Consider the following 114,005-nt stretch of genomic DNA (forward strand, 5'->3'; position numbering starts at 1 on the left):
ACGTGCGCGCAGTTTAGCCAGCGCTGGTTCGATGATATCGCTTTCTTCGTGACCCAGGTGGCCGCCTTCGCCGGCGTGTGGATTCAAACCGCAGACCAGCACCTTGGGTTCGGCGCAACCGAAGTCGCGCTGCAGTGATTGCTGCAACACCGTGGCGACACTGTCGATGCGCTCGGCGGTGATGGCAGCGGGCACTTGTGACAGCGGTAAGTGAGTGGTCACCAGAGCCACGCGCAGGCCTTCGGTGGCGAGCATCATCACGACCTGCTTCACACCACTGTGGCTTTGCAGATATTCGGTGTGGCCGGTGAAGGCGATGCCGGCGTCGTTGATGATGCCTTTGTGCACCGGGCCGGTAACCAGCGCGACTTTGCCGGCCATGGCCAGTTCGATGGCAACGTCGAGTGTTTGCAACACGTAACCGGCGTTGCGGGCGTCGAGTTGGCCGGCTTCGCAGGGCGCGTTCAGCTTAACCGGCAAGACGGGCAAGATGCCGGCTTGCGGTGCTTTCAGTGCGTCGAGGCTGGCGAGTGTTTCGATGCGTACGTCCAGGTTCAACAGCCGTGCGCGTTCGGTCATCAAAGCCGGATCGGCGATGGCAAACCAGGGTTGGCGGTGCTCCAGCAGCGCTTGTTTCAGGACCAGATCCGGGCCGATGCCCGCTGGTTCACCGGGAGTGACCGCCAGCGGCAGACTCACAATTTGACCTCGACAAAGCTCTGGGCGCGCAACTCCACCAGCCAGCGTTGCAGCGCTTCTTCGAACTTGCGCTGCGCCAGCGATTCGCGCACCTGTTGGCGCAACACATCCAGACCGACATCGGTGGTGCGCTGATCTTCAACGCGCAGAATGTGGTAACCGAAGTTCGATTCAAACACCTCACTGACCTGATCAATCGGTGTGGTGCGAACCTGGTTGGCGAAGGCCGGGACAAATTCTTCGGCCTGACGCCAGCCCAGCGCGCCGCCTTTGCCTTTGCTGCCCAGGTCGTCGGTGAACTGGTCGGCCAGGCTGGCCATGTTGTCGCCGTCGATGATGCGTTTGCGCAGGTCTTCAAGCAGTGCCTGAGCCTGGGTTGCATTGAGCAGGGCGTTCGGCTGTACCAGGATATGCCGTACCTGATATTGCTCGACCTGGACCGCCTGTCGATCGGTTTTGTTGATCAGCTGGGCCAGATGCAAAGCGCCGCCGTTTTCAATCAGTACCGCTTCGTTGAGGTCGAGCACCGGGACTACGGTGCGGAAAATACTCGGCAATTCGCTGATCGGGCGCAGTCCCAGGTTGCGGGTGTTGTCGTCGATGCTCAGTTGGTCGCCGGCTTGCAGTTGTTGCAACTGCGCCTGGGCTTGGTCGCGTTGCTCCAGGCTGTAACGGCGGTAGAGCAATTCGAATTTCACGTCCTGAATAGACTGGCCGGCCAGGGTGTCGAGATAGCGGCTGACTTCCCCTTCGGTGACGTTGACTTCGCGGCCGACGTAGCGCCGACGTACCTGGTTCAGCGTCAGTTCGCGGCGCACATCACGACGCAGGTCCTGATAGCTGTCGCCGCTCGATTCCACCGCGGCAATGAAGCTGTCTAGCGTCATATCGCGTTGTTGCGCCAGGGTGTTGATGGCGTCGTTGACCTGGCTGTCGGTAATGTTCAGGTTCATGTTGCCGGCCAGTTGCAGTTGCAGCCGTTCCAGAATCAGCGAATCCAGTACCTGGCGCTGCAGTTGATCGCCCGGCGGTAATACCTGGGGGCTGTTCTGGTAGCGCTGACGAATTTCGGCGGTGCGCTCTGCCAGCTCGTTGGCGGTGACGATGTCTTCGTTGGCCACGGCCACAACGCGATCGAGCAACTCGGCGGCGTCGGCACGCCAGGCCAGCATCAGCGACAGGGCTGTGGTGAGGGTTAAGAGGGTCAATCTGTGCACGATGTGGCTCCTGGAATCAGTGCGGTGCGATGGACGGCAGGCTTGCATCACCTGCCGTCATGAGGGCCGCGGTGCAGCCCTTCAACGATAATTATGAATACGTCCGTGATAACCCGGTACTTTGTCGGCCAGCAGCGATTCGATGGAACCGGTGCTGCCGCCTAGACCTTTCAGCGTGAATTCGAATCTTACACCGCGCTCGGGACGCGATGAAAACAGACTGTCGGAATTGTCGTCTTCGTCATCATCTTCGTCCGGCTGGTTGCTGAAGCCGACGACACGGACGTTCCAGCAACAGCTGTCGTAGTCGATGCCGACCACCAGGTCGGTGTTTTCGTAGTCGCCATAGGGTTCGTCGTCGGCCACGGGTCGCGCCCAGTTAAGGTGGCCAACCAGGGCGATATTGGCGCGCAACGGCCAATAGCCCGACATGCCAAAACCCTGAGCATCGTCTTCGCGGGTGATGCCCAAACGCAGGAAACGGCGGCCGCGTGGCAGGTAGGTTACGTCGGCGGAATAGGCTTCCAGCGTGCCGTCATCGTGCGCCCATTGGGCGGAGGCGTTGACCTGTACATCGGCCGCCGGACGCCAGCGTGAATCGAGATAAGTCGGGCTGAACTCGGGTTCGAAATCGTCGTCTTCCGGTCTCGATGCGCCGGTTTCGGTGACGCGTTCCTGCGACAGTTTCAACCCTTTGCTGAGGCCGGCAAACAAGACTTCTTCGCCAGTGCGGTTATTGCGAAAGCGTGAATCCATAGCCACGCTGAGGCGGTTCATATCGCCGATGCGATCGAGTCCGCTGAAGCGATCGTTGGTGAACAGCTTAAAGTCGTTATCGACCGCTTCGGTGTTGAGGTTGGGCAGATTGCTCTGATCGACGAACGGCGTGTAGGTGTAATGCAGACGCGGCTCGATGGAATGCACGATGATGCCCGAATCGGTGCGATAGGGTTTTTCGGCGACGATGCGGCTGTCCATGGTGAAGCGGCCGGTGACGATGGACGGATCGCGTTCAAAGTCGTCGTCGGCAAAACTGAAATCGGAATCCAGCGGATTGCTTTGCTGGTAACCCAGAAAGAACGCATCCACTTGAGGCCGCACATAACCCCACTCCACCGCCAGTGGATAACTCAAGCCGGTGCGCGCATACAGCCGGTTGGTCTCATTGGCGGCGGCGAGGTCGGAATCATCGGTGCTAGCCAGCAAGGCATCTTCCTGCTGCGGCGTTAATTGCCGGCTGAAGCGGCTGGCGGTCAGCTGACCAGACGGGCTGAGATTGCCCGGCAGGTTGAGCGGCTGATAGGTCAACGCCAGTTCTGGCAGGCGTTGCAGCGGCCAGTCGTCTTTATCGAGTGGGTCGCCGGGAATGAAATCTTCCTCTTCCGGCACCTGGAATTCGGTCAGCAAGCGGGTGCGTAAATCGCCAAAGCGGGTGCTGGCGGCAATGCTGGCGGTGTGGAAATCGGAATTGCCATCCTGCACCGGGGTGGTGAATTCGTTGTCGACCGTGAGCAGACCGGTGGGGATGCGACGGGTGAGCGTCAGGTCGAGGGTTTGGTCGTCGACGCTGTCGCCGCCGTTATTGAAGTTCTGATCGTAGCGGCGGTCGCTGACCCAGCGGGTGTCGAGATCGTAACCGGTTTTGTCGTTCAACTGGCCGGCCAGACGCTGGCGATAGGCCCAGCGACGCGGTGCGGTTTCGTTATCGGTGGTTTCCGCTTCCTGGGTGACCTGCACATCGAGGTCGGTGATGCCGCTGTGTTCTTCGGTCAGAAAACGGAATTCGTTACGTGCCAGTAAACCCAGCTCGCCGAAATAATGCAGCGTGAAGGTGTCATCGTAATTGGGCGCCAGGTTCAAATAATAAGGCACCGCCAATTCGGTGACGCCGCCTTCACCCAGACCATAGGTACCTGGCAAAAAACCGCTGCGGCGGCGTTCGTCGATAGGGAAAGATAAATAAGGCACATAGAGCACCGGAATCGATTTGATTTCAAAGCGCGCGTGCCAGGCGCGGGCGATGCCGGTTTGTTGATTCACCGTCAGCGAGGCGGCGCGAATTCCCCAGGCCGGGTCTTCGGGCATACAGCGGGTGATGGCAATGTTTTCGCCGCGAAATTGGCTCAGGGTTTGGCGGTGCAGCGTTTGTGCCGAGCCGTGCAGGTCTTCGCGATGCAGCGCGAATTCGGCTTCATTGATGGTGGCTTCGTCGGTCTCAAAATCGAGCAATGCCGATTCGCCGGCGATCAGTGCACCCAGCGAACGCAAGCGCACCTGGCCGTCCAATTCACCCTGGCCGCTGCTGCTTTCGTAGCGAATTTCGTCGGCATAGACTTCGAAGGTATTGCGCTTGGCGCTGACCTCACCGCTGAGGTGGGCTGAGTCGGTCGAGAGGTTGTCGCTTTCATCGAAGTGGAAAACCAGCGGAAATTCTTCGTCGGGTCGGTTCGGGTCGATGCTGTCGTCCAGGCGCATCGGATCGACAAAACCGCCGGGGCAATAGGGTGCAATGTCCTGGCGTTCGGCCTCGGGTAATTCAGCGTAGGGGCGCCAGTCGCGCAGTACGCCAGCATTTTCGGTCGCACTGTTTTCGGCAACACCTTTATCTGCAACAACAGGCATCGCCAGCGTCGCTGACAAAACCAGAGTCAGCGGGCGGGTCAAAAACCGAAAGGCATGTGCGTGGGCGGGCGTTGGCATAGACCCCGGTGTGAGTTCGCAGGAAAACGGGCATGATACCCAAGCGGGCAGGGCGGTGGTAGCCCGGCATTCGAAGGGTTAAGCTGAGGCTTGGTCGTTTTCGAAGCTTTGACGTTGTCGGTGGTTGGAGGAGTGCAGTGGTGAAAGCTTGGGTTGGCAAAATTCTCGGCGGTGCCTTGGGCCTGTACGCCGGTGGGCCGGTTGGACTCGCGCTGGGTGTGCTGCTGGGTAATGCCTTCGATCGCACTGCGCAAGGCCAGGCCAATAAGCTGGATGGCGATCGCCGTGGCGTGCTGCAAACGGTCTTTTTTCAGGCGACCTTCCGGGTGATGGGCAAGCTGGCCAAGGCCGATGGTCGGGTCAGCGAGCAGGAAATTGAACAGGCGCGTGAAGTGATGACGCGCATGGGTCTGAACGAAGTGCAGCGGCTCGAAGCCATGCGTCTGTTTAACGAAGGCAAGACGCCGGATTACGACATCATGCCGCTGCTCGACGAGCTGCACGAAGTCATTGGCCGGCGCAGCACGCTCAGCCAATTGTTTTTGGAAGTGCAGTTGCAGACCGCCTATTCCGATGGTGCTTTGAGCGCCAATGAACAGCGCATTATTCAGCTGATCTGCAAAGCGCTGAACATTAATAAACTGCAATTTGAACTGATTAATCAGCGCATGCGTGCCCAGGCGCAGTTTTCCCGTCAGCGTGGCAGCTCGGCCGGACGCGAGCGTGGACCGAGTCTGGAACAGTCGTATCGGGTTCTGGGCGTGAGTGAAAAATCCACCGATGCCGACCTGAAAAAAGCCTATCGCCGACTGATGAGCCAGCACCATCCGGACAAGCTGGTGGCGCGTGGTCTGCCCGAGGAAATGATGTCCATCGCCAAGGAAAAAACCCAGGAAATTCAGCAGGCCTACGAAACCGTCAAGAACCAACGCAAACTCAGCTGAGCGCATAGTCCATCGCTGCCAGCCTCTTGAAACCTGCGCCGTTGCCGCTATAGAGGCAAACGGACCCGTACTAACAGAGATCTCCATGCCCACCACTGCAACCTTGCTTGAGGCTGGCACAAACGGCCTGCCACTGACCCTGATTGAACAATCCGACTACGACAACTGGCTGGCCGCACGGCCGCAAGCCACGCAGCGCTGGCTGGCATCCAGCGGCTTTAAAGCGCCCGGCCATGCGCTGTTGCCCGGCGCTGATGGCGAGGTGGCCGAAGTGCTGCTGGTGGTGAAAGACCGCCATGCGCCCTGGTTGTTGGGCGATCTGGTCAATCGATTGCCGGCTGGCCGTTATTATTTGGCCGAGGACGATCAGGCGGTATTGCAGCGTTGTGCTCTGAGCTGGCTGCTCGGTGCTTATCGGTTCGACCGCTATAAACAAAACCCGGCGCCGGATACGACGCTGGTGATCGACAACGAAGCGCTGGTAGAACGCGTGCGTCATCTGGCTGAAGGCACGGCGCTGGTGCGCGATCTGGTCAACACTCCCGCCGCCGACATGATGCCGGAAAACCTGGCCAGCGCCGCGGCTGAACTGGCCGATCGTTTTGGCGGTCAGTTCAGTGAAATCGTCGGCGATGAACTGCTGACGCAGAATTACCCGGCGGTGCACGCCGTCGGCCGCGCGGCCACCCACGCACCGCGCTTGCTGGATCTGCGCTGGGGCGACGACAGCCAACCCAAATTGACGCTGGTCGGCAAAGGCGTTTGTTTCGACAGCGGCGGTCTGGACATTAAGCCCGGTGGCGCCATGCGCTGGATGAAAAAAGACATGGGCGGGGCCGCACACGTGCTCGGCCTAGCGCAACTGATTATGGCGATGAAGCTGCCGGTGCGGCTACGCGTACTGATTCCTGCCGTGGAAAATGCCATCTCTGGTGACGCCTTCCGCCCGGGCGATATTCTCAACACCCGCAAAGGCCTGACCGTGGAAGTCGATAACACCGACGCCGAAGGCCGACTGGTGTTGTGCGATGCGCTGGCCGAAGCCGAAACCGACAGCCCGGATTTGCTGATCGACTTTGCTACTCTCACCGGTGCTGCCCGCGTTGCGTTGGGAACTGAATTACCGGCGTTCTTTACCGGCAGCAATGATCTGGCCGGTACGCTGACCGATTCCGGTTTGGCTGCAGACGATCCGGTGTGGCGCTTGCCGTTGCACGAACCCTACGAAGACTTTCTGAAAAGCGATGTCGCCGATCTGGTCAACTGCCCGACCACGCCCTTTGGCGGCGCCATTACCGCAGCGCTTTATTTGAAGCGCTTTGTCGATGCCAGCCACTGGGTGCATTTCGACGTGATGGCGTTTAACAACCGCGCCTTGCCCGGCCGTCCCAGCGGTGGTGAAGCCATGGGTTTGCGCGCCGTCTTTGAGTGGTTGGAGCGGCGTTATCGTTAAGCGTTAAACCACCGCCGCCGGTTCCTCGACCGGCGGCTTTCCGCCCGGCCCGAATTTCCCCGCCAATTCTGCAAAATCCGCCAGATACTGGCTGTTGGCATCGCTGCTGCGAATCGCCGAATACATCTTGCCGTGCAAGCCATTTTCGCCGAGTTTGCGACTGACCAGGCTGGTCGGATGTTGCGAATAACGCAGCACCCAATCGGGCAGGGCGGTGATGCCACGGCCGCTGGCGACCAGCAATAAAATCACCGCTGTGAGTTCCGATTGGCGCAAGGATTTGGGTTCGATGCCGGCCGGCGTCAGGAAATGTTTGAACACATCCAGACGGTCGCGGCTGACCGGGTAGCTGATCAGATGTTCCTGTTGTAAATCCTCGGCGCGGATAAAGTCGCGTTCGGCCAGGCGATGGTCGTCGGGGAGGATTAACCGGCCTTCGTAGTTGAACATCGGCCGGAAGATCAGATCGGCGGCTTCGATGGGGTCGGAGGAGATCACCAGGTCGAGTTCGCCGGCGCGCAGGGCGGTGATGGAATCGAAACTCAGGCCCAGACGAATATCGACTTCCACGCCCGGCCAGGCTTGTTTAAAGCGCGCCAGCACCGGCATCAGCCAGTCGTAGCAGGCGTGGCATTCGATGGCGATATAGAGCCGTCCGGCTTCGCCACTGGCCAGGCGCGTCATTTCGTTTTCCACCGCGGCGATGCGCGGCAACACCGCTTCGGCCAGTTCCAGCAGCTTGCGCCCGGCCGGCGACAGCTTGATCGGTTTGGTATGACGCAAAAATAAACTGACGTCGAAATAATGTTCCAGGCCTTTGATCTGGTGCGACAGCGCCGACTGAGTGACATGCAGCCGCTCGGCCGCTTTGGCCAGGCTGCCGGCTTCGTCGATGGCTTGCAGGCTTTGCAGATGGCGGCGTTCCAGAAACATTATGAATCCCTTTTGATAAAAGCATGAAAAACATGAGCTGGAATTGAATTGTGCCGGAAGTCAGACTCGTCGCCAACACTTCCAGACAGCAGGGATTGATCATGACCGTCGCTCACAGCCTTGGCTTTCCGCGCATCGGCGCTCGCCGCGAACTCAAGTTTGCCGTCGAAGATTATTGGGCTGGCCGTCGCAGCGCCGATGAATTGCATCAACTGGCGCGCACCCTGAGGTTGCAGAACTGGCAGCATCAGCAGGATGCCGGGCTCGACTTTGTCAGCGTCGGCGATTTTTCCTATTACGATCAGGTGCTCGATACCAGCGCCTTGCTCGGCGTGGTGCCGCAGCGGTTTGGCTGGAATGGCGGCCAGGTCGATCTGGATACCTACTTTCGCATGGCGCGCGGACGGGCACCGAGCGGCACCGAAGCCGCGGCCTGTACCCTGACCAAATGGTTCGACACCAACTATCACTATCTGCAACCGGAGGTGACGGTAGACCAGCGTTTTGCACTGTCGACCGACGCTCTGTTCGAGCAGGTTGCTGAAGCGCAGGCAGCGGGCTTTACGCCCAAGCCGGTGTTGCTTGGTCCGGTCACCTGGTTGTGGCTGGCGCGTCCGGTCGGCGGGGATTTCGACCGGCTGTCATTGCTCGATCAGCTGCTCGATGTTTACGCCCAGGCATTGGAGCGTCTGGCGCAGGCCGGCGTGGACTGGGTGCAGTTGGATGAACCGGCCTTGGTGCTCGATTTGCCGCAAGCCTGGCGCTCTGCTTTTGAACAGGCTTACCACCGTCTTAAAGGCGCGCGCGTTAAGCTGTTGGTGGCCACTTACTTCGGTGGTCTGGAAGACAACCTGACGCTCGCCTGCAACCTGCCGGTCGCCGGTCTGCACATCGATGCGGTCAGCGCGCCGGACGAAGTGACGCTGGCGGCGGATTGGTTGCCGACGTGCAAGATTCTCTCGGTCGGTATCGTCAGCGGACGCAATATTTGGCGCACCGATTTGCAGGCGGCGTTGGCAAAACTTCAGGCCGCTCAGGTCAAACTCGGTGAGCGTTTGTGGCTGGCGCCGTCCTGTTCGTTGTTGCACGTTCCGGTCGATCGCGATCAGGAAACCGAGCTCGATGCTGAACTGACTAGCTGGCTGAGTTTTGCGGTGCAAAAACTCGCTGAAATCGGTTTGCTTAAACGCGCTTTGGCGGATGATCCTGATGCCCAAACCCAGGCTGAATTACTGGCCGCCGCCGAGATCGCCCGGTGCCGATTGAACTCGCCGCATCTGCATAAAGCTGAGCTGCGCAAGCGGTTGTCTGACCTGGCGACATTGCCGCTGTCACGTGAATTGCCGTTTTCTGAACGGCGCGAAATTCAGCAACTGGCGCGGCCGTTGCCGGCCTTTGCCACCACCACCATTGGCTCTTTCCCGCAGACCGACGCTATTCGTCAGACGCGTCGTGACTATCGTCAAAAGGTGATTAGCGAAGCGGAATACCAGGCGCGCATCGAGGCAGAAATTAAAGCCACGGTTACCACCCAGGAAGCGCTCGATCTGGATGTGTTGGTGCACGGCGAAGCCGAGCGCAACGACATGGTCGAATACTTCGGTGAGCAGTTGGCAGGCTTTGCCTTTACCCGCTTTGGCTGGGTGCAGTCTTACGGTTCGCGCTGCGTAAAACCGCCGGTGTTGTTTGGCGATGTCAGCCGCCCCGAAGCGATGACCGTGCCTTGGGCTCGTTACGCTGCCAGCCTCACCGACCGGCCGATGAAAGGCATGTTGACCGGCCCGGTGACCATTCTGAATTGGTCCTTCGTGCGTGACGATCAGCCGCGCGCCGCAACCGCCCGGCAAATTGCGCTGGCGTTGCGCGATGAAGTGTTGGATTTGGAAGCGGCCGGCATTGGCATTATTCAGATTGACGAAGCCGCGTTGCGTGAAGGCTTGCCATTGCGCCGCCGCGCCTGGCAGCACTATCTGGATTGGGCGGTCGATGCGTTTCGTTTAACCGCCAGTGGTGTGGCCAGTGAAACGCAGATTCATACCCATATGTGCTATTCGCAGTTCAACGACATTATCGGTGCCATTGCGCGCATGGACGCCGATGTGATCACCATCGAAACCTCGCGCTCGGATAAACGATTGCTCGACGCCTTCCGCGATTTTGACTACCCGAACGATATCGGCCCGGGTGTCTACGACATTCATTCACCCAACGTGCCGAACGTCGAAACCATGATTGAGTTGCTGGAAAAAGCGGCGCAAGTGATTCCCCCGGAACGACTTTGGGTAAACCCGGATTGCGGTCTGAAAACGCGGCGCTGGGAAGAAGTGAAGCCAGCCTTGGCGGCCATGGTGTCGGCGGCGAAGGTGATGCGCCAGCGGTATGCTGGCGCTGGAAGACGCATGACGCACGCTGCGCTGACGGGAGACGCTTGATAGTGGAAGACGCTAAATACAGAGCACCGCGAGCATGGTTACCTAACCGGCGTCTCCCGTCTCCCGTCCAGCGTTAAGCGGCGCAGCGCACTGCGCTTGCATTTTCTGATAAACGTCTAGACTCAAAGCAAAGTTTCGCCAGGGAGTCCGGCGTTTATGAAACTGCATCAGCGGTTGTCCATCAGTAAAATTATGCTTTTGGCGGCGGGCCTGCCCATCGTTATCGCCACTATTTATCTCAGCATTTTTGATTGTTCAGGGTCGCCAGACGGCGGTTGAGAGTGAGCTGGCGGTTGAGCTGGCGCGCATGACGGCGCTGCTGGATGCGGTGGCGCATGAGCACGCCGTTGAGCGTGGTTTAACGGCGGGTTTTCTTGGCAGTGGTGGCACCCAGGGCCGGGATGCCCTGGAGGAACAGCGCCGCAAAGCCGACGCCGCTGAACAGGCGTTGCGAGCTGCCAGTCCCGAGGATTTTCCGGCCATCAGCGAACGCAGTTTTCGCAATACCGTTGAGCCGGTGATTGAACAACTGGATGACAAGGCGGCGTTGCGTGTTCAGGTCGATCAACTTACGCCGGGTGTTCCGGCTTTCAGTTATTACTCCGATCTGAATACCGCCGCTTTGCTCAGCCTGGATTCCTCGGTTACGCCGATTCAAAACCGTCAGTTGCGTTCCATGTTACGAGCGCGGCTGTCGTTGTTGTGGCTGAAAGAACGCGCCGGGCAGGTGCGTGGCTTGATGAACAATATTTATAAATCCGGCAACAGCAATGTCGGTCAGCAAGCGCAGATTCGCGGTTATTTGATTGGCGAACGCAATTACCTGCAACAGTTTGATGAGTACGCCAGCGCCGACTATTTAACGCAATTCAACGAATTAAGTGCGCAGCCGCATTGGCAGCAGATTGACCAACTGGTATCGGCCTATCTGGCGCAAACCAATCTGGACCGCGTGTCCGGACCGGATGACTGGTTTGCCCTGGCCACGCAGCGCATTGGCGATGTGAAATCCTTGTCCGACCGTTTAGGCGTTGATATTCGCCAGTTTGCTCAGGCGGAATTAGGCAGCGCACGCCTGTGGTTCTGGTTCCGTTTGGGGATGTTGATTTGCATCCTGGCGCCCTGTGGCATCCTGGCACTGACGGTGAGTGTTTCGTTGCCGCGGCGTATTGGCGGTATGCGCGAGACGTTACGACGGGTGTCGGATGATCTGGATTTGAGTTTGCGCATGAACCCGGGCGGGCGCGACGAAATCGCCGATATTGCTGACTCGATTAACCACCATCTCGATCAGATGGTGCAGACCATCCAGGCCACCTTACATACCTCGCGCAGTGTCTACGGCAACCTCGACCAAACCCGGCAAACGTTGCAAGGTTCGATCGATAAAGTGGACGAACAGCAGGACAACATCGCCAGCATTGTGTCCGCCATTCACGAGTTCAACACCAGCAACGATGAGATCGCGCGCAGTATTCAGGGCGCTAACGAGCAGGCCATGGCCAGTGAAGAAATGAACCAGAATGGCCAGGCGAATGTGCGTCAATTAAACGCCGATGTGGAATCGCTCGATCGTGACATTCAGCAAACCTCGGCCATGGTCACGACGCTGTCGAAGGAAATTTCCAGCATTACCGACATCCTTAAAGCCATTGATGAAATTGCCGAGCAAACCAATTTGCTGGCGTTAAACGCGGCTATTGAAGCGGCGCGGGCCGGTGATCAGGGACGCGGCTTTGCCGTGGTAGCCGATGAAGTGCGTAAGCTGGCGCAGCGTTCGCAATCGTCCACCGAAGAAGTGCAGGTCATTACTACCAAGCTGCGCGACGCCAGCAACAAGGCGCTCGAATCCATGCAGCAAAGCAGCACGCGCACCGAATCGACCACCCGGCTGGTGCGCGAAAATGCCGGCACCATGGACAATATTTATCGCAGTGTGCAAAGCATCGCCGAGATGATGACCAGTGTCAGTTCGGCCACGCATCAGCAACAGGCGATGAGCCAGCAGATCAATACCGATGCCGAGAACATCGGCGTGATCGCGACCAACTGCGCCGACGCCATTAAAGGCACCGGTAAAGCGCTGGCAACGGCGAATGAAGAATTCGATCAACTGCGCCAGCAGTTGGAACGCTTTAGGTTGGCGTGAGCGCCTGAACGGCCGGAAGACGCTTAACGCACGCTGCGCTGACGGGAGACGCCAGTTTGGCGAGCGCGCAGCGCTCCGTATTCGGCGTCTTCCGTTAAGCGTCTCCCAGCAGTGGCAAGCCACTGCCCAACCCGCTACACTCCCCAGACCGCCGGCCCCAAACCGGTGGTCCATTGAACCCGATCCAGGCAGCAATGCCGGTGTCCGTGTTGCAGGGTTACCCTCAACCGGCCGGCTGTATTGGTGGCGTCGCTTACCGGCGGCGTGACTTGAATACAGGCTGAAGTCGCTCCAACTTCGGGAAGAGCGTCGTTCTTGGGTCACAGACACAGGTGTTTGTCATGACACAGCCCGCCTCTGTCGCCGAGCCGGAAATGCTCTCCGGTGGCGAAATGCTCATCCGTTCGTTGAAAGATCAAGGCGTTGAATATGTATACGGCTACCCCGGTGGTGCGGTACTGCATATCTACGATGCCATCCATCAGCAATCCGACGTTAAACACGTTCTGGTGCGCCATGAACAGGCCGCTACCCATATGGCCGACGCCTATGCGCGCGCTTCGGGTAAAGCCGGCGTGGTACTGGTGACTTCTGGTCCCGGCGCCACCAATGCCATTACCGGCATTGCTACTGCCTATATGGATTCGGTTCCCATGGTGGTTATTACCGGTCAGGTGATGAGTCACCTGCTGGGCGATGATGCCTTCCAGGAAACCGACATGATGGGTCTGTCGCGGCCGATCGTTAAGCACAATATGTCAGTGCGCGATCCGGCGGATATTCCGACCATCATCAAGAAGGCGTTCTACATTGCCGAAAGCGGTCGGCCCGGTCCTGTCGTTGTTGATATTCCCAAAGACATGACCATGCCGAACGAGAAGTTCCCGTACGAATACCCGGATCGCATCAAGATGCGTTCCTACAATCCGGTGAAGAAAGGCCACAGCGGCCAGATCCGCAAAGCGGTTCACGCCATGCTGCAGGCCAAGCGGCCGATCATCTACGCCGGTGGCGGTGTGGTGTTGGGCAAAGCCAGCAAGGAATTAACCACCCTGGCGCAGACGCTGAACTTCCCGGTCACTAATACGCTGATGGGCCTGGGCGGTTACCCCGGCACCGATCGTCAGTTCGTCGGCATGCTCGGCATGCACGGCAGTTACGAAGCCAACATGACGATGCACAACGCCGATTTTATTCTCGCCGTTGGTGCGCGTTTCGACGACCGGGTGACCAACAACACCAGCAAATTCTGTCCCGATGCGACCATTGTGCACATCGACATCGACCCGGCGTCGATCTCCAAAACCGTCACCGCCGACATTCCAATTGTCGGCCCGGTGAAACCGGTATTGAAGGAAATGCTGGAGCAGATCGAGCAGGCCAAGATGAAGGTCGACGAAGAAGCTTTGGGCGAATGGTGGGAGCGCATCGACGAGTGGCGTCAGCGTCATGGCGGTCGTTATCGCACCGACGATTCCGAGCGCATGAAACCCCAGCACGTCATCGAAACGCTCAGCCGCATTACCAACGGTAATGCCTATGTTTGTTCGGACGTTGGCCAGCATCAGATGTTTGCTGCCCAGTACTACAAGTTCAACAAACCCAACCGCTGGATCAACTCCGGCGGCCTGGGCACCATGGGCTTCGGTTTCCCGGCAGCCATGGGCGTTCAGTTGAACTACCCGGATGCCGATGTGGTTTGCGTCACCGGCGAAGGCTCGATTCAGATGAACATTCAGGAGCTTTCCACCTGCAAGCAGTACGGTTTGCCGGTGAAGATTCTGTGTCTGAACAACGGCTATCTGGGCATGGTGCGTCAGTGGCAGGACATGAACTACGAGTCGCGTTATTCCAATTCCTATATGGATTCGCTGCCGGATTTCGTAGCCCTGGCGGAGAGCTATGGTCACAAAGGCATTCGCATCGAAACCGCCGACGAGCTGGAAGGCAAGTTGGAAGAGGCGATGGCAGTGCGTGATCAGGTGGTCTTTATCGACGTTTTGGTTGATCAACACGAACATGTCTATCCGATGCAGGTACCGAACGGTGCCATGGCCGACATGTTCCTGAGCAAAACGGAGAGGACCTGATCATGCGACACATCATTTCTGTGCTGATGGAAAACGAAGCCGGTGCCTTGGCGCGGCTGGTTGGTCTCTTTGCTCAGCGTGGTTACAACATCGAATCGCTGAACGTGGCGCCGACCGAAGACGAAACGCTGTCCCGCTTGACGCTGGTCACCATCGGTGAAGACAAGGTGGTCGAGCAGATCACCAAGCACCTGAACAAGCTGATCGAAGTGGTCAAGCTGGTCGACCTGACTGAAGGTTCGCACATTGAGCGTGAACTGATGATGATCAAGGTGCGCGCCACCGGCGCTCAGCGTGAAGAAGTTAAACGCACCTGCGACATCTTCCGCGGCCAGATCATCGATGTCACGCCAACCACTTACACCCTGCAAGTGACCGGCAACGAAGAGAAAGTCAGCGCCTTTTTGGAAGCGCTGTCCGGCTCGACGGTGCTGGAAGTGGCGCGCACCGGGGTGTCCGGTATTGCGCGTGGGGATAAGAGTTTGAGTTTGTAGTCGCTCACTGCGGTGACGACAAAAGCGGGCATTGCCCGCTTTTTTTGTGCCTGAGGATTGATGTTTGTATAGCACAGAGTGCTATACTTTACGCCGGTAATGAGGAGGCAAGGGATGCGCGTCTTCAAAAACCGTAGCTTCCATCGGTGGGCCGATAAGGAAAGTCTGACTGATGCTTTGTTATGGCAAGCGATACACGAAATTGAACGGGGCTTGGTAGATGCATCTTTGGGTGGAAAGCTGTTCAAAAAGCGTATCGCCGGTTTAGCAGGCGGTAAGCGAGGTGGCTACCGGACGATACTTGCTTACCGAGCTGGCAATAAAGCCTTCTTTATCTATGGCTTTGCAAAAAATGCGCGTGCCAATATTCGAACTGATGAATTGCGTGCTCTTCAACGATACGCAATGGAACTCTTTGGTTACAGTGAGGCCGCGCTAGAGAAAGCCCTACGCGCAGAAGTCTTGATAGAGGTGAAAGCAGATGGCTGATTCTATTTTAGATGTTGTGCACGAAAGTGCTCGGGAACTGCATGATGCCGGGCTGATGGATGAGATGACAATGCGCGAATTTGACGCTCTCTGTCTGCCACCTATTACTCAATACAGCGCCAGCCAAATCAAGCAGATACGTACACGTAGCAAGGCCAGTCAGGCGGTATTTGCCGCCTATTTAAATACCAGTCGGTCGACGGTGCAAAAATGGGAGCAGGGCGTGAAAAAACCCAATGGAGCCGCGCTGAAATTGCTCAACCTGGTGGATCGCAAAGGCTTGGACGTTTTGCTGTAGCGCTGCTTAAACAATCGATTTAAATACCAAGAACTAAGCGGGCATTGCCCGCTTTTTTCGTATTTACAGGTGTACTAATTTACCCGCCGTTGCCGCTCAGATAATCCGCGAGTTGCTCCGTTCCGTTAGCGCTGAACTCGGCTTGCAGTAGCGCCATAAAGGCCGTGACTTTGCTGCTCAGTAGACGTCGTTGATGATAGAGCGCCCAGACTTCCACCGCGCCATTGACCAGGCGGCCGTGCATCACCAAACGCTTGGTTGCGAGGTCTTGTTGCACCATGGAGTACGGCAGTGCCGCCCAGCCCAGACCGGTTCGGACCGCATCGCGCACCATACGCAGCGTTGATAACCTCAATCGTGGTGTTGGGATAAGTGTTCTGTTACCGGCATCGGTGTGGAGGTTCCAGCGGGTGAGCGTGCCTGGGTTGGCCAGCAGGATGGCATCGACCTCGGTGGCATCTGCCGCCAGAGACTGGTTGGGCGCCGATACCACGACCAGATGATCACGCGCGAAACAGCGCCCCATTAATTCGGAGTCGTGGTTCGGGTTAATGCGAATAACAAGATCGAAACCGTCTTCAACCGGATCGGCCGCCCGGTCATCCGCCACCACTTCCAATGTCACCTGAGGATATTGCTGCACAAATATCGCGGCGATTCGTCCCATCACCAGGTCGGAAAACAACGCAGGTGCGCTGATGCGCAGCAAGCCTCGCGGATCTTCGCGGCCTTCGCTCAGCATCAGGGTTAAATCTTCGATTTCGTTCAGCAACAGGTTGGAGCGTTCATACAGCCGTCGGCCTTCTTCGGTGAGCCGGGGTTTGTGGTGACCTCGTTCCAGTAAACGCAAACCGAGGGCGTCTTCCAGTTCTTTGGCATGGCGTGACAGAGTCGCTTTGGGCCGACCGCTGGCGCGGGCCGCCTCGCCAAAGCCGCCGTGATGGGCCACCAGGTTGAAATCGTACAGCGCTTGCCAATTCATAAGTGTCTCAAAAATGGATCAAGGTGGATTATTTTATCATCTATTTGTTGTTATTTGATCCACTTAAGATGACCTCGTCATTCACCAACACAGAGGCATGAATATGACCATTCTTATTACTGGAGCAACTGGAACCGTTGGCCGTCAGGTCGTTGAACAACTCGTACAGCGTGAGGTGCCGGTTCGCGCCCTGGTGCGCCAACCCGATCAGGCAAATTTACCGGCAGAGGTTGAAGTGGTCGCCGGTGATCTGCTCGACCCGATTTCGGTGCGGGCGGCGTTGGCTGGCGTCGATACACTCTTTCTGCTCAATGCGGTTGCAGCCGATGAACTGACCCAAGCGATGCAGACGCTGAGTCTGGCGCGCGAGTTGGGCGTTCGTGATGTGGTGTATCTCTCGGTTTTTGGCAGCGATCGTTACGTTAATGTGCCGCACTTTGCGAGCAAGTACCTGGTTGAGCGCATGCTGGAAGCTCAGGGTTTTGCCGCGACTGTATTGCGTCCGGCTTACTTTATAAATAACGACGCTATGCAGCTGGCAGCCGTTCAGGAATATGGCGTCTACGGTATGCCCATCGGCGAGCTGGGTCTGGCCATGATCGACGCACGCGATATCGCTGAGATCGCGGCGCTCGAATTGATCCGCCGCTCCAGCGCTACCACGCCCTTGCCGTACGAGGTCATCAATCTGGTCGGGCCAGACACCCTGACAGGCGCCCAAGTCACGGCCATCTGGCAAGAAGAAAGCGGCCGCGACCTAGCCTACGGCGGTGATGATACCGCGGTGCTCGAACAGCAGTTGCAACAGTTCGGTCCCGCCTGGCTCGCCTATGACATGCGTTTGATGGCCGATGGTTTTCAACAGCATGGCATGGTGCCCGAAGCAGGTGATGTCGAGCGCCTGGAAACCACATTGCAACGACCACTGCGCAGCTATCGCGCCTTCGTCCGGGAGGTGCTGCAATCATGAAAGTGCTGATTATTGGAGCAACCGGCGGCACTGGGCGCGCTGTCGTCAGTGCCGCTAAGGCGGCCGGCCACGAGGTGACCGCACTGGTGCGTTCGGCGGAAAAAGCGGTGGACCTGCCGATTGATCATTTGCTCGAAGGCAGTGTTCTGGACCCGGCCGCGCTGGCGCGAGCCATGCAGGGAATCGAGGCGGTGATCAGTGTGCTGGGCACCAAGCTCAGCCCCATTCGGGAGGTTCGACTGCTGTCTCAGGCCACCGAGCTGATGGTGCAACAGATGCAGCAAGCAGGTGTGCGTCGTTTTATCTGTGTCACTGGCATGGGTGCTGGCGACAGTCGCGGTCATGGCGGCGCCTTGTTTGATGGCCTGTTGTTGCCGTTGTTGCTGTGCAAGATCTACCAGGATAAAAACCGTCAGGAAGCGGTGATTAAGAGCAGTGATCTGGATTGGACCATTGTGCGGCCCAGTGTGTTGAGTGATCGCCCGGGGCGTCAAAGCTATCGTGCTCTGACCGATCTGTCCGCATTTCACGGCGGCAGCATTGCGCGCGCTGATGTGGCCCATTTTCTGGTTCAGCAACTGAGCAGTGACGACTGGTTGCGTAAAACGCCGCTGATCAGTGACTGAGTCACAGTCTTTAAATGGGACAACACGATAAGCACAAAAAAGCCGGCGCAAGGCCGGCTTTGTTTTGACTCTCTTTTTTTAATCGTCGGTTTAGGCTGACTGCCCTTAGACGGAATAGTACATGTCGAATTCGACCGGATGAGTCGTCATCTGGATGCGAGTGACTTCTTCCATCTTCAGTTCGATGTAGGCGTCGATCATGTCGTCGTCGAATACACCGCCAGCTTTCAGGAATTCGCGGTCGGCGCTCAGAGCGTTCAACGCTTGTTCCAGACTGGAGCAGACAGTCGGGTACTTGTCTTTTTCTTCCGGCGGCAGGTCGTACAGGTCTTTATCGGCAGAGTCGCCCGGGTGAATCTTGTTCTTGATGCCGTCCAGGCCAGCCATCAGGTAGGCGGAGAACATCAGGTAAGGGTTAGCGGTCGGGTCGCCGAAACGCACTTCGATACGCTTACCTTTCGGAGAAGAAACCCAAGGCACACGGATAGAAGCCGAACGGTTACGGGCAGAATAAGCCAGCATGACCGGAGCTTCGAAGCCAGGAACCAGACGCTTGTAAGAGTTGGTCGAAGCGTTGGCAAAGGCGTTCAGAGCGCGAGCGTGCTTGATGATACCGCCGATGTAATACAGCGCCGTTTCAGACAGGCCAGCGTAGTCATCACCCGCGAACTGGTTAACGCCGTCTTTGGAGAAAGACATGTGCACGTGCATACCGCTGCCGTTATCGCCAACCAGAGGCTTAGGCATGAAAGTAGCGGTTTTGCCGTAGCCGTGAGCAACGTTGTGTACCGCGTACTTGAGGATTTGCACTTCGTCGGCTTTCTTGGTCAGAGAGTTGGCGCCAACGCCGATTTCACACTGACCAGCGGTGCCCACTTCGTGGTGGTGCACTTCGATTTCCAGACCCATTTCTTCCATGGCTTCGCACATGGCGGCACGGATGTCGTGCAGGCTGTCGACCGGAGGAACCGGGAAGTAACCGCCTTTGATGCCCGGGCGGTGACCCATGTTGCCGTCTTCGAAGACTTTTTCAGAAGACCAGGCGGCTTCTTCAGAGCTGACTTTGTAGAACGCACCAGAGATGTCGGCGCCCCACTTAACGTCGTCGAAGATGAAGAATTCAGGTTCCGGACCGAACATGGCGGTGTCGCCCAGGCCGGTAGATTTCAGGTATTCCTCAGCGCGCTGAGCAACAGAACGCGGGTCACGGTTGTAGCCTTCGCCAGTTGAAGGTTCAACGATGTTGCAGCGAACCACGACAGTGGCGTCTTCGAAGAACGGATCGGCGAAAGAGGCTTCGTCGTCCGGCATCAGAATCATGTCGGATTCGTTAATGCCTTTCCAACCAGCGATGGAAGAACCGTCGAACATTTTGCCGTCGGTGAAGAAGTTTTCGTCAACTTCGCTGGCCGGGATGGAAACGTGCTGCTCTTTACCCTTGGTATCGGTAAAGCGCAGGTCGACCCACTTGGCGTCGATATCTTTGAGCAGCTTCAGAGTTTTCGCTGACATTGTGTATCTCCAGGTTGAACGGCCATCTTGGCCGGTGAGCTTAATGTGCGGTTTCGGTTTCGCCGGTCGGGGGCGGCACCTTTAAGGTGCACGGTTACCGTTTTGCGCACCTGATCCACCAAAGGTTGTTGTCTAACCGGTGCCTAAGCACCAATAGTGTGAACAGTGTCGTCCGTTTCAGCAATTCTTATGCCACGCCTCAATGGCCGTTAGATAGGCGTTATCATGGGCTTTGGTGCCGGTTTTGTACAATAGCCAGGCACTAATATGGTGCGTATTCGGCGGCGATGCTCAGTAATAGTGCGCTATTTTGGTGCGACTTTGAAAGTCTGCACTGCGGATGAAAATTAAGCGCTGTCCGGCTATACTCCGCGCCCTTCAAATTACCGACTCCACCCGTCTGGTCAGACCCATGAAGTTTATTGTCAAACTCTTCCCTGAGATCACCATTAAAACCAAGCCGGTTCGTCAGCTGATGACCAAGAGTCTGGCGCAAAATCTGCGCAACGTACTGCGCCCCATCTGCGCTGGCGTAAAGGTGGTCAACAGCTGGGACGCTATCTCAGTGCGCACTCCGGATGACACTGCCGAGGTGGTCAACGAAGCCGTCGCCCAGGCGCTGGAATGTGTGCCGGGCATCAGCCAGGTTCAGGCGGTACAGGAATTTCCACTGACTGATTTCGATGCCATGGTGGCGGCGACACTCGAGGTTTGGGGTGAAGCGCTGGCGGGTAAAACCTTTTGTGTGCGCTGTAAACGCATCGGCGAGCACGATTTCACGTCCATCGACGTTGAGCGTTATGTCGGTGGAGGCTTGAATCAGCAAAGCGCGGCGGCCGGCGTGCGCTTAAAGAACCCGGATCTGGAAATCCGCCTGGAAATCAAACACAACCGTTTTTATGTGGTTGAGAACAAGCGGCCGGGTCTGGGCGGTTATCCGCTGGGCACTCAGGAATCGGTTCTGACCCTGGTCAGTGGTGGTTTCGATTCGACGGTGGCGGCGTTTCAGATGCTGCGACGTGGTGTGAAAAATCATTTTCTGTTCTTCAACCTCGGTGGCGCGGCGCACGAAAATGGCGTTAAGGAAGTCACCTATTACCTGTGGAAGAAGTACGGTGCCTCACACAAGACGCACTTTATCTCGGTGCCGTTCGAGGGCGTGGTTGAGGAAATTCTCACTCAGGTTGAAGACCGCTATATGGGCGTGGTGCTTAAGCGCATGATGATGCGTGCGGCCGAGCGCATCGCCGAAGAGCAGAACATTCCGGCGCTGGTGACCGGCGAGTGCCTGTCGCAGGTATCGAGCCAGACCATGCCGAACCTGAACCTGATCGACGAAGTTACCGACCGTTTGGTGATTCGTCCGCTGATCGTCACCGACAAGCCGACCATTATCGACCAGGCGCGCGCTCTGGGAACTGCGTCCTTTGCTGAGCGTATGCCCGAATACTGCGGCGTGATTTCACGCAAACCGAACGCGGCTTGCAAGCGCCCGGCGCTGGTTGAAGCCGAATCGGCCTTCGATATGGCAGTACTGGAAGCGGCTATTGCCGAGCGGCGTATCGAGAATGTTGATCAACTGACCTGGACCGATCAGGAATCGCTGAACCAAAGCCTGCCCAGTTCGACCGCGGCCGATGCCGTGGTGATCGACGTGCGTCACCCCAGCGAAGCCGAGGCGGAGCCGTTGGAACTGGCGGATCGCGAAGTGGTGCAGATTCCGTTTTACAGCCTAAACCGTCGTTTCGCCGAGCTCGATGGCGCTAAGCAATATCTGCTGTATTGCGATAAAGGCGTGATGAGCAAGCTGCATGCGCTGCATTTGCAGGACGCTGGCTTTGCTAATGTCGGGGTGTATCGCGGTTAGATCGAATTCGGCGGTTAGGGATCGTTTGAGATCCCGGATACGGCTGACGCCGTTCCGGGATGACCATCTAGCCCTGGCGGTTTGCCAGCGCGAGCAGCCAATCTTTCAACACCTGCCCAGCCACTTCGGCATCTTCGGCGGTAATCGATTCATCCGGATGGTGGCTGATGCCACCTTCGCAACGTACGAACAACATGCCGACCGGGCAGATAGACGCCATGGCCATCGCATCGTGACCAGCGCCGCTGTGCAGGTAGCGCGGTTTTAAACCGAGCTGTTCGATGGCGCTGGCCAGGGAGCTTTGCAGTTGGTCGTCGCAAGCAACGGCCGGTGCAGCGTGAATTTCTTTCCAGCTCATTTCGATGCCGCGTTCGGCGCAGGCGACCTTGGCGGTGTCCCAGATCATATCCAGCGCGGAATCGCGTTCGTTGTCTTTTTCACTGCGGATGTCGAGGCTGATCTGGGCGTTGCCGGCAATGACATTGACCGCGCCGGGTTTGGCCTGAATTCGCCCGACGGTGGCAGTGACGCCGTGTTCGCGCGCCACTTTTTCCACGATCAAGGTGAACTCGGCGGCGGCGGCCAGGGCATCGCGGCGCAGATGCATCGGCACGGTGCCGGCGTGGCCAGCCATGCCGGTGAAGTCGATGTTAAAGCGACGCGCCCCGGCGATGGCGGTAACGATGCCGACCGGTAAGTCTTCAGCTTCCAGCACCGGGCCTTGTTCGATATGAGTTTCCAGGTAAGCCAGTACTGATTCACCGGCGCGGCTGGCCTGGCCAACGGCGTTGATGTCGAGCCCGAAACGCTCGAAAGCCTCGGCCATGCTGATGCCGTTGGCGTCTTTAATCATGGCCCAGTTCGGGTCCCACTGGCCGATAACGGCCCGGCTGCCGAGCAGGGTGGAGCTGAAGCGCGAACCTTCTTCGTCGCCGAAGCCGACCAGATCGAGGTGAAACGGCAGTCTGGTGCCTTGATTCTTCAGCTCGATCATTACCAACAGCGGCAGCACCACACCGAGAATGCCGTCGTAGATGCCGCCGTTGGGCACGGTGTCGAGATGCGAGCCGAGAATGACCACCGGAGCGTCGGGATTATCGGCGGCTAAGCGTCCCCAAAGATTGCCCGCAGCGTCTTGCCAGGAGGGTAGATCCGCTGCCTGCAGCCAGCTGGCGACCAAGGCGTTGGCCTGGCGATGCTGGTCGGTCAGATAGCAGCGTTCCATCTGGCCGGGAGTGGCGGTCAGGGTGGCGAGTTCGTCGCACCATTTTAGTGCGTCGGTTCCGAAGGAACTCATGCAAGGCTCCGATAGCTTTGGTAGGCGGCGTCGATAGCGGCGCCTGCCGTGAAGGAATGGCCGGCGCGGCGCAGACAATGCTCCAGCGCCGAGAGGGTGGTGAGCACGGCATCCAGGCGGGCGTTGTAGCCCATGGTGCCGACGCGCCAGACTTTGCCGGCGAGCGGGCCGAAGGAGGTGCCGATCTCGATGTTGAAGTCGTTCAGCAACACAGCGCGCACCGCTTCGCCATCGATGCCGTCGGGAATGTAGACCGCGCAGACGTTGTTCATGCGCTGGCTGAGATCACCATAGGGTTTGAGGTTCATGGCGGTAAGGCCGGCGAGCATGGCGTTGCCGTGCATCCGGTGGCGTTCGACGCAGGCATCGAGGCCTTCCTCGGCCATGATCTGACCGCATTCGCGCGCGCAGTAGAGCATCGATGTTGCTTCGGTGTGGTGGTTGAGGCGCTTCTCGCTCCAGTAGTCGAGAATCATCGGCAGGTCGAAATAGTTGGAGCGGATGCGCGGGCCGAGTTCTTCGTCGGCATCGCTGGCGCGCAAGCCGGCTTCGATGTGGTGGCGTTTGCGAATGACCTCGACAAAACGATCGCTGAGGGTGATCGGCGCAATGCCCGACGGGCCGCCGAGGCATTTCTGCAAACCAGCGGACACCGCATCCAGGCCCCACTCATCGGTTTTCAAGGTATTGCCGCCGATGGAGGCGGTGGCGTCGGAGTAAAACAGCACATCGTATTGTTGGCACAGCGCGCCCAGCTCGGCCAGGGGTTGCAGCATGGTGGTCGAGGTATCGCCCTGAACGGTGGCGAGCAGTTTCGGCCGCACCTTTTTAATCGCCGCTTCAACCTGTTCTGGCTGAGCAACTTCGCCCCAGGGCACATCGATGCTGTGCACCTCGGCGCCGGCGCGTTCGGCAATTTCTACCAGCAGATGACCGAAACGGCCCATGACCGGCACCAGAACTTTGTCGCCCGGTTCGATGACTGAGACCAGCACCGCTTCGATGCCGGCGCGGGCGGTGCCGTCGACCATCAAGGTCCAGCGGTTCTGGGTATCGAAGACGCCGCGATAGAGCGCCATCACATCGTTCATATAGCCGGTCATCACTGGGTCATATTGGCCGATCAGTTGCGTCGACAGCGCATTCAGCACGCGCGGGTAGGCATTGATCGGCCCTGGGCCCATCAACAGGCGCGGTGGCGGGTTCAGGCGTTGTTGTTCAGGTGCGGGCATGGAATAACCTCAGTTCAGGATCAGAGCACCAGCTGCGCGAGCATGCGCACACCGGTGATCAGCAAAACAATGGCGAAGACTTTTTTCAGCTTGGTGGCATCGAGCGCGTGGGCGATACGCGCACCGATGGGTGCGAACAGCACGGTCAGCGGGACGATGCAGATAAAACCGAGCAAATTGACCAGGCCGTAAGTGCCTGCCGGTGCATCGACCGGCGTCTGGCCGGCAATCAACAGGGTGACGGCGGCGGGCAGAGAAATAATCAGGCCGATGGCGGCGGCGGTGCCGACGGCACGATGCGCCGGGTAATTGCAGGCGGTCAGTGTGGGTACACTCAACGTGCCGCCACCGATGCCGACGAGCGCGGAAAACAAACCGATCAACGCCGCCATGATGGATTGGCCAGCTTTGCTGGGCAGGCGTTGAAACATCGGTGGGCTGCCGGCGCGCAGCAACATATTCAGCGCCGCCAGGGTGGCGATGACCCCGAACAGGGTGGTCAGCCATTCGCCTTCGGCGATGGTCACCAGATAGCTGGCCAGCAACACGCCGAGAAGCACGAAAGGTGCCCAGAGTTTGAGCAAAGCGAAATCGACATTGCCTTTGGCGTGGTGGGCGCGGATGGAGCTGAGGGAGGTCGGGATGATGGTCGCCAGAGAGGTGGCGGTGGCGATGATCATGGCGGAGTCGGCGGAAACACCCAGCCCCTGAAACACGAAAAACAAGACCGGCACGATGACGATGCCGCCGCCGACGCCAAGCAGGCCAGCGAGAATGCCAGCGAAAACACCGGTGGCTGCCAGGGTGAGGATCAGTGGCAGGGCAGAGCTGAAGGCTTCCATCAATAAGTCTCCTAAGGTCAGTCTTGGACCAGCGCGCGGCCATCGCTGCGCGGATCGGTGGCGGCCTCGAGTCGGCCATTGGCGTAGCGACGAATGGCGCCGGCATGGCCCATCATTTCACTGTGTTCGGGAACGCTGACCAGATCGTGGCCGCGCTGTTGCAGATCGCCGGCGATGCGCGCCGCCAGATCGGCTTCCAGCTTCAGGTTGTTGCTGCTGTCGCCCCAGGTGCGACCGAGCAGCCAGCGGCCGTCGGCGATGCTGTCTTCCAGCGACCGACCTTCCAGCAGATGCCGCATCATCAAGGCCGCCTGGGTTTGCGGCTGACCTTCACCGCCCATGGTGCCGTACACCAGACGGTCGCCGTTGTGGAGATCGGCGTAGGCCGGATTCAGCGTGGTGAATGGCCGGGCACCCGGACGTAGCCGATTGGGATGGCGGTTATCGAGCTTGAAGCTGAGGCCGCGATTGGTCCAGACGATGCCGGTGTCGGGGCACACCACGCCCGAACCGAATTCCCAGTACAGGCTCTGTATGTAGCTGACCATGGTGCCGTCGGCATCGACGCAGCCGAGCCAGACGGTATCGCCGGGTTCGGCCGGGTGAGGCCAGGGCGCGGCACGGTTAAGTTGAACCTGATGCGCCAGGGCGTCGAGCTGGTCTTCTTCCAGTTGATTGAAATAAGCCGGTGGCAGGTGATCGGGGTCGGCGATCAGACGATCGCGGGCGCGAAAGGCGAGCTTGGTGCATTCGACCAGCAGATGAACTCGGTCGGCCTCGCTCTTGGCTTGATCACGCACCCGATCGAACAGCGCCAGGATCATCAGTGAGGCCAGGCCCTGAGTTGGTGCCGGGAAGTTAAACAGGTCGCCATCGCGAGTTTGGGTGGTCAGCGCCTGCGGCTGGCGCACCCGGTAGTTTTGCAAATCGCCGCGCGTCAGCGGACTGCCCGCTTTGTCGAGGCTGCGCGCCAGGCTTTGGCCGACATCGCCCTGATAGAAGTCGTTTAAACCGGCGATGGCCAGATGTTCCAGGGTGTCGGCCAGTTTGGGGTTGCGCAGCTGCTCGCCTTTGTTCAGCGGGCGGTTGTCCGGGGTGTAGATGGCTCGATAGCCAGAGAAGCTTGTGAATTCGTCCGCCACCTTGTTGGACGCCGCCACCAGGCTATCGGTAACGCTTATGCCGCTGCGCGCCAGATCAAGTGCCGGTGCGAGTAAGTCTTTTAACGGTCGGTGATTGGGCAGTAAGTCGAGCGCGGCCTGCCAACCAGCAACCGCACCGGCGGTAGTCAGCGCCGAACGACCGCCGCGGTCGGGAATGGTGTCGTAACCGAGAGCACGATAACCGTCGATGCTGGCCTCGGCAGCAGCGCAACCGGTGGCATCGATGGCGATGGGCTTGCGTCCGGCCGGGCTGATCAGCCAGAAACCATCGCCCCCGAGGCTGTTCATATGCGGATAGGCGACGGCGATAGCAGCGGCTGCGCTCACCATGGCTTCGATGGCCGTGCCGCCATCGGCCAGAACACTGGCACCGGCTTCGGTGGCCAGAAAGTGAGGGCTGGTAATGGCGTAAGGCATGGTACGGCTTCCGGTAACGTATGTTTCGTTTGTTTCATACTAAGAAACAAGTGTTTCTTAGGCAAGGTTGATCAGGGTTCCAGCTCGTCCAGACGGTGATAGCTCTGCTCGATGCGTTCAATGCGCTGGCGTGTTGCTTGTGGGAAACGCTGCATCATGCCGTTGGCAACCAGTGCCACCCAGCTCATCGGCGCGGCATAGCTGGCAAAGGGGCCGGTGGATTCGAGCGGTAATACTAAATGATGTTCGGGACGACTCGGTGGTTGGTAGCCGGGTTCGGTGATCAGCACCAGGGTTGCTGGCCCGGCCAGCAGTTGGCTGATTAAACGACGAAAGCCCTGATGGCGTCGGCGCAGACCGAACAGCACAACCCAATCGTCGGCATCGAGCAGGCCCAGTTGTTCCGACAGTGATTGACCTGGCCGTGGCAGCGCCTGAACGCTGTCGCGCAGTTGCAGCCATTGGGTTTCGGCATGCAGCGCCAGCGGGAAGTTGTTGCGCAGACCGAGGCAATAGAGTCGGCGTGCCTGATAGAGGCCGCTGATCAGTTCGTCCAGATGATCGGTGCCCAGCCAGGTCTGAGTGTTGCTGCGTTCCTGCGCCAGATGGCTGTCCAGGTCGGTGGCGTCACCGGCGCGTGGTAGCAGTGGACTGCCGGGGTTGGGTGACTGCCGCAGGACTTCACGGGCGGCGTTGAAATCATCAAAGCCCAGGCGCCGAAATAAGCGGCTGACGGTGGCTTTGCTGACGCCTTGCAACTGGCTCAGTTCGGTCAGCGAATAGGTGGCGGCACGATTGGCTTCGGCGAGCAGGAATTCGGCGACGCGTCGTTCGGTGGGTGGCAGTTCGGCCCAGTGTTGCTGGATGCGATCGGAAAGCGGCATGGAGCGTCCATGAAACAAGTCTTTCGTCATTGAAACACTTGTTTCATGGGGGCGCCAGCCTCAATGCGTTGAGATGTTTCAGCCGTTGCGGCTATTCATCAGTAGCAACAAAGGACAGGTAACGGTTTTTGCCGCTGGCCTTAGCTTGATACATGGCCTGATCGGCGGCTTCGTAAAGGCTGTTGAAGTCGCCACCCTGGTGCGGATAGACCGCTACGCCCATGGAACATTGGCTGTTGAAGGTTTGGCCGCTCCAGTCGATGGGCAGTTGTAATTCTTCGAACAGCTTGCTGGCGATGGTCTCGATCTCGCCGGCGTTGTCGAGGCTGGCCAGGACGATAAACTCGTCGCCGCCGAGCCGCGCCACGGTGTCGGACTGGCGCACGCAGTTGCGCAGCCGTTCGGCAATGGCACGCAGTAACGCATCGCCCGCCGGATGACCGCGCTGATCATTGATGATTTTGAAGTCATCCAGGTCGATCACCAGGATGGCAACATGACCGCCGCGTCGCTCCGCCGCAAAACTTAGCTGCTGGAAGCGGTCTTCCAATAACAGCCGATTGGGCAGGCCGGTCAGGGGGTCATGGAAGGCCAGATGCTGGAAGGTGTCGCGGTCGTTTTCCAGGCTGCGTTGGCGTGCTTTGAACTCGGAAATGTCCTGGATGGCGCCGACCACATAACTGCGTTCGCTGGAATCGATGGCGGTCTGGGCGCTGATGCGCAACCAGCGTGCCGGTTCAAAGCCATCCAGCCGGACTTCGAAATCGGTCGGCTGGCCGCTGTCCTGGGTGCGTGCGACTTCATGCAGCAGGCGTTTTTGCGAGCCCGGATTGAACAGTTTGAGGATGCTGTCGAGGCCATTGTCGTAGGCCTGTGGAATGGCCAGTATGCGGTACGTCTCTTCGGTAAAGCTGAATTGCTGACGTTGGCTGTCGAATTCCCAGCCGCCAATGCGCGCCATGCGGTTGGTTTGCTGCAGCATGTTCTGGCTGTGTCGCAACTGATTCAGCGCCTGCTTATAGCTGCTGATGTCGCGCAGAATAAACCAGGAACCGTTGATCTCGCCGCGACTGTCGCGGAAGGCGCTGGCGCGGATGGAAATCGGCACCACTTGTCCGCCTTTGTGCATGATCTCGGTTTCAATAACGTCGGTGTAGCCGCGGTCATTGAGTTGCTGACGGAATTCCGCTTCGGTTTCTTCCCAACCCGGTGGCAACAGATCGGCGAATGCCAGGTTACTGAGCTCTTCGCGGCTGTAACCGGTCATATCCAAGTAGGCCTGGTTGGCGTAGCGCAGCTGGTTCTGGTTGCCCCAGAAGGCGATGGCATCGAGGCTGTTGCGAAACAGTGCGCGGAAACGGCGTTCGCTGCTGGTCAGACTTTCGATCAGTTGATTGCGCAAGCTGCTGTCGCGGCTGATCGACCAGACCCCGGCTGGATTCCCCGCTTCGTCGGTGACCGGAACCGGGCGAATAGACGCCGGTATCCAATGACCTTCGGCGTGGCTGTAGTGGATCTCGAACAGGCCGCCGACGTCGCCGTTAAGCAGTTTTTGCTGCAGGCTGTTGATATCACCGGACAGATGGTCGGCGGCAATAAAGTCGGTAAAGGAGCGACCGATGATGTCGCTGGCATTGCGCCCGAGCATGTCGAAAAAGGCTTGGTTGGCCAGTTGATAACGACCGTCGGTGCCGATAAAGGCAATGCCGTCGAGGCTCGATTCAAACAGCGGTGTCAGCCGCTGGTGCAGGCAGCGGCCTTCCTGGTCTGCCCCGACGACGACGATAAATCCCTGTTCACCAGCATCGTCGAACGCCAGCAGGCGAACCTCAACGCGCTGGTTGCTGGCGCTGTTGGTAATCAGCCGAGATGGATTCTCCAGGCCGGCCAGGAACTGGTCGTGCAGGGCCGGAAGAAAAGTATGCATAGGCGCACCAACGACATCGTCGGTGCAGCCAAACCAGGAATGCCAAGCGGCATTGACCTGGAGAATAAGCCCTGTCCCGTTACAGACTGCCTGGGGCGAGGGGCTTTGTTGAAACGCGGCCAGAAGAGGTGACCGCTTGTCACCCTGGTTCACGAACAGCCCTCTTTAAGCATCGACTCCATCAGGGAGCCGGAAAAGGCCGTCGTTTTTGCGCGGCCAGGTGGCGGGAGACGTACAGCGCCCTCGTTCCCGGCAAATTTTTGTTGTTAGCTGAGTAACAAATCAGTTAGGGGCTTGCGCCGACTCACCCTGTTTTTGCTTGCTCTGCTGGAACAGCACGTCGAAGTTGACCGGCGCCAGCATCAGCGCCGGGAAGCTGCCTTTGGTGACGGCAGAATCGACGGCTTCGCGCGCGTAAGGGAACAGCAGCGACGGGCAGTAAGCGCCCAGCATCTGGTCGCGGGCGTCTTCGGTGAAACCGCCCAGATTAAAGATGCCGGCCTGTTGAACTTCGACCAAAAAGGCGGTGGTGTCGCCCAGCTTGGATTCCACAGTAACCACCAGGATGACTTCGTAAACGCCTTCGCTCAGCTCACGGGTTTTGGTGTTCAGATCGAGTTTGACCTGAGGTTTCCATTCCTGCTGAAAGATGGCCGGGGTGTTGGGTGATTCGAAAGAAACGTCCCGGGTGTAGATGCGTTGAATGCCGAATTGCGGTTTTTGTTGTTCGCTCATGATGACTCCGGTGTTGAATGCTAAAAAATATTCAAAGCGTTAATGAGGGTCGCTCTCCTGGTTCAGCAACTGGTCGAGCTGGCCACTGTGTTCCATGGCATAAAGCTCGTCGCAACCGCCGACATGGACATCGCCAACCCAGATTTGCGGCACGGTGTAACGGCCGCTTAACTGCATCATTTCCTGTCGCTTTTCCGGTTCGTCGTCGACCGGGATCTCCGTGTAGCGAGCGCCTTTATGTTCCAGCAGTGCTTTGGCGCGGGCACAAAAACCGCACCAGCGAGTCGTGTATAAAGTGACCGTTGCTTGCTGTGCCATCAGGATTAACTCGCTTGGATAGATAGGGTTAAGACTTCACCAGCGGCAAGCTGGAGTTTTGCCATTCCAGAACGCCACCGCGCAGTTTGTGCAGATTTTTGTAGCCGGCCTTGGTCAGCAAAGCGCCGCTGGCGCCGGCACTGGTGCCGGTTTTGCAAACCAGGATGATGGGCTTGTCTTTATAGGCGTCCAGTTCGCTCATGCGGTTGGCAAATTCACGCGAGGGAATATTGATGGCGCCGGGCAGGTGACCTTTGCGGTATTCGTCTTTGGGGCGCAGGTCGACGACCTTGGCGTCCTGGCTGTTGATCAGGGTGGTTGCCTGCTGTGGCGAAACACCTTTACCGCCTTTGCTGCTTTCGGTCGCCAGCAGGGCTGCTAACAGCGCCACCCAGATGGCCGCCAAAATCCAATGGTTGATCACGAATTCGAACAGTTGTTGGAGCATAAGGTCCTGACTCTAAAGACGGTGAAAAATTAAGCGCCGGAGTATACACCAGCGACCCGGCCAGCCATAGCCGCAGGCAAGCAATCGTGGCGATAGCCAGACCAGACCGTCGTCAGACTCGCTAGATGGCAGCGGAATCAGTACACTAACGGCATGTAATTTTCCTACATTATTGAACTCATAATTAAGTTGGAGGTAGACCCATGGCGGTTGCAAAGCCAGCAGTACTGGTGATTCTCGACGGCTTTGGCCACAGTGAGACGTCTCAGTCCAATGCCATCGAAAAAGCCAAGGCCCCGACCTGGAAACGCTTGTGGCAGGAATATCCGCATTCACTGATTCACACCTCGGGCATGAACGTCGGCCTGCCGGATGGTCAGATGGGTAACTCTGAAGTCGGCCATATGAATCTGGGCAGCGGTCGCATCGTTTATCAGCAACTGACCCGCATCACCAAAGACATCGAAGACGGTGCCTTTTATGACAACGCTGAGTTGACCAAGGCTGTGGATACCGCGGTATCCAACGGCAAGGCGGTGCATATTCTCGGTCTGCTGTCGCCCGGTGGCGTGCACGCTCATGAAGATCATATTCACGCCATGGTCGATCTGGCCGTTAAACGTGGCGCCGATAAAGTCTATGTTCATGCCTTCCTGGACGGTCGTGATACGCCGCCGCGTTCGGCTCTGCCGTCCATCGAGAAGCTGGAAAGCAAGCTGGAAAAACTGGGTGTTGGCGGCATCGTCTCGCTGATCGGTCGTTACTACGCCATGGACCGCGATAACCGTTGGGAACGCGTCCAGGCTGCCTACGATTTGCTGACTCAGGGCAAGGCCGACATTGTTGCCGGTACGCCAATGGATGCGCTGTCGGCGGCTTACGATCAGGATAAAGACGACGAGTTCGTGCCGGCTTCCTCGATTCGTGCTGAAGGCAGCGAAGCGGTGAAACTCGAAGACAGCGATGCCGTTGTCTTTATGAACTTCCGTCCCGACCGCGCCCGCGAAATCACCCGCGCCATCATCGATGATGGCCTGGAATCTGATCTGGATCGTTCGGTGCGTCCGAAGCTGGGCGCCTTTGTCTGCCTGACCGAATACGCCGCCGACATCGACGCGCCGGTGGCCTATCCGCCGGAGTTGCTGAGCAATACGCTCGGTGAGGTGATGGAGCAACAGGGCAAGAAACAACTGCGCATTGCTGAGACGGAAAAATACGCTCACGTCACCTTCTTCTTTAATGGTGGTCGTGAAGACGTCTTCGAGGGTGAAGATCGCATCCTGGTGCCGTCACCGAAGGTGGCGACTTACGATCTGCAACCGGAAATGAGCGCCCCTGAAGTGACCGAAAAACTGGTTAAGGCAATTGATGACGGCACTTACGATCTGATTGTCTGCAACTACGCCAACGGCGACATGGTCGGCCATACCGGCAAGATGGACGCAGCTATTAAAGCGGTAGAAGCGCTTGATGAAGCGCTGGCCAAAGTCACCGAAGCGGCCTTGCGCGCTGGCGGTGAAGTGCTGATTACCGCAGACCATGGTAACGCTGAGCTGATGGTCGACCCGGAATCCGGCGGCGCTGTGACCAGCCACACTACCTTCCCGGTGCCGTTGGTTTATGTCACCGAAACCAACAAGAACGCCAAACTGGCCGAAGGTCGTCTGGCCGACATCGCACCAACCTTGCTGGCGATGATGGGTCTGCAGCAACCGTCTGAGATGACGGGCCACAGTCTGATCGAAAACTGAGCGCCTGAACGGGCCGCTGGTAAAGGTGACGAAAGGGGGCCGCCCGGTCCCCTGGCGTCGCTGGTCTGCTTGGGGTAGCCTGCTGAGCCCATGCCAACGCATTTGAATCCGGGCTCCGCTGACTTGGTACGTCCTTTCCTTTTCTTCCGTCTTTTCTGTGTGCTCGGGTTCTGTCTCGTCGCACCGCTGTGGCTGCCGGCCTGGGCGGAAGATGACCTGACCTTGCGGCAACGCGAACTGCAACAGTTGCAAGGTCAGATTCAAGCGCTGGAAGCGGAATTGCGCTCTCGGCGCAGCGATGTCTCGGAACAGCGTCAGGCTCTGGAAACCACTGAGCGACGTCTGGGTGAAAACAATCGACGCTTGCGCGAAACCGAGTCGCGATTGACTCAGGCACGCAATCAACTGGATGCGCTGACCGCCGAACAGCGCGATCTGGAGCAGAAACAGGAAGAACAACGTGCCACCATTCGCGCCATCCTGCGTCTGGCTTATAAGCAAAACAATCAGCCGCTGATCAAATTATTGTTGTCCGGCCAGCGCCCGGAAGAGCTGGCACGGCAGATGCACTACTTTGCCATCCTCAACGAGGATCAAAATGCCGCCTTGCAGGCCTGGGTGGAACGATCCGAGCGGCTGTCGGCTAACATTGACGAACAAGAGCAATTGACCGAGCAGTTGCAGAACGATCGTCAACAACTGGCGCAGACGCGCGATGAGCTGGCGCAGCAAAAGAACCGGCGTAGCCAGATTCTGGCCAATCTCAATGCCGAGGCCGAAGCCGCCGAAGCAGAGCTGGCGCGTAAGGAAGCCGAGCAGGAACAGCTCAATGAATTGATTGAACGGATGCAATCGGAACTGGCCGATCTGGAGTTTGATTTCCCCGAAGGCTTCGATATGGCAGAGGTTAAAGGTCGCCTGCCGTGGCCGGTTGACGGCTCGTTACGGGCAGGTTTTGGCCGTCCCATCGACGGGTCGCGCCTGAATTGGCAAGGTTGGTGGATTGGCGCCAATTCCGGCACTGCCGTGCATGCCATTCATCGCGGCCGGGTGGTGTTTGCTGACTGGTTGAATGGCTTTGGCCTGTTGATCATTCTCGATCATGGCGATGGTCTGATGACGCTCTATGGGCGTAATCAGGCCTTGTTGCGCGACGTCGGTGCCTGGGTAGGCGCAGGCGACGTGATTGCCGAAGTGGGCCAATCCGGTGGATTTACCGAGCCAGGCCTGTATTTTGAGTTACGCCGCAACGGTCGTCCGGAGAATCCCGATGACTGGTTGCTGAATCGTTAGAGGGTCTTATGTGGCGACTAGTGAGACCTTCTAGTGACCGAACAGCCGTGCTAACTGAGCCTGGGTTGCTTAGAATGGCGGCAGTTCCGACACCGCAGAACGCGCCCCGGGTGACGCTATGCCATCGAACACAGACGCGAAAGGAACCCTTATGAAGTTGATTCGCAGCCCCTGGTTGACTGCACTGACGGCCTTGATTGTTGGTATTTCCATCGGTATTGCCAGCAGTGTCCACGCCGAAAAAAGTCAGACCCGCCTGCCGGTAGATGACGTCCGTATGCTGTCTCAGGTACTGGATCGCATCAAACAGGCTTACGTTGAAGACATTGATGACAGTGAACTGATTGAAAGCGCCATTGAAGGCATGCTGTCCGGTCTCGACCCACATTCCGATTACCTGACCCCGGAAGACTTCGCCGATTTGCGCGAAAGCACCTCGGGTGAGTATGGCGGCCTGGGTATTGAAATCACTCTGGATGAAACCGGTTTTATCCGCGTGGTCGCGCCCATCGACGATACCCCGGCGTTTCGTGCGGGCATGCAGTCGGGCGATCTGATTACCCAGATTGATGACACCCCGGTAAAAGGTATGACGGTCAACGATGCGGTCACCCTGATGCGCGGTGAGCCCGGCGATCCGATTGAACTGACGGTGGTGCGCGAAGGCGAAAATCAGCCGCTGACCATCGAAATCGTGCGTGATGTTATTCAGATCACCTCAGTGCGCCAGCGCATGCTCGAAGACAACTTCGGCTATGTGCGCATCTCCCAATTCCAGGAACGCACCGGCCGCGACTTTGTCGAAGCCATGGAAGAATTGCGCGATGAAAACGGTGGTCCGTTGGATGGCATGGTGCTGGACTTGCGCAATAACCCCGGCGGCGTGCTGCAAGCCTCGGTCGAGGTGGTCGATGCGCTGATTTCCGAAGGCCTGATCGTCTATACCGAAGGTCGTCTGCCCAACAGTGCCAGCCGCTTCCGCGCGCATTCTGAGGATCCGAGCGAAGGCGTCAATCTGGTGGTGCTGATCAACGGTGGCAGTGCCTCGGCTTCGGAGATCGTTGCCGGTGCCATTCAGGATCATCATCGCGGCATCATTATGGGTACGCGCAGCTTTGGTAAGGGCTCGGTGCAAACCATTCTGCCGCTGGATGAAAGCCATGCCATCAAGCTGACCACGGCACGCTACTTCACGCCCTCAGGTCGCTCCATTCAGGCGCAGGGCATCGTTCCGGACATTGAAGTTCGTCCCGGCAAACTGACGCAGGAAAATGGCAACCCTTACTACACCGAAGCGGATCTGGCCGGTCACCTGGCTAACCCGGAAGGTGAAAACGGCAGTGAAGACCGTGCCGAAGACAGCACTGACACCGATACCCAGTTGATTGATGATTATCAGCTGTATCAGGCGCTGACAGTGCTCAAAGGCATGCGCTTTTTGAATGGCGCACGTTAACAGCTGCAAAGGCGTGCGTTGGGTTGGTCTGTGCCTGTTGTTGGCGTGGACCAGCCTGACTCAGGCTTCGACGCAGGTTGCCATCGTCGTTGACGATCTGGGCAACCAATGGCGTGCGGGGCTCAGCGCCATCAATATTCCCTTCGTTCAAACGCTCGGCATTATGCCCGGGCGTCCCTTCACTCAAGCGCTGGCACAGGAAACTCACCGGGCTCAAAAGACGGTGATCGTGCACGCGCCGATGTCGAACCAGCGTGGGTTGCCCTTGGGTCCGCTGGGATTGGACCGCGCCGAAGGTCGTGAGCAGTTACTGGCCAATCTGCTGGCTGGGCTCGACGGCGTGCCCTTTGCCGAAGGGTTGAGCAATCACATGGGCAGCCAGCTGACGCGCGATGCGGAAGCCATGGGTTGGGTGATGGCAGAGTTGAAACAGCGCCAGCTGTTTTTCTTTGATTCATTGACCATTGCCGATTCCCAGGGCTGGCGGGTCGCCGATGCCATGGGCGTGCCCTGGTCGCGACGCCGTATCTTTCTCGATCATGAGCGCACACCGGAATTTCTTGCCCAGCAGTGGCAGCAGGCGCTGGCCATCGCGCGTCGTCAGGGCAATGTGACCATCATCTGCCATCCTTATCCGGAAACGCTGGCGTTCTTTGCCAGCCTCGACCCGGCGGACTATCCCGATATCGAATGGGTGTCGTTGAAGCCTTTGTTGAATCAGCCGCAGCCTTCGCCTGTCGAGCCCGAGCCGACGCCCATCGCGCCTGATCGCAACCTCTGGGTCGAGCGGCCGCACGGTATGCCCAAAGGTTCATGACCGGTTCAGCTTTCTGTGCCAAAATCCTTTACATCAAAATGACAAATCGCTGACACAGGAGTTGAATATGAAGCGATTAGCGGCCCTTCTGCTGGCCTCCCTGCTTGTGTTGTCTGGTTGCGCCACCCTCAGTGAAGAAGAATGTTTGACCGCTGATTGGTTCTCCATTGGCTTTGAAGACGGCGCTAATGGTTATCCCGCCAACCGCATCGGCGCTCATCGCGAAGCCTGTGCCAAGCATGGCGTTACGCCGGACCTGCGTCAGTATCAGGACGGTCACGACGAAGGTTTGTTGAACTTCTGTACCGCTCGTAACGGTTTCAGCCGCGCCCGCAACGGCTACCAGTACACCGGCATCTGCCCGCCGTCACTGGAGCCGGAGTTCCTTGATGGCTATCAGGCAGGCCGGGAAATCTACGCGGTGACTTCGGAAATCAGTGGCCTGCGCAGTGAGCAGCGCAGTAACGAGAATGAGTTGTCGCAGTCGCAACGTCGTTTGAGTGAAATGGAAGCGGTACTGTTCTCCGAATCGCTGAGTGAAGAGGAACGTCGCGCGACCTACAACGAAATCACTCGTTTGCGCGAACGCCAGGGCGCGTTGCGCAGCCGTAACGAACAGTTGATTCGTGATATTGCCGACGCCGAAGCACGGCTGCGTATGCTCGAGGATCGTTTCAGTTACTTCTGATGGCCTGGATTGATGCCCATTGCCATCCGGACAGCCTGCCTGATCCGGATGGCGCTTTAAAAGAAGCACAAGCCGCTGGCATCGGTCAGTGGATCTTGCCCGGTACTGAGCCACAGCAATGGCGCGCTGCCGGGCAACGTTTTTCGTCCGACCCTCGTATCCGTCTCGCCTTTGGTCACCATCCCTGGTTTTTACCGCCGACTGAGCCTGATTTAACGTCTTTGCAAAGGATGTTGTCGGGATACCCGCAGTGCATCGCGCTGGGTGAAATCGGGCTGGATTTTCATTCCGGAAATGCATCGAACGCCTCGCCCGAATTACAGCAGCGCTGGTTCGAAGCCCAACTGGCCGTGGCGAGTGAATACCAGTTACCGGTGATCGTTCATTCAGTGAAAGCTCATGATCGGGTGCTGGCGCTGCTCAAACGTTATCCGGACGTCCGTGGTGTGGTGCATGCGTTTTTGGGACCCTATCAACAAGCAATGGCTTACCTGGATAAAGGTTGGTATCTCGGCTGCGGTAGTCTGATATTGAAGTCTGCTAAAACCCGTGATGCCTTTGCTCGCATCCCGGCTGAGCATATCTTGCTGGAAACCGATGCGCCGGATATGCGTCCGGCGCAACCGGCCCATGATAATCCTCTGTTGGATCTGTTGCAGACGGCGGAGTGTCTTGCTCAGGCACGATCTCAGAGTCTTGTTTCTTTAATGGAACAGACCTCCGCCAACGTTCAGCGACTATTTCAGAAATTCTAATCAACTAGCTCTAATTATTTAGATAGGCAGGTCCTGTAGGTCTCTCTATAGTGATTTGGGTTTTCTAACCAACTCAAAAAAGGATTGTTTCAATGAAAATGTTATCTCCCTGGGCTCTGCTGGTTGGCCGCGTGCTGATCTCCTACATGTTTATTCTGTCGGGTTTGAGCAAGATCACTGGCCTGGAAGGCAATCAGGCTTATATGGAAATGGTCGGCGTGCCTGGCATTCTGATCTATCCGGCAATTCTGGTCGAAGTACTGGGTGGCTTGGCGGTATTGATCGGCTATCAGACTCGCATTGCCGCTGTTCTGTTGGCTGGCTTCTGTATACTGTCCGGTTTCCTGTTCCATTTCGATCCGGCCGATCAGATGCAAATGATCTCCTTCAACAAGAACATCGCCATCGCTGGTGGTTTCCTGTTCCTGGTGGCCATGGGCCCTGGCAGCCTGAGCGTTGAAGGTCGCAAAGGCTAAGCCGAATTGTGTTAACGATCGACAAGGGCACCCGATGGTGCCCTTTTTTATTTAGCCCGGAATGGTATTGAGCGGCCTTTCACACCTTTTGGGGCGGTTTTAGGTTAAGTTGTGACAGGGATAACGAAACCTTCTCAGCCGGAGCTTGTTCCATGCCTTTAACCAAAACAGAAACCCTGGAAGCATCATTACGTCGATTGATGTTGGTCGTGGTCGTGACGATGCTGGCTGTTTTCGCGATGCCAAACACGCAATCCGATGCATCACCGAGCTTCAATTTTACCCACTCATTGGCGGGTTATTCGCAATAAAATGGTTCTCTGTCAGACACTGATCTGTCATCGACCTGTAACTGCAACCTTCTAAAACGGTATTGGCGGCTATAGTGAAAGTGCCAAATGAAACCGGGGAGGGCACAGGGTGGCGGCTGATATCAGCTTTGCTTCGTTCAATCTCTATAACTTTCAAAAAGCCGGTTTAACCACTTACACCAGCACGCCTATTAGCCAGAAGGAATATCAAGGTAAACGCGATTGGATCCGTCGCCTCCTGATTGAGGTGGATGCCGACATCGTGGTGTTTCAGGAGCTTTGGCATAAGGACGCTTTGGATGATGTTTTGTCGGTTGCTGAATTATCTGGGTACCGAACGCAATACATCGCAGACCGTTGGTACAACATCGCGGTAGCCATGATCGTCCGTGCGCCCTGGCAAATAACCTCGGCTGAGGTGATTAAAAAATTTCCGTTCACCAAGTTAGTGAAACTCGATGAGGGTGATGGTGAAGACGACGAAGTCAGCGTTAGTATTGATCAGTTTTCACGCAGTATTATCAAGGCGCAGGTTGCTCATTCATCGGACCGAAATACGCCACCCTTTACGCTTTACGCCTGTCATTTGAAATCCAAACTGCCTGCTCGGGTGACCCGCTTGCCCAGTCATTATCGAAGCGCAATAGGCAGCGCCCTCTCGACCATACGTCGCACCGCAGAAGCGACCGCCCTGCGCATGATGCTGATCGATCAGTTGCGTGGATCCAACACCCCGGTCGTCGTAATCGGTGATTTAAATGACGATCCGCTGAGCAATACCTTGAGTCTGATTACCGATCAGCCAACGCTGTCGAACCGGGCGCGTGGTGCCGACCGTTCGCTGTACAGCACCTTGTTTTTCCAGCAACTGAAATCCTTCCGGGACGTCTATTACACCCACGAACACAACAGTCACAAAGGGGTGCTGGACCACATACTGGTGTCGGAAGAATTCTTTGAGTATTCCCAGGATATGATCTGGAAACATCAGGACACCCGCATCTGGAACGATCACATTGATGACGATAATCCGTACCGTACGGACCATGGAATTATTCGATCATCATTTCGTTAAGATGGAGGCGAAGCTGCCCGCATAGCAGGTTTTTCTGAGGAGTAAATTGGGTGAAACATCCGGACTAGCAGTCCTTGTGTCGCATCATTCAACAGGGTGAGTGCCTGGCGCAAGGCGTTATGGCTGGGAAGCCTAGAGCTTTAAGATAGTCACCAGTAAAGACAACCTTTATTATGTCTTTTAGGGAACGAATCTCCGCTTTGAAACTAACTAAGGGAACTGAACCATGCCTCAAATTCAAAAATATCCGCTAGCTTGGCGACTACTGCACTGGCTAATGGCCCTGATGATCTTCGCACTAATACCCATCGGTATCGTAATGGCCGAACGTGCAGCCGCTAATATTTGGGGAGCGCTGACCAATACCTTGTACAACTGGCACAAGGCGATCGGCTTTAGCGTTCTGTTGCTGATGGTGGTGCGGATCGTGATGAAGGTGTGGCTTAAGGGGCCAGCGTATCCGGATACCTTGCCGCGTCACTTGCAACTGGCCGCTCATAGTTTGCACTCTTTGCTTTATATCTTGCTCGTATTAACGCCTCTGTTTGGTTGGGCCGGTGTTACGGCCTATCCGGCACTGGTGACCCTGGGCGGGTATCACTTACCGGCTATGCCGTTTGTGCCTGTGGACGAATCACTGGCCAATCGTTTGTTTGCGATTCACGGCTTCTTGGCGATTTCCTTGGGCCTGTTGATCGTCGGCCATATTGGCGCGGCGACGAAGCACCTGATCGATAAAGACGGCTTGTTCCGGCGCATGCTGTAACAGCCGTCTTTTTTATCGAGTATTACTGATCGAGCGTTGCTTTATCGGGCCTTGATGGCCACCGAATAAGTCTCCAGAAACGCCTGTTGGCGTTGCATGATCTCAGGTGGGGCTGCCTCTTCGGGGATGCCCAGCAAGCCCCACCTTGCCAGCCATTGGCCGGCCGTTTCGCTGCCCGTCAGAGCGCAAAGCGGTACGGCCAATATCAGCCCGATGACCGTGGGCAGCATCCAATACAACAACGAAGACGATTGCCACAGCAGCAGTCCGAGCACCACTATTCCGAGCAGGGTCTGCACGCCATGATTGGCGATTAACGGCCGCCAGATGACGCCACTGCCATGCCGCCGCTGGGCCGACCAGCCGGAATCTTGCCCGCAGGCGATTTCCCATAAGTGACGACTGTGCACCAGCATAAAAATGGGCGCGTGCAGTACCGAGAACAGCATTTCCAGCAAGGCACTGACCAAAAACCTCAGTCGGCTGGTGCCGCCGCGTCGCGTTTTGCTCAGTAAACCGCCCAGCAATCCCAACACTTTGGGCAGCAGCAACAGCGCCATGGTGCACACGAACAGCCCGACCATGCGGTCTGAATCGAACCGGGGCAGCGCGCCACCGGCAGTGCCCTGGCTTTCTTGCAGCGCAAAGCGCGTGCTCAGCACCAAGCCTACCGTCACCATGGCGAGCCACAGCAGGGACGTCAGGTAGTTCATTACACCCATGATCATGTGCGTGCGGCTCGGCCAGCGCAGGCCGCGAGTGCGTAACACCGCCAGGTGTTGAACGTTGCCTTGTGCCCAGCGCCGGTCGCGAATGGCGGCGTCGCTCAGGGTCGGTGGGCATTCTTCCCAGGAGCCGCCCAGGTCGGGCAGCATCCGTACCGACCAGCCGGCGCGCCGAATCAGCGCGGCTTCGACAAAATCGTGTGAGGCTATGTCGCCGCCGAAGGGGCGTGGGCCCGGCAGTTGGGGCAAGCCAGCCGCCGCCGCGAAAGCGCGGATGCGAATGATGGCGTTGTGTCCCCAGTAGTTGCCGCTGTGGCCCTGCCAGGCGCACAGGCCTCTGGCGAACACCAGGCCGTAGGCCAAACTCGAAAATTGTTGCAGCCGGGCAAAGAGGGTTTCGCCAGCGTATTGGCGGGGCAGGGTCTGCACAATGCCGGTGTTGGGGTCGGCATCCATTTCCCGCACCAGGGTGGCCAGGGTGTCCGCGGCGATCAGGCTGTCGGCGTCCAGCACTACCATGTAGTCGTAACTGCTGCCCCAGCGGTTGATGAAGTCGCGAATGTTGCCGGTTTTGCGTTCGGTGTTCTGGGTGCGCCGGCGGTACCAGACTGACATGGTTTCACCCAGACGATCACGCAGGCACTGCACAGCAGTGGTTTCGGCGCTGATGACATTTATGTCGTTGCTGTCCGAGAGAATGAATATCTCGAAGTGCCGGTGCAGGTTCAGGCGGCCCAAGTCTTCGCCCATGGCGGCGAGGGCGGCGCAGGCGCTGGCGGCGTCCTCGTTGTAAATGGGCATCAGCAGCACGGTTTTACCACGCAAGGCGGCATTGAGCTGGGCTTGCTGTGAACTGGGTCGAACGCGATAGAACAGCAGCGAGGCCATGGCGGACGTCGCCGTCAGCGAAATCCAGCCGAAGGTTAGGGTGAACAGTCCCAGCAGTAGCCACAGCAATGCGCTGACCCAGAGGTCGCCGGCACCGGTTGTGGTCGCGGCATCGCTGAGCGGCAGCGTCAAGTACATCTGCCAACTGGCGACGATGGTCAGCGCCAGGCTGCCGCCAAAGGTGAAGTAACGCGCCAGCCAGGTGGCCAGCGTTTTGCGGTCGGCAAATGTGTTCGGGCGCTGTGACAGCTGTTGGGTCGGCATGGCTAGGGGCGATGCCGGTGGCGTGAGTGATGTTGTCATCGCGTCCACCGATACAGCCAGGTTTCACCCCAGGGCTGGCCGTTAACTTCAAGCGCGACGCGCAGTTCGGCTAAATCAGCTGCACCCGGGTTGAGTTTTACGTAGGTCTGGTAGTGACCGGTGGCCTCTATCAGAGTGCCGCTGACATCGGTGATATCACCCGCGCTGGTGCTGGCATGGATGCGTACGGCATCAGGATGGTCCGCCAGGTCGGGCAGGGCGGAACCGTCGCTGTAATCAATCACAAAAATGCGGTCATTACTGCCCAGTGCGCGGCCGGAAGCGGTGTTGGTGATGCGTCCTTGTGCCGGTGCGTAGGCCGAGGCCGCGCCCCAGTGCAGGCGGTATTGGTAGCGGTAAGTCTGGCCGACTTTCAAGCCACCAGCCGGTTGCCAGTAGGCGACAATGTTGTCCTGGTATTCACCGTCGGTCGGAATTTCCAACAGTTCGACGTGGCCTTGGCCCCAATCACCCAGCGGCTCGACCCAGAGTGACGGCCGTTTGTCGTAACGGGCTTCGTTGTCGTTGAATTGCTCGAAGGTGTCTCGGCGCTGCATCAGCCCAAAGCCGGCCGGTGTGGCGGAGTCGGCGGTTGCAAAGGACGAGGCTTGCCAATGGGCCGGGTTGGCCAGGGGGCGCCAGATCTGCTCGCCATTGGCTTGCGCAATTTGCAGGCCGTCGGAATCGTGTACGGCGTTGCGGAAATCGTCGAACCGGGCGCGGTTGGTGGTGTCGAACATAAACATGGAGGTCAGCGGGGCAACGCCAATGCGCGGTGTGTCGATGCGCGGGTAGAGGTTGGCATCGACGTCCATGGTGGTCTCAATGCCGGGTGTCACAGTAAAGCGGTAGGCACCGGTAACCGAGGGGCTGTCGAGCAGGGCGTAGACGATGATGTCACTGTCGCCGCTGGCCGGCTGTTCAATCCAGAAATCGGAAAAGTACGGGAATTCTTCATCGCCTTCGCCGACGGTATTTACTGCCAAGCCGCGTGCAGAAAGGCCGTAGAATTGGTTTTTAGCGACCGCCCGAAAGTAGCTGGCGCCCAGGAACACCAGAAATTCGTCGTAGTAGTCGGCGGTGTTGATAGGGTGGTGAACCCGAAAGCCGGCATAGCCGTCGGCGCTTAGGTTGTTCACGTCAATGGAGCTGTCGTCGTAGTTGAACACCGCGGTATCGAAGTTCAAGCGACGAGCCACGCCGTTTTCCACCAGGTGAATGCCGACGGGCAAGGTGTGCAGAAACCCCGGGTGAAACAATTGCAGCTGAAACGGGCTGGGTTCGTCACTCCACACAGCGTGGTTCGGATCAAACCGGATGCTCCGGTATTGGTCATAGCTCAAGGCGCGCAGCGCGCTGTCGTCGGCCAGGCTATCGGGTGTGAAAGGTTTGCTCGCCAATTCGCGGGCCTGGTCCTCAAGCCAACGTTGGTTAAATGCCGGGGTGTCGGACGCTGACGCCGGTGGCGCCATGAGCGACCGGATGAACAGCAGGCCGGCTATTAATAGCAATAGCAGGACTGCCACAGCCCAATAACCGGGCCGGGTACTTCTAGGTAACATGATGTTTTTCCTTTCCATCAAGTGCGGGTCGAGAGTGATGCGTGCGTATTCAAACAGGGTGCGAGGTCGGTTAGGCTGCGAGTGCTGGTCCCTTCCAGCGCTCGGGTCGTATACTCCGGCCCCATCTTTTTCGGGGTCCGTATTATGATCATTTATCGCCTGTTTCGCATTAGCCGGAGCGCTTATGTCGGGTTCATTTACGCGTTTTGCCGCTATGTTTAGCGCTCGGGTGTCATCGCCCTTGCAGCGTGAATGGGTGCGCATCGCTTGGTTGGGGACGGCTGTGTTGTTGGCGGGTGCTCTGGTTTTGTGGTTTACAGAACAGCCGGTCACGGCGGCGGGCTGGTTAGTTGGCAGTCTGGCTGGCTGGGCGTTTGTGTTATGGCAGTGCCGCACGCGGCTGCATTTGAACGTCAGTCCCTTTGATAAACGAGTGTTCACCGGCCTGGGCACGGCCAATCGCATTACGCTGCTGCGCGGCTGGTTGATTGGTGCGACGGCCGGATTTCTGGCAATCATCCCGCTCCAAGTTCACGCGGGGTTGCTGTTCGCGCCGGCTGTGCTTTACACCCTGGCCGCCGCCTTGGATGGGCTCGATGGTTATGTCGCCCGGCGTCAGCAACAGACGACGCGCCTGGGGACTGAACTCGATACCGCCATGGATGCCTTCGGCTTGCTTATCGCGCCGCTGGTTGCTGTCTTTACCGATCGGCTTCCGGCGGTTTATTTGCTGGTCAGCGTGGCTTATTACCTGTTCCGGTGGGGTATTCACTGGCGAGCGCAGCGCGGTCGGCCGGTGTATTCGCTGCCGCCAAGTCAGGTGCGTCGATACCTGGCCGGGGCGCAAATGGTGCTGGTGGCGCTGGCGTTGTGGCCACCTCTGTCTGAATCGGTTATCTACTGGTTGAGCATTGCCCTGATGATCCCGCTGCTGCTGGGCTTCTGTCGTGATTGGCTTCACGTCAGCGGCTGGCTTGGTGCTCGCCGGGAGCCTGCTGCATGACACAAGGTCATGGCTTCAATCGATGGAGCCTCACCACCGGAGTGCTCTGGCTGCTGGCACTGGCGCTGGCCGTTTGGACGCTCAGGCAGTTGCCACTGCACAGCATAGCCGCCCAGCTTGAGCAGCTCAGTTGGCACAATTGGCTGCTGTGGATTTTGGTCAATGGCGGCATTCTGTATTTGGCCGTTCAGCGCTGGCAGTTGCTGGGGCAGGCAGTGCAGACGCCGTTATCCTTGATCAGTTTGTTTCGGATGCGCCAGGCGGGCAGCGCGGTCAGTTTTCTGACTCCCGGACCGCATTTTGGTGGCGAGCCGCTGCAGGTGCTCTGGTTGCATCGACTTTTCGCTCAGCCGCTGCACCGCGCCGTTGCCATGCTGGGGTTGGACCGCTTTGTGGAAACCGCGACTAATATCGCTGTCTTGCTCGCCGGTGTGTTGATGCTGCTGGGTACGACCGTGGTACCGCTTGATGAAGGGCTTCAGGTTTCGGCTATTTTGGCTGGGGTCTTGGTTGCCTTGGTCGCGGCGGCGGCGCTGGTGGTGTACCACCCGCTGTGGCTGGCGAATCGGATTCGACCCTTGGTGCAACGCTGGCGCCCTGTTTCGGCTGAGCGCGATGCCAACCAAGAAGGCGGCTGGCAGGCGCTGGTGCGCTTGATGCAGGGCGCGCTGGCGTTGCACCGCGGGCGTCTGGCGGTCGCCTTGCTGTTGTCGTTGCTGGGTTGGGTGGCGCTGTTGCTGGAGTTGTGGCTGTTGTTGCGCTTTCTCAATCTTTCGCCATCGCTGAGCGATTTGTTGACCATCATGGTGGGCATGCGGCTGGCTATGTTGCTGCCGGTGCCGGGCGGCATTGGCACCATCGAGGCGTCGCTGTTGTGGTCGTTCCAGTTGCTGGGTTTGCCGGTCAGTGCGGCCCTTGGGCTGATCGCACTGACCCGGCTGCGCGATGCGCTGGTGTTATTGGTCGGCTTGGCGTGTTTATACAGCTTTCATCGCCCCCGGCTGACCAGCAAAGGCAAGGTCGTATCAGCCGAATGAATGCCGGTAGGCCGCCCAGCAGCTGTCGTTTTCCCAGAGTTTGACGGTGAGTGCACCGGTGCCGGGCGGGGTAATGTCGGCCAACAGCTGTTCGCTGAGGATGCGGCTGAAATGCTCAATGCTCGGGTTCAGGCCAGCGAATTCCGGTTTGTCGTTGAGCATGCTGTCGCGGTAGTAACCCACCACCTTGTTCAGGGCGGCTTCGATTTCGACGATGTCGACCAGGTAGCCATGCTCGTTCAGGGTGTCACTTTCGATGCGCACTTCGAGCACATAGTGGTGGGCGTGGGGATTGTTTTCGGCGCCCCAGTCCCCGCCAATCAGATAATGATTGGCAATAAAATCCTGGGTAACGGCAACGGTATACATAGAAATCCTTATCGGTTAATCAACGGAATAATCAAACAGCGGCTGCACCATGTCGACTTGAGAGTCGTGCAGTTGCTGGTAAAGGGTACCGGCTTCGCGCAATGGCAGCTTGTGGGTGATCAGTTGGGTCGGGTCGAGGCGGCGAATCATCTCCCAGGCCAGGTCGAAGCGGCGTTGTTTGCTCCAACGGCCGCTAAGAGTTGGCGCCAGAGTGCTCACCTGGCTGGTAATCAGTTGCAGCCGATTGCGATGCGCTTCGCCGCCTAAATTGACCGATACCGGCTTGTTGCCATACCAGCTGCCAATCACGATGCGGCTGGCATAACCACTCAGACCAATAGCCAGATTCAGGGCGTCGGGGTGCCCGCTGATCTCGTAAATCAAATCGGCATCGGCCAGATCGGGTTGCTGATTTGGGGTGGCGTCTGCCGGGCTGAAGACCGCCTCTACGCCCAGTTGGCGAGCCAGTGCCTGGCGGTTGGCTTGGCCTTCAACGGCCTGCAAAGAGGCCAGAGGGTATTGGGCGAGCACGCCCGATAACAGCAAACCGACCACGCCCTGGCCGAGCACCACGACCCGCTCGCCGAGCATCGGCTGGCCGTCCTGCACCAGGTTAACGGCCGTTTCCATGTTGGGCAGAAAGACGGCGGCTTCGGCGGAAATGTCGGTTGGTACGGCAATCAGCTGGTCTGGGCGAGCCGTGAAGTGACTGGCGTGGGGTTGGAAGGAAAACACCGTTTTCCCCAGCCAGGCCGGGTCAACATCTGCGCCGACTTGCTGTACCTCTCCGACACAGGCATAGCCGTATTGCACCGGATACTGGGAAGCGCCCTGCAGCGATTCGAGCGAGCTGTCGAGTGCCATCGAACTGGGCAATTGCCCGCGATAGAGCAGTAATTCAGTGCCGGGGCTGACGGCGGAGTAACGGCTGCGCACCTGAACTTCATTCGCCGCCGGTGATGCCAAAGATACTTTGCGCACTTCAACCTGAAACGGCGCGGTAAACCAGAGCTGAGCGGCGGTGGTCATGATTCGGGCCCCGGTTGTGCTTCACCTGGGTAGCGTAGCCGACCCCAGACAATCAACTCGTCGCCCAGTTGCTGGCTGCGCAGGTCGTCGATATGAGGGAAGGGCAGGCTGTCGGTTCCGCCCAGTTGGCCCACGGCGTTGTAACCGCCCACAAAAACCGGGGCTACCGTCAGGATGACGGCGTCGGCCAGGGCGGTTCGCAGAAAGGCAGTAATCACCGAGGCACCGCCTTCAACCATTAAGCTGCGAATGCCGCGTTCATGCAGAACCGCCATGGCTGCATGGAGGTTAACGTGCCCGTCGGCATCGCTGGGCACAACAATCAGTTCACAGTCATCACGATCGGCCGCGCCCTCGGGAGTGGTCAGCACCCAGCAGCCGCGCTCGGCACTCTGGCACAGCTGGCAGCTGGGCGGCATGCGCAACTGGCTGTCGAGGACGATGGGTTGCGGGTCTTTGCCGGTCCATTTGCGCACGTTGAGGCGGGGGTTGTCGGCCAGGACGGTACCAATGCCGACTAAAATGCCATCGTGCAGGCTGCGCAACTGGTGCGTCATCTGCATGCTGGCATCGCTGCTCAGTGCCAAGGTTTTACCGGGCGCGGTAGTAATGCTGCCGTCCATGCTTTGGGCGTAGCTGAGCGTGATATGGGGGCGCTGAGGGCCGATCTTCTGGGCGGAGTCCTGCGCGGCTTTCTGTTCGGCCAGCAGCCAGTGCTCGATGTCCTGATTCAGTGTCATGAGCTGACAGGTTTGACGATGGGTTCGAGGGGCAACAGATGATCCATACGCTGCACCTTGGTGAGCAAGTAGTCAGCGTTATCGGTGTTGGCCGCGACGGCCAGCGATACCCGTTGCGAAACAGTAATACCTTCGGCTTCCAGCGCACTGATCTTAGCCGGGTTGTTGGTGATCAGCTGTACTGATTCCACTCCCAGATCTTCCAGTATCAGTGCCGCCAGTGAGTAGTCGCGTTCGTCGGCTTCGTGCCCGAGCATTAAATTGGCGTCGACGGTGTCGTAGCCCTGATCTTGCAGATTATAGGCGCGCAGCTTGTCGAGCAGTCCGATGCCGCGGCCTTCCTGGCGCATATAGAGCACCACGCCAGCGCCGGCGTTCGCGATCATAGCCATGGCACGGTCGAGTTGTTCACCGCAATCGCAGCGCCGGGAGCCGAGCACATCGCCGGTGAAACATTCAGAATGAACCCGAGCCAGAACCGGCCCGGCGTGGGCGATATCGCCCATAAAAAAAGCCAGGTGTTCTTTGTTGTCGAGGGTATTGGTGTAGTAGCACAACTGGAAATCGCCGTATTCAGTGGGGATCCTTGTGCTGGTCATACGGGTCACGGCAGGTATAGACATGAGGTACTCTTAATGTTGGTATAACGATCCTTGTATGCCTGGGCGGCTAGCTGTTTCATGCCCGGACACTATTCAATAAGTTACGACCCCCCTGTTTGGAACGGATCACAACTCTGTTGAACTTCACCACCTTGTATTTTGTTTTCCCCGGTGACCTGGCGACGCCGACAGGCGGTTATCGCTACGATCGCCGGTTGATCCGCGAGTTGCGGCAACTGGGCTTAGAAGTCCAAACGATTGCTCTTTCCAGCCAATTTCCCTTCCCGGATGACCAGGCGCTGGAAGATGCTCGCCAGAAACTGGTGGCGGTGCCAGATGGTGCTGTCGTGATTTTCGATGGTCTCGCCTTCGGCACGCTGGATCAGCTTGCTGAAGCCGAAGCACAACGTCTTCGCATCATCGCTTTATGCCATCATCCGCTGGCGCTGGAATCGGGTTTGGACCCGGCACAGCAACAGCGTTTTCAGGCATCGGAGCAACGCGCATTGTACACCGTTCGCTCTACGCTGGTCACCAGCGAGCACACCCGACAGATTCTGATCGACCAGTTCGCTATGCCACCGGAAAAGGTGGTGGTCGCGCAGCCCGGCACTGATCCAACACCCTTTGCTCCGTGCATCGGGTCGCCTATGCAGTTGCTGACCGTCGCTACCCTGACCCGGCGCAAAGCACACGATGTGCTTATCGATGCGCTGTCGCCTCTGGCCGATCTGCCCTGGCAGGCTCGTTTTGTCGGTGGCAAAGACTTCGACCCCGACTGGAGCGACGCCTTGCAGCAGCAGATAAATCGGCTGCAACTGCAGGAGCGCATCCAACTGGTGGGCGCAATCGATGACCTGAAGGCCGAGTTCCACAATGCCGACCTCTTCGTGTTGCCCTCTAGGTTCGAAGGCTACGGCATGGTCTTCGCCGAAGCGCTGGCTGCGGGCCTGCCGGTTATCGCTGCCCGGGCCGGTGCGGTACCGGATGTCGTGCCTGAATCCGCTGGTCTGCTGGTACTACCTGACGACACAGCCGCGCTAACAGATGCGCTGCGTACCTTGCTGACCGAAAAAGACCTGCACCGCCAACTGCAGGCTGGCGCCCGTAACGCGGCCGCTAACTTACCCACTTGGGCCGATACCGCCGGTCAGGTGGTTCGCCTTATCCAATCCATACACCCATAAGGAAATGCCTCAACCATGAGTGGATTCAGTATCGACTGGCTCGATCTGCGCGAAGCCGCAGACCGACGTGCCCGCGACAAAGGCCTGAAGGATCAGGCAATACGGTGGTTGGAACTGGTTGAAAGCCCGGTGGTGGTTGATTTGGGCGCCGGTACCGGGTCCACCTTGCGACAGCTCAGCTCGCCGAACCAGTCATCGCTGACCTGGCGCCTGGTCGATAACGATGTGACCTTGCTCGCGGAAGCGCAACGCCGGCATGGCCAGACGCACCGCATAGAGCCCTGTAAAGCGGATCTGGCGGCGTTGACATCACTGCCGCTCCAGGGCGCTGGTCTGGTCACCGCCTCGGCGTTGTTCGATCTGGTGTCCGAGGACTTTCTCGATACGCTCGCTACAAAGCTGAAAGCCCAAAGCCAGCAACAGCCATTGGGCCTTTATGCCGCTCTGAATTACGACGGCACCACCCAGTGGACACCACAACACCCGCTGGATGACGCTGTACTGGCAGCTTTTAATCAGGATCAGCGCACCGACAAGGGCTTTGGCCTGGCGCTGGGGCCAGACTCCGGTGCCGTTTTGCAGCGTTTGTTTTCTCAAGCTGGCTTCAACGTCTATTCCGCCAACAGCCCTTGGGTGCTGGACGGTGCCGATCAAGCGATGGTGGCTGAGCTAATCACCGGCATAGCCGCGGCGGTTGCCGATCACCCGGACATCGACGCCAGCGCGCTGGCAGACTGGGTGCAGTTTCGCCACGCTAAGGCTGCTACGGGTACTTGCAGCGTTGGGCACACAGACGTTTTAGCCTTACCGGTTTGAGAACTTTAAACACGGCCTGGGCTCAACAGACCAGCGGCGGTGGCCTGGGGTGCTCCTGTGGGGGAGTCCGCAGCATGGATGCTGCGGTCTAGGCTCCATGGAAGGATCTACGCCGACCCCACAGGAGCACCCCGGTTCGCCGATGCGGACAAATGCCACTGAAACAGGGTTAAGAAAATGAACCCAGCCGTCTGGCATACACATCGCCGCTGCCTTCGTGGGTTGCTGCCAAATGGCGTTTCATCTCCACCGGGGTCAGCCATTGCTCGAACTGCAGGCGGTGGCTTTCGCCGGGGGCCAGGTTGTACTGGTAGTTCCCCAATGCTTCCAAGCGATCGATACAGGCCAGCGCATTGTCCATGCTGGCCGGGATGTACTCGAACGACAGCGCCGCCAGCGGTCGTGATAACCCCTGTAAAACCGCCAGTTCAAAGCCTTCGACATCGATTTTGCAAAACCGTGGCTCGCCGTGACGCTCGATCAGCGCATCGAGCGTGGTGACCGGAACCGTCACTTCGCGATCCCAACGTACCGACTGAAACGAAGCATCCTGTTGCACCTGGGAAATCCATTCCTTCGATAGCGTGGTGACCGTAGGCGTGCGCGTGCTGATGAACAGCGTGGCCTCGCCCGGTTCTGCGCCAACGGCTTCTTCGACCAGGGTGATCTTGGCATCGGTGCCGTAGCGTTGTCGCAGGGTTTGCATCAGCAAAGGCTGAGGTTCCAGGGCCACAATTTGGGCGTCCAGAGCGCGCCAGGCCAGCAACCGATTGCCGACGTGAGCGCCAATTTCGAAACACAAATCACCGGGGCGAATAAACTGGCCGTAACAGCGCCGCAGGCGTGACTGTCGCCCGGGAATGCCGTAGTACATCAGCAGTGAACGCCACAGACCGAGGCGTTCCCGCCAACTTGGGTGTGCCATCAGTTGGGCTCCTTGAGTTCGGAATACTGGTCAGATTCGGAAAAGGTGTCGGGTTCGGAAAATGCCTCGACAAAGCGGTCGCGAACCTCATCCATTCGCCAGACTGGAGCGTCTGCCTCCAGCATCAGGCCGGGTTGCCAATGCCAGCTTTCGATCGCTTCGATCACCGCCGGGTCGCGGGCAATCAGATGCACCGGAACGTCTCTGTTGTCGGGGTCGCCGGTTATCATCGGTGCAGCCTGGTGATCGCCCAGTATCAGCACCACCAGATTGTCGTCGCCGTATTCCCGCAGGTAGGACACCAGCGCCTCCAGCATGTATTCGATCGACTGGCGGTAATACTGGCGAATCGTCGTGACATCGCTCCACACTTCTTCCGGAGTAGGCCCGGCCTGGGCTTGGTCGTTAAAGATGGTGCCGTTGCCGACCTGATCCCAGGGCACCAGATGGGCGTTGGGTGTCCAGGGCGCGTGTGATGAAATCATCGCCACTTCAGCCATGACCGGTTGCCGCTTTTGCCCGCTGCGCTCGCGCGCCTGCAAAGCCGACCAGACGTACTGATCGGGCATGGTCACCCAGTTGAAGGGCAGTCCTTCGTAGCCGAAATTATGCGCATTGTAGATCTGGTCGTAGCCGAAATAAGCGCCTTCGGGCCAAGCCAGGCTGATCGCCGGCATCCCCGCCACGGTGCGCCAGCCGGCTTTATGAAACAGCCGATTCAGCGTAAGCCGCTCGCTGAGCATCAGGCTGTTGTAGCGGTTTTCACTGTCGATCCAGGCACCAGAGAGCAGCGTCCCATGGGCCAGCCAGCTCAGTCCACCCACCGTCGGTGACGTCAGGAAGGCGCTGCGCATCTGCAGGCCCTCGGCTTCCAACGTATTTTCCGCCCAGCTCAATTTTTCGGTAATCGACTCCCGGAAAGGGTCTTGCTCTAACAGCACCCGCCCGTAGGACTCGGCGAAGACGATGTAGACATCCTTGCCTGCCAGTCGTGAAAACAAGCCATCGGCGGGCAACTCGGTTGCGGCATCATCACCGACCGTGGCATTAAATTCCTGTATATCCTGAAGGCTGTGAAGAGTATCGCGACCGTGGGCGACCAGTTGATCCCAGGCAAAGGTATCGGCCCGCGACCAGCCTGCTGCTTTCAGCCCGCCCCAGACCAGCAACAGCGCCAGCAGCGTTACAGCGGACAGCCGTGGCGCAGATTGCAGAGTGCGTTGAATACGCCCGAGCATCACGTACGCCAGCCAACACACCAGGGCGATGACCAATACCAGCCCCAGCACAACCAGTACCGACGCCAGGCTGCCCAGCACCCCGCTCAGCAGGCGGCTGGCGTCGGCCAGCAGGTGGCTGTCGAAAACCGGATTAAAGCGGCGCGCAAAAATTTCGTGGGTGACCAGGTCGGTGCCGCGCAGCAATAAACCCAAGCCGAGCATCACCGCCAGCAGAGCATGGACGCTACGGCCGGCTAAGCCGGGAATCAGCAGCAGAAAACCGATAACCAGCAATTCCAACGGAAAAAACAGAAAGGCGGACGGTGTAATCCAGACCAGCCGGTTAGGCAGGGAGAGGGCGACAAAGAGGCCAACAAAGGCCATGACAGTGATCAAGTGCCGGATAACTGGGTGATGAGGCATCTACAGGTCTCATATTTAGTAACAGATGGTAGAAGAGGATGTGTCGAGTAATCGCGCAGACTAACCCAGAGTACTGATAATCCAAAAGCGACACGGGTCGGATTGCTCGGAACAGTTAGCCATATTGAGGGACTGTCGGGTAAGGATTCACTTATTTAATAGTAGGAAGGCGCTGATCCATCGAACCACCGAGGTAGAAAGCTGGTTCGATTTTGCGGAGCGTCAGGCACAAAAAAGCCCCGCGTCTGCGAGGCTTCTTTGTGGAATTAGGTGGTGCCCAGAGGCGGAATCGAACCACCGACACGGGGATTTTCAATCCCCTGCTCTACCGACTGAGCTATCTGGGCAATGTCCGTCGAAACGAACGGGGCGTATTAAACGGAATTTGCTATAAGGGGTCAAGCGTTTTCAATATAAATCTTTGATTTTTTTAAAGATTCCCCTTCAATCACGTTTCTGGTACGTAGCCTTCAGCCTGATCGAAGTCACCGCCGCTGAGGAACTTCTGCATTTGTTCTTTGAGGTATTTACGTGCGTCCGGGTCGGTCATTACCAGGTGCTTTTCATTGATCAGACGGGTCTGGTGTTCCTGCCATTCAGTCCAGGCGCGTTTGGAAACATGCTCAAAGATATCCTGACCTTGAGGGCCGGGGTAGGGCGGCTTATCCAGGCCTTCGAGTTCCTGTTGGTATTTGCGGCAAAAGACGGTGCGGGTCATGAAAAAGATCCATCCGGTTTAGAACAGTCGTTCGAGCAGCGCTTTGACCGGGGCACTCAGGCCCACTTGCTCGGCGAGCCCCGGATGGTACCAGAGGGCGTGTTCGGAAACAGCCGGTGGTGTGCTGCGCAGCGGCACGAACAGCGGGTGAATGTTGAGGTGATAGTGGCTGAAGGTATGACGAAAACTGCTCCAGTCTTCAGCCGGATCATTGATACCACTGAGTGCCAGTTGCTGTTCGGCGGCATCACGACTGTCAAATTGAGGGAAGGCATGCAGTCCACCCCAAATGCCGCTGTCAGGGCGTTTAACCAACTGTACTCGGCCGTCCGGCGCTTGCAGGATCAGCATCCAGGCGTCACGCACCGGTTTTTCTTTTTTGGGTTTGGAGGCCGGCAGTTCGGCGGTGCGGCCTTCGGCGTAGGCGCGACATTCGCTCTGCACCGGGCAGGCATCGCACAGCGGACGTGAGCGCACACACACCATGGCGCCCAGATCCATCATCACCTGATTGAAATCGGCGACGCGTTTGGCTGGTGTCAGGGACTCGCTCCACTGCCACAGTTGTTTGAGGTTGGCGGTGGTCCCGGTCCAACCCTCGAGCGCAAAAAAGCGCGCCAGTACCCGCTTGACGTTGCCATCGAGAATAGCCGCGTGCACACCGCGACTCAGGCTGAGAATGGCGCCGGCAGTAGAGCGGCCAATGCCGGGCAATTCGGCGACGGCCTCGACGCTGGCCGGAAACTCGCCATTGAACTGTTCGACCAGTTGGCGGGCGGCCTTGTGCAGGTTGCGGGCGCGAGCGTAGTAGCCGAGACCGGTCCATAGATGCAGCACTTCGTCGGTATCGGCCGCTGCCAGGTCGTGCACGGTCGGGAAGCGCGCCATAAAACGCTCGAAGTAGGGAATGACGGTGCTGACCTGGGTTTGCTGCAGCATGATCTCGGAGATCCAGACGCGATAAGGCGTCTTGTTCTGCTGCCACGGCAAGGTTTTACGACCGTATTGGTCGTACCAGTTCAGCACCCGCTGTTGAAACCAGTCGGCTTCAATATGCATCTAACGTTTCCCGTCTTCCGTTCTGCGTTTGGCCTTTAGTCACCCAACATCTCGACATCGCGAACGCCACCTTTATCGGCGCTGGTGGCCAGCAAGGCATAGGCTTTTAAGGCGGTGGTAACCTTACGCTTGCGCGGTGCGGCCGGTTTCCAGGCAGCTGCGCCGCGGGACGACATCTCGGTGCGGCGGGCAGCCAGTTCGTCATCGCTGATGTCGATGCGAATGGAGCGTCCCGGAATATCGATGACGATGTCATCGCCTTCCTGGACCAGCGCGATATTACCGCCGGCCGCGGCTTCGGGAGAAACGTGGCCGATCGACAGGCCTGAGGTGCCGCCGGAGAAACGGCCGTCGGTCAGCAAGGCGCAGGCTTTGCCCAGGCCTTTGGATTTCAGGTAGCTGGTCGGGTAGAGCATTTCCTGCATACCCGGACCACCTTTGGGGCCTTCGTAGCGGATAACGACGACATCGCCTTCTTTGACCCTGTCGCCCAGGATGCCCTCAACGGCAGCGTCCTGGCTTTCGAAGATGCGCGCCTTGCCGGTGAACTTGAGGATACTGTCGTCAACGCCGGCGGTTTTTACCACGCAGCCATTTTCGGCCAGGTTACCGTAGAGCACCGCCAGGCCACCCTCGCTGCTGTAGGCGTGTTCGAGCGAACGGATGCAACCATTTTTGCGGTCACCATCGAGTGTTGGCCAACGGGTCGATTGACTGAAGGCTTCCTGGGTTGGAATGCCAGCTGGACCGGCGCGGAAAAATTCCTTAACGGCGGAATCGTCGGTGCGCATGATGTCCCACTGGTCGAGACCTTCTTTCAAGGTTTTGGAATGCACCGTTGGCAGGTCGGTGTGCAGCAGGCCGGCGCGGTCCAGTTCGCCGAGGATGGCGTAGATGCCGCCAGCACGGTGCACATCTTCCATATGATAATTCGGGTTATTGGGCGCTACTTTGCACAACTGAGGAATCTTGCGGGACATCCGGTCGATATCGCTCAGCGTGAAATCGACTTCGCCTTCCTGAGCGGCTGCTAACAAGTGCAGGATGGTGTTGGTGGAGCCGCCCATGGAGATATCCAGTGCCATGGCATTTTCGAACGCCTTGAAGCTGGCGATGGAGCGCGGCAACACGCTGTCGTCGTTCTCTTCGTAGTAGCGCTTGGCCAGACCAACGATGCGTTGGCCGGCTTCGACGAACAGACGGCGGCGGTCGGAGTGAGTAGCTAAAGTGCTGCCGTTGCCGGGCAGAGACAGACCGATGGCTTCGGTCAGGCAGTTCATCGAGTTGGCGGTGAACATGCCCGAGCAGGAACCGCAGGTCGGGCAGGCGGAACGTTCGTATTCGTCGACCAGTTCGTCATCGGCGTTGGGATCGGCGGCGATGACCATGGCATCAACCAGATCCAGACCATGATCGGCCAATTTGGTTTTGCCAGCTTCCATCGGGCCACCAGAAACGAAGATCACCGGAATATTCAGGCGCATGGCGGCGTTGAGCATTCCTGGGGTGATTTTGTCGCAGTTGGAGATGCACACCAGCGCATCGGCGCAGTGCGCATTGACCATATATTCCACGGCGTCAGAAATGACTTCGCGAGACGGCAGACTGTAGAGCATGCCGTCGTGACCCATGGCGATGCCATCATCTACAGCGATGGTGTTGAATTCTTTGGCGACGCCACCGGCCGCTTCGATTTCCCGGCACACCAATTGGCCGAGATCTTTAAGGTGAACATGACCGGGTACGAACTGGGTAAAAGAATTGGCGACGGCGATGATCGGCTTATGGAAGTCGTCGTCTTTCATACCGGTGGCGCGCCACAGCGCGCGGGCGCCGGCCATATTGCGGCCGGCAGTGGACGTTTTCGAGCGATACTCAGGCATGGTGTTTTCCTGCATTGGTCGGGCGGGGCACGGACGCCGTCCGGTGATTTCTAGTGGCGCCATTGTACTGAAGGGTCACCCGATACACAGTGCAATATTGCCAATGGATTGTTTCAGACTTTGGGCTTTGGATTGAACAGGCCGCTAAAAGCCGATAAATGTAGCCATTCTTATGGTCAGATAGGTAATAGCGATGAAGGTCTGGACGGTATTACTCCTCGTGGCTCCATTGTTGGCATCGGCAGAAGAATGGTCAGTAACGCCGGTGTTCGGTCTGGACGCTCAGTTTGGTGGCGACACCATTCAAACCATTAACTATGAAGATGGTTCTGATCAGGACATCAAGGCCGGCAATGGACTGGTTTTTAATGGTGGTGTGCTGTTGGATTTGCCGCTGGAAAACACCCAGCTTCGCTCCACTTTCGGTTTTAAGTTCTCCACTTCTCAGGCTGAAAATGTTGATGTGACTAAGATCGCCTGGCCTCTGGAAGTGGGCTTACGCTATTCATTGAACAATGGTCTTTTTGCCGAGCTAGGCGCTGTTAAACATCTGGGCGCCAGCTATTCGGCCAGTGGCGTAGGCTATGACCGCGATGATGATTACGACACCACTATTGGTATGAATCTTAAAGCGGGGTGGCGTTTTATTACCCTGGGCTATTCGCAGCAGACTTACGAAACGGACGACGAGGAATTCGATGCGTCTTCGTTCAATGTTGGCCTTGAGTTTCCGCTGAATTTCTGACGGGGTTGTGAATAAAAAAAACCGCACTCAAGGTGCGGTTTTTTTCGGTCTGTCAGTCGTGAAAATGACAAGCCACTTGGTGATTACCCGAGGCATTTTCCAACGTCGGTACTTGATCGGCACACTTTGCCTGGGCTTTCGGGCAGCGGGTGCGGAACACACAACCGGACGGCGGATTGATGGGTGACGGTAGATCACCTTCGATCAGAATGATGTCCTTGTTGCGTTCGATCTTCGGATCCGGAATTGGAACCGCGGAGATCAATGCCTGGGTGTAGGGGTGACGCGGTTGATGGTAGATATCCTTAGCGTCAGCCAGTTCCATAACATTACCCAGATAGAGCACCATGATGCGCGTGGAGATGTGTTTGACCACACTCAGATCGTGCGCGATGAAGATCAGTGACAGACCCATCTTTTTCTGCAGTTCCATCAGCAGATTGACGACCTGCGCCTGGATGGACACATCCAGGGCCGACACCGGTTCATCACAGATGATCAGCTTGGGCTTCAGAATTAACGCCCGGGCGATGCCGATGCGCTGGCACTGACCACCGGAAAATTCGTGCGGATAACGGTTCACCTGGTTGGGCAGCAGGCCAACGGTTTTCATCATCTCCTGCACTTTTTCCCGTACTTCCGCTTGTGGCATGCTCGGATAATGAGTGCGCAACGGTTCGGCGATGATCTGGCCGATGGTCATCCGTGGATTCAGCGACGCCAGCGGGTCCTGGAAGATCATCTGAATGTCTTTGCGGTGTGGACGCATTTGACGATCTTTCAGCGGTGCCAGGTCCTGACCGAGCCAGACGATTTCACCGGCTTCGACCGGCAACATGCGGATCACCGCCCGTGCCAGGGTCGATTTACCGCAGCCGGATTCACCGACGATGCCCAGGGTTTCGCCTTCGTACAGATCGAAGGAAACGTTGTTCACCGCCTTCAGTTTTTTCGGCTTGGTCCAGGGCATGGCGCCCTTGGCGTGGATGTCGAACTGGACTTTCAGGTCCTTGACCGACAGCAGTTTTTGCTTCGCTTCGCTCATCGCAGGGCCTCCGGTTCGAAGTGGCAGGCACGTTCACGGTTCAGACTGTTCTGGCTGGTCAGCGCCGGCATGTCCCGGGCGCAACGTTCATCAGCATGGGGGCAGCGCGGCTGGAACGGACAGCCTGCGGGCAGCTCGAGCATGTTCGGTGGGTTGCCGGGAATGGTCAGTAACTCATCGCCATCCTGATCCAGTCGGGGGATGGCCCTGAGCAGGCCGCGGGTATAAGGATGACTGGGCGTTTCGAACACTTGCTCAGTATCGCCATATTCCATAACCCGACCGCCGTACATCACCAGGGTGCGTTTGCAGGCGCCGGCGACCACACCCAGGTCATGGGTGATGAGCATGATGGCGGTGCCGAACTCTTTTTGCAGGTCGGCGAGCAGCGTCATGATCTGCGCCTGAACGGTCACGTCGAGAGCTGTGGTTGGTTCGTCAGCGATCAACAAACGCGGACGCAGCAACAGCGCCATGGCGATCATCACGCGCTGACGCATACCGCCGGAGAATTCGTGCGGGTACATATGAATGCGATTGCGCGCTTCGGGAATGCGCACCGCATCGAGCATGCGAATGGCTTCTTCCAGCGACTCTTTTTGCGACAGGCCTTTATGATGACGCAATACCTCGGTGAGCTGCTGGCTGACTTTCATAAAGGGGTTCAGCGACGTCATCGGGTCCTGGAAGATCATGCTGATCTGGTCGGCGCGGATGTGGTTCAGTTCCGGCTCCGGCAGATTCAAAATTTCCCGGCCATCAAACTGCACGCTGCCTTCGGCGCGCCCATTGCGCGCCAACAAACCCATGATGGAAAAAGCTGTCTGACTTTTGCCCGAACCGGATTCACCCACAATTGCCAGTGTTTCGCCGGCGTCCAGATGAAAGTTCAGGCCATTGACCGCGCTCACTTCGCCATCGAGAGTATCGAAGCGTACGCTCAGGTCGTTCACGGTTAATAAACTCATAATTCGTTGCCTTAGCGGTCTTTCGGATCGAGGGCGTCACGCAGCCCATCGCCGATAAAAAACAGACTGATCAAAGTGGCGATAAAGAAACCCAGCGGGTAAAGCAGTTGCCAGATCGTGCCATAACGCATGTTGGCAGCACCTTGATCGATCAGTGCACCCCAGGACGTCATGGGCTCCTGTACGCCTAAGCCGAGGAAGGAAATAAACGACTCGGTCAGGATCATCTGGGGCACCAGCAAGGTGGCGAAAACCACCACCACGCCCATCAGGTTGGGCACGATATGACGGCGCACAATGGTCATGGAGGTCAGGCCGGTGGCGACGGCGGCCTCAATAAATTCCTTGTTCTTCAGTGACAGCGTCTGGCCGCGTACGATTCGCGCCATGTCCATCCAGGAAATTAGGCCGATGCCAATGAACAGCAAGGTAATACTGCGGCCGAAGGCGACTAACAGCAGAATCAGGAAGAACATGTAGGGGATGGACATCATGATGTCGACAAAACGCATCATGACGTTATCCAGGCGGCCACCAAAATAACCCGCGATGGCGCCATATAGAGTGCCAATGATGACCGCAATCAGTGCGCCAATAATGCCGACCATCAGCGAAATCTGACTGCCTAATGCGACTCGGGCGAACAGGTCGCGGCCTTCGTTATCGGTACCAAAGTAGTGGCCGGTCTCAATAGAAGGGCGACCCGCTTCCGTTGGGTTACCGATGGCACCCCAATCGATCTTGTCGTATTCCCATTGCGCAAAAACGGGGCCGACATAGGCAAATAAGAAAACAGCCAGTAGCAAAAACAGACTGAACATGGCGGCCTTGTTGCGGGCGAAGCGCAACATGGCGGTTTTCCACAGGCTGCGGCCGGCCATTTCGGTACTGGCCAGGTTTTCCGCAAGTGCTGCGGTTTTTTTGGAACGTAACAACATGAAATAAAGCCCTCAGAGCCGAATCTTGGGGTCGATCCAGGCGTAGAGAATATCGACGATGGTGTTGAACAAAATGGTCAGAGCGCCCAGCAAAATGGTGACGCCCATGATCACCGAATAGTCACGGTTGAGCGCTGCGTTGACGAAGTAAGCGCCGATACCGCCAGTGGTGAAATACACATCAATAATGACCGAGCCGGTGATCATTAACACAAAGGTCGGGCCGAGATACGACAACACCGGCAACATGGCCGGCTTCAGCGCATGCCGAAACAGGATATGGCGGAAAGGCATACCTTTGGCGCGAGCGGTGCGGATGTAGTTGGCGTTCAACACTTCGAGCATACTGGAGCGGGTGATGCGGGCGATGCTGGCCAGGTAACTGGTGCCCAGGGCAATCACCGGCAGGATGATGTATTGAATCTGTCCACCGCGCCAACCACCACCAGGCAACCAGCCCAATTGCAGCGTGAAGACGAGCACCAGAATCGGTGCCATCACGAAGTTGGGTAACACCTGACCGACGATGGCGAAACCGACGGCAAAATAGTCACCTTTGGTGTTGTGTTTGAGTGCGGCAATGACCCCAAGCGATATGCCCAGTACAACGGCAAATACAAACGCCCAGAAGCCGTAGGTCAGGGTGACGGGGAAACCGCTCTCGATCATGTCGTTGACGGTCCGGTCCTTGAATTTATAGGACGGGCCGAAATCAAAATCGGTAACGATATTGTAGATATAAGTGCCGATTTGTTGGTAAAGCGGTCTATCCAGGCCGTATTTGGCCTCGATATTGGCCATGACTTCCGGCGGTAACGGCTTTTCGCTGTTGAACGGGCCGCCTGGCGCCGAGTGCATCATGATGAAGGAAATGACGATCAGGACCAGCAGTGTCGGTATAGCGACACCCAGTCGTCTGATGATGAAGTTGATCATGCTGTTAGCCTGCTGAAAAAAAACGCCGCCTATTCTACTAAAGTCCTACTCCAGCTTTCGAACATTCCTTCGGATACGCAGAGACTGCGCCGTAAAGCTATGCAAACAAGGGTTAAATCATGGATCAGGTGGCGGAAGGTCTTTCTTTATAAGGAAAGGCACCGCCACGAGGGCGGTGCCGGACTTAGAACGCTAGTCGATCAATGTTCAACGATGTACAGCTCGCGGCTGTAAGTGTTCTGTTGAACGTCGTCATAGCGCCAGCCTTTAACGTACGGCTTGAGCATGAATACTTCGGTGTAGTGATAAACCGGAGCATTGGGCATGTCTTCAGCGATCAGATGTTCCATCTCAGTGTAGTTTTCGCTCGGGTCGGCCATGGTTTTGGCTTCGGCAGACAGGCGATCGTACTCTTCAGAAACGTAGTTGGCGTCGTTGTAACCGGATTCGGACTGCATCAGATCCAGGAAGGTGGACGCTTCGTTGTAGTCACCACACCAGGCGCCACGGGCCACTTCGAAGTTGCCGTTGCCACGGGTCTCCAGGAAAGTCTGCCATTCCTGGTTCGCCAGAGTGGCGTTAACACCCAGTTTTTCGTTCCACATAGCGGCAACAGCGACGGCAATGCCACGGTGGTTTTCAGAGGTGTTGAACAGGATTTCGAAACTCAGCGGGTTTTCCGGGCCATAGCCGGCTTCAGCCAGCAGGCGCTTGGCTTCGGTGTCACGCTCTTCCTGGGTCATGGTGGCGAAATCGACGGTCGGCGGTGTGAAGCCTGCGGTCAGTTCCGGTGTGAAAGTGTAAGCCGGGAACTGGCCACCTTGGGTGACGTTCTCAACGATGATGTCACGATCGATGGCATAAGACAGCGCCTTACGGACGCGAACGTCATCGAAGGGTGCAACTTCGTTGTTGAAGACGTAGTAGTAGTTACACAGGGCCGGAACGGCATGTGCTTCTTCCGGGGTTTCCTGCTCCAGGCGCGGATACTGACCGGATGGGATATCCGTCTTGTCGATCTCGCCGGCTTGGTAACGGGTCAGACCCTGGTTTTCGTCGCTGATGACGTAGGCTTCTACGCGATCAATCAGGTTTTCGTCGTTGTTCCAGTATTCCGGGTTGCGCTCCAGTACTGTGCGCTCGCCAATAACGTATTCACTCAGGGTGAAAGCACCGTTGCCGACCAGGTTACCCGGGCGAGTCCACTCGTTACCGTACTCGTCGATCACCCATTGCGGTGACGGGAAGGTGGTGGAGTGCATGACCATCTGCGGGAAGTAAGGCAGCGGACGCTCCAGGTTGACTTCCAGAGTCTGGTCGTCGATGGCGGTGACGCCCAGTTCTTCACCCGGCAGGTCGCCTTCGAGAACGGCATCGACGTTTTCCAGTGCCATCAGGGACATATACCAGGCGTAAGGAGAGGCCAGTTCCGGATCAACCGCACGACGCCAGGCGTAAACGAAGTCACCGGCGGTTACCGGCTTGCCGTCAGACCATTTGGCGTCATCGCGCAGATAGAAGGTCCAGGTCTGGTTGTTGTTGGAGGATTCGTAACGCTCAGCAACGCCAGGAGATGGGTTGCCGTCTTTGTCGGCATTGAGCAGACCTTCAAAAAGGTCGCGTGAGATATAGGAGCCGTCAACGTCTTCAACCACTTGCGGGTCGAAGGAAGAAACTTCATCCAGTGCCTGATAGCGGAACACTTGTTCAGCAGCCAGTGGTTCACCGGTAACCGGGTGAGTGGCGGCAGGGCTGGATTGGGCGGTATCGGAGGTGGACTCTTCGTCACTTGAGCAACCGGCCAGGGCAATACCTGCGATTACCGCAGCTGCCAGGCTCAGTCGCCACTGTTCAGCGATGGGTTTCATTGATGATCCTCTTTATGGTGACTGACGACTGCCAGCCTCTTATGAAGGCCGACAATTGAAACAAGAACGGGTTGGCCAAATAAGCCAACCCGTCCAATGGAAAGCAGTGAAAGTGTCATATCTTTTCAAAAACATCAACGATGTTTTTCATATTCTACAACCACTGAGCCGATTCGTATCCGGAATCGGTTTCAGGTTGCATTATACCGGATTTTTTGCAGACGATGGGCGATGATGTGGGCAAGAAAATCAGCACCTTTTTCGGACAGAAATAACCTTCGATTCGGCCTCTTGCCCGGTTTTGGTGCGTGATTTACTGGGATTCGGCTTCCATGGCTTCTATCAGTTTGCTGAGTTCGCGTTGCAGCGCTTCAGCGTCACCAAGGTTGACTTCAACCAGTCGGCGCAGGTGCGAAGCAGTGTCCACATCCATGGACAGTATGCTGACTCCGCAGGCTTGTCGTTGTGGATGAACATAGGCGACGCTGATTTCCATCTGCATTTCGACATCACCCTGATCGAGTCGAACCTTGAGCTCGCCGGTCTGGCCGGTCTCGATATAACCGGCGCCTTCATTCAGCATTACCAGGGCACCCTTAAGGCTGATATCGCGCAGTACGCCAGAGCACTGTACTTCACCGAAGTCGAGACTCACTCGGGCATCGAAACTGATGCGCTGGAAGCGGCGTTGTTCTTTAGTCATCAAGACTTCCTCTGAAGGTATTGAAAACACTATAGTTGGCGTGCATCTAGGGCGCAACGCGAGGCAAGCTTTGTCTGGCGAAGCCCATTTTTCGACTGTCAGGAGTATTGACATGGCTCGATCCACCCAATTACCCAAGGCGGAAGACATACTGCCAGGCCGCTCTGAGCCGCTGGATGTTGATTATCAGCATATGGTTCTGGACATAGATATGCGTGAAATGCCGGACGGGTGCGAGGAAATCCTGCTGGCCATGGGCTGTTTCTGGGGCGCTGAGCGTCATTTCTGGCAGTTGCCGGGCGTGGTCAATACCGCTGTCGGCTATGCCGGTGGCGCAACACCTAACCCGACTTACGATGAAGTCTGCACCGGCCGTACTGGCCATACCGAGATTGTTCGGGTGGTTTACGATCCGGCGATATTGCCGCTGGAGAAATTACTGAAGTCGTTCTGGGAAGCGCACGATCCGACTCAGGGAATGCGTCAGGGTAACGATATCGGCACCCAGTACCGTTCAGCCGTCTACGGCGATGAAGCCCAGCTGGCGGTGGCCCGAGAGACGCAGGCGGTGTTCCAGAGTGAATTGGATCGATTGGATAAAGGCCCGATCACAACGGAGCTGGCACCCAAGCCGACCTTCTATTTTGCGGAAACCTACCACCAGCAATATCTCTACAAGAATCCGCTGGGCTATTGTGGCCTGAAAGGCACCGGCGCCGTCTGTCCGCTTTAACGCCCCGACAGGGCATTGATCCGGTCGCGTAATGTCTGTGCTTCGTGCCGGGCGGCGGTGGCGAAATCGTCACCGTCGCTGGCATAGATGACCGACCGCGATGCATTGATCATCAGGCCGTGGCCTGGCGACGTCTGGCCATAACGAACAGTACCTTCCAAGTCTCCACCCTGAGCACCGATGCCGGGTACCAGCAAGGGTAAGTCCGGTGCTGCGGCGCGGATGCGCGCCATCTCTTGCGGTGCGGTTGCACCGACGACCAGACACAGATTGCCGTATTTGTTCCAGACCTCCTGAGCTTGGCGGGCGACATGGATATAAAGCGGTTCGCCATCGATTAATCGGTCCTGGAAATCAGCGGCACTCGGATTTGATGTCCGGCACAACACGATCACCCCTTTGTCCTGATGCTCGGCAAAAGGCAGCACGGTATCGGCGCCCATATAGGGATTGACCGTTACCGCGTCGGCGCCGTAGTGCTCAAAGGCTTCACGGGCATACATGGCCGCTGTAGAGCCAATATCACCGCGTTTGGCATCGAGGATGACCGGGACCTCCGGATGCTGCTGTTTTATATAAGCAATGCTCGATTTCAGCTGATCTTCCGCAGCTTCCGCGGCGTGGTGAGCAAACTGGGGTTTGAAGGCGCATACCAGGTCGGCCGTCGCATCGACGATGGCGTTATTGAATTGCTCGATGGCATTGGCTTGCGCTTGCACAGCGGCGGGAAAACGTTCTCTAAAGGGGTCAAGTCCGACGCACAGTTGAGTGCCGGCCTGCCAGCGAGCGTTAAGTTGTTCGATAAATGTCATGCGGTATCCGATGGCTTAAAGCGTTTTAAAGTAGACTTTTGAATTGCGCTGATAGTTGTACAACCGCTGCCGACCTGGCGGCAGTTCGCCAACCTCGGCTGGTTCAAAGCCGCGTTCGGCAAACCAGTGTGCGGTTTGGGTGGTCAGCACAAAGAGTCGTTCGATGCGTGCCTGACGGGCACGCTTTTCCAGCGCCGCCAGCAACGCATCGCCACGACCGGATTGGCGATAGTCCGGATGCACTGCGACACAGGCCAGTTCTGCAACCGCCGGGTCGCTATCAATCATGGGGTAGAGCGCTGCACAGCCGACGATCATGCCGTCGCGCTCGTTGACGTAAAAGTGGTCGATCTCATTTTCCAGTTTTTCCCGGTCACGACGAACCAGAATGCCGCGTTCTTCGAGCGGCTGTAACAACGCCAGAATGCCGTTGATATCGTCAGTGCGGGCGGCGCGGAAGGTATCGTAGCGATCGCGTGCGACCAGGGTGCCGACACCATCGCGGGTGAAGAGTTCGGCGAGCAGGGCGCCATCCTGATTGCCGTCGATGACATGGCAGCGGCCGATGCCGGCATCGCTGGCAGCCAGGGCGGCCTGCAATTCGCGACTGCCTGCTTGATTAGGCTCGGCCCGTTGCAGACACTGACCCAGCTCGAATGCGGTCAGTTCTTTTTGTTGTTCGGTTAAGGGCAGCGGGTCATCGCCAATGATGACCAGCTTGTCGGCATCCAGACGGCGTGCGGTTTCGACCAGCAAATGGTCGGGTGCCAGATAGAAAACTTCGCCGGTGACCGAATAGCCCAGCGGCGGTAACAACACAATATGGCCCTGATCAAGGTGCGTGCGAATGGCTTGATGGTCAACGCGCCGAACCCGCCCCTGTGCCTGCAAATCACAACCATCGACGACGCCGGCCGGGCGGGCGGTGACAAAGTTGCCGCCAATAACGCGAATGCGGGCGCCGTGCATCGGCGAGTTGGATAATCCCTGGGTGAAGTGCGCTTCCAGGCGTGAACGCCAGTGACCAATTCGCGCCAGGATGTCATCCATGGTGGCGACGTCGATCTGCGCTTCGCTGTCGAGCCGTGCGCCATCCGCATCTTCGGCATCGAAGCCGATGACCAATTTCAGGCCCAGGCTATTGAGCAGCGCAAGGTCGGGAACCAGTGACTGAATGGCGGCCGAATCCAACACCTTGCCACGTAACCAGATGACCGCAGTCTTGCCGCGATAGGCATGAATGTAAGGGGCACTGTTGCGGAAGAGTCGGACGAAATCGGTCAAGGGAAGTGGCCTCCTGTGTGGAGGCCCATGATAACGAATTCAGCCAGGACTAGGGAGCCTGCTTAACGCTGTTGGAAGAATTCGCGCGAACCGAACACCACCATGGTTTTACCCTTGACGCTGACCAGGCCCTGCTCTTCGAGACTTTTCAAAACCCGGCCGACCATTTCGCGTGAGCAGCCAACGATACGGCCGATTTCCTGGCGGGTGATTTTGATCTGCATGCCTTCAGGATGGGTCATGGCATCGGGCTGGTGGCACAGATCGAGCAGCGTGCGGGCAACCCGGCCGGTGACGTCCAGAAAGGCCAGATCGCCGACTTTGCGCGTGGTGGCTCGCAATCGGCTGGCCATCTGTTCGCCAATAAAATACAGAATGCGCGCGTCGTCATGGGTGATTTCGCGGAACTTGTTATAGGAAATCTCAGCGACTTCGCATTCGGTTTTGGTTTTAACCCAGGCCGAGCGTGTTTCCAGAGAATCAAACAGACCCAACTCACCGAAAAAGTCGCCGGTATTGAGATAGGACATGATCATCTCGCGGCCATCGTCATCTTCGATGATGACCGAAACCGTGCCTTTGATGATGTAAAAAAGCGAGTCGCTCTTGTCGCCAGCATAGATCAGCGTGGTCTTTGACGGATAACGTCGGCGGTGACATTGCGACAGGAAATAATCGAGGTGAGGATGTTCCAGTGGCTGTTTGACCATAGTACGAGTCGTTCCTGTTTTCGTATGGCCCGGGCGACCGCATGCTGACCGGGGCCTGTTGTCCTTAAGATGGGCCTGCTGTTACCTATGAACCGGGCCGATCCAAGCGGAATAGAATAAGTGACGGTATCTAACGTGCCTTGTCAAGGCATTATGGGCGAAGGGTCCTTCTCTGGCTACGGCTCCGACGAATTTGTCTTAATACCGTCCTATCCGAACCCAACGCTGTGTTAATCTTCGCCGACATAAGATGTCGTTAACAGTGGAGAAAGTGAAAATTGAAGGCAAACATTCAATGGGCCGGCGATAAGGCTTTCAAATATACATCAGACAGTGGTCATCAGGGTTTTATGGACGGCGCCGCCAAAGACGGCGGTGACAGTCGTGGTCCCAGCCCGATGGAGATGGTGCTGTGCGGTCTGGGTGGTTGTACCAGCTATGACGTGGTCAACATCCTGCGTAAAGGTCGCCAGGATGTGGTCGATTGTCAGGCACAACTGGAAGCGGAACGGGCCGATACCGTGCCCGCCGTTTTTACCCGCATTCATGTTCATTTCATCGTCAGTGGTCATGATCTGAAAGCCAGCCAGGTAGAACGGGCGGTTAAATTGTCGGCTGAAAAATATTGTTCAGCGTCGATGATGTTGGAAAAAGGGGGTGTTGAAATCACTCACAGCTTTGAGGTGGTTGAGCTTTGATTTTTTGTTCAGTGTCAGCCAGGGTCCGTCGTCCTGAATTCATCATGCTGACCAGTGGGAGTTTTGTCAGATGACCGACGAATTGCGTTTGCATGGTTTTAATAATCTAACCAAGTCGCTGAGCTTTAATATTTACGATATTAATTACGCCAAGACCGAACAGCATCAAGACGAATACATTGCTTATATTGATGAGGTCTACAACGCTGATCGTCTGACTGACATCCTGACTCAGGTGACGGAAATCATTGGCGCCAATGTCTTGAATGTTGCACGCCAGGATTACGAACCGCATGGTGCCAGCGTCACCATTTTGATTTCCGAATACCCTGTTGATGCTGATGAAGACCATGGCGAGGCGTCACCCGGTCCGATGCCGGATTCGGTCGTCGCTCATCTCGATAAAAGCCACATTACTGTTCATACCTATCCGGAAAGTCATCCGGATAATGGCATTTCCACTTTCAGAGCCGATATTGATGTCAGTACCTGCGGTGTTATCTCACCGTTAAAAGCGCTGAATTTTCTGATTCATTCTTTCGACAGCGACATCGTCACCATGGATTATCGCGTGCGTGGTTTTACTCGCGACGTCGATGGTCGCAAGCATTACATCGACCATGAAATCAACTCCATCCAGAATTATCTGGCGCAAGACACTAAAGCTGCTTACGAAATGATCGATGTAAACATCTATCAGGAGAATATTTTCCACACCAAAATGCTGCTGAAAGATTTTCAGCTGGATAATTACCTCTTTGGCAGCGGTGCGGAAGAGTTCCCCGAGGCAGAGCAAAAACAGATCATGCAAGCCTTGTGGCGGGAGATGCAGGAGATCTTTTACTCGCGCAATATGAGCAATGGCCCGGGTCCGGTCTAGGTAAAGACTGACAAAACCCTGACAAAGCAAGTAAAGTGTGATCTGAATCGCCAAACCGTGGTAGACCGGCTGGGCGAGGTAGGTAAACTGGGGAAGTGACCTTCGGCGGCGTTAGGGAAACCGTCATGAGGCAACAACATAATAACGATAAGCCACTGTGGAGCGAACTATCCTATGGGCCAGGAAATTGAACTGAAATTGAGCATCCAGAAGGATGCGACGGCAGCTTTTAAAGCCCATCCGCTCTTGGCCGGGTTGGACAGCCGTTCGCAATATCTGGAAAACCGCTACTACGATACGGTCGATCAGCGTTTAACCGCCGCGGGCGCTGCTTTGCGGTTGCGCAAATCCGCCGATCAGTGGGTTCAGACTCTGAAAACCCGTGGCTCTAATATTGGCGGCTTGCACCAGCGCGATGAATGGGAAGTTGAACGCGCTGACGGCACGCTGGATTTGTCCGTTTTGCCAGCCGATCAACTGCCCGCCAATGTGACCGAAGCCGAACTGAAACCTTTATTTGCCACTCACTTTCATCGCCACCGCTGGATGGTGTCACACCAGGGCGCGGAGATTGAAGTGGTCCTTGATGAAGGCAAAATTTTGACCGAAACCCAGCAGCAGGCGATCAGCGAAGTTGAGCTGGAGCTAAAAAGCGGCGAGTTACCGGCGTTGCTGGATCTGGCGTTGAATTTTACCGAGAGCGTACCACTGGTGCCGTCTGATTTGTCCAAGGCCGAACGCGGCTATCGCTTGTTGGATGGTAATGCCTCTTTGAATATTCCGTTGCCGGCCATCGTTGCCCAGCAAAGCATGGAGAGCGCCTTCTGTGCGTTGATGGGTTATGAGCTGGAACGTTTGCAGTCGCACTGGGATCTGTTCTGGATCAGTCAGCAATGGCGTCACCTCCAGGCGTTGCTGGTGACACTGGGCAATATTCAGACCGAGATGGAATGGTTCGAAGACATCCTGCCGACCGAGCACAGCCAGCGTTTTACCGCCTGGGTGATCTGGCTTGAAGAAGCGATTCGTCCTTTGGTGTCCTGGTGGCCGGCGTGCTTTGCGCTCAGTCGCGATGCGCGCAGCGAGCCGGAGAACATTGCGGTCAGTCTGCAACAGGCCAAGGCGATGCGGGCTCTGAATGGCATTGAAGCTTTAGCGCGTAATCCGCGTTTCGGTCACACCCTGATGTCGATGACCAGTTGGTTGCACACGCGCGCCTGGCGCTCAGAGCAAGAGAGCTGTCATCGCTATGCCGGCGAAGAAGCGGTCAGCGATGGCCTGGACCGCTCCCTGTCGTCTGCCTGGCAGGCGTTTAATCCTGACCAGTTTGCCGGCAGCGCCAGCCATGCCCTGACGCAATATCCGGCGGTGCACCGATTGCTGATGCTGTGCCAGTACTTTAATTCTCTGTACGGCGAGCAATTGAATCACTATCAGGAAGAACTGCAGGCGTTGGAAGATAACCTGTCCAAACTGTCGGCGATCGATGTGGTCAGTCGTCTGCGTGAATGGCTGGATGAGTTGCCGATGGAACAGCAGGCATCGGTTTATTCCTGGACACGTTCCAAGCCGGTATTGCTGCGTGATATCAAGCAATTGGCCGGTCGTCTGTTTGATTCGCGCGAAGTAGCTGCTCCCATCCGCGCTTGAATCTCCCCGGGAGACGGCTAGTATTCAGCGTCTCCCGTCTCCCGTCTCCCGTCTCCCGTCTCCCGTTACAGCCGATAAACGCTGCGCGTCATCACCTTGGAAATAGCGGTCATCAGCTGCTTGACCGGTTCAGGAAATACCTGTCCTCCGGCGGCAATGGCGTTGTGCGAATGACGTTCTTCATCCTCGAGCATCTGCTGCAGGATGGCGCGACTGCGCGGATCCCGGTCACCAATCTGTTCCAGATGATCGCGCAGGTGACCGCTGACCTGGTCTTCCGTCGCAGCGACAAACCCGAGTGACCAGCGATCACCCGCCACACCCGCACCCGCACCAAGCGCAAACGACAACGCATAGAACAGCGGATTCAGCAGACTGGTGTGTCCGCCCAGTTCATTAACACGTTGCTCGCACCAGGCCAGATGATCCAGCTCTTCATCGGCGGCCTGCTGCATGGATTCACGCACCTGTGGCAAGCGCGCCGTAGTCGCCTGCCCTTGATAGAGCGCCTGAGCGCAGACTTCACCGGTGTGGTTGATGCGCATCAGTCCGGCGAAGTGTCGTCGCTCATCATCGCTCAGTTCCGGAGCCTCAAAAGGCTTCCCCGGTGATGGGTTGGCGGCGCCGACGGCCCCGGGCGTTAAGGTCTTCAGCGCGTTGTCGAGTTTGTCGAACAAACGATCAGAAAAAGAGAGACTTCTTGACATGGTGGTGTTCCCGATTGTGCAGGATGTCTGGCATCGCCTGCATCAGTGTCTGCTTAAGCGCACGACCCGATACCGGCTTGGTTAACAGATATTGAATATTGAGGCGACTCTCATCGAGGTCGGCCTGACCGACATCGACCCCGGTGAGCATGATGATCAGAATGTCGCGATTGAGCGCTTCATCGCCACGGATGCGTTCGGCAAGCTCGGTACCGGTCATGGAGGGCATATTCTGGTCGAGCACCAGCACATCCACCGGCTTACCCTTGTGAAATTCGTTGTGCAGATTGGCCAGGGCCGATTGGCCATTGCTGACGCTGAATACTTCCATGCCCCAACTCTTGCCCAGGTGTTCGATGACCTTGCGGCAGGTCAGGTTGTCGTCAACCACCATCAGGCGAATGTCGGCCAGATCTCCCGGAGTCTGGGCGTTGGCTTCATCGCTGTCGGCCACTTCGGGTAACGGCAGGTCGACCCAGAAGGTCGAGCCGATGCGCAACTCGCTGGAGAACGACAACTGGCCGTTGAGCAAACCCACCAGCACGCGGGTGATGGGAAGACCCAGGTAAACCTCGCGCGGTGACAGAACGTTATCTTCCGGCGGCGTGGGGAAGTCGAACAGGCTGTCTTTCATGTCCTTAGGCAAGCCCGGACCGGTATCAGTGACGCTGAAGCGAATACGATGACCATTCCAGGGTTTGACCTGCACCAGCACCTCACCGTTTTCGGTATAGGCCAGCGCGTTGTCGAGCAGATTAGACAGAATCTGGGTGATGATTTGGGCATTGCCGCGATAGCGACTGGGCAGTTCCGGCGCGACATCCATCACCAGCTCCAGCTGTTTGGCGTGGGCCAGGCGTGAATAGGGCTGGATGGCGTCTTCGAGCAGATCGTAGAGGTCGAATTCGTCTTGGTTGTCCGGCAGGCGATTGAGCCCAATACGCACCAGGTTCTGCAGCTGATCGGCCTGGCGCAGCAGTGAAAAACCGGCCGCCTGCATGGTGTTGACGTACTCCTGTTGATGCGCGGACAGGCTGGTGTCTTGCAGCAACTCTGACATCCCCAGCACACCGTTGATCGGACCGCGCATCTCATGATTGAGCTTGCGCATCAGCGGCCAGTGCAGCAACGGTAAGTTGAGTCCGGTCGCCACCAGGCTGGTATCGCGATACCGGGCCCGGTGGTAAGCCGCGCGCAAGACGATCCAGATGGCAATGACAGCGGTTAAATGCAGCAGCGTGGCATTGGTCGAGACACTTAACAGCAGGCCGGCACTGGAGCCGATCACCAGCAGAAACACCAGGCTGGCAAAGGCGATGGCCGCCAGAGTCCAGTGCTCGTGACGCAAATTGGACTGGCGATAACGCAACCAGCTTAAAGCGATGCCAATCAAGGCCAAGGGCGCCAGCGTCAGCAGGAAGACGCCAAGGCCACGCGCAATTGGCAGCAAAGCAAGGGCGGCGATCAACACCAGCGAGCGTAGCGCCCAGCGCAGGAATTCCCTGAGCCAGCGCGAAGAGTGGTCTCTGCGGATCTGAGCCACCAGGCCGGTGAGCCCCAGCAAGGCAAGTACACCGCCGGTATTGCGGGCATGGATGTCGACGAACGCCAGGTTGGGAAGCAACGGCGCCGCCAGGCCATTCCAGCCGGCCGACATCAAGATGAGGCCGAAGCTGAACAGGCAGGCCCAGGCTAAAGCCGGGTGCGGATAGCGCACCAGCGCGCCAATGGCGAAGCTGAGACCGAGTAACTGCAGTGCCAGCATGGCGGCGTGCAATCCCAGCTGGATACCCAGAGTCGTTTGCAAACTGGCCCGATCCATCAGCCAGACCTGGGTATTGAGCGGATCTTCGGAGGCCAGACGCAGATAGAGTGTATGGGTACCGGCAGGCAAGCTGATCGGCAGCACATAGGTGCCCAGCGGCTCCGGCCGATCGGCCAGCGGCAGGGACGCGCCTGAACTGAGTGTTTGGTATTGGCCGTCGGCGCCGGGGTAGTAGAGTTCGATCAGGTGATTGGCGTGGCTGTCGATCAGAAAGTTTATGGCGCGGGGTTGGCCATCGGGGTTGGTCAGGCTCAGACGCAGCCAGTGGCCGCCATCGAAAACGCCGTTACGCAAAATGGACTGGTGCACCGGAGTGAACTGGTTGGCGATCTCGGGCTTGTTGAGATCGCTCAGTTGCAGTTCGTCACTGGGATCATCGAGGTAATCGGCGTCGTTGAGTACGCTCAGTCGATAGCGTTCCTGGTTCAGTAAGATCGGATCGGCCATCACAGCGCCAGCCATTAACAGCAACCAGACGGCAGCCAGTAAAGAACGCATGGGCAAGGCGTTACAACGCATGGTGATCTCACTTAAACATCGTTAAGCGAGTATAGCGTCCCCAGCCGGTGGTCCCAACTGAGGACTTGCCTTGCCTTTGAGCCAGGTCAGTTGCTGCGACGATTGATAGCGCGGTGGCCGATATCGGTGCGGTAATAGCAGTCAGCCCAGTCGATCAAGCGAGCGCCGGCATAAGCTGCCTGCTGGGCGTCGGCGACACTGTCACCCAAGGCTGTTACGCACAGCACCCGACCACCCTGAGTAACGATTTCTCCGGCCCCGTTACGACCGGTGCCAGCCTGGAACACCTTGGTATCGGCGGCGAAATCGGCGTTCAAGCCGCTGATGACATCGCCTTTGCGGTAGTCGTTGGGATAGCCGCCAGCGGCCAGCACAACGCCCAAGGCCGGGCGCGGATCCCAGTCGGTCTGATGACTGGCCAGTTCGCCGTTCACCGCAGCCAGACAGAGTTCGACCAGGTCTGATTGCAAACGCATCATGATGGGTTGCGTTTCCGGGTCACCAAAGCGGCAGTTGTATTCCAGCACTTTGGGCGTGCCGTCCGGCGCCACCATGATGCCGGCGTAGAGAAAACCGCGATACCGATTACCCTCGGCGTTCATGCCGCGCACCGTCGGATAGATAACTTCATCGAGAATGCGTTGGTGCATCGCCTCGGTCACCACCGGCGCCGGCGAATAAGCGCCCATGCCGCCGGTATTCGGTCCGGTGTCGCCACTGTCGCGCGCTTTGTGATCCTGAGATGACGCGAAGGGAACGACGTCCTCACCATCGACCAGCACAATAAAACTGGCCTCTTCGCCGACCAGAAATTCCTCGACCACCACGCGCGAACCGGCGTCGCCGAACTTATTGCCGGCCAGCATATCGTCGATGGCAGCGCAGGCTTCCGTTTCGGTTTGAGCGACGATCACGCCTTTGCCCGCCGCAAGTCCATCGGCCTTAACGACGATGGGTGCGCCTTTATCCGCCACATAGGCCTTGGCTTCAGCGGCGTCGGTGAAGACGCCATAGAAGGCGGTCGGTATGTTATGGCGGGCGAGAAAGTCTTTAGTGAAGGCTTTGGAGCCTTCCAGTTGAGCGGCACTTTGCGTTGGGCCGAGAATCTTCAGGCCGCGCGACTCGAACAGATCGACCACACCAATCACCAGCGGCGCTTCCGGGCCGACGATGGTCAGGCCGATTTGGTTGTGTTCGGCGAAGTCAGCCAAAGCCTCCAGATCGGTAACGCCAATCGCCACGTTTTCGATGTTCGGTTCATCGGCCGTACCCGGGTTGCCCGGTGCCACAAACACCTGGTCCACCAGCGCGCTTTGCGCCGCCTTCCAGGCCAGAGCGTGTTCACGACCGCCGTTGCCGATAATCAAAACCTTCATGATGATCTCCTTGGGCGTCTTAGTGGCGGAAGTGGCGCATGCCGGTGAATACCATGGCGATGCCGTGTTCATCGGCCGCAGCGATAACTTCGTCATCACGCATGCTGCCGCCAGGTTGGATCACCGCTTTAACGCCCATTTCAGCGGCTTGGTCGAGACCGTCGCGGAACGGGAAGAAGGCATCGGACGCCATGACTGAGCCAGCAATTTCCAGGTTTTCATCGGCGGCTTTGATACCGGCAATCTTGGCACTGTAGACGCGGCTCATCTGGCCCGCGCCGACGCCGATGGTCTGGCCATCACGCGCATAAACGATGGCGTTGGATTTAACAAATTTGGCAACCGACCAGGCAAATTGCAGATCAGCCAGCTGAGCATCGGTCGGGGCGAGCTTGGTAACCACTTTCAATTCATCAGCACTGATGCGGCCCAAATCGCGATCCTGCACCAACAAGCCGCCATTGACCTTCTTGAAATCGAAACCGGCAACGGCGTCGTTCCAGGTGCCGCAGGCCAGCAGGCGAACATTGGGTTTGGCGGCGACAACCTTGGCCGCAGCGGAGGACACGCTCGGTGCGATGATCACTTCAACAAACTGACGCTCGATGATCGCCTGGGCCGTGGCTTCGTCCAGTTCGCCGTTGAAGGCGATGATGCCGCCAAAGGCTGAGGTCGGGTCGGTCTGGAAGGCGCGATTGTAGGCGTCGAGCAGATTGGAACCGGTCGCCACACCACAAGGGTTGGCGTGTTTAACGATGACACAGGCGGGCGCGTTGAAGGCTTTAACGCATTCCAAGGCCGCATCGGTATCGGCGATGTTGTTGTAGCTCAGCGCCTTGCCTTGGATGCTGGTCGCGGTGGCGACGCTGGCTTCCAACGGCTGGGCGTCGACATAAAACGCCGCTTTTTGATGCGGGTTTTCGCCATAGCGCATGACGTCTTTCAATTGCCATTGCTGATTAAAGGTATGCGGGAAATCGCTGCGTACCGGCACGCTGGCCGGTGCGGTTTCGGCATCGACGCTGCCCAGATAGTTGGCGATCATGCCGTCGTAAGCGGCGGTGTGTTCGAAGGCGGAGCGCGCCAGACGAAAACGGGTGGCGGCGCTGAGACCGCCGGTTTCATCCCACTCGGCCAGCAGGGTGTCGTAGTCACCGCTGTTAACCACGATGGCAACGTCTTTGTGGTTCTTGGCAGCGGAGCGAACCATGGTCGGGCCGCCGATATCGATGTTCTCGATGGCATCGCCCAGGGTGCAATCCGGCTTGGCAATGGTTGCGGCGAACGGATACAGGTTGACCACCACCAGATCGATGGGGGCTATGTCGTGTTCGGCCATGACCGCATCGTCGATGCCGCGTCGACCCAGAATGCCGCCGTGCACTTTCGGGTGCAGGGTTTTCACCCGGCCGGCCATCATTTCCGGAAAACCGGTGTGATCGGAGACTTCACGCACCGGAATGCCGGCTTCGCTGATCAGACGGTGGGTGCCGCCGGTGGACAACAGTTCGACGCCACGTTCATGCAGGGCGCGGGCGAAATCGAGAATGCCGGTTTTGTCGGAAACACTGAGCAGGGCGCGTTGGGGGGCTTGGGTCATGCGGTCCTCACGGGCGGAAAGTCGTTCGATTGGTCAGAAAATGAAAGGTCCAGAAAAACCAAAGGCGACCCTGAGGTCGCCTTTGGTGGCCGCTTAGAGCAGGCCGTATTGCTTGAGCTTTTTGCGCAAGGTGCCGCGGTTCAGGCCGAGCACCTGGGACGCCTTGGTCTGGTTGTCGCGGCAAAATCGCATCACCGCTTCGAGCATGGGCGCTTCGACTTCGCTCATGACCATCTGATAAACGTTGGCAACGTCCTGGCCTTCCAGATGCGCGAAATAATTGCGCATGGCGATTTCAACGCTGTCTCTGAGAGTCTGGGGCTGTTCTACCGATGCATCGACCTGAAAGGTGTCATTGGGTTGGGGTTGGGCACTGGAGGAATCGGTGACGAAGGTGTCGAGGCTCATGCGGCTGTTTCCTTTAAAGAAGTCAAACGATCAAACAACTGGTTCAACCACTGAAGCTGGGCCTGAGGCTGCTCCAGGGCATTAAAATTTTTGATGGTGGGGCGTTCCACCTGCTGGCCTTTGAGGTACCAGCCAACGTGCTTGCGGGCGATGCGCACGCCCAGATAGTCGCCGTAAAAACGATGCAGCTCCTGAACATGGCCGGCCAGCGTTTCGGCTACGGTGTTCAGGCTTGGCGCCGGCCGCAGTTCACCGTTCGCCAGGTAGTCGTTAATGGCCGCGAAAATCCACGGATTACCCTGAGCCGCGCGGCCGATCATCACGCCATCGGCGCCGGTGTAATTCATTACTTCGGCGGCTTTCAGCGGTCCGTCAATATCGCCATTAGCCAGCACCGGAATCGATACCGCGGCCTTTACTGCGGCAATGGTGTCGTACTCCGCCTCACCACGGTAGGCATCGGCGCGGGTACGGCCATGGACTGCCAGTGCCTGAATGCCAAGGTCTTCGGCCATACGCGCGATGCGGATGGCGTTACGCTGATCCGGTGCCCAGCCGGTGCGCGTTTTCAGCGTCACCGGTACATCAACGGCAGCAACCACGGCTTCGAGAATTTCGCGGACCAGCGGTTCATCACGCATCAGCGCAGAACCGGCGGCCTTGTTGCAGACCTTCTTGGCCGGACAACCCATATTGATGTCGATAATCTGGGCGCCACCGGCAACATTGGCGCGTGCTGCTTCGGCCATCATCTGCGCATCCCCGCCGGCAATCTGCACACTGATCGGTCCGGCTTCGCCGTCGTGATCGAGCCGCTGACGCGACTTGGTGGTGTGCCATAACCGGGTATCGCTGGTTACCATTTCGGAGACCACCAGGCCGGCACCCAGCGAACGACACAGGGTGCGGAACGGACGATCAGTCACACCGGCCATGGGCGCCAGGACGGTGGGGCGATCAAACTGGTAGGGGCCGATGGCAAACACGATAAGCGGTTAAAAATTGCTCAGCTCAGGGGCGGGGAATGATACTGACTTAGTGGTCGAACTTAAAGATTGACATGCAACGGACATCGATGTTTGTCGGCGCCGTTTTTTTAGCCAGGGCCAGGCGCCGTGCGCAGTTGGTAATTGACCGCTTCGCTGCCCGGTGCACGAAAGGGTATCGAAACGTAAATGCGGGTATTGGTCGGCATCAGTTTGATGCCGGTCAGCTCGCCGCGTAAATAGTCAGCCGGGCTGAATGCCTGGTCGGCAACGCGTTCACCATTGATGTCGGTGTACTCCAGAATCAAGGTTGGGAACGGCTGACGGAAGGGCGCCTGGTTGGTCAGAATGGCGTCCAGTAGTTTGACGTTCTCAATCGTTGGGTGGTTGCGCACCAACACATTGGACGGTCGAACGTTGGTGAGATCCTGCTGAGGCGGCAGTTCGCAGCCGAGCAGATTGCAGGCTGACTGGTAGATGCCGCGCCAGGGGTCGAGGCGGGCGTAACGATCTTTTTGCCACCAGGCGAGTTCGCCGGCTAGGGTTACCAGCAACAGAACGATGACCACCAGACTCAACCAGCGGCGACCGCGACTGGCCGGTTCGTCGGTGAAATCAAAGTCGGCTGCCGACAGCTGCTGCGCCAGTTGAGCAGCACGGTTGCCGCCGGCTGGTGAGGCGGCTTGTTCGGAATCGTCCTCCGGCTCGTCATCCTCATCCATCAACCAGCTGGATTCTGGTTCATCGGCATCGCTATCGCTGCTGATGTCGAATGCCGTTTCCGCTGCCTTGCTGGCAGGTGCCGGTGCGGCCTTCGGGGCTGGTTTTGGCTCGGGCTGCCGTTGCGGGGCGTCGTCGCTCAGGTCCCAGAACGCATCGCTGAGTTCGTCCAGTTCGTCGTTGCTGTCTTCGCCCAGCAAGTCATCGTCGGAGAAAATAAACTCTTCAAAGTTATCGTTGGGATCGTCTTCGAAGAGAAAGTCGTCGTTGTCGTTTTCGCTGGCCGCTGTGGGTTGTGTTTTGGGCGGCGTTTTTTGAGCCGGGCGGGGTGGATCCGATGGCTTGGTCTTGAGCTTGCCATTGAGTATGTGACTGCGCGCACTGAACACCTGTAAGCAGGCACCGCAACGTACCGATCCGTTGGCGACCGCCAAGTGCTCATCGGTGATGCGAAAAGAGGTGCTGCAATGTGGGCACTGAGTAATAAAAGTCTGAGCCATGGCCATTCGAGTTGTCGGCATCCGTGCGCGGTAAAAAGGATTCCGGTGATTGACGACGCACCGGACGATTCAGTTTATGAGAGCGACCGAGTGATCACAACTAGAGAGCCTCAGGGGAATTCTTCAGAAGGCTCTCTTGGTTCCGCTCAATCGCACCCAGCCATCGCGTTCAACCGGTTTATCCAAGTCGATCCAGGGGCGATAGGCTTCCATGACCGCCTCGGCCTGGTGCGACAAAATCCCTGACAACGCCAGTCGTCCGCCGGGTTGCAAACGCTGGCAGAGTGACGCAGCCAGATCACACAGCGGCCCGGCGAGAATATTGGCAACCACTAAATCGTAACTGGGTGCCAGTTGTTGATCGTCGATCCAGACATTAAAGCGGTCGTCATTGATGCCATTATTAGCAGCGTTGGCGCGGGTGGCGTCCAGTGCCTGAGGATCGATATCGACGCCGTCCATCTGTTTAGCGCCGAGCAGAATGGCGGCCAGACCTAAAATACCGGAGCCACAACCGTAATCGAGTAAGTGCTCATCGCCGGCGATGCTTTCATCCAGCCACTGCAGACACAAAAAGGTGGTCGGATGCGTTCCCGTGCCAAAGGCCAGGCCCGGATCGAGTCGCAAATTTACCGCTTCAGGTTGCGGTGGCTCCAGCCAGGATGGGCAAATCCACAAGCGTTGGCCGCACTGGATAGGTTTGAACGCATCCATCCAGGCACGTTCCCAGTCCTTGTCTTCGAGAATATCAGTCTGGATGGCGCCGCTCAGTTGAATATGTTCGTTGCGGGCAAATTGTTCGATGCTTGTTTGTAAAGCTACCGCATCGACGTCTTCCTCGAACAATCCTTGCACCGTGGTGTGTTGCCACAGCGGAGTAGTACCTCGGATCGGTTCGAAAACCGGTTGGTCTTCGCTGTCGATCAAAGTGACCGCCTGACAGCCTGCCAGCAGCAGCGCATCTTCAAGGGCATCGGTGTGATTGGGGTCGGTTGGAATACGGATTTGTAGCCAGGGCATGAAAGCATTTGCCGGTGCAGAAGTTGCTCGCGAGGATACTGGATTGTTGCTCGAATGGCACCTGGGCCAGCAGCGGCGGGCCAATAAAAAAGGCAGCCATTGGCTGCCTTCGTTGCCCACCGAAACGTTTACTGTTCGGCAGCGAGCTTGTGTTCCAGGTAGTGAATATTGACACCACCACGTTGGAAACCACTGTCGTTGACCAGCTCTTTTTGCAGCGGCGTGTTGGTCTTGATGCCACCAACCACCAGCTCATCCAGAGCTGAGTTCATCCGCAGCAAAGCTTGCTCGCGGGTGTCCGCATAGGTGATCAGCTTGCCAATCATCGAATCGTAATAAGGCGGAATGGTGTAGCCGGAATAAATGTGCGAATCCCAACGCACACCCAGACCACCCGGAGAGTGGAACTGAGTTATCTTGCCGGGGCTCGGCATAAAGGTGCGCGGATCTTCCGCATTGATTCGGCATTCAACCGCATGACCGACGATACGGATCTCATCCTGTTTGAAACTCAGCGGTTCGCCAGCGGCGATGCGCAGTTGCTCCTTGATGATGTCCACGCCAGTAACCATTTCGGTGACCGGATGCTCCACCTGAACACGGGTGTTCATTTCGATGAAGTAGAAGTTGCCGTCTTCGTACAGGAACTCGAAGGTGCCTGCACCGCGATAGCCGATTTCAACACAGGCATCGACACAGGCTTTGAGTACCTTGGCGCGCGACTCTTCATTGACGTGCGGTGCCGGCGCTTCTTCCATCACCTTCTGGTGACGACGCTGCAATGAGCAATCGCGGTCGCCCAGATGAATGGCATTGCCGTGGCTGTCGGCCAGGACCTGGATTTCCACGTGACGCGGGTTTTCCAGGAATTTTTCCATATAGACGGTGCCGTCACCGAAGGCCGAAGCGGCTTCGGATTTGGTGACCTGAATGGAACCGATCAGATCTTTTTCTTCACGCACCACGCGCATACCACGACCACCACCACCGGCGGCGGCTTTGATCATCACCGGATAACCGATGCGACGACCGATGGCCAGGCATTGATCTTTGTCTTCGGGCAACGGGCCGTCAGAACCAGGAACCGTTGGTACGCCGGCTTTCTTCATCGCCTCGATGGCCGATACTTTGTCACCCATCAAACGGATGACGTTGGCGGTCGGGCCAATAAAGGCAAAGCCGGATTTTTCCACCTGCTCGGCAAAATCCGCGCGCTCGGCCAAAAAGCCGTAACCGGGATGAATGGCATCGGCGTTGGTAACTTCGGCCGCTGCAATCAGAGCAGGAATGTTCAGGTAAGAGTTGACGGAGGGGTTCGGACCGATACAGACCGACTCGTCCGCCAGCTTTACGTGCTTAAGATCGCGATCCACCACCGAATGCACAGCAACGGTTTGGATGCCCATCTCCTTGCACGCCCGCAGGATACGCAAAGCGATTTCCCCACGGTTGGCAATCAGCACTTTCTTCAGCATGACAGGCCTCGTTAGCGAATGGTGACCAGGGCTTGATCGAACTCAACCGGCTCGCCGTTTTCAAGCAGGATGGCTTCAACGACGCCGCTCTTGTCGGCTTCGATCTGGTTCATCATTTTCATCGCTTCGACGATGCAGATGGTGTCGCCTTCGTTGACGTGTTGACCGACTTCAACGAAAGACGGGCTGGTCGGAGACGGCGCGCGGTAGAAAGTGCCGACCATCGGAGAACGCACAGCGTGGCCGCTGTTTTCCGGCTTGGCCGGTTCGCTGCTTTCGGCCGGTGCTGCCGGAGCAGGAGCAGGGGCTGCGGCCGGAGCCTGGGCCGGCATCGGCGCGTATTGCATCGGCGCCGCCGCTTGCAGGGCGCGTGACGAACGGCTGATGCGGATCGCCTCTTCGCCTTCGGTGATTTCGATTTCGTCGATGCCGGACTCTTCCAGCAACTCGATCAATTTTTTGACCTTACGGATATCCATGATGCGTTCCTCTAACGAGATAATTGTTGATGTGCAGCCTGCAGAGCCAAATCGTAGCTATGCGGCCCAAATCCACAAATCACACCGACAGCCTTGTCGGCGAGATAGGAATGATGGCGGAAAGATTCACGAGCATGCACGTTGGACAGGTGCAGCTCAATAAAGGGCACTTCGGCACCACCGAGGGCATCGCGCAGCGCGATACTGGTGTGTGTAAAAGCACCCGCGTTGATCAGGATAAAGGCGGTACCATCGGTTCGAGCCTGATGGATACGGTCGATCAATTCGCCTTCATGATTGCTTTGCAGGCAATCCAGCGAGTGTCCAAGCGCCTGGGCTTGCTGGTTTAAGTGCTGCTCAATATCAGCCAGCCCGGTGTGGCCGTAGATGGTCGGCTCGCGAGTACCAAGCAGGTTGAGGTTGGGGCCATTAAGCAGGAGCAGCTGTGCCATAAAGGGTCTTGAATTGCCTCGCTGTCGTAAAAATATCCGTGAACGTGCCCGGAAATATAGAGGATATTGGCGTTAACTTCGCCGAACAACTGGATGGGCGAATTTTAGTTGTGAATTTTCATCATCAAAATGAGCACTTTAGCCGTATTGATGCTGGTTTGGCCAGCGGTGGCGGGCATTAAAGTGACCCTTGTCGCTTGGTTTGGTCGGGGCAGGTCGTTAAGCTGGCGGCAAAACTCACAGGAGTGAAGCTATGTGGCGTGAACGTTTGGCGCGAATGACAGCAGGACCGGGTCGGTTTTTCCGTCGTCTTGGTGGGATGATACCAACACGACGGCTGGGACGCTGGCTCGGTATTGTACTGGGCTTGGTGCTGTTGGTCTTGATCGTGCTCGGCTGGTACTGGAGTAATGAGCCGAACACCTTCGATCCGGTCGCCCGTGCTGAGCAACACGCGCGTGCTAACGATCGTGAACTGGTGGTCGGTTACGCCACCACCTACACCCTGACCGAGCTGATGCGCACCTTGCTGGAAAAACCGGGCGGTTACCTGTCCAACGATGTGGCGCCGCCATCGGTCTGGCTGGATAACATGCCCAGTTGGGAGTTTGGTGTGGTCACTCAGGTGCGTGATCTCAGTCGGGCCATGCGCCGTGATCTGAGTCGGTCGCAATCGCAATCCACCGAAGACCCGGATCTGGCACAGGCCGAGCCGCTGTTCCATTTCGATAATTCCAGCTGGATTCTGCCCTCCACCGAAGGCGAATATCGCCGCGGGCTGCGCCTGGTAGATTCCTACCTGGATCGCTTGTCTGATCCGGCCAATTCCCAGGCACAGTTCTATGCCCGTGCCGATAACCTGCGCGCTTATTTGAACGATGTGGAAACCCGTTTGGGTTCTTTGTCGCAACGGCTCAGTGCCTCGGTTGAACAGCGCCGGGTTAATACTGACCTCGCGCGCGAAGGCGGTGCGGCTCAGTCGACGCCTGCGGCACAGGAGCAGTCGGTAAAAACGCCGCGCCTGCAGGTGGACAACGTCTTCTATGAGGCACGCGGCACGACCTGGGCGTTGCTGCATATTCTGCGCGCCATCGAATCGGATTTCGGTTCCGTACTCGATAACAAAAATGCCCGCGCCAGCCTGCAACAGATTATCCGTGAACTGGAAGCCACCCAGCGTCATCTGTGGTCGCCAATCGTTTTGAACGGCAGTGGTTTTGGCGTATTGGCCAACCATTCGCTGGTGATGGCCAGCTACATCTCACGCGCTAACGCTGCGCTAATTGATCTGCGCGAACTGTTAGCAAACGGTTAATTGTCAGACACAAAAAAAGCCGCCCATCGAGGCGGCTTTTTTATATCCGTTCGATTCAGCCTTTGTTATAGGCGGCGACGGATTCGTTGATGATTTCTTTGGCTTTGGCCGCATCGGCCCAGCCGTCGACTTTCACCCACTTGCCTTTTTCCAGGTCTTTGTAGTTTTCGAAGAAGTGCTTGATCTGTTCCAGCAGCAGTGGCGGCAGGTCGGTGGCTTCTTGCACGTCATCGTACAGAGAACTCAACTTGCTGTGTGGCACGGCCAACACTTTGGCATCGGAGCCGGCTTCGTCGGTCATTTCCAGCACACCGATCGGACGGGCGCGAATAACAGAGCCGGGTACCACCGGGTAAGGCGTGACCACCAAGACATCAACCGGGTCGCCATCGTCGGCCAGGGTGTTGGGGACGAAACCGTAGTTGGCCGGGTAGAACATGGGCGTGGCCATAAAACGATCGACCATCAGGGCGTCCATGTCTTTGTCGATCTCATATTTGATCGGGCTGGCGTTGGCCGGAATTTCGATGGCGACGTAGATGTCGTTGGGGACGTCTTTGCCGGCAGGGATCTGGGTATAGCTCATATTGGGCCTCTTTAGGTGATGCGTTCGCGTGTGCGTTTAGTTTGAGTACAAAGTCAAAAGTGGGTCGATTATATCGGCCGTCGCCTTAACCGTCAGTAATGGCGGCAAAGCGATCGAAATAGTCCGGAAACGTCTTGGAAGTACAGCCCGGGTCGTTAATGGTCACCGTGCCGCTGCCAAAAGCGGCCAGTGAAAAACACATGGCAATGCGGTGATCGTTATAAGTATCGATGGCGGCGCTGGTGGTTTGCGCCGGTGGCGTGATGGTCAGCGCATCCTCATCTTCAATCACCTCGGCGCCGAGCTTGCGCAGTTCGGTGGCCATGGCACTTAAGCGGTCGGTTTCTTTAACGCGCCAGTTATAGACGTTACGAATGCGCGTCGTACCTTCAGCAAACAAGGCCGTGGTGGCGATGGTCATAGCGGCATCGGGAATGTGGTTCAGGTCGACATCAACCGCGCGCAGCGGTCCGTTGTTGCTCACTTCAATCCATTCCGGCGCCCAACTGACCTTGGCGCCCATCTGTTCCAGCACTTCGGCAAAGCGGGCATCGCCCTGAACCGAGTCGGTACCGGTGCCGTGTACTCGCACCGGACCGCCGCCAATGGCGCCGGCGGCGAGAAAATAACTGGCGCTGGAAGCATCGCCTTCGACCTGAATGCGGCCGGGGCTGACATAGCGTTGGCCAGCATCGATTTCGAAAGCGCGATAATCGCGGTTGGTAACGGACACACCGAAACGACGCATCACATCGAGGGTGATGTCGATATAGGGCTTGGAAACCAGTTCGCCGACCACTTCGATAGTCAGGGCTTCGTTCAACAGCGGCGCGGCCATCAGCAGGGCGGTCAGAAACTGACTGGAAATGCTGCCATCAATCTGCACTGTGCCGCCGTGCAACTGACCGGCCTCAATGCCCAGTGGTGGATAACCGGTTTCACCACGGTAATGAACGGTGGCACCCAGCGGCGCCAGGGCGTTGATCAAATCGCCAATGGGCCGTTCCGCCATACGCGGCTCGCCGGTTAGTTCAAAATGACCGTCGCCGATGCACAGCGCCGCCGCCAAGGGCCGCATAGCGGTTCCGGCATTACCCAGATAGAGCTCCAGATTCTGACCGCGCGCCAGCGGACCGGCGAGACCGGTCAAGGTGCATTCGGTGCCGTCTTCATTGAGTTCAAAGCTGACGCCCAGTTGCTCCAGCGCGGTCAACATATGGCGGATATCGTCGCTGCGCAGCAGGTTGGTGATCTGGGTGGTGCCTTCACTCAGAGCGGCCAGCAACAGAATGCGATTGGACAGGCTTTTGGAGCCGGGAATCTGGACTTCGCCACGGGCGTGGCGCAAAGCGGGGAGCGTCAAGCTGGACATCGAGGTTCGCAGGTCGGTTATGGGCCGGTCATTCTACGTCAAAGCGCCGCCGCCTTGCATCCGCAGGCGGGCAAGACGGCATTGCACTTTTTGCCGATAGACGTTGCGTCGATCAGGCCAACAGATTGGTCAGGTCGTACAAATCCTGTTTGAACGGACGCGGCATGTTCTCGATGGCATCGATGATGTCGTGATGCACCAACTGGTTGCTCTGAATACCGACACAACGACCACCACGACCCTGCAGCAACAAATCCACCGCGTAAGCACCCATCTGGCTGGCCAGGACGCGGTCGAAAGCGCAGGGCACGCCGCCACGTTGAATATGGCCGAGGATGGTAGCGCGGGTTTCCAGACCGGTACGCGCTTCAATGCGTTTGGCCAGTGCCGACACATCGGTGACGTGTTCGGTAATGGCGATGATCGAATGGGTTTTACCGCGCGACACACCATCGGCCACCGATTGAACCAGGGCTTCTTCATCGAAGCCTTTTTCCGGCACCACGGTGAAGTCAGCGCCGCTGCCGATCGACGCCATCAAGGTGAGATCGCCGCAATAACGTCCCATGATTTCGACGATGGCGATGCGGTTATGCGACGAACAGGTATCGCGCAGTCGATCCACGGCATCAAGTACGGTATTCAGAGCGGTATGAAAGCCGATGGTGAAGTCGGTACCGGCAACGTCGTTGTCGATGGTGCCGGGCAGGCCGACGCAGGGAAAACCCATCTCGGTGAGGCGTTTGGCGCCCATGTAGGAGCCGTCGCCGCCAACCACGACCAAGGCATCGATACCGTGCTTGCGCAGATTGGCGATAGACTCCTGGCGCACCGCCTCTTCTTTGAATTCGGGAAAGCGGGCGGAACCGAGGAAGGTGCCGCCACGATTGATCAGATCGGAAACATGATGGCGTTCGAGTCGATCGATGCGGTCCTGATGCAAACCCAGGTAACCATCGCGCACACCATAGACTTCCAGCCCTTTGACCAGGGCGGTTCGAACCACGGCGCGCACCGCCGCATTCATGCCAGGGGCGTCGCCGCCGCTGGTCAGTACACCTATTTTGCGTATCTCGCCTGCTTGACTCACGGGCTCTGTGTCCTTTGGTCATCCAAGCCGGCCGTGCCGGAACGCGACAGAATGTAACAAAATTACAATCGCACTGGCGAGTTCTTTTGCCGTTGCTAAGCGAGCCGCTTGATCGGCGTCAAATAACCGCAGCCAACGCCAGGATGTGCAGCGCGGTGACGGTCCAGGTGAGCAGAGTGCGCAGATTGCGATAGTCCAGTGGTTGGGTAGCGCCGAACCAGCGACGTTCCTGCCACCACAGCAACGGATAGGCCGGCAGCAGGATCAGTACCGCCAGCCACAGCGGCAAATAGAAGCTGACCCAGGCCAGCACAAAGAGCACCATGGACAGGCTGATAGCGGGCACATGGCGATCTTCGCCAGTCACTGCCGGCAGCCACATTGAACCGGTCAGAAACACCAGAATTAGCGCGCTGAAATCGTGGAAATAATCGAGTAGCGCCGGGTTCACCCAGGGCAACAGCGCCAGGATCAGAAAGACGGCCAGGCCACCAAGGCCCCAGAACAACATGATACGGCTGGGTGTCATTCGTGCTCTCCCTGAACATCGGTATGAAGGGTTAACGGCAGTCTCAAGGTGTTGTCACCATCGGCCTGGCCAATCATTTCGCCGAAGGCGCTGCGGTGCACCAACTCAGCAAAGGCGACTGGCAATTGTGTCAATAACTGACGCACCGCCGGTAAGGATTTCAGCACCAGGGGTTTGCCGTCTTCATTCACCAACAAATGGCCCTGGTCACCCTGAAACAGGTGCAGATGGTAAAAGCTCGCCTGCAGAGCCGCTACCTCGGCGCGTGTAAAGGGTATGCGGTTTTGGCGGGCTTGTTTCAATGTCACAGTCATACGCTGGCCTGTTGATTTTTTGCTTAATACGGACGATGTCGACATTCGGTTTGCCCTGTCATCGAATCGACATGGCGTTGTCATAACCTGACTGCCGTTTGACGGTGGGAGACCTCTTATGAAAGTGGTAGCGATACACAGTCAGAAAGGCGGCGTGGGTAAAACCTCCACGGCCATTCATCTGGCGCATCAGGCCAGTGAGTACGGTTTTGAAACACTCTTGATCGATCTCGATCCGCAGGCATCGGCCAGTTATTTTCTCTCCGGTGGTGAATCCAAAGGCTTGAAAGCGCGCGACTGGTTGCGCACCAGTGTCGACTGGAACGACTTTATTGAAGCCTCGCGTTACTCCGGCGTTTATTTGCTGCCGGCGCGCAAAAGCCTGCGCAAACTCGATCGGCTGATGACCGACGAAGCCTCAGAAAAACACCTCAAGCGGTTATTGCGTTCGCTGAAATCCCAATACGATCTGGTGCTGATCGATTGCCCGCCCGGCATCAATACGGTGATCGAACAGGCGTATCGTGCTGCGCATCGAATTCTGGTGCCGTTAACGCCGACACCGTTGTGTTTTGAAAGTTATCAACATGTACTGGAGTTTGCCGACGACAACGCCATCAGCGCCGATAAGCTGATGCCGTTTTTCAATAGAGTGAACAGCCGGCTGGCCTTGCATCAGCAATCGATCGATGGGTTTTCCGAGCGTTTTGATGCGCCGACACCCTTGTCGATTCGCGCCACCACTGAGGTGGAAAAGATGGCGCTGGAGCGTCGCGCTGTGGCGGAAATCAAACCACGACATCCCATCGTGCGTGATATTCAATCGCTGTGGAAAACCCTGATGCGTGAGCTCGATCTGCATCATTGAACGCCAGCCTCAGGCATCGAGCCGTGGTTCGTTTATCGGCCGGTGCTTTCTGGCTGCCAGGTGGGAAATTCAGCCGCGTGACGTTCAATCCATTCGCGCGCGGCCTGGTCTCTGTTGAGCGTGCGTCCTTCCGTGCGCTGCACTTTCTCGCGATATTCCTCGATGCGGCAAAGCTGCTCAACCATGCGCACCGAGAACGCATCCTGATCGCTATGAAAGCAAACGCCGATCAAATAGTGCTCATCCTGAACATGACACCAGACCACCTGACCATCGATCTCAAACGGCGGTTCTTCGATGTCGATGCTCAAACGTAAGGTCTGACCCGGCGTCAAGGCGCGATCACTGCAAAAGCTGAGGCCACCACAGCTGAAGTTTTTCAGGCGGGCGCCTGGGTTCTGCGTATCGGCTGCCTGGACTGTTAACGGCACGTCGGTCGGATGGCGAATGTACTGACGCAAAGAAACCTCCTGTCGGGCGCTGGATCGGCACCGTTCCATATCATCAGTATAGTCAAAGGTGCGCATCTGTCCGCCTCTGAGAACACTGACTTTCAGCGCATTCACAGTGCCGGGCTAAGCTGATGCAGTGAACGACTCAGACACAACGACTAAGGTGACGCCGATGGTGTTCAAATGGGAAACAGTCGCTGATGTATCCGGCAAGGTGGCTATTGTGACCGGCGCCAATGCCGGACTGGGTTTAGAGACCACGCGCCTGCTGGCGGCTAAAGGCATGACGGTGATCATGGCCTGTCGCAACGCCGACAAAGCCGAAGCCGCCCGGGCGCAGCTGCTGAGTGCGCAGCCACAAGCAAAGCTTCATGTGTTACCGCTGGATGTCAGCCGGCTGTCGTCAGTGCATGAATTCGCTGCGCTGTTTTTAGCTCAATACGGTCAGCTCGATGTGCTGATCAACAATGCCGGGGTGATGTTTCCGCCCTTCGAGCTGACCGAAGACGGCTTTGAGTTACAGATGGCGACCAATTATTTCGGCCACTTCCTGCTCACCGGTCTCTTGCTGCCAAGGCTGGAATCGACGCCGGGTGCGCGGGTGGTGACACTCAGTTCAATCGCGCATCGACGCGGCTTTATTGATCTGAACGATCTCAACAGTCGCCAGCGTTATTCGCGGGTAGCCGCCTATGCTCAAAGCAAACTGGCGTGTTTGATGTTTAGCTTCGAGTTGCAGCGCCGTTTGCAGTCAGCGGGTTATCAGACCATTTCGGTCGCAGCACACCCCGGTGTTTCCAATACCGAGTTGTCACGCTACTTACCGGCCTGGTTGATGCGCATAGTGGGGCCGGTGTTTTTGCAAAGCGCTCAGGCCGGCGCCCAGCCCACACTCTATGCGGCGCTGGGCGATGACATCAGGGGTGGCGATTTCACCGGGCCAAGAGGCTTTCGTGAATTGCGTGGCCGGGCGGTAAAAGTGGATTGTGCGCGCCGAGCGCGCAATGCTGAGGTTGCCCGTCAGCTGTGGCAACAAAGCGAACAGTTAACGGGCTTGCAGTGGTTGTCTGAACAACAGTCTGACCAGGGTTAACCCAGCAGCGGCCGAGTGACTTTGTATAGCTCGCGGTAACGCGCCAGTTGGGTATCCAGATAAGCCGCACGGTTGGCGTTCGGCTGGCAGGTTTCCATCAGCTTGGGCTGGGTGAAAACCTGTGACCACTCGGCTTTGCTGTCGGCCAATTGTGCCAGACGCGCCGCGCCCAAAGCCGGGCCGACATCGCCGCCGTCGCGGGCATGGGTGGGGATTTTCAACGCATCGGCCAGCAACTGACGCCAAAACGCCGAACGGCTGCCACCACCAATCAGGTTCATATCCGCCGGTTTTACACCCGCGGCGTGCAGCGCATGCAGACCATCGACCTGGGCAAAGGTAACGCCTTCGAGCACCGCCAGCGTCAGATCGACGGCATCGGTATTGACCGACAAACCCAAAAACTGACCGCGCGCACCCGGATCGTTGTGCGGCGTGCGTTCACCACTTAAATAAGGCAGGAAGGTCAGACTGGTTTCGGTGCGGCCGCTGTCTTCCACCGCCGCGATCAGATCGGGCACCGAACGACCGGTAATGCGGCCCAGCCAGGCCAGACATTCGGCGGCGCACAGATTCACGCTCATCTGATGCCAGCGGCCGGGCAGGGCGTGACAGAACGCATGCACCGTTTGTTCAGGCGCGGCACGATGGCCGTCGCTGACAGTAAAGACCACACCGGAAGTGCCCAGGCTGAGCATCGACTGGCCCGGTTCAATCAAACCCACGCCCAAAGCGCCGCCGGCGTTATCGCTGGCGCCGGCAACCACTGGCACCTGCGGCAGACCGGTGGCCGCGCTGGCGGCGGCACTGACAACGCCAGTCACATCCGGACCTTCATAAAGGCGCGGCATATGGGCTTCGGTCAAGCCGGTGACGAACAGCAGTTGATCGTCCCAGCGGCGTTCGGCCGGGTTCAGCCAGGAAGTGCCGGCGGCATCGGACATGTCGGAGGCGAATTCACCGGTCAGGCGGTAGCGCAGGTAATCCTTGGGCAGCAGCACCTTGTCGATGCGCTTAAAGGCTTCGGGTTCGTTTTCCGCAACCCACAATACCTTGGGTGCGGTAAAGCCGGGCATCGCCAGGTTGCCGCTGCGCTCGCGGAAATCGGGCAGGCGTTCTTCCAGCTCGGTGCACTGTTTGCCGCTGCGGCCATCGTTCCACAGCATGCACGGGCGAATAACCTCGCCTTGGGCATCGATCAGGGTCGCGCCGTGCATCTGGCCGGACAGACCAACCGAGCGCACCGCACTCAGATCCTGTTCTTTAGCCAGCATGGCGCAAGCGGCTTGCATGGCTTGCCACCAGTCTTCCGGTGCCTGTTCCGACCAACCGGGCTGCGGCTGGCTGACGGTTAAAGGTGCGGTTGCCTGGGCGACCAACTGGCCGTTTTCATTGAGCAGGATGGCCTTCAGGCCCGAGGTTCCAAGATCGATACCGAGATACATAGCTGTGCCCGTTTTTTATTAAATTTGTCAGTCGAAAAATAATCCGGGAGGGGCACCGAGATGTCAAAAACTTTTATCTCCGCGCTTCTGTTGCGTGACTGAGTTGCGGTAGTCTCGTCGGCTGTTTGTCAGGCTGTTGAGCAATCCATGTCCGAGTCCGCCATTCCCAAACCACCATCACGATCCTTGCCCGAACTGGTTGCCGGCTTTGCGTTACTGACCTGTTTGACGGCCCTATCGCTCGATGCCATCTTGCCCGGCCTGCCGGCCATCGAAGCGCAGTTTGGCGTTAGCACCACCGACACTCAGTTGGTGGTGTCGATGCTGGTGTTGGGCATGGTTTTCGGCGAACTGACCTTTGGTCCGCTGGCCGATGCTTACGGTCGCAAGCCAGCCATCATGACCGGTCTGGGCATCTTTATGGTTGGCACCCTGATCGCCACTCTGGCAACCAGCCTGCCGATGCTGCTGGCCGGGCGAATTATTCAGGGCATCGGTGTGGCCGGACCGAAAATCGGCACCCGGGCGCTGATTCGCGATCAGTTTTCCGGCGATGCCATGGCGCGAATTTTTTCTTTTGTAGTGATGCTGATCATCCTGGTGCCGATGGTGGCACCGGCATACGGTCAGTTGGTTTTGGCTGTCGGTAACTGGCGCGGCATCTTTATTTCCTACGCCGTTCTGGCGGCAATCGGTGCGACCTGGTTGCTGCTGCGGCAACCGGAAACCCTCAGTCAGGAGCGACGCATTCCACTGTCGCTTGGCAAACTTGCCGCCAATACCGGGCTGATCGTGCGCCACCCCAAAGTCATGGCATACACCGGTGTGGCCGGCTTGATCTTCGGTTGCCAGGTCACCTATTTGAGCACCGCCCAGGCGATTTTCAGCGACCTTTATAATGCCGGTGCGAGCTTTGCAATTTACTTCGCCATTCTGGCTTCCGGCATCGGGCTGGCATCCTTCACCAATGGCCGACTGGTGATGAAACTCGGTATGCAGCGCCAGACCATCACCGCTCTGGTCGGCATGATCGTGCTGTCGATTTTGTTGTTATTGGCGTCTTGGTCAGGCGATGGTTACCCATCACTACTGACGTTTTTAGCATTGGGTTTTGGCTTGTTTTTCTGCGTCGGTTTGCTGTTCGGCAACATCAATGCGCTGGCGATGGAATGGCTGGGTCGGGTGGCGGGTTTGGGCGCGTCGGTGATTGCTTCTGTGTCCAGTTTGATTTCTGTCTGCGTGGCGCTGCTGGTCGGACAGTTTTACAACCAAACACTCTATTCGTTGGCGCTGGGTTTTCTCGGCTGTGCGCTATTGGCACTGGTTTTGGTGTTATTGGCCAAAGGCGTTTCGGCGGACGCAGTGTGATTGGCCATAAAACGGCATAAAATGACTTCTGTCCGCTTGATGCCGGTGCAATCAGCCGCACTAACAGGCTTCCTTAAAAAACGTTATTGCACTGAGGCAAGAGTGATCAAACTGGCGAGCTTTACCCTGTTGACCGAAACACCCATTGAACCGAGCTTTAACTACCTGTCCGACATGACCAACTTCGGCGACTGGTTTCCCGAAGTCATCCGTATCGTCGAAAAAGATTCCGCTGAAATCGGCCCTGGTAAAACCTGGCTCGAAGACGTCAAGGTGCCCGGCAAAGGCATTCAGCCGGTGTCGGTTTCGGTGGTGGACTATGAGCCCGCTCACATCTTTACCACCGAAGGTGACCTCGACGGCATTCAGCCGCGCATGGAAATTCGGCTGTCGATTGCGCCCAGCGGCCGGACCAAAATCGACTGGGCATTTTACAGCCGCAACACTCGTTGGACGTTCCGATTGCTGGCACCTCTGTTGCGCACTGTGATGGGCAAGCGGGCTCGTCAGGCTCAGCGTCAGTTGCAATACAAGTTGACTGCGATGCGAGCAAGCGCTGACTAGGGGTGCCTGAAGCATTTTTAGGCTTGAGGAAATTCGCAAAAAGTGAGAGGTTGATCACAAAGTGATCGGCATGTGTTGAAGATCAATCAACAACGCAGATCCATAAACCATAGGAGCAGGGCACAGGATCGTACTGCTCCTGGGTGCAAGCTAAGCGCTTGATCCAAACCGCACAAAGGCTTCAGGGAGGCGGCACCATGAATTTCAGCACCAGTCCCGACGACCAGACCTTCCGACAGCAAATGGAAAGCTGCACTTTCCCGGCGGCCGACTTCAACCACCGCGCCCATCTACGCTTGGCTTACGTCTACCTTTGCGAAAGCGACCCAGATACCGCCACCAACCAGATGCGTGACACCCTCAACCAATTCCTTATTCGCAACAAAGTCGACCCCGCGAAATTCCATGAGACGCTGACAAAAGCCTGGATATTGGCAGTGAAACATTTTATGGACAGAGCTGGCAGCGCGATGTCTGCGGACGATTTGATTGATCGTTACCCGCAGATGCTGGATACCCAAATCATGCTGACGCATTATTCGGCGGAACGGTTGTTTTCTGAGGAGGCTAGGAAGAGGTTTTTGGAGCCGGATGTTGAGGGGATCTGAGCTTTAAGTCTTTAGGTCAATAGTATTTGTTTTGGCGTTGGTTCTTTTTAATAAATTCTTATTAAAGCTGGAAGTGGAATTTCAAGTGGATATTCATTGGAGTTCTTTAATTATTTCAGTGTTGGTTCTTGGTCACTTTGTACTGTGTGGTGAGATTGGATTGTTTTTCTAAGGAATTATATTGGTGGTTTAAATGATTTACTTCTTACAGCCAATTATTAATAACAATAATAACTATAAAATTACAATCGATGCCGAAAGATATAGTGATCTGGTGAATTCTAAGAATTGCCTCTTGGAGGCAATTCAGCTTGAAGAGAAGATGCGTTGTTTATTAGAGAATTATAAAGAATATGAGTCGTATTTACTTCGGTCCGCTCTGACTAACTTGATTGGGGAAGTGCGAGATTTTCACGATTTCCAGAATAAAAGGAGTGAAGTAAATAGGCATATTTTTAATTTTATGGCAACTGCGCGAGCCTATCTTGATCATGGTGATCATCATATTAAGAAGCTGTTGGGGGTGGGGAATGATGCGTTTTTCTCGAAAGAGAAATCTAAACAATACGATGCCAGTTTTGCTTACCGAGTGATGGAGGCGCTAAGGAATTATACGCAACATCGAGGTTTTCCGATTCATATGATCTCATTTAAACATTCCAGAGAAGAATTGGATGTTGATAATCCAGGGGTCGGGGTGACAATATCACCAAAAATGAGTGTGAATGAGTTTCTAAGAGATCCAAAATTTAAAAGAGCAGTTGCCAATGAAATGATGAATCATGGGGATGCCATTTCTCTGACACCGTTGGTGAGAGATTATGTCTCTCAGCTTACAAGCATTCATCGGATTGTTCAGGAATATACTGAAGGTGTTGTGGGCTTGGCTTGTAAGAAAATAGAAGAAGCACTTAGTCAGGTGAAAAAAATATTCGAGTTAGACTCAATAAACCCTGGGATTTATGTGACTGCAGAAAGGTATGACCATGAGCAGGCTCAGGAAGAGGAGTTCACTTTAATACCTGAGTTTGAGGTTCGATATCGGCTATTGAAAGCTGCAAATAAGGAAATTAATAATTTAAGGTACAGGTATGTTACTGGCAGAGCTTCAAGTTAGATATTTCCGTGCCAGTTATATTAATGAACTGGCACGGACGGAAAATGTTATAGAATTTTGTTTATTCCTAGTCGAATGAATAGAAAGAAATAAGTGATAGGCCAAAGCAAGAAAAACCTCAGTTTACTAGAGGTCACATTTTCGAGAGTGTTGTATACAGGATGCCATTCAATGATTTTCCTAAGAACTGACCGATTGAGGTAAACGCCTGTAGCAAAGTAAAAGAAGAATGCGATTGTTCCAAATGGACTAGAAATGTATGTGTTTGAAAGTACCAACAATACTATGAAGATACTTAAGCAGACAGCCCAATGAAGAAACGCGACGCGTAAGCGCATCACTTGTTGTGTGCTATTAGTTTCCAGTGAGTCCATTAGATTTTCCCTTTTTAAAAAAACGTTGCAAACCACTATATTGATGAAATTTTTTTGGCGTTGCTAATGGTCAATATTTCTCTAGTTTTAGGATGCAAACACAACCCCGTTTCTGCGTTTGGTTATGTGAGGAGTCTTTTTAAACTAAAGATACATAAAAAAAAAGAGTCAGGCTCCTGAAAGCGGACAGATATTACACCCGCATCTCAATCCCACACTCACTCATCACCGCTTTAGCCTCGCCAATACTGTACTCCCCAAAGTGGAAAATACTCGCGGCTAACACCGCATCGGCGTGACCTTCCAAAACGCCGTCGGCCAGGTGTTGCAGGTTGCCGACACCGCCGCTGGCGATAACCGGCACACGCACGGCGTCGGCCACGGCGCGGGTCAGTTCGATGTCGAATCCGGTTTTAACGCCGTCGCGATCCATCGAGGTTAATAAGATTTCGCCGGCGCCGTAGTCGTCCATTTTTTTCGCCCATTCGACGGCGTCGATACCGGTGGCGTTACGGCCGCCGTGGGTGAAAATTTCCCAGTGGTCGCCGACTTTTTTCGCATCGATGGCGACGACGATGCACTGGGCGCCGAAGCGTTGTGACGCCTCGCGTACGAAGTCGGGGTTTTTAATGGCGGCGCTGTTGATCGACACTTTATCAGCACCGGCGTTGAGCATGGTGCGAATGTCGTCGAGCGTGCGAATGCCACCGCCAACGGTGAGCGGAATAAACACCTGACCGGCGATGGCGCTGACGGTGTCGACCATGGTGTCGCGGCCTTCGTGGGTGGCGGTGATGTCGAGCATGGTGATCTCGTCGGCGCCCTGGTCGTTGTAGCGTTTGGCGACTTCCACCGGGTCGCCGGCGTCGCGGATGTTGACGAAATTAACGCCTTTGACGACGCGACCGGCGTCGACATCCAGACAAGGAATAATCCGCTTCGCCAAGCCCATCTCAGTTCGCTCCTGTCTGTTCGTCGCAGTAAGCCTGAGCCGCGCGCACATCGAGTTTGCCTTCGTAAATGGCGCGGCCGGTAATGGCGCCGAGCAAACCCTGGTCGGCCACGGTGCACAGCCGTTCGATATCGTGGATGTCGGTCACACCGCCGCTGGCGATGACTGGAATGCCGCCGGCCTGGGCGACTTCCACTGTGGCTTCGAGGTTAACGCCCTGCATCATGCCGTCGCGCGCGATGTCGGTATAGACGATGGCGGACACACCAGCGTCGGCGAAATCACGCGCTAAATCGGTGGCTTTCACCTGGCTGACATCGGCCCAGCCTTCGGTGGCAACGAGGCCATCTTTGGCGTCGATGCCGACGATAATTTTGCCCGGAAACGCGGCGCAGGCTTCGCGTACAAAAGCCGGGTCTTTAACCGCGGCGGTGCCGATGATGCACCAGCTGACGCCGGCTTCGACGTAGGCTTCGATGATGTCGATAGTGCGAATGCCGCCGCCAATCTGAATCGGTAATTGGGGGTAACGACGCGAAATCGCAGCGACGACTTCGGCGTGCATCGGCTTGCCTTCAAAGGCGCCATTGAGGTCGACCAGATGCAGTCGGCGGCAGCCGGCATCCACCCAGCGACCGGCCATTTCCACCGGGTCGGAACCGAAGACGGTGGCGTCTTCCATGCGGCCTTGTTGCAGGCGCACGCACTGGCCGTCTTTTAAATCAATGGCGGGGATGATCAGCATCGGTACTCCTCATTGCTGTGCCTGGCAGCTGTTATGGCTGGCCGTTCCAGCGGACAAAATTTTCCAATAAGGTCAGGCCAGCGGGAAAACTTTTTTCCGGGTGGCACTGGGTGGCGAAGATATTGTCGCGATAAATCATCGCCGCGAAGGTTGCATCGTATTCGCAGCTGGCGGCGGTGTATTCCGGGTGCGCATCGGCGTAATAGGAATGCACAAAATAAAAGCGATCGCCGCTGTTGATGCCGGCTAATAAGGGATGGTCGACTTTCAGTTCGACGTTGTTCCAGCCCATGTGCGGCACTTTCATCGGCAGGCCGTGCTCGTCCACAGCGCCGTCGCGAAAACGGCGCACTTCGCCGTCGAAATAGTTCAGACAATCGATGCCGTTATTTTCCAGGCTGTGCGCCATTAACGCCTGCATACCGACACAAACACCGAGCAGGGGTTTGCCGTCGCGCACGGCTTCGTCGACTAATAAATCGACGCCCTGACGACGAATTTCCGCCATGCAATCGCGAATGGCGCCGACGCCGGGCAGTAGAATACGGTCGGCTTCACGAATGCGTTCGGGGTTGTCGGTGACTTCGATATGAACGTTAGCGGGTGCAACGTGTTCCAGTGCCTTGGCCACCGAATGCAGGTTGCCCATGCCATAGTCGATCACGGTCAGCAGTGTGGCGCTCACGTTGTCCTCATCATTCAAAAAGTGGTGTTAGCCGGGCCTGGCACCCGGCTGTTTGCGGTTGGCTCAGAGCACACCCTTGGTCGAAGGTGTGACGCCCGCCATGCGTTCGTCGGCCGACAGCGCCATGCGCAGTGCCCGACCGAAGGCTTTAAAGACGGTCTCCACCTGGTGGTGGGAGTTGGCGCCTTTAAGGTTGTCGATGTGCAACGACACCTGAGCGTGGTTGACGAAACCCTGGAAGAATTCGCGGAACAGATCGACGTCGAAACCACCGACGCTGGCGCGGGTAAAAGGCACCTCGTAGAACAGACCCGGGCGACCGGAGAAGTCGATCACCACGCGTGACAGCGCTTCATCGAGCGGCACATAGGCGTGGCCGTAACGGGTGATGCCTTTCTTGTCGCCTACCGCCTTGGCCATGGCCTGGCCTAGGGTGATGCCGATGTCTTCGGCGCTGTGGTGGTCGTCGATGTGGTTGTCGCCCTGGCACAGAATGTCCAGATCGATTAGGCCGTGGCGGGCAATCTGATCCATCATATGTTCGAGGAAGGGCATGCCGGTATCGAATTTGGCCTGGCCTTCGCCATCCAGATTAAGGCTGACACGGATGCGCGTCTCGGTGGTGTTGCGTTCGATCGTCGCCTGGCGACTCATAGGACACTCTCGAAATTACATTTTGGGTCGACGGGAGCGGGCAAATCAGCGCCCGCTTGCGAGGCGCCAGTATATCGGTATGCTGCGCGCCAAACCACCCATGGAGGCCGTTATGCCGGTCACTGCACAGTCATTGGCTCAACCCACCGAACGCGATCTGGCCGAACTTGAACGCCTGGCGTCTGAGCAGAGCGGTTGCGCCTCCTATAGCCGCGCCTGGCAAAGCTGGCTGGCCGATCCAGCCTCGGTGGAGCTCGTCGTTGCCCGCTTTAACGAGCGCATCGTTGCTGTGGCTTTGTTGCAGGCTGAGGTCATTGTTGGCTTTGCAGTACGGGCGGCGACTCGCGGTCGCGGTGTGGGCCAGCGCCTGCTGACGCTGTTGTTGGCCGACGCCGACTATGGCGTAGCCGCTGAGCTGAACGCTGAGGCGCGCGGTTTTATCGAACGCTATCGTCCAGCGCCGCGTTAAAAGGCACCACCACGGCTTGGTTTTTGCCCTGGCTTTTGGCCGCATACATGGCCTGATCGGCCTGGTTCAAAAGCGCATCGACAGAGCGCGGCACGGTGTCGCGATCCAGTTCAATAATGCCGACCGAACAGCCCAAACGGCGTTCGCTGGGTAACTTCAATGACTGGCCGGTAAAGCGCTTCAGCGTCTGTTGGACGGCCTTGGTGGTGCCGAATTGTTTCAGCAGCCGGCGACAGAATTGCGCCACCTGTTCGCCGGTCTGGCCGGGAAAGAGAATGACGAATTCATCGCCGCCCAGACGCGCCACCAGATCTTCGGCACGGCTGTGGTCATCGAGCGATTTGGCAAACCCCTGCAACACCTGATCGCCCAGGTTATGGCCGTAGTGGTCGTTCAGGTATTTGAAATTATCCAGATCGAGAAACGCCAGGCAGAAACGATAATTCGAGTGCCGTCGGGTGCGCGATAACTCTTCTTCCAAGCGCGGGTAAAGTGCCTGGCGGTTGATCAGTCCGGTCAGCATGTCGGTGGACGACAAATACTGCAGCTCGCGTTCGTGCATCAGTCGTTGAATGGCGGCGGCCAATTGCGCCGCCAGCATGGCGGTGGTGCGCAACACTGATTCTTCAAAACCCTGAGGGTCACGCGTCATCAACACCAGGTCGCCAAAGTCGTGCTTGGGCAGGCTGATCGAGTTGATGTAGAGCGCGCCGGTTTCAAAGCCTTCCATATCCAGATCGCGCAAATTCAGCAGCACCCGTCCACGGGTCAGCTTGTGCATCGCCAGGACCTGATGCAGCCGCTCGGCGCTGATGTCATCCAGGCCGTGGCTGTGAAAAGTGGGCGACATATAAGCCTGAGGCCGCAGTTCGATGGCGACGTAATCGCAGTCGAGGTGAGCGCTGAGCTGGCGGACCAGGGTTTCGGTCAGCCGGCCGGCGTCGGTGGCGGCATTGGCCTGAGCACTCAGATGCGACAGCAAGCGCGTATCACGCACCCGCTGTTGCAGCTTTTCCACCTCGCCTTCCAGTTCTGCCGAGCGCAGCAGCGACACCACATCAACCGGTCGGCTCGACAACGCATTGGCCGAGCTGATGTCATGATTCAGCCAGGTCAGCTGTTGGCTGGGTTCGCCACGCGCATGGCGCACGATATCGACCAGATAGGCCGGTATTTCCAGCTCGGTTTCGAGCTGGGCGTTCAGTCGTTCGGTCAACAGGGCTTGGGCGGCGCTGTCGTTCTCGGCGCGCGCGAAATACAGCGACAGGCACGAATGCAGCAATTCACCCTTGGCGCTGAGGTTGTGATGGCGATGGTCAATCTCATGCAGGGTGCGTTGCGCCAGCACACTGTTGCCCTGATAAAAACGACACAGCGCCTGGTGCAACAATAAATCGTCGAGGGTGTGATAGGGCAGGCTGCGGAAGCCGCGGCTGCGACACAAGCGAATGGCGGTGCCGAGCAGGCGGTCGCACTCCGGCAGGTTTGCGCCGACAAAATACGCCCAGGCCAGGTTGTTCAGGGTGATCGCCACCTGATGATAGTTGGTGGTTTGTTGCAGTCGTTGCAGCGCCGCCTGAAAGGTATCGCGCGCGGCGGCCAGTTCGTTCTGGTTCAGCCGTAACCAGCCCAGGGCACTGAGCAATGGTACATCGTGGCTGGGTGAGTCGAGTGTTTCGGCCAGATGCAGCGCCAGATACAAACAACGCAGCGCCCGGTTGTGACGGCCGACGCGTGACGCCAGGGTCGCCATCGAATGCAGTATCTTGATCGCCGCGACCTTGTTGTTCAGCCGGCGGGCCCATCCCAGGCTGCCGACCAGAGCTTTGCGCAAATAAGTCAGTTCACTCGGGCTCAGGCTCGATGCCCAACTGACCTGAGCAAAGCGAAAGGCGTACAGGAAATCGTCGTTGCGCTCCATCGGCAGCAAGGCTTCCAGCCGATGCTGGCTGGTCTCTGGCAAGCGCCGATGTTCCTGACCATAGAGCAGGGCTTGCAGCAGCAACCATTGGCGTTCGCGCAGCAGCCAATCGGCGTTTTGCCGCTCGACACTTTGCAGCGCCGATTGAGCGTGTTTGATCATCTGCCAGGCATCGCCCAGTCGATATTTGTGCAGACCGCACCAGGCCAGCCGCAGATAAGCATCGAACTGCCACAGCGCATCACCTTCCTGACGCGCCAGTTCGAGCAACTCGTTGAGCGCCGTGATGGCACCGTTGTAACGGTCGCTGTAGAACAACGCCTCGGCTTCGAGCAGCAGTAAATCGTAGCGGTGATCGTTGACCAGAATGATCTGGCGTTCGTCCAGCATCTGGTTGATCTGGTCACACAGCGCCAGCGTTTCTTCGTGACACAGCAAGGCGTGGTTTTGCAGTGCCTGTTGAATCAGGGTGGGAATGCTCTCGCTCTTGATCGGGTCGAGCAGCGGCCAGTTGGGCAGGCTGCTGTTGCTCGGCGGCAGGTCGATCAACCAGCCCGCCTGGCTGACGGCATGGCCCGGCGGTGCTTCCAGGGCGATGCTGTCGACCAGCGGTAATTGGTCGGCATCGTTGGCGACCAGGATCATCACCTTAGCGGCCAGCGTTGGTCGTTGTCGGCCAAGCCATTGTTGCAGCGATGTACTCGCCCAGTGACCACCGGTTAACGCAATCAACACCGGGCGCTCGGTGGTGAGCGCCGCCAGCAGCCGCACCAGGTCGTCACCCATACTTAAGGATTGTTGAATAACGTGGTCTTTGAGCAACAAAGGTGGGCGCCGCAGGTAGTGATCGACCAGTAACTGGCGCCAAATGGTGCGATTGGGTGGGTAAATGTTGAGTTCGGCAAACCAACTGTCCAGATCGGACGGACCGCGTTCGCTGTACAGGCGCGACACCACATCCAGCAGCGGGTAATAGCCATAAAAAGCGGCATCCGGACCGAGTTGATAATGAAAGCGACGCGGCGTCGGGTTGGGATGGAAACCATTCACCAGGCTGCCCAGGCTGGCACCGTTGGCATCAGCAAACAGCAAGATTTGTCCCTGCCCGCGGGCACTGAGTTGCCAGGCATTATCCAGCAGTCTGAGCGGGTACTTCTGATCCATCTGGCACACCGGTCGCGGATTGACGTTCGAGTATAAACGAAAGCCAGTAAGTTCGAACTTCGAGCAGTCCTCAGTTAATTCAAACCGAATTGCACTATTTTGGTTCGCATATTTACCGATAAGAGCACTTTTGGTGCACTATAATTTTGAGAAGCCCCGAAATCGTGCATTAAATCCCTGCGTTCAATGGCCTGCTTCTTGCGTACAGCTGCCTGCGGCTCGCGAGCGCACTTGGATCCACAGGAATTTTTTTGTGCCAGACACCGATTTTTTTCGCCAGTTGGTGGATCACCAGTTCACCGCTGTCATCCAGCTGGACGACAAGCTGATTGTTGAACACGTCAACCCGTCGGCGGAGTTATTGCTTATCCGTTCGGGCAAGCAGGTGCTCGGCCAGCCCTTCTATGCACTCTTTGTGAACCCGACTGAGATTCGGGAAGTGCTGATGTCGGCGGTTGATGAAGGTACCACCTTGTCGGTGCGCTCGGCGCAGTGGCAGTTGGTGCACCGCGAAGCCATGACGCTCGATTTCATGGTGACGCCCTATATGGAAGACGAGCAGTTACACCTGATCGTCGAGATGTTGCCGGCCGATCGTGCCATGCGTATCAGCCGCGATGAGGGATTGATCGAACAGACCGAAACCACTCGCCATCTGGTGCGTGGTGTGGCGCATGAAATCAAAAATCCCTTGGGCGGTATTCGCGGCGCGGCGCAATTGCTGGCCAGTGAATTGCCCGATGCCTCCTTGCAGGAATACACCCAGGTGATCATTGAGGAGGCCGACCGGCTGCGCAATTTGGTGGATCGGATGTTGGGCAGTCATCAGGTGCCGAACAAGATGCCGGTCAATATTCACCAGATTGCCGAGCGCGTCTATTCGCTGCTGAACGTGGAAAGTGGCGACCGGATTGAACTGGTGCGTGATTACGACCCCAGCATTCCGGATATGGAAGCCGACGAAGCGCAGCTGATACAGGCGGTGTTGAACATTGCCCGCAACGCCCTGCAGGCGCTGCTGGAAAACGACATCGTTAAGCCGACCATTACCTTGCGCACACGCACGGTGCGGCAATTCACCATCCGTCAGCATCGTTATCGACTGGTGGTGCGGCTGGATGTGCTGGACAACGGTCCGGGCATTCCGCCGGAAATGTTGGAGAAGATTTTTTACCCGATGATTTCGGGACGGCCATCGGGCACTGGGCTGGGACTGTCCATCGCCCAGCAGATTATCAATTATCACGCGGGCGTTATTGAGTGCGATTCAGTACCGGGTTCGACTCGTTTTAGCGTCTATTTACCTTTGGAGGGGCTCAATGAGCAGTCTTAATCGCGTCTGGATCGTCGACGATGATCGGTCGATTCGCTGGGTACTGGAGCGAGCCTTTGAAAAGCAGGGCATCGACAGCCGCAGCTTTGAAACCGGTGAAGCGCTGCTGCGCAAGATCGACCAGGATCCGCCCGATGCCATCATCAGCGACGTGCGCATGGAAGGCATCGACGGTCTGGAGCTGCTCAGCCGCATTCACGATCATCATCCTCAGGTGCCGGTCATCATCATGACCGCCCATTCCGACCTGGACAGCGCCGTGGCGTCTTTCCAGGGCGGCGCTTTCGAATATCTGCCCAAGCCGTTTGATGTCGAAGAAGCCGTTTCCCTGGTCGAGCGTGCCATCGAGCACACCCGCCAAAAGCAGGCGTCGGCCGAGCCAGCGCCGGCCTTAGGTAACACCGAAATCATCGGTGAAGCGCCGGCGATGCAGGAAGTGTTTCGCGCCATCGGCCGGCTGTCGCAATCGAATATTACGGTGTTGATCAACGGCGAATCGGGCACCGGTAAAGAACTGGTGGCGCACGCGCTGCATCGTCACAGCCCGCGTCGCGACAGCCCCTTTATCGCCTTGAACATGGCCGCCATCCCGCGCGATTTGATGGAATCGGAATTGTTCGGTCATGAAAAAGGCGCCTTTACCGGCGCGCAGGGCCAGCGTCGGGGTCGCTTCGAACAGGCCGACGGCGGCACGCTCTTCCTCGATGAAATCGGCGATATGCCGTCCGAAACCCAAACTCGTTTGTTGCGTGTGCTGGCCGATGGCGAGTTCTACCGAGTCGGTGGTCACACCGCCGTGAAAGTCGATGTGCGCATCATCGCGGCGACGCACCAGAATCTGGAAAACCTGGTTAAAGAAGGCCGTTTCCGAGAAGACTTATTCCACCGCCTGAATGTCATCCGTATCCATCTGCCGCGTCTGGCCGATCGTCGTGAAGACATTCCGCGCCTGCTCGAATTCTTCCTGCATAAAGCCGCCGAAGAGCTGGATGTGGAGCCGAAATCCCTGCGTCCGGAAACCGAAACCTATTTGAGCCGCCTCGATTGGCCGGGCAACGTCCGCCAGTTGGAAAACACCTGCCGCTGGATCACCGTGATGGCCTCCGGTCGTGAAGTGCTGGTCTCAGACCTGCCGCCGGAACTGCTTGATGAAACCCAGGCGCCGGTGGCCAGCGAAAACTGGGAACAGGCGCTGCGCAACTGGGCCGATCGTGAACTGGCGCGCGGCGAACGCCGTTTGCTCGATAACGCCGTGCCCAGTTTCGAACGCATCATGATCGAAACTGCACTCAAGCATACCGCCGGCCGCCGTCGCGATGCCGCCGAACTGCTCGGCTGGGGCCGCAATACACTGACCCGCAAGATCAAAGAACTGGACATGGAGATGGAAGCGCCGGTCGAAGAAGACGACTGAGCACTGGTTACATCTAGGAACGCCTCCAGTGGCATGCACTCTTGCTGGGAATGCACTGGAGGCCAGCCCGCCAAGGCCGTAGAATAGGGCGCCTTTCTTACCGCCTTTATAGCCCTGGGAGCAATCATGTCCGATATCAAGAAGGTCGTTCTGGCCTACTCCGGTGGCCTCGACACCTCCGTCATTGCCAAATGGATTCAGGAAACCTATCACTGCGAGGTCGTCACCTTTACGGCCGATATCGGCCAGGGTGAAGAAGTCGAACCGGCGCGCGCCAAAGCCAAAGCCTTGGGCATTAAAGAAATCTACATCGACGACCTGCGCGAAGAATTCGTGCGCGATTACGTCTATCCGATGTTCCGCGCCAACACCATTTACGAAGGCGAATATCTGCTGGGCACCTCCATCGCCCGTCCGCTGATCGCCAAACGCCTTATCGAAATCGCCAACGAAACCGGTGCCGATGCCATCGCGCACGGCGCTACCGGTAAAGGCAACGACCAGGTGCGTTTTGAACTCGGCGCCTACGCGCTGAAACCCGGCGTGAAAGTCATCGCTCCTTGGCGCGAATGGAACCTGAACTCGCGCGAAAAACTGATGGCCTATTGCGAAGAGCATTCCATCCCGGTCGACTTCAACAAGAAAGGCAAAAAATCGCCGTACTCCATGGACGCCAACCTGCTGCACATTTCCTACGAAGGCGGCATTTTGGAAGATCCCTGGGCCGAAGCCGAGGAAGATATGTGGCGCTGGTCGGTCAGCCCGGAAGCAGCACCGGATAGCCCGACTTACCTGGAACTGAGCTACGAGAAAGGCGACATCGTCGCCATCGATGGCAAAGCCATGAGCCCGGCCGAGGTACTGGCCTACCTGAACAAGGTTGGTGGTGATAATGGCGTTGGTCGTCTGGACATCGTCGAAAACCGTTACGTCGGCATGAAGTCCCGTGGTTGTTACGAAACGCCCGGAGGCACCATCATGCTCAAGGCGCACCGGGCCATCGAATCGATCACCCTGGATCGCGAAGTCGCGCACCTCAAAGACGAACTGATGCCCAAGTACGCCGAAGTGATTTACAACGGCTACTGGTGGAGCCCGGAACGGCGCATGTTGCAGGAAATGATCGACGCCTCTCAGGAGCGCGTGAACGGCAAGGTTCGCGTCAAACTCTACAAAGGCAACGTCATCATCGCCGGTCGCCAGTCCGACGACAGCCTGTTCGATGAAAGCATCGCCACCTTCGAAGACGACGCTGGCGCCTATAACCAGAAAGACGCCGAAGGCTTTATCAAACTGAACGCCCTGCGCATGCGCATTGCCGCCAGCAAAGGTCGCAGCCCGCTGAAATAAACAGCGGGATCAAACCGTAAAAAGGGCCGCTATTGCGGCCCTTTTTTATGCACACTAGGTTGGCATCAGTTGGAATGATCGTGCAGGTAGAGGTCGGTGTTTTTACCGACTAACTTGCCCGCCCAAATCAAGAACACCCACACCAATAAACCGAACGGCAAATAACCGAAATAGCCGACCAAGGGCATATCGGAAAAGATATGAATGACGTTCACATAGGGCACGTCATAATTCCAGTAATGCGGGTTGGTGGGGTAACCGAGGTCGGGGTTGGCACTGCCATAGTTCCACAATTCCCAAAAGAAACCATTACAGATCGACGCCAGCGCAATCAACAACGTCGGTGACCAATCTCCTTTGGCCATGGCGGAGAAAGGTGTCCAAATATTCAGCCGCTGCATCATGCCGATGATCACTGCCATCGGGCCGATCCAGATGCTCCAGAACATGCCGAATGGGAAGAACACCAGCAGGACGATAATGATGACACCAAAGATGATCAGGTTGTTGCCTTTGACGCTCCACTTGGGGCCATTTTGGTAACGCGCGACCAGTTTGGGAAAGCTGTTGAGTAAGTTGAACCACTGCATAATGGCTGGCCAAACGGTGCTGTAGGCCACCAGATACATGCACACGATCAGGCTGTGCGGCAGCTCTTCCATATGGCCATTGGGGTAATACCAGTTGGACTGCACAAAGAAGTTATAGAATTCGAAATACAGCCAGCCGACGACCGATGTCAAAGCACTGAACAGCATCAAACCCGGTTTGGTGGCGAGCAATGATTTGCCGTCGTTCTGCCGATAATTAATGCCATCAAGCATAACGATAAAACCCCACCACAGTGGGCTGAAGGCGTAGTAAACCAGAGTGCCCAGTGCCGGTGGTCGGGCCCACATCAGCCACCAGAAAAACAGCATCACCGCACCGCCGGCCCAGAACCACCAGGGCAGATTTTTCCTGGCTGGCGCCGGTTGCACCGGGCCACCTTGAAAGCCCAGGCGTTTTGGCCAGAGATAAACAGCGGCGATAAAAAGCGCGACGGCCGACACCGCAATGAAATAGATGAGATTAAAACCCGGTGTGCCGGGAACCTGAACCGGAGGGAAAATACCGAAGCTGGGCGGCAGGTGGGATGGGTAAGCAAACCAGGCGGCGGCCATGGGTACTAGCAACGTCAGCAGCATCGGCCAGATCAGTGACCACTTCGAAGCGTTCATAGACTTTCCTTTTTCAAAGGTTACTTCCCAGTCAGAAGTCAGCGCTTGCTGACCGAGTCTGACCACTTCAATAACATGCGTTTCAACTCTTCCAGTTTGATGGGCTTGACCAGCACATCGTTCATGCCAGCCGAGCTGCAGTTATCCAGGTCATGATCGGAGGCGTTGGCGGTAAAGGCAATAACCGGATTGCGAAAGCCTTGCTGACGCAGGTGCCGCGTGGCTTCCAGACCATCGATGATGGGCATTTGCACGTCCATCAGCACAATATCCGGGAAGTTCGAGCCGATGTAGCGGATGGCTTCTTCGGGGCGTTCGAAACCAACGCAGTCAACGTTCAGCCGGCGCAACATGCCCATCAGTACTTTCAGGTTCACCAGGTTGTCGTCGACGGCCACGATCTGCATCTGGCTGAGCAGTCGATTGACCTGTTCCGGAGGCTCGATCGCCGCCGGCGTTTCCAGCAGGTGCGCCAGGCTCATGCGGGCGTAGGGCAGCAGTTCGATATCGATGGTGTCGTTGTTGTGTTCCGAGCCGGTGGCGTTATGCACATACCATTTTACCGGTACCGCGGTGTCGCTCAGCCGTTCGTGTACCACAGCGTCAAAGTTCTTGGCGATGACCAGCCACAGCTGGACCGCCGGCAGATTTTGCTCCGGCAGGTCGGCGATGGCCAGTTGCACCACCGGTGCCATACCGAATCGCGTTAGATCTTGCCGCAGCAAAGTTGCCAGTTCTTCACTTTCATAGATCAACCCGAGCGGCTGGGCGGTGGTCGCGGGCTCGGCAAAAGGGCCTATATCGGGCAGTTGAAAATAGAAGTGACTGCCACGGCCGGGTTCGCTGTCGGCACCCAGGTCACTGCCCATCAGGTTGACCAGTTTCGAAGCAATGTGCAGACCGAGGCCGGTGCCACCATAGCGACGGGCGATGGAGGCATCGGCCTGGGTGAAGGCGGAGAACACGCTCCGCAGTTTGTCGGCATCGATGCCGATGCCGGTGTCGCTGACGCGAAATTCCAGGTGCTGGTTATCCAGTGGTCGAATGGTCAGGCGGATGTCACCCTGCTCGGTGAATTTAAAAGCATTGCTGAGCAGGTTGGCGAGCACCTGCTTGATACGGTTTTCATCGCCCGTTAATTGCCGAGGTACCCGGGCATCGATATCGATGGTCAGGCAAACTCGGTCGCGATTGAAGGCATTGCAATAGAGTCCGCCCAGTTCGTCGATGGCGACATCGAGATCGAATGCTTCGTTGACCAGATCAAGTTGGTTAGCGTTGAGCTTGGCCAGATCGAGAATGTCGTTGATCAGATAGAGCAGGAAATTAGACGAGGTATGAATGGCTTGAATATGACGCTGAACTCGGGTCGGCAAACTGTATTGATCGATCAGTTCTACCGAACCCTGAATGGCATTTAAAGGCGTGCGTAATTCGTGACTGACGTTGGCTAGAAAACGTTCCTTGGTTTCCAGCGCCTGGTTGGCGGCCAGCAATGCTTCCTGAGTGGCAAATAGCCCGGCTTCCTTTTCGCGATAGACCATGCCTACCTGATGGCTGATGACCAGCGATAACAGAATCACTTCGATGGCGACGGCAAAGAGCCCGACGTGTTCGACGAAAAGCGTTTCGGAAAATGCCAGGCTGGAAACGGCAATGGACATCAGTCCCGGAATAAAAAAAGCGATGTTGGCGACCAGATAATAACGCGCGGTGCGATTGCCCTGTATCAACCGGGTTATGCCCGCGCTGATACCATAGAGCGCAAACAGCCCAACACCATAACGCGCCAATTCCAGTGACCAGGTCGGTTGCACCAGGGCGATCACCCAAAACACCATTAACAGCCCGATAATGCCGTGCCCGATGCGCGTCAAGGTGCGCGAGGTGTAGCGATTGATATTCAGCAACACCATGACGAAGGCGATATAAGCCGGGTTGGATGCGGCAACAATGGGAATGCTGATTAAATAAAAATTCTTGATATGAAACAGGTCGGAAAACACCAGCAGGGCAGCGCCGTTATAGACGAAATTACCCCAGATAAAAACAGCGTAAAAAAAGTCGCCTATTCGGCGTCGGCTTAAACCCAGGACGATGTAATAGACGCCCATCGAGAAAAAGATACCCATGCCAATCAGAGTGATGGCGTTGCCGATTTTGATCGACTTCAAATAGCCATCGAAGGGGAAAATCTGCGGCACCGGGTCAGCCAGATAGAAGGGACTGTCGAGTCGAGTCAGGATTTGATACTGACCCGGCGGCAGGGCAATTAAGCGACTGTGGCGTAGAAAAATAGGGTTGTAGACTTCGCTTTGAATACCGCCTTCAAATTCAGCGACCTGCTGACCATTTTCATCGAATACCCAATGATGAAACAGGCCGATAACAGAAGAATTCCGGAAGTCCAAAAAATGGCGAATGGGCTGGTCTGATTGCAAGGTCATCAGATGCCAGTCGACACCGCCATTCCAGTTGATGGTAAGGTCAGTCTGGACGCTGCGCAGGGTTTCGGCATCCAGTCGTTGCGGCTGCCAATCGTCAGGCAGTGATAACCAATAGCTGCGTGTGTCCAGGCTTTGTTCTTCCGCCCAGAGCAAGGTTGGCAACGCAGTGCAAGCGAGTAAAAACCACAGCACTACCCAAAGACGACGTACTGAACGTAATGGCACGATAGCGGGTTTCCCTTGTTGACCCCAAGTCAGCCAACCAGACCGGTAGCGTGCAGTGATGGCGTATATACCGGACTCCTTGGTAGCCTTATTAGACCTGTCGGAAATAACTCTTAGCATGGTTGATATTAAGCACCCAATTCCAGCCCCAGAGGCGCATCTATGTCCGCTGTGTGGTGCAACACGGGCGTCACTCTGGCACCGTCGGGGCAAACGTGATTACTGGTGTTGCCAACATTGCCAGCTCGTGCGCGTGCCCATCCAGCAGCATATTTCGGCAGCTCAGGAAAAGGCTGAATACGACCGACATGAAAACACTCTAGACGACGCTGGCTATCGGCGCTTCCTGGGCCGCACTTTTTGTGCGGTGGTCGATCGAATGCCACCTGGCCATCAAGGGCTGGACTTCGGCTGCGGGCCCGGCCCTGCTCTGGCTGCGATGTTCGAAGAGGCAGGATATCCGGTTGCGCTATATGATCTTTTCTATCGGCCGGATAGCGAAGTTTTACAGCGCCGATTTCATTTTATTACCTTGACCGAGGTGATTGAGCATCTGGCGCAGCCGGCGCAGGTGTTGTCGAGCTTATGGCAACAACTGCTGCCCGGAGGTTTGCTGGTGATTCAAACCCAGCAGGTACGTGACCAGGCAGCCTTCCAGCAATGGCGCTATACCCACGACCCCACCCATATCGCTTTCTATGCACCGGCAACCTTTCGCTGGCTGGCGCAGTGGCTGGGCGCTGCTGCCTTGGAGGCCGTGGCGGCGGATGTGGTGGTGCTGCGTAAAGCGGGGGATTGGGACGATGAACCAGCTTGAACGTCAGCGTTTGGCGGATGGCACGCCAGTGCTTGTCAAGCACAACGAGGCCGCGCCGAAGGGTTTTTACGCCGCCGAGGCCGCCGGCCTGCAAGCTCTGGCGGATGCCGGCTGGCGGGTGCCGAAGGTGATGTCGGTGGCGGACGATCGTTTAGTGATGGAAGCCATCGCCTTGGGCCAGCCCGGCTCGACCAGTTGGCAGCAAGCCGGACGCCAGCTTGCGCAGCAGCATCAGATCAGCGCCGAGCGTTTTGGTTTTTCCCTCGACACCTTCTGTGGTGACAGTCGGCAGACCAACCGCTGGTGTGCTGATGGCGTCGAGTTCTATCAGCAGCAACGCTACCGACCCCAACTGCAACGCGCCCGCGATGCCGGTCTGTTAAGCGCTGCTGAGGTGCAGGCAGCTGAGCGTCTGGTCGATAAGCTGGCGGATTGGTTGCCGGCCCAGAAGCCGGTGTTACTGCATGGTGATTTGTGGTCTGGCAATCTGCTTTTCGATGCCGCCGCAGTGCCAGTGCTGATCGACCCGGCCTGTTACTACGGCTGGCCGGAAGCCGATTTGGCGATGACCCATGCTTTTGGCGGTTTTGCGCCTGAGTTTTATCGGGCGTATCAGGCAGAGAATACTCTGGCGCCAGGCTTCGATGAGCGCATCGCGCTGTACAATCTGTACCACTGGCTGAACCATCTGAACCTCTTTGGCGCGGTCTATCACGGCGCCGTCGTGGCTGTGCTGGAGCGCTATCTGGGCTGACGCCGTTTTTATCCTCGCCAAGGCTGTTCAGACCGTTCTGCCAGTCGAAAAAAGCCCGCTGGTCGGGTATCCTCAGCCGTCCGGGTGTGTGCCTGCCACCCGTTTCAGCTTTGACTCCAAACAGTGACCTTAAACTTTGACCTCGAACAACAGGAATCCGATGGACGCGAACTACTCCCCGGCCGCGATTGAACGCCAGGTGCAAACCACCTGGAATGAGCAACAGGTGTTCAAAGCCACCGTCGACATGAGCAAAGAGAAATTCTATTGCCTGTCGATGCTGCCTTACCCAAGCGGCAAGCTACACATGGGGCACGTTCGCAACTACACCATCGGCGATGTAATCAGCCGTTACCAGCGCATGCTGGGTAAAAACGTCCTGCAGCCGATGGGCTGGGACGCCTTCGGCATGCCGGCGGAAAACGCCGCTATTCAGAACGGTGTGGCGCCGGCCAAATGGACCTATGAAAACATCGACCACATGCGCGGCCAGCTCAAAGCCCTGGGCTTTGCCTACGACTGGAGCCGCGAAGTCACGACCTGCTCACCGGACTATTACAAGTGGGAGCAGTGGTTCTTCACTCGCCTGGTCGAAAAAGGTTTGGCTTACAAGAAAACCTCGGCGGTGAACTGGTGTCCGGTTGACCAGACGGTATTGGCCAACGAACAGGTGCACGACGGTTGCTGCTGGCGCTGTGATACGCCGGTGGAACGCAAAGAGATGGATCAGTGGTTCGTCAAAACCACGGCCTACGCCGGTGAATTGCTGGAGCAACTCGACCAGCTCGAGGGCTGGCCGGAAGAAGTGAAGGCGATGCAGCGCAACTGGATCGGCCGCAGCCTGGGCGTCACCTTGCGTTTCAAATTGAAAGACAGCGACCAGTCGGTCGAAGTCTATACCACCCGTCCCGACACCTTGATGGGCGTGACCTATATGGCGCTGGCGGCGGACCATCCGCTGACCACAGCTGCCGCCAAAGACAACCCCAGCCTGCAGGCGTTTGTTGAAGAATGCCGCCATATGACCACCAGCGAAGCCGATATGGCGACGATGGAAAAGAAAGGTCATGCCACCGGCTTGGTTGCCATTCATCCGATCACCGGTGAGGAAATCCCGGTCTGGTCGGCCAACTTTGTGTTGATGGATTACGGCAGCGGCGCGGTGATGTCGGTGCCTGGTCACGATCAGCGCGACTGGGAATTCGCCACGGCTTACGGTTTGCCGATTAAGCAAGTCGTAGCGCCGGCTGACGGCAGCGATGCCAAGGTCGATTTGTCGACCGAAGCCTTTACCGAAAAAGGCGTGGTGGTTAATTCCGGTGAATTCGATGGTCTGAGCAGCCAGGAAGCCTTTAAGAAAATCGCTGACTGGTTAGCCGCGCAAGGGTTGGGTGAAGTCACCACCAACTACCGTCTGCGCGATTGGGGTGTCAGCCGCCAACGTTATTGGGGCGCGCCGGTGCCGATGGTTTATGTCGATGGCGAAGCCAAACCGGCCGACGAATTTCCAGTGGTGTTGCCTGAAGACGTGGTCTTTGACGGCGCCAGTTCGCCGATTAAAAACAACCCGGAATTTGAAGACACCACCTTGGCTGGCAAACCGGCCAAACGCGAAACTGATACCTTCGATACCTTTATGGAATCGTCCTGGTATTTCGCGCGTTACACCACGCCGCATTACAACGACGGCATGATCGAACCGGAAGAAGCCAACTACTGGCTGCCGGT

At 57.2% G+C, this 114,005-nt stretch carries 104 protein-coding genes and 1 tRNA gene (2 of these 105 cut by a window edge); 43 read left to right on the plus strand and 62 right to left on the minus strand.

Annotated features, from left to right (window positions below; genetic code table 11):
- The 3 genes from pdxA to ABMA60_RS05625 all read right to left on the minus strand — a co-directional run.
- Positions 1-699, minus strand: partial view of a 4-hydroxythreonine-4-phosphate dehydrogenase PdxA gene (gene pdxA, locus ABMA60_RS05615; protein ID WP_392799933.1) — the 5' portion only. The gene continues 327 nt to the left of window position 1, outside the view; 699 of the gene's 1,026 nt are visible here — the first part of the coding sequence; it begins with the start codon at positions 697-699; its stop codon lies beyond the left edge, outside the window.
- Positions 696-1,916, minus strand: coding sequence for a peptidylprolyl isomerase (locus ABMA60_RS05620; RefSeq protein WP_392799936.1), 1,221 nt, complete (start codon positions 1,914-1,916; stop codon positions 696-698). Before ABMA60_RS05620 ends, pdxA begins: the two co-directional genes overlap by 4 nt.
- 81 nt (positions 1,917-1,997) lie before the next feature.
- Positions 1,998-4,538, minus strand: coding sequence for an LPS-assembly protein LptD (locus ABMA60_RS05625; protein ID WP_392799939.1), 2,541 nt, complete (start codon positions 4,536-4,538; stop codon positions 1,998-2,000).
- A 218-nt stretch (positions 4,539-4,756) separates the two neighbouring features.
- Between ABMA60_RS05625 and djlA the strand changes: the two genes are divergently transcribed.
- Positions 4,757-5,560, plus strand: a complete 804-nt coding sequence (djlA, locus tag ABMA60_RS05630) for a co-chaperone DjlA (RefSeq protein WP_392799942.1) — start codon at positions 4,757-4,759, stop codon at positions 5,558-5,560.
- Positions 5,561-5,645: 85 nt separating this feature from the next.
- Positions 5,646-7,013, plus strand: a complete 1,368-nt coding sequence (locus tag ABMA60_RS05635; protein ID WP_392799945.1) for a leucyl aminopeptidase family protein — start codon at positions 5,646-5,648, stop codon at positions 7,011-7,013.
- A 3-nt stretch (positions 7,014-7,016) separates the two neighbouring features.
- On the opposite strand, the gene ABMA60_RS05640 is transcribed toward ABMA60_RS05635, so the two are convergent.
- Entirely contained in the window at positions 7,017-7,946 is a 930-nt protein-coding gene (locus ABMA60_RS05640; RefSeq protein WP_392799948.1) for a LysR substrate-binding domain-containing protein, read from the minus strand.
- Positions 7,947-8,047: 101 nt separating this feature from the next.
- On the opposite strand from ABMA60_RS05640, the gene metE reads away from it, so the two are divergent.
- From metE to ABMA60_RS05670, 6 genes are all read left to right on the plus strand, one after another.
- Entirely contained in the window at positions 8,048-10,378 is a 2,331-nt protein-coding gene (metE, locus tag ABMA60_RS05645; protein ID WP_392799951.1) for a 5-methyltetrahydropteroyltriglutamate--homocysteine S-methyltransferase, read from the plus strand.
- Positions 10,379-10,625: 247 nt separating this feature from the next.
- On the plus strand, positions 10,626-12,527 hold the full coding sequence (locus tag ABMA60_RS05650; RefSeq protein ID WP_392799954.1) for a methyl-accepting chemotaxis protein: 1,902 nt from the start codon (positions 10,626-10,628) through the stop codon (positions 12,525-12,527).
- A 341-nt stretch (positions 12,528-12,868) separates the two neighbouring features.
- Complete coding sequence (locus ABMA60_RS05655; RefSeq protein ID WP_392799957.1) at positions 12,869-14,617, plus strand: acetolactate synthase 3 large subunit; 1,749 nt, start codon at positions 12,869-12,871, stop codon at positions 14,615-14,617.
- Between the two features lie 2 nt (positions 14,618-14,619).
- The gene (ilvN, locus tag ABMA60_RS05660) at positions 14,620-15,111 is read left to right on the plus strand and encodes an acetolactate synthase small subunit (RefSeq protein ID WP_392799960.1); all 492 of its coding nucleotides are present in this window, start codon (positions 14,620-14,622) and stop codon (positions 15,109-15,111) included.
- A gap of 114 nt (positions 15,112-15,225) precedes the next feature.
- The gene (locus ABMA60_RS05665) at positions 15,226-15,600 is read left to right on the plus strand and encodes a type II toxin-antitoxin system RelE/ParE family toxin (RefSeq protein ID WP_392799962.1); all 375 of its coding nucleotides are present in this window, start codon (positions 15,226-15,228) and stop codon (positions 15,598-15,600) included.
- The gene (locus ABMA60_RS05670) at positions 15,593-15,898 is read left to right on the plus strand and encodes a helix-turn-helix domain-containing protein (protein ID WP_392799964.1); all 306 of its coding nucleotides are present in this window, start codon (positions 15,593-15,595) and stop codon (positions 15,896-15,898) included. The genes ABMA60_RS05665 and ABMA60_RS05670 overlap by 8 nt, the downstream gene beginning before the upstream one ends.
- Before the next feature lie 79 nt (positions 15,899-15,977).
- Here the strand turns inward: ABMA60_RS05670 and ABMA60_RS05675 are convergent, their stop codons facing one another.
- Positions 15,978-16,880, minus strand: a complete 903-nt coding sequence (locus tag ABMA60_RS05675) for a LysR family transcriptional regulator (RefSeq protein WP_392799966.1) — start codon at positions 16,878-16,880, stop codon at positions 15,978-15,980.
- A 103-nt stretch (positions 16,881-16,983) separates the two neighbouring features.
- Between ABMA60_RS05675 and ABMA60_RS05680 the strand changes: the two genes are divergently transcribed.
- Both ABMA60_RS05680 and ABMA60_RS05685 read left to right on the plus strand, forming a co-directional pair.
- Positions 16,984-17,850, plus strand: a complete 867-nt coding sequence (locus tag ABMA60_RS05680) for an SDR family oxidoreductase (protein WP_392799969.1) — start codon at positions 16,984-16,986, stop codon at positions 17,848-17,850.
- A complete protein-coding gene (locus tag ABMA60_RS05685) occupies positions 17,847-18,476 on the plus strand; it encodes an NAD(P)-dependent oxidoreductase (RefSeq protein WP_392799971.1) in 630 nt (209 codons plus the stop codon). Before ABMA60_RS05680 ends, ABMA60_RS05685 begins: the two co-directional genes overlap by 4 nt.
- Positions 18,477-18,581: 105 nt before the next feature.
- Here ABMA60_RS05685 and glnA read toward each other — a convergent pair whose 3' ends face one another.
- Entirely contained in the window at positions 18,582-19,988 is a 1,407-nt protein-coding gene (gene glnA / locus ABMA60_RS05690; protein ID WP_392799973.1) for a glutamate--ammonia ligase, read from the minus strand.
- A 412-nt stretch (positions 19,989-20,400) separates the two neighbouring features.
- Between glnA and thiI the strand changes: the two genes are divergently transcribed.
- Complete coding sequence (gene thiI, locus ABMA60_RS05695) at positions 20,401-21,855, plus strand: tRNA uracil 4-sulfurtransferase ThiI (protein WP_392799975.1); 1,455 nt, start codon at positions 20,401-20,403, stop codon at positions 21,853-21,855.
- Positions 21,856-21,922: 67 nt separating this feature from the next.
- Here the strand turns inward: thiI and ABMA60_RS05700 are convergent, their stop codons facing one another.
- The 9 genes from ABMA60_RS05700 to ABMA60_RS05740 form a co-directional block, all read right to left on the minus strand.
- Positions 21,923-23,152 carry an allantoate amidohydrolase gene (locus ABMA60_RS05700; RefSeq protein WP_392799977.1) on the minus strand — a complete coding sequence of 410 codons (1,230 nt, stop codon included), beginning with the start codon at positions 23,150-23,152 and terminating at the stop codon, positions 21,923-21,925.
- Positions 23,149-24,384, minus strand: coding sequence for a pyridoxal-phosphate-dependent aminotransferase family protein (locus ABMA60_RS05705; RefSeq protein ID WP_392799980.1), 1,236 nt, complete (start codon positions 24,382-24,384; stop codon positions 23,149-23,151). Before ABMA60_RS05705 ends, ABMA60_RS05700 begins: the two co-directional genes overlap by 4 nt.
- A gap of 20 nt (positions 24,385-24,404) precedes the next feature.
- Positions 24,405-25,226 (minus strand): sulfite exporter TauE/SafE family protein, encoded by an 822-nt coding sequence (locus ABMA60_RS05710; RefSeq protein ID WP_392799982.1) that lies wholly within the window; start codon positions 25,224-25,226, stop codon positions 24,405-24,407.
- Positions 25,227-25,243: 17 nt separating this feature from the next.
- On the minus strand, positions 25,244-26,806 hold the full coding sequence (locus ABMA60_RS05715; RefSeq protein WP_392799985.1) for a gamma-glutamyltransferase family protein: 1,563 nt from the start codon (positions 26,804-26,806) through the stop codon (positions 25,244-25,246).
- A 71-nt stretch (positions 26,807-26,877) separates the two neighbouring features.
- On the minus strand, positions 26,878-27,690 hold the full coding sequence (locus ABMA60_RS05720; RefSeq protein ID WP_392799988.1) for a MurR/RpiR family transcriptional regulator: 813 nt from the start codon (positions 27,688-27,690) through the stop codon (positions 26,878-26,880).
- Positions 27,691-27,781: 91 nt separating this feature from the next.
- A complete protein-coding gene (locus ABMA60_RS05725; protein WP_392799990.1) occupies positions 27,782-29,770 on the minus strand; it encodes a diguanylate cyclase domain-containing protein in 1,989 nt (662 codons plus the stop codon).
- A 129-nt stretch (positions 29,771-29,899) separates the two neighbouring features.
- Complete coding sequence (gene secB / locus ABMA60_RS05730) at positions 29,900-30,352, minus strand: protein-export chaperone SecB (RefSeq protein WP_392799992.1); 453 nt, start codon at positions 30,350-30,352, stop codon at positions 29,900-29,902.
- A gap of 39 nt (positions 30,353-30,391) precedes the next feature.
- Positions 30,392-30,670, minus strand: a complete 279-nt coding sequence (gene grxC, locus ABMA60_RS05735; protein WP_392799995.1) for a glutaredoxin 3 — start codon at positions 30,668-30,670, stop codon at positions 30,392-30,394.
- Positions 30,671-30,698: 28 nt separating this feature from the next.
- The gene (locus ABMA60_RS05740; RefSeq protein WP_392799997.1) at positions 30,699-31,118 is read right to left on the minus strand and encodes a rhodanese-like domain-containing protein; all 420 of its coding nucleotides are present in this window, start codon (positions 31,116-31,118) and stop codon (positions 30,699-30,701) included.
- A gap of 203 nt (positions 31,119-31,321) precedes the next feature.
- Between ABMA60_RS05740 and gpmI the strand changes: the two genes are divergently transcribed.
- The 7 genes from gpmI to ABMA60_RS05775 all read left to right on the plus strand — a co-directional run bounded on the left by gpmI (position 31,322) and on the right by ABMA60_RS05775 (position 38,354).
- Positions 31,322-32,869, plus strand: coding sequence for a 2,3-bisphosphoglycerate-independent phosphoglycerate mutase (gene gpmI / locus ABMA60_RS05745; RefSeq protein WP_392799999.1), 1,548 nt, complete (start codon positions 31,322-31,324; stop codon positions 32,867-32,869).
- A gap of 90 nt (positions 32,870-32,959) precedes the next feature.
- Complete coding sequence (locus ABMA60_RS05750) at positions 32,960-34,162, plus strand: murein hydrolase activator EnvC family protein (protein WP_392800002.1); 1,203 nt, start codon at positions 32,960-32,962, stop codon at positions 34,160-34,162.
- A 151-nt stretch (positions 34,163-34,313) separates the two neighbouring features.
- Positions 34,314-35,618 (plus strand): S41 family peptidase, encoded by a 1,305-nt coding sequence (locus ABMA60_RS05755; protein WP_392800005.1) that lies wholly within the window; start codon positions 34,314-34,316, stop codon positions 35,616-35,618.
- Positions 35,605-36,435 carry a divergent polysaccharide deacetylase family protein gene (locus ABMA60_RS05760; protein ID WP_392800008.1) on the plus strand — a complete coding sequence of 277 codons (831 nt, stop codon included), beginning with the start codon at positions 35,605-35,607 and terminating at the stop codon, positions 36,433-36,435. The genes ABMA60_RS05755 and ABMA60_RS05760 overlap by 14 nt, the downstream gene beginning before the upstream one ends.
- A 67-nt stretch (positions 36,436-36,502) precedes the next feature.
- Entirely contained in the window at positions 36,503-37,123 is a 621-nt protein-coding gene (locus tag ABMA60_RS05765; RefSeq protein ID WP_392800010.1) for a DUF2799 domain-containing protein, read from the plus strand.
- Positions 37,123-37,878: a TatD family hydrolase gene (locus ABMA60_RS05770; protein ID WP_392800013.1), complete on the plus strand. Its 756-nt coding sequence runs from the start codon at positions 37,123-37,125 to the stop codon at positions 37,876-37,878. Before ABMA60_RS05765 ends, ABMA60_RS05770 begins: the two co-directional genes overlap by 1 nt.
- A gap of 92 nt (positions 37,879-37,970) precedes the next feature.
- Positions 37,971-38,354: a DoxX family protein gene (locus ABMA60_RS05775; protein ID WP_392800015.1), complete on the plus strand. Its 384-nt coding sequence runs from the start codon at positions 37,971-37,973 to the stop codon at positions 38,352-38,354.
- A gap of 79 nt (positions 38,355-38,433) precedes the next feature.
- On the opposite strand, the gene ABMA60_RS05780 is transcribed toward ABMA60_RS05775, so the two are convergent.
- The gene (locus ABMA60_RS05780; protein ID WP_392800017.1) at positions 38,434-38,631 is read right to left on the minus strand and encodes a hypothetical protein; all 198 of its coding nucleotides are present in this window, start codon (positions 38,629-38,631) and stop codon (positions 38,434-38,436) included.
- A gap of 143 nt (positions 38,632-38,774) precedes the next feature.
- On the opposite strand from ABMA60_RS05780, the gene ABMA60_RS05785 reads away from it, so the two are divergent.
- Both ABMA60_RS05785 and ABMA60_RS05790 read left to right on the plus strand, forming a co-directional pair.
- On the plus strand, positions 38,775-39,740 hold the full coding sequence (locus tag ABMA60_RS05785; protein WP_392800019.1) for an endonuclease/exonuclease/phosphatase family protein: 966 nt from the start codon (positions 38,775-38,777) through the stop codon (positions 39,738-39,740).
- A 226-nt stretch (positions 39,741-39,966) separates the two neighbouring features.
- Entirely contained in the window at positions 39,967-40,506 is a 540-nt protein-coding gene (locus ABMA60_RS05790) for a cytochrome b (protein ID WP_392800022.1), read from the plus strand.
- A 41-nt stretch (positions 40,507-40,547) separates the two neighbouring features.
- On the opposite strand, the gene mdoH is transcribed toward ABMA60_RS05790, so the two are convergent.
- The gene (gene mdoH, locus ABMA60_RS05795) at positions 40,548-42,422 is read right to left on the minus strand and encodes a glucans biosynthesis glucosyltransferase MdoH (RefSeq protein ID WP_392800025.1); all 1,875 of its coding nucleotides are present in this window, start codon (positions 42,420-42,422) and stop codon (positions 40,548-40,550) included.
- Positions 42,419-43,984, minus strand: a complete 1,566-nt coding sequence (locus ABMA60_RS05800; protein ID WP_392800028.1) for a glucan biosynthesis protein — start codon at positions 43,982-43,984, stop codon at positions 42,419-42,421. Before ABMA60_RS05800 ends, mdoH begins: the two co-directional genes overlap by 4 nt.
- 184 nt (positions 43,985-44,168) lie before the next feature.
- Here ABMA60_RS05800 and ABMA60_RS05805 point away from each other — a divergent pair, with 184 nt between their 5' ends.
- A complete protein-coding gene (locus ABMA60_RS05805) occupies positions 44,169-44,987 on the plus strand; it encodes a CDP-alcohol phosphatidyltransferase family protein (protein ID WP_392800030.1) in 819 nt (272 codons plus the stop codon).
- On the plus strand, positions 44,984-46,024 hold the full coding sequence (locus tag ABMA60_RS05810; protein WP_392800033.1) for a lysylphosphatidylglycerol synthase transmembrane domain-containing protein: 1,041 nt from the start codon (positions 44,984-44,986) through the stop codon (positions 46,022-46,024). The genes ABMA60_RS05805 and ABMA60_RS05810 overlap by 4 nt, the downstream gene beginning before the upstream one ends.
- On the opposite strand, the gene ABMA60_RS05815 is transcribed toward ABMA60_RS05810, so the two are convergent.
- From ABMA60_RS05815 to ribA, 4 genes are read right to left on the minus strand one after another with little or no spacing between them, the layout of a single operon-like run.
- The gene (locus ABMA60_RS05815) at positions 46,013-46,393 is read right to left on the minus strand and encodes a 6-pyruvoyl tetrahydropterin synthase family protein (protein WP_392800035.1); all 381 of its coding nucleotides are present in this window, start codon (positions 46,391-46,393) and stop codon (positions 46,013-46,015) included. The genes ABMA60_RS05810 and ABMA60_RS05815 overlap by 12 nt on opposite strands.
- 15 nt (positions 46,394-46,408) lie before the next feature.
- Positions 46,409-47,422: a zinc-binding alcohol dehydrogenase gene (locus ABMA60_RS05820; RefSeq protein ID WP_392800038.1), complete on the minus strand. Its 1,014-nt coding sequence runs from the start codon at positions 47,420-47,422 to the stop codon at positions 46,409-46,411.
- Positions 47,419-48,162, minus strand: coding sequence for a RibD family protein (locus ABMA60_RS05825; protein WP_392800040.1), 744 nt, complete (start codon positions 48,160-48,162; stop codon positions 47,419-47,421). The genes ABMA60_RS05820 and ABMA60_RS05825 overlap by 4 nt, the downstream gene beginning before the upstream one ends.
- A complete protein-coding gene (ribA, locus tag ABMA60_RS05830) occupies positions 48,159-48,785 on the minus strand; it encodes a GTP cyclohydrolase II (protein ID WP_392800042.1) in 627 nt (208 codons plus the stop codon). The genes ABMA60_RS05825 and ribA overlap by 4 nt, the downstream gene beginning before the upstream one ends.
- A gap of 95 nt (positions 48,786-48,880) precedes the next feature.
- Here ribA and ABMA60_RS05835 point away from each other — a divergent pair, with 95 nt between their 5' ends.
- Both ABMA60_RS05835 and ABMA60_RS05840 read left to right on the plus strand, forming a co-directional pair.
- Positions 48,881-49,951, plus strand: a complete 1,071-nt coding sequence (locus ABMA60_RS05835; protein ID WP_392800045.1) for a glycosyltransferase family 4 protein — start codon at positions 48,881-48,883, stop codon at positions 49,949-49,951.
- Positions 49,952-49,966: 15 nt separating this feature from the next.
- Positions 49,967-50,767, plus strand: coding sequence for a hypothetical protein (locus ABMA60_RS05840; RefSeq protein WP_392800048.1), 801 nt, complete (start codon positions 49,967-49,969; stop codon positions 50,765-50,767).
- A 169-nt stretch (positions 50,768-50,936) separates the two neighbouring features.
- Here ABMA60_RS05840 and ABMA60_RS05845 read toward each other — a convergent pair whose 3' ends face one another.
- The 6 genes from ABMA60_RS05845 to ilvD all read right to left on the minus strand — a co-directional run bounded on the left by ABMA60_RS05845 (position 50,937) and on the right by ilvD (position 56,995).
- Positions 50,937-51,692: an FkbM family methyltransferase gene (locus ABMA60_RS05845; RefSeq protein ID WP_392800051.1), complete on the minus strand. Its 756-nt coding sequence runs from the start codon at positions 51,690-51,692 to the stop codon at positions 50,937-50,939.
- Positions 51,692-53,335 (minus strand): hypothetical protein, encoded by a 1,644-nt coding sequence (locus ABMA60_RS05850; protein ID WP_392800054.1) that lies wholly within the window; start codon positions 53,333-53,335, stop codon positions 51,692-51,694. The genes ABMA60_RS05845 and ABMA60_RS05850 overlap by 1 nt, the downstream gene beginning before the upstream one ends.
- 271 nt (positions 53,336-53,606) lie before the next feature.
- Positions 53,607-53,682: transfer RNA gene (locus tag ABMA60_RS05855), tRNA-Phe, on the minus strand.
- Positions 53,683-53,783: 101 nt separating this feature from the next.
- The gene (locus ABMA60_RS05860; RefSeq protein ID WP_392800056.1) at positions 53,784-54,053 is read right to left on the minus strand and encodes an oxidative damage protection protein; all 270 of its coding nucleotides are present in this window, start codon (positions 54,051-54,053) and stop codon (positions 53,784-53,786) included.
- 18 nt (positions 54,054-54,071) lie between these two features.
- Positions 54,072-55,112, minus strand: a complete 1,041-nt coding sequence (gene mutY / locus ABMA60_RS05865) for an A/G-specific adenine glycosylase (RefSeq protein WP_392800058.1) — start codon at positions 55,110-55,112, stop codon at positions 54,072-54,074.
- 35 nt (positions 55,113-55,147) lie between these two features.
- Positions 55,148-56,995 (minus strand): dihydroxy-acid dehydratase, encoded by a 1,848-nt coding sequence (ilvD, locus tag ABMA60_RS05870; RefSeq protein ID WP_392800061.1) that lies wholly within the window; start codon positions 56,993-56,995, stop codon positions 55,148-55,150.
- 193 nt (positions 56,996-57,188) lie between these two features.
- Between ilvD and ABMA60_RS05875 the strand changes: the two genes are divergently transcribed.
- Entirely contained in the window at positions 57,189-57,740 is a 552-nt protein-coding gene (locus ABMA60_RS05875; RefSeq protein ID WP_392800063.1) for a hypothetical protein, read from the plus strand.
- A 52-nt stretch (positions 57,741-57,792) separates the two neighbouring features.
- On the opposite strand, the gene oppF is transcribed toward ABMA60_RS05875, so the two are convergent.
- The 6 genes from oppF to ABMA60_RS05905 form a co-directional block, all read right to left on the minus strand.
- Entirely contained in the window at positions 57,793-58,785 is a 993-nt protein-coding gene (oppF, locus tag ABMA60_RS05880; RefSeq protein ID WP_392800066.1) for a murein tripeptide/oligopeptide ABC transporter ATP binding protein OppF, read from the minus strand.
- Positions 58,782-59,753, minus strand: coding sequence for an oligopeptide/dipeptide ABC transporter ATP-binding protein (locus tag ABMA60_RS05885; protein WP_392800069.1), 972 nt, complete (start codon positions 59,751-59,753; stop codon positions 58,782-58,784). The genes oppF and ABMA60_RS05885 overlap by 4 nt, the downstream gene beginning before the upstream one ends.
- A gap of 11 nt (positions 59,754-59,764) precedes the next feature.
- The gene (locus ABMA60_RS05890) at positions 59,765-60,691 is read right to left on the minus strand and encodes an ABC transporter permease subunit (protein ID WP_392800072.1); all 927 of its coding nucleotides are present in this window, start codon (positions 60,689-60,691) and stop codon (positions 59,765-59,767) included.
- A 12-nt stretch (positions 60,692-60,703) separates the two neighbouring features.
- Entirely contained in the window at positions 60,704-61,627 is a 924-nt protein-coding gene (oppB, locus tag ABMA60_RS05895) for an oligopeptide ABC transporter permease OppB (RefSeq protein WP_392800074.1), read from the minus strand.
- A gap of 200 nt (positions 61,628-61,827) precedes the next feature.
- Positions 61,828-63,495 carry an ABC transporter substrate-binding protein gene (locus tag ABMA60_RS05900; RefSeq protein WP_392800076.1) on the minus strand — a complete coding sequence of 556 codons (1,668 nt, stop codon included), beginning with the start codon at positions 63,493-63,495 and terminating at the stop codon, positions 61,828-61,830.
- 313 nt (positions 63,496-63,808) lie between these two features.
- A complete protein-coding gene (locus ABMA60_RS05905) occupies positions 63,809-64,198 on the minus strand; it encodes a PilZ domain-containing protein (protein WP_392800079.1) in 390 nt (129 codons plus the stop codon).
- A 112-nt stretch (positions 64,199-64,310) separates the two neighbouring features.
- Here ABMA60_RS05905 and msrA point away from each other — a divergent pair, with 112 nt between their 5' ends.
- Complete coding sequence (gene msrA / locus ABMA60_RS05910; protein WP_392800081.1) at positions 64,311-64,931, plus strand: peptide-methionine (S)-S-oxide reductase MsrA; 621 nt, start codon at positions 64,311-64,313, stop codon at positions 64,929-64,931.
- On the opposite strand, the gene pyrF is transcribed toward msrA, so the two are convergent.
- The 3 genes from pyrF to crp form a co-directional block, all read right to left on the minus strand.
- Positions 64,928-65,743, minus strand: a complete 816-nt coding sequence (gene pyrF / locus ABMA60_RS05915) for an orotidine-5'-phosphate decarboxylase (protein ID WP_392800083.1) — start codon at positions 65,741-65,743, stop codon at positions 64,928-64,930. The genes msrA and pyrF overlap by 4 nt on opposite strands.
- Before the next feature lie 15 nt (positions 65,744-65,758).
- A complete protein-coding gene (gene argA / locus ABMA60_RS05920; protein WP_392800086.1) occupies positions 65,759-67,027 on the minus strand; it encodes an amino-acid N-acetyltransferase in 1,269 nt (422 codons plus the stop codon).
- Positions 67,028-67,089: 62 nt separating this feature from the next.
- Complete coding sequence (gene crp, locus ABMA60_RS05925; protein ID WP_108164509.1) at positions 67,090-67,737, minus strand: cAMP-activated global transcriptional regulator CRP; 648 nt, start codon at positions 67,735-67,737, stop codon at positions 67,090-67,092.
- A 278-nt stretch (positions 67,738-68,015) separates the two neighbouring features.
- On the opposite strand from crp, the gene ABMA60_RS05930 reads away from it, so the two are divergent.
- From ABMA60_RS05930 to ABMA60_RS05940, 3 genes are all read left to right on the plus strand, one after another.
- On the plus strand, positions 68,016-68,435 hold the full coding sequence (locus ABMA60_RS05930; protein WP_392800090.1) for an OsmC family protein: 420 nt from the start codon (positions 68,016-68,018) through the stop codon (positions 68,433-68,435).
- Between the two features lie 70 nt (positions 68,436-68,505).
- Entirely contained in the window at positions 68,506-69,315 is an 810-nt protein-coding gene (speD, locus tag ABMA60_RS05935) for an adenosylmethionine decarboxylase (protein ID WP_392800093.1), read from the plus strand.
- Positions 69,316-69,489: 174 nt separating this feature from the next.
- Positions 69,490-70,965 (plus strand): inorganic triphosphatase, encoded by a 1,476-nt coding sequence (locus ABMA60_RS05940; RefSeq protein WP_392800096.1) that lies wholly within the window; start codon positions 69,490-69,492, stop codon positions 70,963-70,965.
- A 65-nt stretch (positions 70,966-71,030) separates the two neighbouring features.
- Here ABMA60_RS05940 and coq7 read toward each other — a convergent pair whose 3' ends face one another.
- The 11 genes from coq7 to aroQ form a co-directional block, all read right to left on the minus strand.
- Positions 71,031-71,672, minus strand: coding sequence for a 2-polyprenyl-3-methyl-6-methoxy-1,4-benzoquinone monooxygenase (coq7, locus tag ABMA60_RS05945; RefSeq protein WP_392800098.1), 642 nt, complete (start codon positions 71,670-71,672; stop codon positions 71,031-71,033).
- Entirely contained in the window at positions 71,647-74,016 is a 2,370-nt protein-coding gene (locus tag ABMA60_RS05950; protein ID WP_392800100.1) for a 7TM-DISM domain-containing protein, read from the minus strand. Before ABMA60_RS05950 ends, coq7 begins: the two co-directional genes overlap by 26 nt.
- An 86-nt stretch (positions 74,017-74,102) precedes the next feature.
- Complete coding sequence (purD, locus tag ABMA60_RS05955) at positions 74,103-75,392, minus strand: phosphoribosylamine--glycine ligase (protein WP_392800103.1); 1,290 nt, start codon at positions 75,390-75,392, stop codon at positions 74,103-74,105.
- A 19-nt stretch (positions 75,393-75,411) separates the two neighbouring features.
- A complete protein-coding gene (purH, locus tag ABMA60_RS05960; RefSeq protein ID WP_392800106.1) occupies positions 75,412-76,992 on the minus strand; it encodes a bifunctional phosphoribosylaminoimidazolecarboxamide formyltransferase/IMP cyclohydrolase in 1,581 nt (526 codons plus the stop codon).
- Between the two features lie 93 nt (positions 76,993-77,085).
- Complete coding sequence (fis, locus tag ABMA60_RS05965; protein ID WP_392800109.1) at positions 77,086-77,400, minus strand: DNA-binding transcriptional regulator Fis; 315 nt, start codon at positions 77,398-77,400, stop codon at positions 77,086-77,088.
- The gene (dusB, locus tag ABMA60_RS05970; protein ID WP_392800112.1) at positions 77,397-78,386 is read right to left on the minus strand and encodes a tRNA dihydrouridine synthase DusB; all 990 of its coding nucleotides are present in this window, start codon (positions 78,384-78,386) and stop codon (positions 77,397-77,399) included. Before dusB ends, fis begins: the two co-directional genes overlap by 4 nt.
- Before the next feature lie 110 nt (positions 78,387-78,496).
- Positions 78,497-79,606, minus strand: a complete 1,110-nt coding sequence (locus ABMA60_RS05975; RefSeq protein ID WP_392800115.1) for a DUF3426 domain-containing protein — start codon at positions 79,604-79,606, stop codon at positions 78,497-78,499.
- Between the two features lie 123 nt (positions 79,607-79,729).
- On the minus strand, positions 79,730-80,626 hold the full coding sequence (prmA, locus tag ABMA60_RS05980; RefSeq protein WP_392800118.1) for a 50S ribosomal protein L11 methyltransferase: 897 nt from the start codon (positions 80,624-80,626) through the stop codon (positions 79,730-79,732).
- A 128-nt stretch (positions 80,627-80,754) separates the two neighbouring features.
- On the minus strand, positions 80,755-82,101 hold the full coding sequence (gene accC / locus ABMA60_RS05985) for an acetyl-CoA carboxylase biotin carboxylase subunit (protein WP_392800120.1): 1,347 nt from the start codon (positions 82,099-82,101) through the stop codon (positions 80,755-80,757).
- Between the two features lie 11 nt (positions 82,102-82,112).
- Entirely contained in the window at positions 82,113-82,580 is a 468-nt protein-coding gene (accB, locus tag ABMA60_RS05990; protein WP_392800123.1) for an acetyl-CoA carboxylase biotin carboxyl carrier protein, read from the minus strand.
- 11 nt (positions 82,581-82,591) lie between these two features.
- A complete protein-coding gene (aroQ, locus tag ABMA60_RS05995; RefSeq protein WP_392800126.1) occupies positions 82,592-83,032 on the minus strand; it encodes a type II 3-dehydroquinate dehydratase in 441 nt (146 codons plus the stop codon).
- A 319-nt stretch (positions 83,033-83,351) separates the two neighbouring features.
- Here aroQ and ABMA60_RS06000 point away from each other — a divergent pair, with 319 nt between their 5' ends.
- Entirely contained in the window at positions 83,352-84,347 is a 996-nt protein-coding gene (locus ABMA60_RS06000) for a DUF2333 family protein (RefSeq protein WP_392800420.1), read from the plus strand.
- Positions 84,348-84,402: 55 nt separating this feature from the next.
- On the opposite strand, the gene ppa is transcribed toward ABMA60_RS06000, so the two are convergent.
- The 5 genes from ppa to ABMA60_RS06025 all read right to left on the minus strand — a co-directional run bounded on the left by ppa (position 84,403) and on the right by ABMA60_RS06025 (position 88,238).
- Entirely contained in the window at positions 84,403-84,933 is a 531-nt protein-coding gene (gene ppa, locus ABMA60_RS06005; RefSeq protein ID WP_392800129.1) for an inorganic diphosphatase, read from the minus strand.
- Positions 84,934-85,018: 85 nt separating this feature from the next.
- On the minus strand, positions 85,019-86,305 hold the full coding sequence (gene aroA, locus ABMA60_RS06010; protein ID WP_392800132.1) for a 3-phosphoshikimate 1-carboxyvinyltransferase: 1,287 nt from the start codon (positions 86,303-86,305) through the stop codon (positions 85,019-85,021).
- 112 nt (positions 86,306-86,417) lie between these two features.
- Positions 86,418-87,395 (minus strand): 6-phosphofructokinase, encoded by a 978-nt coding sequence (gene pfkA, locus ABMA60_RS06015; protein ID WP_392800135.1) that lies wholly within the window; start codon positions 87,393-87,395, stop codon positions 86,418-86,420.
- Between the two features lie 118 nt (positions 87,396-87,513).
- Positions 87,514-87,924: a DUF3429 family protein gene (locus ABMA60_RS06020; RefSeq protein ID WP_392800137.1), complete on the minus strand. Its 411-nt coding sequence runs from the start codon at positions 87,922-87,924 to the stop codon at positions 87,514-87,516.
- Positions 87,921-88,238: a DUF6482 family protein gene (locus ABMA60_RS06025; RefSeq protein ID WP_392800139.1), complete on the minus strand. Its 318-nt coding sequence runs from the start codon at positions 88,236-88,238 to the stop codon at positions 87,921-87,923. The genes ABMA60_RS06020 and ABMA60_RS06025 overlap by 4 nt, the downstream gene beginning before the upstream one ends.
- Positions 88,239-88,356: 118 nt before the next feature.
- Here ABMA60_RS06025 and ABMA60_RS06030 point away from each other — a divergent pair, with 118 nt between their 5' ends.
- The gene (locus ABMA60_RS06030; protein ID WP_392800141.1) at positions 88,357-89,106 is read left to right on the plus strand and encodes a ParA family protein; all 750 of its coding nucleotides are present in this window, start codon (positions 88,357-88,359) and stop codon (positions 89,104-89,106) included.
- Between the two features lie 32 nt (positions 89,107-89,138).
- Here ABMA60_RS06030 and ABMA60_RS06035 read toward each other — a convergent pair whose 3' ends face one another.
- Positions 89,139-89,567 carry a PilZ domain-containing protein gene (locus ABMA60_RS06035; protein ID WP_392800144.1) on the minus strand — a complete coding sequence of 143 codons (429 nt, stop codon included), beginning with the start codon at positions 89,565-89,567 and terminating at the stop codon, positions 89,139-89,141.
- A 163-nt stretch (positions 89,568-89,730) separates the two neighbouring features.
- On the opposite strand from ABMA60_RS06035, the gene ABMA60_RS06040 reads away from it, so the two are divergent.
- A complete protein-coding gene (locus ABMA60_RS06040) occupies positions 89,731-90,651 on the plus strand; it encodes an oxidoreductase (protein ID WP_392800147.1) in 921 nt (306 codons plus the stop codon).
- Here the strand turns inward: ABMA60_RS06040 and xylB are convergent.
- Positions 90,648-92,096, minus strand: coding sequence for a xylulokinase (gene xylB, locus ABMA60_RS06045; RefSeq protein WP_392800150.1), 1,449 nt, complete (start codon positions 92,094-92,096; stop codon positions 90,648-90,650). The genes ABMA60_RS06040 and xylB overlap by 4 nt on opposite strands.
- A gap of 147 nt (positions 92,097-92,243) precedes the next feature.
- Between xylB and ABMA60_RS06050 the strand changes: the two genes are divergently transcribed.
- The 4 genes from ABMA60_RS06050 to ABMA60_RS06065 all read left to right on the plus strand — a co-directional run bounded on the left by ABMA60_RS06050 (position 92,244) and on the right by ABMA60_RS06065 (position 95,753).
- The gene (locus ABMA60_RS06050; RefSeq protein WP_392800153.1) at positions 92,244-93,464 is read left to right on the plus strand and encodes a multidrug effflux MFS transporter; all 1,221 of its coding nucleotides are present in this window, start codon (positions 92,244-92,246) and stop codon (positions 93,462-93,464) included.
- Between the two features lie 102 nt (positions 93,465-93,566).
- Entirely contained in the window at positions 93,567-94,028 is a 462-nt protein-coding gene (locus ABMA60_RS06055) for an SRPBCC family protein (protein WP_392800156.1), read from the plus strand.
- 197 nt (positions 94,029-94,225) lie between these two features.
- Positions 94,226-94,636, plus strand: coding sequence for a hypothetical protein (locus tag ABMA60_RS06060; protein ID WP_392800159.1), 411 nt, complete (start codon positions 94,226-94,228; stop codon positions 94,634-94,636).
- Between the two features lie 193 nt (positions 94,637-94,829).
- On the plus strand, positions 94,830-95,753 hold the full coding sequence (locus ABMA60_RS06065; RefSeq protein WP_392800161.1) for a hypothetical protein: 924 nt from the start codon (positions 94,830-94,832) through the stop codon (positions 95,751-95,753).
- A 567-nt stretch (positions 95,754-96,320) separates the two neighbouring features.
- On the opposite strand, the gene hisF is transcribed toward ABMA60_RS06065, so the two are convergent.
- The 4 genes from hisF to hisB form a co-directional block, all read right to left on the minus strand.
- Positions 96,321-97,079: an imidazole glycerol phosphate synthase subunit HisF gene (gene hisF / locus ABMA60_RS06070; protein ID WP_392800164.1), complete on the minus strand. Its 759-nt coding sequence runs from the start codon at positions 97,077-97,079 to the stop codon at positions 96,321-96,323.
- A 1-nt stretch (position 97,080) separates the two neighbouring features.
- Positions 97,081-97,824, minus strand: coding sequence for a 1-(5-phosphoribosyl)-5-[(5-phosphoribosylamino)methylideneamino]imidazole-4-carboxamide isomerase (hisA, locus tag ABMA60_RS06075; protein WP_392800167.1), 744 nt, complete (start codon positions 97,822-97,824; stop codon positions 97,081-97,083).
- Between the two features lie 31 nt (positions 97,825-97,855).
- Complete coding sequence (hisH, locus tag ABMA60_RS06080) at positions 97,856-98,473, minus strand: imidazole glycerol phosphate synthase subunit HisH (protein WP_392800422.1); 618 nt, start codon at positions 98,471-98,473, stop codon at positions 97,856-97,858.
- Between the two features lie 99 nt (positions 98,474-98,572).
- Positions 98,573-99,163 carry an imidazoleglycerol-phosphate dehydratase HisB gene (gene hisB / locus ABMA60_RS06085; RefSeq protein WP_392800169.1) on the minus strand — a complete coding sequence of 197 codons (591 nt, stop codon included), beginning with the start codon at positions 99,161-99,163 and terminating at the stop codon, positions 98,573-98,575.
- 112 nt (positions 99,164-99,275) lie between these two features.
- On the opposite strand from hisB, the gene ABMA60_RS06090 reads away from it, so the two are divergent.
- The gene (locus ABMA60_RS06090) at positions 99,276-99,632 is read left to right on the plus strand and encodes an acetyl-CoA sensor PanZ family protein (protein WP_392800172.1); all 357 of its coding nucleotides are present in this window, start codon (positions 99,276-99,278) and stop codon (positions 99,630-99,632) included.
- On the opposite strand, the gene ABMA60_RS06095 is transcribed toward ABMA60_RS06090, so the two are convergent.
- Positions 99,601-102,717 (minus strand): diguanylate cyclase domain-containing protein, encoded by a 3,117-nt coding sequence (locus ABMA60_RS06095; protein WP_392800176.1) that lies wholly within the window; start codon positions 102,715-102,717, stop codon positions 99,601-99,603. The genes ABMA60_RS06090 and ABMA60_RS06095 overlap by 32 nt on opposite strands.
- 253 nt (positions 102,718-102,970) lie before the next feature.
- Here ABMA60_RS06095 and glnL point away from each other — a divergent pair, with 253 nt between their 5' ends.
- From glnL to ABMA60_RS06110, 3 genes are all read left to right on the plus strand, one after another.
- Positions 102,971-104,050 (plus strand): nitrogen regulation protein NR(II), encoded by a 1,080-nt coding sequence (gene glnL / locus ABMA60_RS06100; protein ID WP_392800179.1) that lies wholly within the window; start codon positions 102,971-102,973, stop codon positions 104,048-104,050.
- On the plus strand, positions 104,037-105,464 hold the full coding sequence (ntrC, locus tag ABMA60_RS06105) for a nitrogen regulation protein NR(I) (protein ID WP_392800181.1): 1,428 nt from the start codon (positions 104,037-104,039) through the stop codon (positions 105,462-105,464). The genes glnL and ntrC overlap by 14 nt, the downstream gene beginning before the upstream one ends.
- A gap of 126 nt (positions 105,465-105,590) precedes the next feature.
- Positions 105,591-106,814 carry an argininosuccinate synthase gene (locus tag ABMA60_RS06110; RefSeq protein ID WP_392800184.1) on the plus strand — a complete coding sequence of 408 codons (1,224 nt, stop codon included), beginning with the start codon at positions 105,591-105,593 and terminating at the stop codon, positions 106,812-106,814.
- Between the two features lie 65 nt (positions 106,815-106,879).
- Here the strand turns inward: ABMA60_RS06110 and ABMA60_RS06115 are convergent, their stop codons facing one another.
- Together ABMA60_RS06115 and ABMA60_RS06120 are read right to left on the minus strand one after the other, a co-directional pair.
- Entirely contained in the window at positions 106,880-108,034 is a 1,155-nt protein-coding gene (locus ABMA60_RS06115) for a mechanosensitive ion channel protein MscS (protein ID WP_392800186.1), read from the minus strand.
- A 38-nt stretch (positions 108,035-108,072) separates the two neighbouring features.
- Positions 108,073-110,706, minus strand: a complete 2,634-nt coding sequence (locus ABMA60_RS06120; protein ID WP_392800189.1) for an ATP-binding protein — start codon at positions 110,704-110,706, stop codon at positions 108,073-108,075.
- A 253-nt stretch (positions 110,707-110,959) separates the two neighbouring features.
- Here ABMA60_RS06120 and ABMA60_RS06125 point away from each other — a divergent pair, with 253 nt between their 5' ends.
- The 3 genes from ABMA60_RS06125 to leuS form a co-directional block, all read left to right on the plus strand.
- Positions 110,960-111,523 (plus strand): class I SAM-dependent methyltransferase, encoded by a 564-nt coding sequence (locus tag ABMA60_RS06125; protein ID WP_392800191.1) that lies wholly within the window; start codon positions 110,960-110,962, stop codon positions 111,521-111,523.
- A complete protein-coding gene (locus ABMA60_RS06130) occupies positions 111,510-112,277 on the plus strand; it encodes a fructosamine kinase family protein (protein WP_392800194.1) in 768 nt (255 codons plus the stop codon). The genes ABMA60_RS06125 and ABMA60_RS06130 overlap by 14 nt, the downstream gene beginning before the upstream one ends.
- A gap of 160 nt (positions 112,278-112,437) precedes the next feature.
- Positions 112,438-114,005: the 5' portion of a leucine--tRNA ligase gene (gene leuS / locus ABMA60_RS06135; RefSeq protein ID WP_392800196.1), read on the plus strand. It continues 1,012 nt past the right edge of the window; only the first 1,568 of its 2,580 coding nucleotides appear in the window; the start codon lies at positions 112,438-112,440; the stop codon falls past the right edge of the window.

Origin of the sequence: Saccharospirillum sp. HFRX-2 (assembly GCF_043196805.1) — a bacterium.
Taxonomy (GTDB): domain Bacteria; phylum Pseudomonadota; class Gammaproteobacteria; order Pseudomonadales; family Natronospirillaceae; genus Saccharospirillum.

Excerpts from the sequence above, each read along its gene's own strand:
- ABMA60_RS05625 (WP_392799939.1), bottom strand. The coding sequence starts at position 4,538 with ATGCCTGTTGTTGCAGATAAAGGTGTTGCCGAAAACAGTGCGACCGAA.
- ABMA60_RS05635 (WP_392799945.1), top strand. The coding sequence starts at position 5,646 with ATGCCCACCACTGCAACCTTGCTTGAGGCTGGCACAAACGGCCTGCCA.
- ABMA60_RS05640 (WP_392799948.1), bottom strand. The coding sequence starts at position 7,946 with ATGTTTCTGGAACGCCGCCATCTGCAAAGCCTGCAAGCCATCGACGAA.
- metE (WP_392799951.1), top strand. The coding sequence starts at position 8,048 with ATGACCGTCGCTCACAGCCTTGGCTTTCCGCGCATCGGCGCTCGCCGC.
- ABMA60_RS05655 (WP_392799957.1), top strand. The coding sequence starts at position 12,869 with ATGACACAGCCCGCCTCTGTCGCCGAGCCGGAAATGCTCTCCGGTGGC.
- ilvN (WP_392799960.1), top strand. The coding sequence starts at position 14,620 with ATGCGACACATCATTTCTGTGCTGATGGAAAACGAAGCCGGTGCCTTG.
- ABMA60_RS05665 (WP_392799962.1), top strand. The coding sequence starts at position 15,226 with ATGCGCGTCTTCAAAAACCGTAGCTTCCATCGGTGGGCCGATAAGGAA.
- ABMA60_RS05670 (WP_392799964.1), top strand. The coding sequence starts at position 15,593 with ATGGCTGATTCTATTTTAGATGTTGTGCACGAAAGTGCTCGGGAACTG.
- ABMA60_RS05675 (WP_392799966.1), bottom strand. The coding sequence starts at position 16,880 with ATGAATTGGCAAGCGCTGTACGATTTCAACCTGGTGGCCCATCACGGC.
- ABMA60_RS05680 (WP_392799969.1), top strand. The coding sequence starts at position 16,984 with ATGACCATTCTTATTACTGGAGCAACTGGAACCGTTGGCCGTCAGGTC.
- ABMA60_RS05685 (WP_392799971.1), top strand. The coding sequence starts at position 17,847 with ATGAAAGTGCTGATTATTGGAGCAACCGGCGGCACTGGGCGCGCTGTC.
- glnA (WP_392799973.1), bottom strand. The coding sequence starts at position 19,988 with ATGTCAGCGAAAACTCTGAAGCTGCTCAAAGATATCGACGCCAAGTGG.
- thiI (WP_392799975.1), top strand. The coding sequence starts at position 20,401 with ATGAAGTTTATTGTCAAACTCTTCCCTGAGATCACCATTAAAACCAAG.
- ABMA60_RS05700 (WP_392799977.1), bottom strand. The coding sequence starts at position 23,152 with ATGAGTTCCTTCGGAACCGACGCACTAAAATGGTGCGACGAACTCGCC.
- ABMA60_RS05705 (WP_392799980.1), bottom strand. The coding sequence starts at position 24,384 with ATGCCCGCACCTGAACAACAACGCCTGAACCCGCCACCGCGCCTGTTG.
- ABMA60_RS05710 (WP_392799982.1), bottom strand. The coding sequence starts at position 25,226 with ATGGAAGCCTTCAGCTCTGCCCTGCCACTGATCCTCACCCTGGCAGCC.
- ABMA60_RS05715 (WP_392799985.1), bottom strand. The coding sequence starts at position 26,806 with ATGCCTTACGCCATTACCAGCCCTCACTTTCTGGCCACCGAAGCCGGT.
- ABMA60_RS05720 (WP_392799988.1), bottom strand. The coding sequence starts at position 27,690 with ATGCCGCTTTCCGATCGCATCCAGCAACACTGGGCCGAACTGCCACCC.
- secB (WP_392799992.1), bottom strand. The coding sequence starts at position 30,352 with ATGAGCGAACAACAAAAACCGCAATTCGGCATTCAACGCATCTACACC.
- grxC (WP_392799995.1), bottom strand. The coding sequence starts at position 30,670 with ATGGCACAGCAAGCAACGGTCACTTTATACACGACTCGCTGGTGCGGT.
- ABMA60_RS05740 (WP_392799997.1), bottom strand. The coding sequence starts at position 31,118 with ATGCTCCAACAACTGTTCGAATTCGTGATCAACCATTGGATTTTGGCG.
- gpmI (WP_392799999.1), top strand. The coding sequence starts at position 31,322 with ATGGCGGTTGCAAAGCCAGCAGTACTGGTGATTCTCGACGGCTTTGGC.
- ABMA60_RS05750 (WP_392800002.1), top strand. The coding sequence starts at position 32,960 with ATGCCAACGCATTTGAATCCGGGCTCCGCTGACTTGGTACGTCCTTTC.
- ABMA60_RS05755 (WP_392800005.1), top strand. The coding sequence starts at position 34,314 with ATGAAGTTGATTCGCAGCCCCTGGTTGACTGCACTGACGGCCTTGATT.
- ABMA60_RS05760 (WP_392800008.1), top strand. The coding sequence starts at position 35,605 with ATGGCGCACGTTAACAGCTGCAAAGGCGTGCGTTGGGTTGGTCTGTGC.
- ABMA60_RS05765 (WP_392800010.1), top strand. The coding sequence starts at position 36,503 with ATGAAGCGATTAGCGGCCCTTCTGCTGGCCTCCCTGCTTGTGTTGTCT.
- ABMA60_RS05770 (WP_392800013.1), top strand. The coding sequence starts at position 37,123 with ATGGCCTGGATTGATGCCCATTGCCATCCGGACAGCCTGCCTGATCCG.
- ABMA60_RS05775 (WP_392800015.1), top strand. The coding sequence starts at position 37,971 with ATGAAAATGTTATCTCCCTGGGCTCTGCTGGTTGGCCGCGTGCTGATC.
- ABMA60_RS05790 (WP_392800022.1), top strand. The coding sequence starts at position 39,967 with ATGCCTCAAATTCAAAAATATCCGCTAGCTTGGCGACTACTGCACTGG.
- mdoH (WP_392800025.1), bottom strand. The coding sequence starts at position 42,422 with ATGACAACATCACTCACGCCACCGGCATCGCCCCTAGCCATGCCGACC.
- ABMA60_RS05800 (WP_392800028.1), bottom strand. The coding sequence starts at position 43,984 with ATGTTACCTAGAAGTACCCGGCCCGGTTATTGGGCTGTGGCAGTCCTG.
- ABMA60_RS05805 (WP_392800030.1), top strand. The coding sequence starts at position 44,169 with ATGTCGGGTTCATTTACGCGTTTTGCCGCTATGTTTAGCGCTCGGGTG.
- ABMA60_RS05810 (WP_392800033.1), top strand. The coding sequence starts at position 44,984 with ATGACACAAGGTCATGGCTTCAATCGATGGAGCCTCACCACCGGAGTG.
- ABMA60_RS05815 (WP_392800035.1), bottom strand. The coding sequence starts at position 46,393 with ATGTATACCGTTGCCGTTACCCAGGATTTTATTGCCAATCATTATCTG.
- ABMA60_RS05820 (WP_392800038.1), bottom strand. The coding sequence starts at position 47,422 with ATGACCACCGCCGCTCAGCTCTGGTTTACCGCGCCGTTTCAGGTTGAA.
- ABMA60_RS05825 (WP_392800040.1), bottom strand. The coding sequence starts at position 48,162 with ATGACACTGAATCAGGACATCGAGCACTGGCTGCTGGCCGAACAGAAA.
- ribA (WP_392800042.1), bottom strand. The coding sequence starts at position 48,785 with ATGTCTATACCTGCCGTGACCCGTATGACCAGCACAAGGATCCCCACT.
- ABMA60_RS05840 (WP_392800048.1), top strand. The coding sequence starts at position 49,967 with ATGAGTGGATTCAGTATCGACTGGCTCGATCTGCGCGAAGCCGCAGAC.
- ABMA60_RS05845 (WP_392800051.1), bottom strand. The coding sequence starts at position 51,692 with ATGGCACACCCAAGTTGGCGGGAACGCCTCGGTCTGTGGCGTTCACTG.
- ABMA60_RS05850 (WP_392800054.1), bottom strand. The coding sequence starts at position 53,335 with ATGCCTCATCACCCAGTTATCCGGCACTTGATCACTGTCATGGCCTTT.
- ABMA60_RS05860 (WP_392800056.1), bottom strand. The coding sequence starts at position 54,053 with ATGACCCGCACCGTCTTTTGCCGCAAATACCAACAGGAACTCGAAGGC.
- mutY (WP_392800058.1), bottom strand. The coding sequence starts at position 55,112 with ATGCATATTGAAGCCGACTGGTTTCAACAGCGGGTGCTGAACTGGTAC.
- ilvD (WP_392800061.1), bottom strand. The coding sequence starts at position 56,995 with ATGCCTGAGTATCGCTCGAAAACGTCCACTGCCGGCCGCAATATGGCC.
- ABMA60_RS05875 (WP_392800063.1), top strand. The coding sequence starts at position 57,189 with ATGAAGGTCTGGACGGTATTACTCCTCGTGGCTCCATTGTTGGCATCG.
- oppF (WP_392800066.1), bottom strand. The coding sequence starts at position 58,785 with ATGAGCGAAGCGAAGCAAAAACTGCTGTCGGTCAAGGACCTGAAAGTC.
- ABMA60_RS05885 (WP_392800069.1), bottom strand. The coding sequence starts at position 59,753 with ATGAGTTTATTAACCGTGAACGACCTGAGCGTACGCTTCGATACTCTC.
- ABMA60_RS05890 (WP_392800072.1), bottom strand. The coding sequence starts at position 60,691 with ATGTTGTTACGTTCCAAAAAAACCGCAGCACTTGCGGAAAACCTGGCC.
- oppB (WP_392800074.1), bottom strand. The coding sequence starts at position 61,627 with ATGATCAACTTCATCATCAGACGACTGGGTGTCGCTATACCGACACTG.
- ABMA60_RS05900 (WP_392800076.1), bottom strand. The coding sequence starts at position 63,495 with ATGAAACCCATCGCTGAACAGTGGCGACTGAGCCTGGCAGCTGCGGTA.
- ABMA60_RS05905 (WP_392800079.1), bottom strand. The coding sequence starts at position 64,198 with ATGACTAAAGAACAACGCCGCTTCCAGCGCATCAGTTTCGATGCCCGA.
- msrA (WP_392800081.1), top strand. The coding sequence starts at position 64,311 with ATGGCTCGATCCACCCAATTACCCAAGGCGGAAGACATACTGCCAGGC.
- pyrF (WP_392800083.1), bottom strand. The coding sequence starts at position 65,743 with ATGACATTTATCGAACAACTTAACGCTCGCTGGCAGGCCGGCACTCAA.
- crp (WP_108164509.1), bottom strand. The coding sequence starts at position 67,737 with ATGGTCAAACAGCCACTGGAACATCCTCACCTCGATTATTTCCTGTCG.
- speD (WP_392800093.1), top strand. The coding sequence starts at position 68,506 with ATGACCGACGAATTGCGTTTGCATGGTTTTAATAATCTAACCAAGTCG.
- ABMA60_RS05940 (WP_392800096.1), top strand. The coding sequence starts at position 69,490 with ATGGGCCAGGAAATTGAACTGAAATTGAGCATCCAGAAGGATGCGACG.
- coq7 (WP_392800098.1), bottom strand. The coding sequence starts at position 71,672 with ATGTCAAGAAGTCTCTCTTTTTCTGATCGTTTGTTCGACAAACTCGAC.
- ABMA60_RS05950 (WP_392800100.1), bottom strand. The coding sequence starts at position 74,016 with ATGCGTTGTAACGCCTTGCCCATGCGTTCTTTACTGGCTGCCGTCTGG.
- purD (WP_392800103.1), bottom strand. The coding sequence starts at position 75,392 with ATGAAGGTTTTGATTATCGGCAACGGCGGTCGTGAACACGCTCTGGCC.
- purH (WP_392800106.1), bottom strand. The coding sequence starts at position 76,992 with ATGACCCAAGCCCCCCAACGCGCCCTGCTCAGTGTTTCCGACAAAACC.
- fis (WP_392800109.1), bottom strand. The coding sequence starts at position 77,400 with ATGAGCCTCGACACCTTCGTCACCGATTCCTCCAGTGCCCAACCCCAA.
- ABMA60_RS05975 (WP_392800115.1), bottom strand. The coding sequence starts at position 79,606 with ATGGCTCAGACTTTTATTACTCAGTGCCCACATTGCAGCACCTCTTTT.
- prmA (WP_392800118.1), bottom strand. The coding sequence starts at position 80,626 with ATGCCCTGGCTACAAATCCGTATTCCAACCGACCCCAATCACACCGAT.
- accC (WP_392800120.1), bottom strand. The coding sequence starts at position 82,101 with ATGCTGAAGAAAGTGCTGATTGCCAACCGTGGGGAAATCGCTTTGCGT.
- accB (WP_392800123.1), bottom strand. The coding sequence starts at position 82,580 with ATGGATATCCGTAAGGTCAAAAAATTGATCGAGTTGCTGGAAGAGTCC.
- aroQ (WP_392800126.1), bottom strand. The coding sequence starts at position 83,032 with ATGGCACAGCTGCTCCTGCTTAATGGCCCCAACCTCAACCTGCTTGGT.
- ABMA60_RS06000 (WP_392800420.1), top strand. The coding sequence starts at position 83,352 with ATGATACCAACACGACGGCTGGGACGCTGGCTCGGTATTGTACTGGGC.
- ppa (WP_392800129.1), bottom strand. The coding sequence starts at position 84,933 with ATGAGCTATACCCAGATCCCTGCCGGCAAAGACGTCCCCAACGACATC.
- aroA (WP_392800132.1), bottom strand. The coding sequence starts at position 86,305 with ATGTCCAGCTTGACGCTCCCCGCTTTGCGCCACGCCCGTGGCGAAGTC.
- ABMA60_RS06020 (WP_392800137.1), bottom strand. The coding sequence starts at position 87,924 with ATGACACCCAGCCGTATCATGTTGTTCTGGGGCCTTGGTGGCCTGGCC.
- ABMA60_RS06025 (WP_392800139.1), bottom strand. The coding sequence starts at position 88,238 with ATGACTGTGACATTGAAACAAGCCCGCCAAAACCGCATACCCTTTACA.
- ABMA60_RS06030 (WP_392800141.1), top strand. The coding sequence starts at position 88,357 with ATGAAAGTGGTAGCGATACACAGTCAGAAAGGCGGCGTGGGTAAAACC.
- ABMA60_RS06040 (WP_392800147.1), top strand. The coding sequence starts at position 89,731 with ATGGTGTTCAAATGGGAAACAGTCGCTGATGTATCCGGCAAGGTGGCT.
- xylB (WP_392800150.1), bottom strand. The coding sequence starts at position 92,096 with ATGTATCTCGGTATCGATCTTGGAACCTCGGGCCTGAAGGCCATCCTG.
- ABMA60_RS06050 (WP_392800153.1), top strand. The coding sequence starts at position 92,244 with ATGTCCGAGTCCGCCATTCCCAAACCACCATCACGATCCTTGCCCGAA.
- ABMA60_RS06060 (WP_392800159.1), top strand. The coding sequence starts at position 94,226 with ATGAATTTCAGCACCAGTCCCGACGACCAGACCTTCCGACAGCAAATG.
- ABMA60_RS06065 (WP_392800161.1), top strand. The coding sequence starts at position 94,830 with ATGATTTACTTCTTACAGCCAATTATTAATAACAATAATAACTATAAA.
- hisF (WP_392800164.1), bottom strand. The coding sequence starts at position 97,079 with ATGGGCTTGGCGAAGCGGATTATTCCTTGTCTGGATGTCGACGCCGGT.
- hisA (WP_392800167.1), bottom strand. The coding sequence starts at position 97,824 with ATGCTGATCATCCCCGCCATTGATTTAAAAGACGGCCAGTGCGTGCGC.
- hisH (WP_392800422.1), bottom strand. The coding sequence starts at position 98,473 with ATGGGCAACCTGCATTCGGTGGCCAAGGCACTGGAACACGTTGCACCC.
- hisB (WP_392800169.1), bottom strand. The coding sequence starts at position 99,163 with ATGAGTCGCCAGGCGACGATCGAACGCAACACCACCGAGACGCGCATC.
- ABMA60_RS06090 (WP_392800172.1), top strand. The coding sequence starts at position 99,276 with ATGCCGGTCACTGCACAGTCATTGGCTCAACCCACCGAACGCGATCTG.
- ABMA60_RS06095 (WP_392800176.1), bottom strand. The coding sequence starts at position 102,717 with ATGGATCAGAAGTACCCGCTCAGACTGCTGGATAATGCCTGGCAACTC.
- ntrC (WP_392800181.1), top strand. The coding sequence starts at position 104,037 with ATGAGCAGTCTTAATCGCGTCTGGATCGTCGACGATGATCGGTCGATT.
- ABMA60_RS06110 (WP_392800184.1), top strand. The coding sequence starts at position 105,591 with ATGTCCGATATCAAGAAGGTCGTTCTGGCCTACTCCGGTGGCCTCGAC.
- ABMA60_RS06115 (WP_392800186.1), bottom strand. The coding sequence starts at position 108,034 with ATGAACGCTTCGAAGTGGTCACTGATCTGGCCGATGCTGCTGACGTTG.
- ABMA60_RS06130 (WP_392800194.1), top strand. The coding sequence starts at position 111,510 with ATGAACCAGCTTGAACGTCAGCGTTTGGCGGATGGCACGCCAGTGCTT.